The organism is Pseudomonas sp. PS02288 (assembly GCF_029959715.1).
GTDB lineage: Bacteria > Pseudomonadota > Gammaproteobacteria > Pseudomonadales > Pseudomonadaceae > Pseudomonas_O > Pseudomonas_O kuykendallii.
This window is the reverse complement of record NZ_JASCPA010000003.1, coordinates 56,377-161,926: the sequence shown is the minus strand read 5'-3', so window position 1 is coordinate 161,926 and position 105,550 is coordinate 56,377. Positions and strand designations below refer to the sequence as shown.

General features: G+C 66.8%; 87 protein-coding genes and 2 tRNA genes. 47 read left to right on the top strand and 42 right to left on the bottom strand.

Annotated features, from left to right (window positions below):
- The 3 genes from QMX85_RS03065 to QMX85_RS03055 form a co-directional block, all read right to left on the bottom strand.
- A partial coding sequence (locus QMX85_RS03065; RefSeq protein ID WP_282338719.1) for a circularly permuted type 2 ATP-grasp protein occupies positions 1 to 1,497 on the bottom strand: 1,497 nt, incomplete at its 3' end.
- Between the two features lie 84 nt (positions 1,498 to 1,581).
- A complete protein-coding gene (locus tag QMX85_RS03060) occupies positions 1,582 to 4,884 on the bottom strand; it encodes a transglutaminase family protein (RefSeq protein WP_282338718.1) in 3,303 nt (1,100 codons plus the stop codon).
- 322 nt (positions 4,885 to 5,206) lie between these two features.
- The gene (locus QMX85_RS03055) at positions 5,207 to 7,498 is read right to left on the bottom strand and encodes a YgiQ family radical SAM protein (RefSeq protein ID WP_282338717.1); all 2,292 of its coding nucleotides are present in this window, start codon (positions 7,496 to 7,498) and stop codon (positions 5,207 to 5,209) included.
- A gap of 172 nt (positions 7,499 to 7,670) precedes the next feature.
- Between QMX85_RS03055 and QMX85_RS03050 the strand changes: the two genes are divergently transcribed.
- Positions 7,671 to 9,536, top strand: a complete 1,866-nt coding sequence (locus QMX85_RS03050; protein ID WP_282338716.1) for a diguanylate cyclase — start codon at positions 7,671 to 7,673, stop codon at positions 9,534 to 9,536.
- Here QMX85_RS03050 and alr read toward each other — a convergent pair.
- The 9 genes from alr to rnr form a co-directional block, all read right to left on the bottom strand.
- Positions 9,533 to 10,609, bottom strand: coding sequence for an alanine racemase (gene alr / locus QMX85_RS03045; protein WP_282338715.1), 1,077 nt, complete (start codon positions 10,607 to 10,609; stop codon positions 9,533 to 9,535). The two genes, QMX85_RS03050 and alr, sit on opposite strands and share 4 nt — an antisense overlap.
- 95 nt (positions 10,610 to 10,704) lie before the next feature.
- Positions 10,705 to 12,099: a replicative DNA helicase gene (gene dnaB, locus QMX85_RS03040; RefSeq protein ID WP_282338714.1), complete on the bottom strand. Its 1,395-nt coding sequence runs from the start codon at positions 12,097 to 12,099 to the stop codon at positions 10,705 to 10,707.
- A gap of 182 nt (positions 12,100 to 12,281) precedes the next feature.
- Complete coding sequence (gene rplI, locus QMX85_RS03035; RefSeq protein ID WP_273229051.1) at positions 12,282 to 12,728, bottom strand: 50S ribosomal protein L9; 447 nt, start codon at positions 12,726 to 12,728, stop codon at positions 12,282 to 12,284.
- A 22-nt stretch (positions 12,729 to 12,750) separates the two neighbouring features.
- Positions 12,751 to 13,644, bottom strand: coding sequence for a hypothetical protein (locus QMX85_RS03030; RefSeq protein ID WP_282338713.1), 894 nt, complete (start codon positions 13,642 to 13,644; stop codon positions 12,751 to 12,753).
- Between the two features lie 39 nt (positions 13,645 to 13,683).
- Complete coding sequence (gene rpsR, locus QMX85_RS03025; RefSeq protein WP_016495030.1) at positions 13,684 to 13,914, bottom strand: 30S ribosomal protein S18; 231 nt, start codon at positions 13,912 to 13,914, stop codon at positions 13,684 to 13,686.
- Positions 13,915 to 13,942: 28 nt separating this feature from the next.
- Complete coding sequence (rpsF, locus tag QMX85_RS03020) at positions 13,943 to 14,350, bottom strand: 30S ribosomal protein S6 (RefSeq protein WP_090223824.1); 408 nt, start codon at positions 14,348 to 14,350, stop codon at positions 13,943 to 13,945.
- Positions 14,351 to 14,542: 192 nt separating this feature from the next.
- Positions 14,543 to 16,684, bottom strand: a complete 2,142-nt coding sequence (locus tag QMX85_RS03015) for an ATP-binding protein (protein ID WP_282338712.1) — start codon at positions 16,682 to 16,684, stop codon at positions 14,543 to 14,545.
- 127 nt (positions 16,685 to 16,811) lie between these two features.
- Positions 16,812 to 17,564: a 23S rRNA (guanosine(2251)-2'-O)-methyltransferase RlmB gene (gene rlmB, locus QMX85_RS03010; RefSeq protein ID WP_090223827.1), complete on the bottom strand. Its 753-nt coding sequence runs from the start codon at positions 17,562 to 17,564 to the stop codon at positions 16,812 to 16,814.
- Positions 17,561 to 20,164 carry a ribonuclease R gene (gene rnr / locus QMX85_RS03005; protein WP_282338711.1) on the bottom strand — a complete coding sequence of 868 codons (2,604 nt, stop codon included), beginning with the start codon at positions 20,162 to 20,164 and terminating at the stop codon, positions 17,561 to 17,563. The genes rlmB and rnr overlap by 4 nt, the downstream gene beginning before the upstream one ends.
- 209 nt (positions 20,165 to 20,373) lie before the next feature.
- Here rnr and QMX85_RS03000 point away from each other — a divergent pair.
- Positions 20,374 to 20,460 (top strand) — tRNA-Leu (locus tag QMX85_RS03000).
- 115 nt (positions 20,461 to 20,575) lie between these two features.
- Positions 20,576 to 20,662: transfer RNA gene (locus QMX85_RS02995), tRNA-Leu, on the top strand.
- 117 nt (positions 20,663 to 20,779) lie between these two features.
- Here the strand turns inward: QMX85_RS02995 and QMX85_RS02990 are convergent.
- From QMX85_RS02990 to QMX85_RS02935, 12 genes are all read right to left on the bottom strand, one after another.
- On the bottom strand, positions 20,780 to 22,714 hold the full coding sequence (locus tag QMX85_RS02990) for a methyl-accepting chemotaxis protein (protein WP_282338710.1): 1,935 nt from the start codon (positions 22,712 to 22,714) through the stop codon (positions 20,780 to 20,782).
- 147 nt (positions 22,715 to 22,861) lie between these two features.
- Positions 22,862 to 24,157 carry an adenylosuccinate synthase gene (locus QMX85_RS02985; RefSeq protein ID WP_282338709.1) on the bottom strand — a complete coding sequence of 432 codons (1,296 nt, stop codon included), beginning with the start codon at positions 24,155 to 24,157 and terminating at the stop codon, positions 22,862 to 22,864.
- A 52-nt stretch (positions 24,158 to 24,209) separates the two neighbouring features.
- Complete coding sequence (locus QMX85_RS02980) at positions 24,210 to 25,397, bottom strand: ATP phosphoribosyltransferase regulatory subunit (protein WP_282338708.1); 1,188 nt, start codon at positions 25,395 to 25,397, stop codon at positions 24,210 to 24,212.
- A gap of 310 nt (positions 25,398 to 25,707) precedes the next feature.
- Complete coding sequence (hflC, locus tag QMX85_RS02975) at positions 25,708 to 26,577, bottom strand: protease modulator HflC (protein WP_282338707.1); 870 nt, start codon at positions 26,575 to 26,577, stop codon at positions 25,708 to 25,710.
- Positions 26,577 to 27,752 (bottom strand): FtsH protease activity modulator HflK, encoded by a 1,176-nt coding sequence (gene hflK / locus QMX85_RS02970; RefSeq protein WP_282338706.1) that lies wholly within the window; start codon positions 27,750 to 27,752, stop codon positions 26,577 to 26,579. The genes hflC and hflK overlap by 1 nt, the downstream gene beginning before the upstream one ends.
- A gap of 94 nt (positions 27,753 to 27,846) precedes the next feature.
- On the bottom strand, positions 27,847 to 29,148 hold the full coding sequence (hflX, locus tag QMX85_RS02965; RefSeq protein WP_282338705.1) for a ribosome rescue GTPase HflX: 1,302 nt from the start codon (positions 29,146 to 29,148) through the stop codon (positions 27,847 to 27,849).
- Between the two features lie 12 nt (positions 29,149 to 29,160).
- Positions 29,161 to 29,415 (bottom strand): RNA chaperone Hfq, encoded by a 255-nt coding sequence (gene hfq, locus QMX85_RS02960; RefSeq protein WP_090223841.1) that lies wholly within the window; start codon positions 29,413 to 29,415, stop codon positions 29,161 to 29,163.
- A gap of 92 nt (positions 29,416 to 29,507) precedes the next feature.
- Entirely contained in the window at positions 29,508 to 30,479 is a 972-nt protein-coding gene (miaA, locus tag QMX85_RS02955) for a tRNA (adenosine(37)-N6)-dimethylallyltransferase MiaA (RefSeq protein ID WP_282338704.1), read from the bottom strand.
- 30 nt (positions 30,480 to 30,509) lie between these two features.
- Positions 30,510 to 32,396, bottom strand: coding sequence for a DNA mismatch repair endonuclease MutL (mutL, locus tag QMX85_RS02950; protein WP_282338703.1), 1,887 nt, complete (start codon positions 32,394 to 32,396; stop codon positions 30,510 to 30,512).
- A complete protein-coding gene (locus tag QMX85_RS02945; RefSeq protein ID WP_282338723.1) occupies positions 32,393 to 33,808 on the bottom strand; it encodes an N-acetylmuramoyl-L-alanine amidase in 1,416 nt (471 codons plus the stop codon). The genes mutL and QMX85_RS02945 overlap by 4 nt, the downstream gene beginning before the upstream one ends.
- A gap of 20 nt (positions 33,809 to 33,828) precedes the next feature.
- Positions 33,829 to 34,296 (bottom strand): tRNA (adenosine(37)-N6)-threonylcarbamoyltransferase complex ATPase subunit type 1 TsaE, encoded by a 468-nt coding sequence (gene tsaE, locus QMX85_RS02940; protein ID WP_282338702.1) that lies wholly within the window; start codon positions 34,294 to 34,296, stop codon positions 33,829 to 33,831.
- Positions 34,284 to 35,783 (bottom strand): NAD(P)H-hydrate dehydratase, encoded by a 1,500-nt coding sequence (locus QMX85_RS02935; RefSeq protein WP_282338701.1) that lies wholly within the window; start codon positions 35,781 to 35,783, stop codon positions 34,284 to 34,286. The genes tsaE and QMX85_RS02935 overlap by 13 nt, the downstream gene beginning before the upstream one ends.
- Before the next feature lie 60 nt (positions 35,784 to 35,843).
- On the opposite strand from QMX85_RS02935, the gene queG reads away from it, so the two are divergent.
- Complete coding sequence (gene queG / locus QMX85_RS02930) at positions 35,844 to 36,908, top strand: tRNA epoxyqueuosine(34) reductase QueG (RefSeq protein WP_282338700.1); 1,065 nt, start codon at positions 35,844 to 35,846, stop codon at positions 36,906 to 36,908.
- Between the two features lie 196 nt (positions 36,909 to 37,104).
- Here the strand turns inward: queG and orn are convergent, their stop codons facing one another.
- Both orn and QMX85_RS02920 read right to left on the bottom strand, forming a co-directional pair.
- On the bottom strand, positions 37,105 to 37,647 hold the full coding sequence (gene orn, locus QMX85_RS02925; RefSeq protein ID WP_282338699.1) for an oligoribonuclease: 543 nt from the start codon (positions 37,645 to 37,647) through the stop codon (positions 37,105 to 37,107).
- Between the two features lie 56 nt (positions 37,648 to 37,703).
- Positions 37,704 to 38,492 (bottom strand): class I SAM-dependent methyltransferase, encoded by a 789-nt coding sequence (locus QMX85_RS02920; protein ID WP_282338698.1) that lies wholly within the window; start codon positions 38,490 to 38,492, stop codon positions 37,704 to 37,706.
- Positions 38,493 to 38,618: 126 nt separating this feature from the next.
- Here QMX85_RS02920 and rsgA point away from each other — a divergent pair, with 126 nt between their 5' ends.
- Entirely contained in the window at positions 38,619 to 39,650 is a 1,032-nt protein-coding gene (gene rsgA, locus QMX85_RS02915; RefSeq protein ID WP_282338697.1) for a small ribosomal subunit biogenesis GTPase RsgA, read from the top strand.
- A 37-nt stretch (positions 39,651 to 39,687) separates the two neighbouring features.
- On the opposite strand, the gene motB is transcribed toward rsgA, so the two are convergent.
- Both motB and motA read right to left on the bottom strand, forming a co-directional pair.
- Positions 39,688 to 40,818, bottom strand: coding sequence for a flagellar motor protein MotB (motB, locus tag QMX85_RS02910; protein WP_090223857.1), 1,131 nt, complete (start codon positions 40,816 to 40,818; stop codon positions 39,688 to 39,690).
- Positions 40,819 to 40,828: 10 nt separating this feature from the next.
- Positions 40,829 to 41,680, bottom strand: coding sequence for a flagellar motor stator protein MotA (motA, locus tag QMX85_RS02905; RefSeq protein WP_090223859.1), 852 nt, complete (start codon positions 41,678 to 41,680; stop codon positions 40,829 to 40,831).
- A 115-nt stretch (positions 41,681 to 41,795) separates the two neighbouring features.
- Here motA and QMX85_RS02900 point away from each other — a divergent pair, with 115 nt between their 5' ends.
- The 5 genes from QMX85_RS02900 (at position 41,796) to QMX85_RS02880 (ending at position 49,189) form a co-directional block, all read left to right on the top strand.
- A complete protein-coding gene (locus tag QMX85_RS02900; protein ID WP_282338694.1) occupies positions 41,796 to 43,322 on the top strand; it encodes an HDOD domain-containing protein in 1,527 nt (508 codons plus the stop codon).
- A gap of 45 nt (positions 43,323 to 43,367) precedes the next feature.
- Entirely contained in the window at positions 43,368 to 44,183 is an 816-nt protein-coding gene (rhdA, locus tag QMX85_RS02895; protein WP_282338692.1) for a thiosulfate sulfurtransferase, read from the top strand.
- Between the two features lie 11 nt (positions 44,184 to 44,194).
- Positions 44,195 to 45,100 (top strand): archaetidylserine decarboxylase, encoded by a 906-nt coding sequence (gene asd, locus QMX85_RS02890; protein WP_282338691.1) that lies wholly within the window; start codon positions 44,195 to 44,197, stop codon positions 45,098 to 45,100.
- Between the two features lie 147 nt (positions 45,101 to 45,247).
- Entirely contained in the window at positions 45,248 to 47,059 is a 1,812-nt protein-coding gene (locus QMX85_RS02885; RefSeq protein WP_282338690.1) for a molecular chaperone, read from the top strand.
- Positions 47,060 to 47,122: 63 nt separating this feature from the next.
- The gene (locus QMX85_RS02880) at positions 47,123 to 49,189 is read left to right on the top strand and encodes an EAL domain-containing protein (RefSeq protein ID WP_282338689.1); all 2,067 of its coding nucleotides are present in this window, start codon (positions 47,123 to 47,125) and stop codon (positions 49,187 to 49,189) included.
- A gap of 63 nt (positions 49,190 to 49,252) precedes the next feature.
- Here the strand turns inward: QMX85_RS02880 and QMX85_RS02875 are convergent, their stop codons facing one another.
- On the bottom strand, positions 49,253 to 54,154 hold the full coding sequence (locus QMX85_RS02875; protein ID WP_282338688.1) for an alpha-2-macroglobulin: 4,902 nt from the start codon (positions 54,152 to 54,154) through the stop codon (positions 49,253 to 49,255).
- 204 nt (positions 54,155 to 54,358) lie between these two features.
- Here QMX85_RS02875 and QMX85_RS02870 point away from each other — a divergent pair, with 204 nt between their 5' ends.
- Together QMX85_RS02870 and QMX85_RS02865 are read left to right on the top strand one after the other, a co-directional pair.
- Positions 54,359 to 55,705: an MATE family efflux transporter gene (locus tag QMX85_RS02870; protein WP_282338687.1), complete on the top strand. Its 1,347-nt coding sequence runs from the start codon at positions 54,359 to 54,361 to the stop codon at positions 55,703 to 55,705.
- A 151-nt stretch (positions 55,706 to 55,856) separates the two neighbouring features.
- Positions 55,857 to 56,312: a DUF2214 family protein gene (locus tag QMX85_RS02865; RefSeq protein WP_273228995.1), complete on the top strand. Its 456-nt coding sequence runs from the start codon at positions 55,857 to 55,859 to the stop codon at positions 56,310 to 56,312.
- A 25-nt stretch (positions 56,313 to 56,337) separates the two neighbouring features.
- Here QMX85_RS02865 and QMX85_RS02860 read toward each other — a convergent pair whose 3' ends face one another.
- Both QMX85_RS02860 and QMX85_RS02855 read right to left on the bottom strand, forming a co-directional pair.
- Complete coding sequence (locus tag QMX85_RS02860) at positions 56,338 to 56,769, bottom strand: carboxymuconolactone decarboxylase family protein (RefSeq protein ID WP_282338686.1); 432 nt, start codon at positions 56,767 to 56,769, stop codon at positions 56,338 to 56,340.
- Positions 56,766 to 57,350, bottom strand: coding sequence for an NAD(P)H-dependent oxidoreductase (locus QMX85_RS02855; RefSeq protein ID WP_282338722.1), 585 nt, complete (start codon positions 57,348 to 57,350; stop codon positions 56,766 to 56,768). Before QMX85_RS02855 ends, QMX85_RS02860 begins: the two co-directional genes overlap by 4 nt.
- Positions 57,351 to 57,456: 106 nt before the next feature.
- Here QMX85_RS02855 and QMX85_RS02850 point away from each other — a divergent pair, with 106 nt between their 5' ends.
- Positions 57,457 to 58,887 carry a PLP-dependent aminotransferase family protein gene (locus QMX85_RS02850; RefSeq protein ID WP_282338685.1) on the top strand — a complete coding sequence of 477 codons (1,431 nt, stop codon included), beginning with the start codon at positions 57,457 to 57,459 and terminating at the stop codon, positions 58,885 to 58,887.
- Between the two features lie 80 nt (positions 58,888 to 58,967).
- On the opposite strand, the gene speA is transcribed toward QMX85_RS02850, so the two are convergent.
- From speA to QMX85_RS02830, 4 genes are all read right to left on the bottom strand, one after another.
- Positions 58,968 to 60,884: an arginine decarboxylase gene (gene speA / locus QMX85_RS02845; RefSeq protein ID WP_282338684.1), complete on the bottom strand. Its 1,917-nt coding sequence runs from the start codon at positions 60,882 to 60,884 to the stop codon at positions 58,968 to 58,970.
- Between the two features lie 150 nt (positions 60,885 to 61,034).
- Positions 61,035 to 61,406: a translation initiation factor Sui1 gene (locus tag QMX85_RS02840; RefSeq protein ID WP_090223880.1), complete on the bottom strand. Its 372-nt coding sequence runs from the start codon at positions 61,404 to 61,406 to the stop codon at positions 61,035 to 61,037.
- Between the two features lie 176 nt (positions 61,407 to 61,582).
- The gene (locus QMX85_RS02835) at positions 61,583 to 62,110 is read right to left on the bottom strand and encodes an NUDIX hydrolase (protein WP_282338683.1); all 528 of its coding nucleotides are present in this window, start codon (positions 62,108 to 62,110) and stop codon (positions 61,583 to 61,585) included.
- A gap of 3 nt (positions 62,111 to 62,113) precedes the next feature.
- Entirely contained in the window at positions 62,114 to 63,172 is a 1,059-nt protein-coding gene (locus tag QMX85_RS02830; protein WP_282338682.1) for a DUF2333 family protein, read from the bottom strand.
- A 256-nt stretch (positions 63,173 to 63,428) separates the two neighbouring features.
- On the opposite strand from QMX85_RS02830, the gene QMX85_RS02825 reads away from it, so the two are divergent.
- The 27 genes from QMX85_RS02825 to QMX85_RS02695 all read left to right on the top strand — a co-directional run bounded on the left by QMX85_RS02825 (position 63,429) and on the right by QMX85_RS02695 (position 94,960).
- Positions 63,429 to 65,042, top strand: a complete 1,614-nt coding sequence (locus QMX85_RS02825) for a PleD family two-component system response regulator (RefSeq protein ID WP_282338680.1) — start codon at positions 63,429 to 63,431, stop codon at positions 65,040 to 65,042.
- Positions 65,043 to 65,132: 90 nt separating this feature from the next.
- The gene (locus QMX85_RS02820) at positions 65,133 to 67,097 is read left to right on the top strand and encodes a methyl-accepting chemotaxis protein (RefSeq protein ID WP_282338679.1); all 1,965 of its coding nucleotides are present in this window, start codon (positions 65,133 to 65,135) and stop codon (positions 67,095 to 67,097) included.
- Positions 67,098 to 67,205: 108 nt separating this feature from the next.
- The gene (locus QMX85_RS02815; protein ID WP_282338678.1) at positions 67,206 to 68,972 is read left to right on the top strand and encodes a protein-disulfide reductase DsbD; all 1,767 of its coding nucleotides are present in this window, start codon (positions 67,206 to 67,208) and stop codon (positions 68,970 to 68,972) included.
- Positions 68,973 to 69,095: 123 nt separating this feature from the next.
- Positions 69,096 to 69,539, top strand: a complete 444-nt coding sequence (gene aroQ, locus QMX85_RS02810) for a type II 3-dehydroquinate dehydratase (protein WP_282338677.1) — start codon at positions 69,096 to 69,098, stop codon at positions 69,537 to 69,539.
- A gap of 23 nt (positions 69,540 to 69,562) precedes the next feature.
- Complete coding sequence (gene accB / locus QMX85_RS02805; protein WP_282338676.1) at positions 69,563 to 70,021, top strand: acetyl-CoA carboxylase biotin carboxyl carrier protein; 459 nt, start codon at positions 69,563 to 69,565, stop codon at positions 70,019 to 70,021.
- A 17-nt stretch (positions 70,022 to 70,038) separates the two neighbouring features.
- Positions 70,039 to 71,403, top strand: a complete 1,365-nt coding sequence (accC, locus tag QMX85_RS02800; RefSeq protein WP_282338675.1) for an acetyl-CoA carboxylase biotin carboxylase subunit — start codon at positions 70,039 to 70,041, stop codon at positions 71,401 to 71,403.
- 141 nt (positions 71,404 to 71,544) lie between these two features.
- On the top strand, positions 71,545 to 72,423 hold the full coding sequence (prmA, locus tag QMX85_RS02795) for a 50S ribosomal protein L11 methyltransferase (RefSeq protein WP_282338674.1): 879 nt from the start codon (positions 71,545 to 71,547) through the stop codon (positions 72,421 to 72,423).
- A gap of 101 nt (positions 72,424 to 72,524) precedes the next feature.
- Positions 72,525 to 73,835: a DUF3426 domain-containing protein gene (locus QMX85_RS02790; protein WP_282338672.1), complete on the top strand. Its 1,311-nt coding sequence runs from the start codon at positions 72,525 to 72,527 to the stop codon at positions 73,833 to 73,835.
- 156 nt (positions 73,836 to 73,991) lie between these two features.
- Positions 73,992 to 74,990 carry a tRNA dihydrouridine synthase DusB gene (gene dusB / locus QMX85_RS02785; protein ID WP_282338671.1) on the top strand — a complete coding sequence of 333 codons (999 nt, stop codon included), beginning with the start codon at positions 73,992 to 73,994 and terminating at the stop codon, positions 74,988 to 74,990.
- On the top strand, positions 74,987 to 75,322 hold the full coding sequence (fis, locus tag QMX85_RS02780) for a DNA-binding transcriptional regulator Fis (protein ID WP_090223900.1): 336 nt from the start codon (positions 74,987 to 74,989) through the stop codon (positions 75,320 to 75,322). The genes dusB and fis overlap by 4 nt, the downstream gene beginning before the upstream one ends.
- 71 nt (positions 75,323 to 75,393) lie before the next feature.
- A complete protein-coding gene (gene purH / locus QMX85_RS02775) occupies positions 75,394 to 77,001 on the top strand; it encodes a bifunctional phosphoribosylaminoimidazolecarboxamide formyltransferase/IMP cyclohydrolase (RefSeq protein ID WP_282338670.1) in 1,608 nt (535 codons plus the stop codon).
- 229 nt (positions 77,002 to 77,230) lie between these two features.
- Complete coding sequence (purD, locus tag QMX85_RS02770; protein WP_282338669.1) at positions 77,231 to 78,523, top strand: phosphoribosylamine--glycine ligase; 1,293 nt, start codon at positions 77,231 to 77,233, stop codon at positions 78,521 to 78,523.
- Positions 78,524 to 78,626: 103 nt separating this feature from the next.
- Positions 78,627 to 81,422 carry a hybrid sensor histidine kinase/response regulator gene (locus QMX85_RS02765; protein WP_282338667.1) on the top strand — a complete coding sequence of 932 codons (2,796 nt, stop codon included), beginning with the start codon at positions 78,627 to 78,629 and terminating at the stop codon, positions 81,420 to 81,422.
- 51 nt (positions 81,423 to 81,473) lie between these two features.
- Positions 81,474 to 82,070, top strand: coding sequence for a MarC family protein (locus QMX85_RS02760; protein ID WP_090223905.1), 597 nt, complete (start codon positions 81,474 to 81,476; stop codon positions 82,068 to 82,070).
- Between the two features lie 237 nt (positions 82,071 to 82,307).
- Positions 82,308 to 83,576 (top strand): urea ABC transporter substrate-binding protein, encoded by a 1,269-nt coding sequence (gene urtA, locus QMX85_RS02755; RefSeq protein ID WP_090223907.1) that lies wholly within the window; start codon positions 82,308 to 82,310, stop codon positions 83,574 to 83,576.
- Between the two features lie 120 nt (positions 83,577 to 83,696).
- Positions 83,697 to 85,268, top strand: coding sequence for an urea ABC transporter permease subunit UrtB (gene urtB / locus QMX85_RS02750; RefSeq protein WP_282338665.1), 1,572 nt, complete (start codon positions 83,697 to 83,699; stop codon positions 85,266 to 85,268).
- A 97-nt stretch (positions 85,269 to 85,365) separates the two neighbouring features.
- Positions 85,366 to 86,445: an urea ABC transporter permease subunit UrtC gene (gene urtC / locus QMX85_RS02745; RefSeq protein ID WP_273228960.1), complete on the top strand. Its 1,080-nt coding sequence runs from the start codon at positions 85,366 to 85,368 to the stop codon at positions 86,443 to 86,445.
- Entirely contained in the window at positions 86,445 to 87,302 is an 858-nt protein-coding gene (urtD, locus tag QMX85_RS02740) for an urea ABC transporter ATP-binding protein UrtD (RefSeq protein ID WP_282338664.1), read from the top strand. Before urtC ends, urtD begins: the two co-directional genes overlap by 1 nt.
- A gap of 271 nt (positions 87,303 to 87,573) precedes the next feature.
- Complete coding sequence (gene urtE / locus QMX85_RS02735) at positions 87,574 to 88,272, top strand: urea ABC transporter ATP-binding subunit UrtE (RefSeq protein ID WP_282338663.1); 699 nt, start codon at positions 87,574 to 87,576, stop codon at positions 88,270 to 88,272.
- Between the two features lie 88 nt (positions 88,273 to 88,360).
- Positions 88,361 to 89,200: an urease accessory protein UreD gene (locus QMX85_RS02730; protein WP_282338662.1), complete on the top strand. Its 840-nt coding sequence runs from the start codon at positions 88,361 to 88,363 to the stop codon at positions 89,198 to 89,200.
- A complete protein-coding gene (gene ureA, locus QMX85_RS02725; protein ID WP_273228953.1) occupies positions 89,200 to 89,502 on the top strand; it encodes an urease subunit gamma in 303 nt (100 codons plus the stop codon). Before QMX85_RS02730 ends, ureA begins: the two co-directional genes overlap by 1 nt.
- A gap of 16 nt (positions 89,503 to 89,518) precedes the next feature.
- Positions 89,519 to 90,034 (top strand): GNAT family N-acetyltransferase, encoded by a 516-nt coding sequence (locus tag QMX85_RS02720; protein ID WP_282338661.1) that lies wholly within the window; start codon positions 89,519 to 89,521, stop codon positions 90,032 to 90,034.
- Positions 90,031 to 90,336 carry an urease subunit beta gene (locus tag QMX85_RS02715; RefSeq protein WP_282338660.1) on the top strand — a complete coding sequence of 102 codons (306 nt, stop codon included), beginning with the start codon at positions 90,031 to 90,033 and terminating at the stop codon, positions 90,334 to 90,336. Before QMX85_RS02720 ends, QMX85_RS02715 begins: the two co-directional genes overlap by 4 nt.
- An 81-nt stretch (positions 90,337 to 90,417) precedes the next feature.
- Positions 90,418 to 92,118 carry an urease subunit alpha gene (gene ureC, locus QMX85_RS02710; protein WP_282338659.1) on the top strand — a complete coding sequence of 567 codons (1,701 nt, stop codon included), beginning with the start codon at positions 90,418 to 90,420 and terminating at the stop codon, positions 92,116 to 92,118.
- A gap of 141 nt (positions 92,119 to 92,259) precedes the next feature.
- The gene (locus QMX85_RS02705; RefSeq protein WP_282338658.1) at positions 92,260 to 92,619 is read left to right on the top strand and encodes a hypothetical protein; all 360 of its coding nucleotides are present in this window, start codon (positions 92,260 to 92,262) and stop codon (positions 92,617 to 92,619) included.
- A 70-nt stretch (positions 92,620 to 92,689) separates the two neighbouring features.
- A complete protein-coding gene (locus QMX85_RS02700; RefSeq protein WP_282338657.1) occupies positions 92,690 to 93,238 on the top strand; it encodes a glutathione peroxidase in 549 nt (182 codons plus the stop codon).
- A gap of 387 nt (positions 93,239 to 93,625) precedes the next feature.
- A complete protein-coding gene (locus tag QMX85_RS02695; RefSeq protein ID WP_282338656.1) occupies positions 93,626 to 94,960 on the top strand; it encodes an OprD family porin in 1,335 nt (444 codons plus the stop codon).
- 13 nt (positions 94,961 to 94,973) lie between these two features.
- On the opposite strand, the gene QMX85_RS02690 is transcribed toward QMX85_RS02695, so the two are convergent.
- Positions 94,974 to 95,240 (bottom strand): DksA/TraR family C4-type zinc finger protein, encoded by a 267-nt coding sequence (locus tag QMX85_RS02690; protein ID WP_282338655.1) that lies wholly within the window; start codon positions 95,238 to 95,240, stop codon positions 94,974 to 94,976.
- Positions 95,241 to 95,390: 150 nt separating this feature from the next.
- Here QMX85_RS02690 and QMX85_RS02685 point away from each other — a divergent pair, with 150 nt between their 5' ends.
- A complete protein-coding gene (locus QMX85_RS02685; protein WP_282338654.1) occupies positions 95,391 to 95,753 on the top strand; it encodes a hypothetical protein in 363 nt (120 codons plus the stop codon).
- A 3-nt stretch (positions 95,754 to 95,756) separates the two neighbouring features.
- On the opposite strand, the gene QMX85_RS02680 is transcribed toward QMX85_RS02685, so the two are convergent.
- The gene (locus QMX85_RS02680; protein ID WP_282338653.1) at positions 95,757 to 95,987 is read right to left on the bottom strand and encodes a hypothetical protein; all 231 of its coding nucleotides are present in this window, start codon (positions 95,985 to 95,987) and stop codon (positions 95,757 to 95,759) included.
- Between the two features lie 182 nt (positions 95,988 to 96,169).
- On the bottom strand, positions 96,170 to 97,033 hold the full coding sequence (locus QMX85_RS02675) for an oxaloacetate decarboxylase (RefSeq protein ID WP_282338652.1): 864 nt from the start codon (positions 97,031 to 97,033) through the stop codon (positions 96,170 to 96,172).
- 563 nt (positions 97,034 to 97,596) lie between these two features.
- Here QMX85_RS02675 and QMX85_RS02670 point away from each other — a divergent pair.
- Complete coding sequence (locus QMX85_RS02670) at positions 97,597 to 98,544, top strand: YbhN family protein (RefSeq protein ID WP_282338721.1); 948 nt, start codon at positions 97,597 to 97,599, stop codon at positions 98,542 to 98,544.
- Between the two features lie 98 nt (positions 98,545 to 98,642).
- A complete protein-coding gene (locus tag QMX85_RS02665) occupies positions 98,643 to 99,908 on the top strand; it encodes an Hsp70 family protein (RefSeq protein WP_282338650.1) in 1,266 nt (421 codons plus the stop codon).
- A gap of 9 nt (positions 99,909 to 99,917) precedes the next feature.
- On the opposite strand, the gene QMX85_RS02660 is transcribed toward QMX85_RS02665, so the two are convergent.
- The 3 genes from QMX85_RS02660 to QMX85_RS02650 all read right to left on the bottom strand — a co-directional run bounded on the left by QMX85_RS02660 (position 99,918) and on the right by QMX85_RS02650 (position 102,091).
- A complete protein-coding gene (locus QMX85_RS02660) occupies positions 99,918 to 100,127 on the bottom strand; it encodes a hypothetical protein (protein ID WP_282338649.1) in 210 nt (69 codons plus the stop codon).
- Between the two features lie 120 nt (positions 100,128 to 100,247).
- Complete coding sequence (locus QMX85_RS02655) at positions 100,248 to 101,105, bottom strand: SDR family oxidoreductase (RefSeq protein WP_282338648.1); 858 nt, start codon at positions 101,103 to 101,105, stop codon at positions 100,248 to 100,250.
- Positions 101,106 to 101,200: 95 nt separating this feature from the next.
- The gene (locus tag QMX85_RS02650; protein WP_282338647.1) at positions 101,201 to 102,091 is read right to left on the bottom strand and encodes a triacylglycerol lipase; all 891 of its coding nucleotides are present in this window, start codon (positions 102,089 to 102,091) and stop codon (positions 101,201 to 101,203) included.
- A gap of 313 nt (positions 102,092 to 102,404) precedes the next feature.
- On the opposite strand from QMX85_RS02650, the gene osmE reads away from it, so the two are divergent.
- The 4 genes from osmE (at position 102,405) to QMX85_RS02630 (ending at position 104,159) form a co-directional block, all read left to right on the top strand.
- On the top strand, positions 102,405 to 102,749 hold the full coding sequence (gene osmE, locus QMX85_RS02645; protein ID WP_282338646.1) for an osmotically-inducible lipoprotein OsmE: 345 nt from the start codon (positions 102,405 to 102,407) through the stop codon (positions 102,747 to 102,749).
- Between the two features lie 131 nt (positions 102,750 to 102,880).
- The gene (locus QMX85_RS02640) at positions 102,881 to 103,312 is read left to right on the top strand and encodes a Rho termination factor N-terminal domain-containing protein (protein WP_282338645.1); all 432 of its coding nucleotides are present in this window, start codon (positions 102,881 to 102,883) and stop codon (positions 103,310 to 103,312) included.
- Between the two features lie 14 nt (positions 103,313 to 103,326).
- Positions 103,327 to 103,503, top strand: coding sequence for a hypothetical protein (locus QMX85_RS02635; protein ID WP_273234882.1), 177 nt, complete (start codon positions 103,327 to 103,329; stop codon positions 103,501 to 103,503).
- Between the two features lie 122 nt (positions 103,504 to 103,625).
- Positions 103,626 to 104,159: a ferritin-like domain-containing protein gene (locus tag QMX85_RS02630; protein WP_090223948.1), complete on the top strand. Its 534-nt coding sequence runs from the start codon at positions 103,626 to 103,628 to the stop codon at positions 104,157 to 104,159.
- Positions 104,160 to 104,453: 294 nt separating this feature from the next.
- Here QMX85_RS02630 and QMX85_RS02625 read toward each other — a convergent pair whose 3' ends face one another.
- On the bottom strand, positions 104,454 to 105,506 hold the full coding sequence (locus QMX85_RS02625; protein WP_282338643.1) for an AAA family ATPase: 1,053 nt from the start codon (positions 105,504 to 105,506) through the stop codon (positions 104,454 to 104,456).
- Positions 105,507 to 105,550 lie beyond the last annotated feature (44 nt).

The following is a 105,550-nucleotide window of genomic DNA, read 5'->3' as shown; positions in this document are numbered from 1 at the left end:
GTCGTGCACGCCCAGCGGACGCGGGCGTGGCGCCTCCCCCAGCGCGGCGTGGCCGGCCAGCACCCAGGTGTCCTTGCTGCCGCCGCCGCTCTGCATGGCCACCACCTGGGCGCCGGACTCGGCGGAAACGCGGGTCAGCCCGCCCGGCATCACCCGGTAACCGTCGGCGCTGGCGACCGCGTAGACGCGCATGCCGATCGCCCGCGACTGCATGTGTTCGTCCTGCCAGACCGGCGCCTGCGACAGCTGTGCGATCTCCTGCGCCACGTAGGCGTAGGGCCGCGCGCGGATGCGCCGGGTCAGGTTGGCCAGCCCGGCGGCGTCGAGGTCGTGACCGAGCTGCGGGACGAAGCTCTGCGAGGGGAAGGCCGGCATCACCAGCAGGTCGCCGAGTTTCTCCAGCGCCTGCTCCAGCACCGGCGCCTCGCCGCACCACCAGGTGGCGATGGACGGCAGCAGCAGTTCCTCGCCGAACAGCTTCTCCTGGATCTTCGGCAGGAAGCCGAGCAGTCCGGGCGACTCCAGCACGCCGCTGCCCAGTGCGTTGGCCACCAGCACGCGGCCCTGGCGCACCGCTTCGAGCAGGCCGGGAACGCCGAGCGCGGAGTCGGTCCGCAGTTCCAGCGGGTCGCAGAAGTCGTCGTCCAGGCGCCGCAACACCGCGTGCACGCGCTGCAGGCCGCCCAGGGTCTTCAGGTACAAGGTGGCGTCGCGCACCGTCAGGTCGCTGCCCTCCACCAGCGGGAAGCCCAGGTGGCGCGCCAGGTAGAGGTGCTCGAAATAGGTTTCGTTGAAACGCCCCGGGGTCAGCAGCACCACCATCGGCGCTTCGTTGTCCTCGCGCGGCGCCTGCCGGACCAGCGTTTCGCGCAGGGTGCGGAAGTAGCTGCTCAGGTGCTGCACGCGCAGTTCGCGGAACAGGTCCGGGAAGGTGCGCGAGATGATCTGCCGGTTCTCCAGCGCGTAGCCGGCGCCGGAGGGCGTCTGCGTGCGGTCGGCGATCACCCACCAGCGCCCGTCCGGCGCGCGGCGCAGGTCCACGGCATAACTGTGCAGGTAGGTGCCGCCCGGCGGACGGATGCCCTGGCACGGCCACAGGAAGTTGTTGTGGCCGAACACCAGCTCGGTCGGCAGCAGGCCGTCGGCGAGCAATTGCTGGGGGCCGTAGATGTCGGCGAGCACGCTGTCGAGCAGGCGCGCGCGCTGGGCGACGCCGGCGGCGATGCCCTGCCACTCCTCGGCGCTGATCAGGTTCGGCAGCAGGTCGAGCGCCCAGGGACGGTCGGTGCCCTTGGGGTCGGCATAGACGTTGTAGGTGACGCCGTTCTCGAGAATCTGCCGATCGAGCAGTGCCTGGCGCTGTTCCAGCTGCGCCGGGCTGCTGCGCTCGAGGTGCTGGTAGAGCTTGTCCCAGTGCGGGCGAACCCGGCCGCTCGCATCGAGCATTTCGTGATAGGCCCGCGGGGTTGACGGACAATCGGCAAGCAAGTCGGGCATCAGTGGCTCGATAGACAGTTAATCAGGGCCGATCATGGCCGCGCTCGAATCCCGCAGGCTGAACCTGCGCGGCGCGGCTCTGGTTCACACGCGACGCAGGTCCAGGGTCATCGGCAACTCGTCCGAGACAACCGGGCGCGGCGGCGCCAGCTTGCCTGGGGTGTGGCCGAAGCGGAAGAAACGCGCCAGGCGCCGGCTCTCGGCTTCATTGGAATTGACCGGCAGGGTCTCGTAATTGCGCCCGCCAGGATGGGCGACATGATACTGGCAACCGCCCAGCGAGCGCTGCATCCAGGTATCGAAGAGGTCGAAAACCAGCGGCGCGTGCACCGGGATGTTCGGGTGCAGGCTGTTCGCCGGCTGCCAGGCGCGATAGCGCACGCCGCCGACGAACTCGCCGACCTTGCCGGTGGCGCGCAACGGCACGCTGGCGCCGTTGCAGGTGAGGATGTAGCGGTCCGGCGCCAGGCCGCTGAGCTTGACCTGCATGCGCTCCAGCGACGAATCCACGTAGCGCACCGTGCCGCCCACCGCGCCCTCTTCGCCCAGCACATGCCAGGGTTCGAGCGCCTGACGCAGCTCCAGGTCGATGCCCTGCACCACGTAGTCGCCGTAGCGCGGGAAGCGGAACTCGAAGTGCGCGGCGAACCATTCGCTGCGCAGCGGATAGCCCGCCTGGTTGAGCTCGGCGATCACGTCGGCGAAATCCTGCTCGACGAAATGCGGCAGCAGGAAACGGTCATGCAGCTCGGTGCCCCAGCGCGCCAGGCGCAGCGGCGCGTAGGGTTCGTTCCAGAACCGCGCCACCAGCGCGCGCAGCAGCAACTGCTGGGTCAGGCTCATGCGCGCGTGCGGCGGCATCTCGAAGGCGCGCAGTTCGAGCAGGCCGAGGCGCCCGGTGGCGCCGTCCGGCGAGTACAGCTTGTCGATGCAGAATTCGGAGCGGTGGGTGTTGCCGGTGACATCCACCAGCAGGTTGCGCAGCAGGCGGTCGACCAACCACGGCGGGCATTCCGCGCCCGGCTCGGGCATCTGTGCGAAGGCGATTTCCAGCTCGTAGAGCGAGTCGTTGCGCGCCTCGTCGACGCGCGGCGCCTGCGACGTCGGGCCGATGAACAGCCCGGAGAACAGGTACGACAGCGATGGGTGGTTGTGCCAGTAGCTGATCAGGCTGCGCAGCAGGTCCGGGCGTCGGAGAAACGGCGAATCCGCCGGGGTCGCGCCGCCGAGAACGAAATGGTTGCCGCCGCCGGTGCCGGTGTGGCGACCGTCGACCATGAATTTCTCGCTGGTCAGGCGCGTCTGCCGCGCCGCTTCGTAGAGAAACTCGGTGCGTTCGGCCAGCTCTTCCCAGCTCGCCGAGGGCTGGATGTTCACCTCGATCACGCCCGGATCGGGGGTGACGCGGAAGTTGGTCAGGCGCGGATCGCTGGGCGGCTCGTAGCCTTCCATGAGGATCGGGCAGCGCAGCTCGCGGGCGGTGGTCTCGATCGCCGCGACCAGTTCGAGGTAATCCTCAAGACGCTCGAGCGGCGGCATGAACAGGTACAGGCGGCCGTCACGCGGCTCGGCGCACAGCGCGGTGCGGACGATCTGGTGGGCGGACTCGTTGAGCTTCGGCGGCGGCGTCGGGTCCTCGGCCTTGGCGGCTTTCTGCGGGAACAGCGGCGTCTTCACCCGGCCCTGGATTTCCAGGCGCGGCGGAAGTTCGGCGAAGAACTGGTTGGGATCGCGCGGGCGCACGAAGGGATAGTCGGCCTCGCGCACCCACGGCTGCGAATCCAGCGGCAGGCGGTAACCCATCGCCGAATCGCCGGGAATCAACCGGCAATGTTCGTCGCGCAGGAACCAGGACCCGGTGATCCACTCCTCGCCTTTCTCGCTGCGCGCCAGCGGCAGGACGTGGCCGACGACTTCGCCGACGCCGCGGCAGAACACCTTGCGCAGGCGTTCACGCTCCTGGGCATCGGCCAGGCGCGAGTCTTCCGGGGTGACGTTGAGCGGCAGCTTGCGCTCGCGCCAGAGGTAGTAGAGCCAATCCTCGAAGGCAGGGAACGCGTGCTCGCCGGACAATCCGAGGTGCCCGGCCAGGGTGGTGAGAAAACGCGCGGCAAGGCGCGCATCGGCGCCGTAGTAGCGGGTTTCGTCGGCGTAGAGCGCCGGGTCCTGCCAGATCGGCTCGCCGTCGCGGCGCCAGAAGCAGTTCAGCGACCAGCGCGGCAGTTGCTCGCCCGGATACCACTTGCCCTGGCCGAAGTGCACCAGTGCATTCGGCGCATAGTGCTCGCGCAGGCGGTGGAACAGTTCGGCGGCCAGCCTGCGTTTGTTCGGACCGAGCGCGGCGGTGTTCCACTCGGCATCGTCGGGGTAGTCGAGGGCGACGAAGGTCGGCTCGCCGCCCATGGTCAGGCGCACGTCGTCGCGCTTGAGGTCGGCGTCGATCTTCCGCCCGAGATGGTCGATGGCCTGCCACTGCTCGTCGCTGTAGGGCTTGGTGACGCGCGGCGCTTCCCAGATGCGCTCGATGCGCATGTCGTGGCTGAACTCGACCTCGGACTTCTCCACCGCGCCGCTGATCGGCGCCGCGGACGACGGCTCGGGGCTGCAGGCCAGCGGGATGTGGCCTTCGCCGGCGAACAGGCCGCTGGTGGCGTCCAGGCCGATCCAGCCGGCGCCCGGCAGGTAGACCTCGCACCATGCGTGCAGGTCGGTGAAGTCGACATCGGTGCCGCTCGGCCCGTCGAGGGATTTCACGTCGGCGGTGAGCTGGATCAGATAACCCGAGACGAAGCGCGCGGCCAGGCCCAGATGACGCAACAGTTGCACCAGCAGCCAGGCCGAGTCGCGGCAGGAACCGGCGGCGCTGACCAGGGTTTCCTCAGGCGTCTGCACGCCCGGCTCCATGCGGATCAGGTAGCGGATGTCCTTCGCCAGGCGCTGGTTGAGCGCGACGAGGAAGTCCACGCTGGGCGTGGCGGTGCGGTCGATACCGGCGAGATAGGCCTCGAACTTTGGCGTCAGCGGCAGTTGCACCAGGTAGGGCGCCAGCTCGCGTTTTTCCTCGCCGGTGTAGGCGAAGGGAATCTTCTCGGCATAGGGTTCGAGGAAGAAATCGAAGGGGTTGAACACCGCCATCTCGGCGACCAGGTCGACCTCGACCTTGAATTCGCGGGTCTTCTCGGGGAACACCAGGCGCGCCAGGTAGTTGCCCTGGGGGTCCTGCTGCCAGTTGATGAAGTGCTTCTCGGGCAGGACCTTGAGCGAATAGGAAAGGATGCGTGTACGGCTGTGGGGCGCCGGGCGCAAACGCACGATCTGGGCGCCGAGTTCGACCAGGCGGTCGTAGCGATAGTGGGTTACATGGTGCAACGCGACATGGATCGACACGACGAGCCTCCTGCGGGCCTGGGCGATGACTTGCGACGCGCAAGACCCATGCCAGCCAATCGGGCCCATGCAGGGAGCGGTCTACGCCCGCCGGCACCATGAGGGAGCACGGGCCGCCGGCGCATGCGCGACACGGTCAAGGATGGGGCATCGACCGCCCTGCGGCAAGCTGACCCGGCGGCGGAGGCGGTTGCTGCAGGGAAAACAGGGTCGGGGCGTCTCGGTAAAGCAGGGATACACCGACGACCGGTGCTGGAAGAATTCGATACGAAGTAAGTCCCGGAAGGAGCGCCCTGCGTCGCTCACCGGGATGCAACACCCGTTAGCGTGGCGCTACGGGGCGCGCCGGCTTCTTGCCCTTGCCCTTGGGCGGCGCACCGCCGGCCCGATCCGCCTGACGCCGCGCCTGGGCGGCCGCCTTGGCCTCCTCGCGCTTGTCCCACGGCTTGCTGCCGTCGCTGCCGCGCGGCGGCAGGCCGGTGTGCTGAGTGAGGATCTTCTGTTCCTTGGCGACCTTGTGGCTGCCGGCTGGCGTGGAATTCTTGCGCCGGGCGCTCTGGTAGCCGTCGGTCGCCGGCTGGTGCAGGGGAATCAACTGGTGTTTGCCCGGCCCGATCAGATCGGCGCGGCCCATGCGGGTCAGCGCCTCCCGCAGCATCGGCCAGCCCTTCGGGTCGTGGTAGCGCAGGAAGGCCTTGTGAAGGCGGCGCTGCTCCTCGCTCTTGACGATGGTGACCCCCTCGCTCTTGTAGGTCACCTTGCGCAACGGGTTCTTGCCCGAGTGATACATCGCGGTGGCCGACGCCATCGGCGACGGATAGAACGCCTGCACCTGGTCGGCACGGAAGCCGTTGCCCTTGAGCCACAGGGCCAGGTTCATCATGTCTTCGTCGGTGGTGCCCGGATGCGCGGCGATGAAGTACGGGATCAGGTACTGCTCCTTGCCCGCTTCCTTGGAGAACCGCTCGAACATGCGCTTGAACCGGTCATAGGTGCCGATGCCCGGTTTCATCATCTGGTTGAGCGGACCTTCCTCGGTGTGCTCCGGGGCGATCTTCAGGTAGCCACCGACGTGGTGGGTGACCAGTTCCCGGACGTACTCCGGCGACTCGACGGCGAGGTCGTAGCGCAGGCCCGAGGCGATGAGGATCTTCTTCACGCCGGGCAACGCACGGGCGCTGCGGTACAGCTGGATCAGCGAGGAATGGTCGGTGTTCAGGTTCGGGCAGATGCCCGGGAATACGCAGGACGGCTTGCGGCACGCGGATTCGATTTCCGGGCTCTTGCAGGCGATGCGGTACATGTTCGCGGTCGGTCCGCCGAGGTCGGAAATCACCCCGGTGAAGCCCGGCACCTTGTCGCGGATCTCCTCGATCTCGCGAATGATCGACTCCTCGGAACGGTTCTGGATGATCCGGCCTTCGTGCTCGGTGATCGAGCAGAAGGTGCAGCCGCCGAAGCAGCCCCGCATGATGTTCACCGAGAAACGGATCATCTCGTAGGCCGGAATCTTCTCCTTGCCATACGCCGGGTGGGGCACGCGCTGGTAGGGCATGCCGAACACGTAGTCCATTTCCTCGGTGCTCATCGGAATGGGCGGCGGGTTGAACCAGACGTCGACCTCGCCATGCTTCTGCACCAGCGCGCGGGCGTTGCCCGGGTTGGTTTCCAGGTGCAGCACGCGGTTGGCGTGGGCGTAGAGCACGGCGTCGCTGCGCACCTTCTCGAAGGACGGCAGGCGGATAACGGTCTTGTCGCGGGTCAGCTTCGGGCTCGGCAGCAACTGCACGACCTTGGCTTCGTTCGGGTCCTCGAGCGGTCCTTTCTCCTGCTCGATGGCGCAGGCGGCGGTGTCCTGGGTGTTGACGTACGGATTGATGATCTTGTCGATCTTGCCCGGACGGTCGATGCGCGTGGAGTCGATCTCGTACCAGCCGGCGGGCGTATCGCGGCGGACGAAGGCGGTACCGCGGATATCGGTGATGTCCTCGATCTTCTGCCCGAACGACAGGCGCTGGGCGATCTCCACCACCGCGCGCTCGGCGTTGCCGTAGAGCAGGATATCGGCGCAGGCGTCGATCAGGATCGAATGACGAACCCGATCCTGCCAGTAGTCGTAATGCGCGATGCGACGCAGCGAGGCCTCGATGCCGCCGAGCACGATCGGCACATGCTTGTAGGCCTCCTTGCAGCGCTGGCTGTAGACCAGGCTGGCGCGATCCGGGCGCTTGCCGGCCAGGCCGCCCGGCGTGTAGGCGTCGTCGGAGCGAATTTTCTTGTCGGCCGTGTAGCGGTTGATCATCGAATCCATGTTGCCGGCGGCGACGCCGAAGAACAGGTTCGGCTCGCCGAGCTTCATGAAATCGTCTTTCGACTGCCAATCCGGCTGCGCGATGATGCCGACGCGGAAACCCTGCGACTCCAGCAGGCGGCCGATGATGGCCATGCCGAAGGACGGGTGATCGACATAGGCATCGCCGGTGACGATGATGATGTCGCAACTGTCCCAGCCGAGCCGATCCATTTCCTGGCGACTCATCGGCAGGAAGGGCGCGGGGCCGAAACACTCGGCCCAGTACTTGGGATAGTCGAACAACGGCTTGGCGGCTTGCATCGTCAGGGGACCGGCTGAATTTCACGGCCGCGGAATATAGCACAAAAAATGAACAAGTCCGACCGTGCAGCAGGGTCTTTCCCGACCGGGCGCCTGCCATTGGACGATGGGCTGTGCTTATATTCAGGCGACAGGGACGCTCCAGACGTCCAATCCACCAGGGAGCGCTTGGATGCGTGCAATGATCTTCCTCGCCGTACTGTTCGCGCTGGGCGCGGTGCAGGCGGCACCGGTACTGATCAATCAGGATGACAGTGGACGAACGCTCAACGGGCAGATCGAACTGCTCGAAGACGTCGGCGGCCAGTTGAGCATCGCCGACCTCGCCGACCCGGCCGTGCAGGCGCGCTTCCAGCCCGCCGACGGCAGGGCCAGCGTCGGCCAGAGCCGCAATCCCTGGTGGATCAAGGTCAGCCTGCAGCGCGGCGCCGATGCCCCGGCACTGTGGTGGCTGGAGGTCGGCTCGGTGACGCTGCTCGACCTGCGGCTGTACCTGCCGGGCGAGGACGGCGGCTGGCACACGCGCCAGTCCGGCGAGCGGGTCAGCTTCGCCGAAGGCCGCGACCATGCTTACCGGCGCATGCTGTTCGCCCTGCCGGCGCTGGGTGAGCAGCCGCTGACCTTCTACCTGCGCAGCTTCGACCCGGCCGGCAATTCCTTCCCCCTGAAAATCTGGCAACTGGGCGACCTGGACCGGTTCGCCGCCCAGGAAAACCTCTACCTCGGGGTGATCTACGGAATTATCCTGGCGCTGCTGCTGTACAACCTGTTCATCTTCCTCAGCCTGCGCGACGCCGCCTATTTCTGGTACGTGACGACCACCGCCGGCGCGCTGCTGATGATCCTCAGCATGAGCGGACACGGCTTCCAGTACCTCTGGCCGGATTCGCCGGTGCCCTTCTGGCTGGACCGCATCAGCATTCCGGCGCTCTGGGGCTTCGGCGCCTGCCGCTTCACCCAGAACCTGCTGCAGACCCGCCAGCACGTGCGCTGGGCGCATCGGCTGCTGGATCTGTCCTGCGCGCTCTACGTGATCGCCGTGATCTTCGACGGCCTCGGCTGGCGCGGCTTCGGCGCCTGGCTGTTCGTCGTGCTGGCGCTGACCAGCATCCCCGGCGCGCTCTGGTCAGCGGTGGTGCGCGGCCGCCAGGGCTACTTCCCGGCGTACCTTTACCTGTGCGGCTACGGCGTGATCCTCGCCAGCGTCGGCCTGTTGCTGCTACGCGCCACCGGCGTGGTGCAGCCCTCGGCGTGGAACGCCTACGTGTTCCCCCTGGCGGTGGCGGCCGAATCGATCCTGTTTTCCTTCGCCCTGGCCTACCGCATCCAGATGCTCAAGCAGGACAAGGCGATCGCCCTGGAGCAGGCCGACCGCGAGAAGACCGCGCGCCTGGCGCAAATCCAGGCCAGCGAGGCCGAGTTGCAACGGGCGGTGAAGCAGCGCACCGCGGAACTTGCAGCGAGCAACCAGCGACTCTCGCAGCGCGAGCAGGAACTGGAGCTGGCGGCCTTCCACGACCCGCTCACCGAGCTGCCGAATCGCCGCCATCTGATCGAACGGGTGGACAACGCCATGGCCAACGCCATCCGCCGCGGCGAAAGCTTCGCGCTGATGCTGATCGACCTCGATCACTTCAAGCCGATCAACGACCGGCACGGCCACGACGCCGGCGACATGATGCTGCGCACCATCGCCGCCCGCCTTCGCGAGAGCGTGCGCGGCCTCGACAGCGTGGCGCGGCTGGGCGGCGACGAATTCGCCGTGCTGATCTGCGGACCGGATGCGGAAAGCCACGCGAAGATGATCGCCGACCGTCTGTTGAACAAGCTCTCGCAGCCGGTGGCCTACGCCAGCTATCACCTGTGGGTGACGGTGAGCATCGGCGTGGCGTTCTATCCGCGCCACGCCACCCACTTCGCCAGCCTTTACCAGGCGGCCGACTCGGCGCTCTACGAAGTCAAACGCGGTGGCCGCTCGGCGGCGGCCGTCAGTGGCGGCGAGGAGTGGCCGGACGGCCCGGCGGACGCCGGAGCCTAGGAACGATAACGGCGCGGCACGCGGGCGGTGACCTTGGTCAGCAACTCGTAGCCGACCGTGCCGCAGGCCGCCGCTATCTCGTCCACCGGCAATTGCGCGCCCCACAGTTCGACGGCATCGCCGACGCCGGCTTCCGGCAGGTCCGTCAGGTCTATCATCAGCAGGTCCATGCACACGCGTCCGGCCAGCGGCGCGCGCTGGCCGCGGATGATCGCCGGCGTGCCGGCCGGCGCGTTGCGCGGATAGCCATCGGCGTACCCGCAGCTCACCGTGCCGATGCGCGAGGGCCGCGCAGCCACCCAACCGGCGCCGTAGCCGACACTTTCACCGGCGGCCACGTCGCGCACCGCGATCAGTTGCGCATTCAGGCTCATCACCGGCTTGAGCCCCAGCTCGGCGGCGGAAAGCTCGGCGAACGGCGTGGCGCCGTAGAGCATGATCCCAGGGCGAATCCAGTCCATGTGCGCGGCCGGCAGGGTCAGCACGGCCGCCGAGTTGGCCAGGCTGCGCTGGGCGAAATCCAGGTCGAGCAACCCGAGGAACTGCTCCAGCTGCGCCTCGGTGAGCGGATGGTTGCGCTCGTCGGAACAGGCGAAGTGGCTCATCAGGTTGAGTTCGGCGACCTGATCGGTCTGGGCCAGGCGCGGATGCCAGGCGCGCAGCGCATCGGCGTCGAAACCCAGGCGGTGCATGCCCGAATCCAGCTTCAGCCAGACGTTGAGCGGTGCCGGCAGGCGACTGGCGAGCAGCGCCTCGGCCTGCTCCACCCCCTGCACCACCACGTCGATGCGCAGCCGTGCGGCAACGGCGTACTCGCCCGCCTCGAAGCAGCCCTCGAGCAACAGGATGCGCGCGCCATCGTGCATCGCGCGAACCTCGGCGCCCTCCTCCAGGCTGGCCACGGCGAAACCGTCGGCCTCGTCGTGCAGCGCTGTGACCACCTCGCGCACGCCGTGTCCGTAGGCATTCGCCTTGACCACCGCGAACACCTGGCGACCGGGCGCGCAGCGCTTGGCGAAGGCGTGGTTGTGGCGAACGGCGGCCAGGTCGATCTGGGCGAACAGCGGACGCATGCTGGATATCCTGAAAGGAAAACGGGAGCGCCATGGTAGCGCCACGGCGCAGGTTTCATTGATTGGCGGCGAGGACCGCCGCGACGGACGCGAACTTACTCGTCGTCGAACTGGTAGCTGCCCGGCGCTAGGTTCTCGAAGCGCGAGTACTTGCCGAGGAAAGCCAGCCGCGTGGTGCCGATGGGACCGTTACGCTGCTTGCCGATGATGATTTCGGCGACGCCCTTGAACTCGGTTTCCGGGTGATACACCTCGTCCCGATAGACGAACATGATGATGTCGGCGTCCTGCTCGATGGCGCCGGATTCACGCAGGTCGGAGTTGATCGGGCGCTTGTTCGGGCGCTGTTCCAGACCACGGTTGAGCTGCGACAGGGCGACCACCGGGCAGTTGAATTCCTTGGCCAGGGCCTTCAGCGAGCGCGAGATTTCGGAGATCTCGTTGACCCGGCTATCACCGCTGGAACCGGGGATCTGCATGAGCTGCAGGTAGTCGACCATGATCAGGCCTATCTCGCCGTGCTCGCGCGCCAGGCGCCGGCTGCGCGCGCGCATCTCCGACGGGCTGATGCCGGCGGTGTCGTCGATGAACAGCTTGCGGTCGTTGAGCAGGTTGACCGCCGAGGTCAGGCGCGGCCAGTCGTCGTCATCCAGGCGGCCGGCACGCACCTTGGTCTGGTCGATGCGGCCGAGGGAAGCGAGCATACGAATCACGATGGATTCGGAAGGCATCTCCAGGGAAAACACCAGGATCGCCTTGTCGCTGCGCATCAGCGCGTTTTCCACCAGGTTCATCGCGAAGGTGGTCTTGCCCATCGACGGACGGCCGGCAACGATGATCAGGTCGGCCGGCTGCAGGCCGCTGGTCTGCGCATCCAGGTCGTTGAAGCCGGTGGACAGGCCGGTGATCGCGTCACCGTTGTTGAACAGCGAATCGATACGATCGATGGCCTTGACCAGGATGTCGTTGATCCCGACCGGCCCGCCGGTCTTCGGCCGCGCCTCGGCGATCTGGAAGATCAGCCGCTCGGCCTCGTCGAGAATCTCCTCGCCCGTACGCCCCTGGGGGGCGTAGGCGCTGTCGGCGATTTCGGCGCTGATGCCGATCAGCTGACGCAGCGTGGCGCGCTCGCGGATGATCTGCGCGTAGGCCTTGATGTTGGCCACCGACGGCGTGTTCTTCGCCAGCTCACCAAGATAGGCCAGGCCGCCGACCTGGCTGAGCTGGCCTTCCTTGTCCAGTTGCTCGGAAAGGGTCACCACGTCGAACGGCGAGTTGCGCTCGGCCAGCTTGAAGATCGCCCGGAAGATCAGCCGGTGGTCATGCCGGTAGAAGTCGCCATCGGAGACCTGATCAAGCACGCGCTCCCACGCATTGTTGTCCAGCATCAGACCGCCAAGCACGGCCTGTTCGGCCTCGATGGAATGGGGCGGCACCTTGAGCGCGGCGGTTTCCAGGTCGTATTGCTGCGGGATGCTGATGTCGTTCATAGGAGTCGGCGGCGATTCGAGACGAGCGATGGATTTAGCGGCGCGATCGATGATCACGCAAAAATTTCGGACAGGATACGGCGTTAACGCCGCCTGAAAAACAACGGGCACGGCATCGCTTGCGCAATGTCGTGCCCGATTGTAAGCAGACCCGCTGAATGCGGGGCCTGCGGTCGCCCGACTTAGGCGGCCACCACAATCAGTTTGACGGTGGCTTCGACGTCGCTGTGCAGGTGCACGGCCACGTCGTATTCACCGACCTGACGGATGGTGCCGTTCGGCAGACGGACTTCGCTCTTCGCCACTTCGACGCCGGAGGCGGTCAGTGCGTCGGCGATGTCGTGGGTACCGATAGAACCGAACAGTTTGCCCTCATCGCCCGCGGTCGCGGTGATGGTGACTTCCAGCTCGGCCAGCTGAGCAGCACGCGTTTCGGCGGAAGCCTTACGGTCGGCAGCAGCTTTTTCCAGCTCGGCGCGGCGCTCTTCGAACGCAGCGACGTTGGCGGCGGTGGCAGCAGTGGCCTTGCCTTGCGGCAGCAGGTAGTTGCGACCGTAACCGGCCTTGACGTTCACCTTGTCGCCCAGGTTGCCCAGGTTGGCGATTTTTTCCAGCAGGATGATTTCCATTTGGGTCTTACCTCTTGAACTTTTAACCTTCACCGTCCGCGGAATCCGGACCGCTCTTGCGCCCCGTGCGTCCGCGAAAATCAAACAAGCTGTCGACGATGGCCAGGACCACCAGCAACGGATAGATCAGCTGCATGAACACCAGCAGCGTTATGTACAGGCCAACCAGCCAGAACCGGCTCAACGCGCCACCGGCCACCAGGCCGTGCATCAGGCCGATACCGGCGAACGCCAGCGGCACGCTGCACAGCGGCGTCAGCATGGCCATCTGCGGCCCCAGATTGGGGCCCAGCAGCATGCCGGCGACCAGCATCAGCGTGACCGGCACCGGCAGCCTCAGCGCGCGAAACTCGCTACCGAAACCCCCGGGGTTGTAAAGCGCCGCCTGCCAGTAGCGCCCGAGCATCAGGCTGAGCAGGCTGAGGACCTGCAACAACGCAGCCATCAGTCCGGTCAGCACTGGCGCCAACAGGCTCTCCAGGCGTACTCGCTCGCCTGCCGACATCTGCTGGTAGACGCCATCGAGCACCTGCGGCATGAGCTTCTGCAACTCACCCGCCATGGCCGCGATCGGCTCGCCGAAAACCGCACCCAGAACCAGGCCGTAGACCAGGCCCAGCGGTACGCTGACCAGCAACACACGCGTCCACGAAACAGCGCCACGCAGCACCAGTGCCAGCCCCAGCGAACCGAGCAACACCATCAGGGTGCGCGGCTCGCCGAAGTACCACCAGACCAGCGCCGGCAAAAGTGCCCAGGCGACGATGCCCAGGGCATCGCTCAACCCGCGCCGCAGCAGCACCAGACTGCCCGCGGCCGCACTCAGCCAGAACAACAGCGGCAACGCCGCGGCCCCGACCACCACCAGGGTGGCCTGCATGCGGCCGCGCATGACGAAATCAGCGAATGCGCGCATGCCTACTCATCTATCCCTTGCTTGCGTCGACTGCCCGTCTCAACGGCCGTGGCTGTCGGTGTAGGGCAGCAGGGCCAGGTAGCGAGCGCGTTTGATAGCGGTTGCCAGCTGACGCTGATACTTGGCCTTGGTGCCGGTGATACGGCTAGGAACGATCTTGCCGGTTTCAGAAACGTAGGCTTTCAGGGTGTTGAGATCCTTGAAATCGATCTCTTTAACGCCTTCAGCGGTGAAACGGCAGAATTTACGACGACGGAAGAAACGTGCCATGAAAGTGGCTCCTCAATAGATCCGGTGATTACTCGTCAGCGTTGTCGCTGTCGTCGCCATCGGCGCCGTCAGGGCTTTCAACGCGATCGCGGCGCTCACGGCGCTCGCTGCGGTTCTCTTCGGCCTTGAGCATCTCGGACTGGCCGGTAACGGCTTCGTCGCGACGGATGACCAGGTTACGGATCACGGCATCGTTATAACGGAAGTTGTCTTCCAGTTCGGACAGGACTTTGCCGCTGCACTCTACGTTGAGCATGATGTAGTGCGCTTTGTGCACGTTGTTGATGGCATAAGCCAGCTGACGACGGCCCCAATCTTCCAGACGATGGATCTTGCCGCCGTCTTCTTCGATGAGCTTGGTATAGCGCTCGACCATGCCGCCGACCTGCTCGCTCTGATCCGGATGGACCAGGAAGATGATTTCGTAATGACGCATGAATGCTCCTTACGGGTTGTAGCCTGCCGGGAGAACCGGTCAGGCAAGGAGTGAAATTTCTCGTTTTGGCCTTGCCCGGAAGGAGGCGCGCGAACGCCTGCCCACTCGGCAAGGGGCGCCATTCTAGTGAAGGGTGATGGGCCGCGCAAGGCGAACTGGCGAATATTTAACCAGCCCGCCCAGCCTGGTCGGCTAGCCCGCCAGCGCGGCCAGCAGCTCGCGCACCTGCTGCAGGTCGTAGGGCTTGAGAAGGACCTGCGCCGCCGGCACGCCTTCCTTGCACGCATCCACCGGATAGCCGGAAGCGATCACCAGCTTGAGCTGCGGATGGTTCGGCGCAACCGCGCGCAGCAGCTCCAGCCCGGACATCCCGCCCAGCCCGATGTCGGTGAGCAGCACGTCGAAGCGCTCGCCCTGCAGCACCTGCAGCGCCTCTTCGGCGGACTCGCAGGCATGTACGCGATGGCCCAGTTCCTCGATCACCTCGCCGGTGAGCATGCGCAGGGTGAAATCGTCCTCGACGAAAAGGATGCTCAGCCCGGACGCCGGGGCCGCCTCGGTTTGCGGCGCCTCCTCGGCGGGCTCGGCAGGCTGCAGCGTCGACCCGTCGGGCAGGCTCGCATCTACGGCCTCGTCTTCCTCGAGGAAACGCGGCAGATAGATGACCACGGCGGTGCCGCCGTCCTCTTCGCTGGCCAAGGTGATGTGCCCGCCGCTCTGCTTGACGAAACCGTAGGCCATGCTCAAGCCGAGCCCGCTGCCACCGCGCCCGCCTTTGGTGGTGAAGAACGGCTCGAAGGCGCGCTCCAGCACCTCGGGGCTCATGCCGCAGCCTTCGTCGACCACGCTGAGCTGCACGTAGTCGCCAACGAGCACGTCGCCATGGCTGTCCGCATACTGCTGATCGAGCGTGACGTTGCGCACCTGCAGGCGCAGGACGCCGCCATTGCCCTGCATCGCGTCGCGCGCGTTGATCACGAGATTGAGGAGCACCGCCTCGAGATTCCCGACGTCGGCGAACGTCGACCAGAGTCCGTCGTCGATCTCGAGCTGGATGGACGTGCCCTCGCCCAGCGAGCGCTGCAGCAGCTCGTTCATGCGCTGCAACAGGTCGCCCATGTCCAGCGTCCTGGGCATCAGGGGTTGGCGACGGGCGAACGCCAACAGCTGCGAGGCCAGGCGCGCGCCCTTCTCCACGCCGGCGACCGCCGATTCGAGGCGGCGCAGGCTGGTGGCGTCGTCCCCAAGCGAGCGGCGCAGCAGTTGCAGGTTGCCTCCAATGACCTGCAGCACGTTATTGAAGTCATGGGCGATGCCACCGGTGAGCTGGCCTATGGCCTCCAGCTTGCGCACCTGCAGCAGTTCCTCTTCGGTCTGCCGGCGCTCGGCTTCGCTCTTCTCCAGCTCGGCGGTACGCGCCGCCACCAGCTCCTCGAGGTGCTGGCGATAGCCGGCCAGCTCGTCCTCGCTACGCTTCTGCTCGCTGACGTCGCTGCCCTGGACGAAAATCCCCGACACCGTGCCGTCCGACTCGGTGATCGGCTGCAGGATGAAGTCGACGTACAACTCGTCCAGCACACCGGGCTGGCGCTGCAGCTGCACGCGGCTCTTCTTGCCAACGTACGCCTGACCGCTCTGGTAGACGTGATCGAACAGCTCGAAGAACCCCTGCTCATGCAGCTCGGGAAGCGCCTCGCGCAGCGGTCGCCCCAGCAGTGTGCGCTCGCCGACCAGGCGCTCGTAGGCCGGATTGGTCAGCTCGAAGACGTGTTGCTCACCGCGCAGAAAGCAGATGAATCCCGGCGCCTGCTCGAACAGCTGGCGCAACTGGTAACCCTCGGCCTGCATCGCCCGCGCGCGCGACAGCACGCCTTCTTCGCGCTGCGCCTGCGGCTGGGCACCGGCGGACTCGCGCAACGCTAGCTTCATCGCCTGCAGGTCGGTGACGTCGACGGTGTGCTGCAGAATCATCTGCACGTCGCCGGCGGCGTTGAGGATCGGCGTGTGGGTCGCGCTCCAGAACCGGTCCTCGAAAACCACGCCCTTAGTGCCCTCGCGCGCGATGGCGTAGCGGATCAGCGGCAGGGTATCGAGCGCCTTGCGGCTTAGGACGCGCTGGAACGAAGCCATCAGGTCGGCGATGGCCGTACTTTCAGGCTGCAGCGGATCGGGCGGAAACGCCTCATCGATGCGCTGACCAAGCAGTTCAGCGCGGCTGCGGCCGGTAGTCCGCAGGTAGGCATGGCTGGCGTCGAGGATGATCAGCTCGGGGCTCAACAACAGATAGGCATTGGGCGAAAGCCTGAACAAGCTCTCGAAATCAGGACACTGCATTACTGACCTCCGATAGGCCTCTGGGCCTTCCTCACCCACGCTTCGAATGTCGTTCGCAGGTAAGGGTTCGGCGCCTCGGGAGGCTGCCCGTCGAGCGTGGCGCGACGGGACAGAACGTTGTTGGGGCTTAGCCCGGTAGCTTGCTGCGGCGCTGGCGCACGGCCTCGAACAGGCAGACGCCGGTTGCCACGGATACGTTGAGGCTGCTGACACTGCCGGACATCGGCAGACGCGCCAGGTAGTCGCAGTGCTCGCGAGTCAGGCGACGCATGCCCTTGCCTTCGGCCCCCATGATCAGCACCGTCGGCCCACTCATGTCGAGCGCATAGATGTCCTGATCCGCCTCGCCGGCAGTACCGACGATCCACAGGCCGCGCTGCTGCAACTTCTCCAGCGTGCGCGCGAGGTTGGTCACCGCCACCAGCGGGATCACCTCGGCGGCGCCGCAGGCCACCTTGCGCACCGTGGCGTTGAGCGTCGCGGACTTGTCCTTGGGCACGATCACCGCCAGCACCCCGGCGGCATCCGCGGTACGCAGGCAGGCACCCAGGTTGTGCGGATCGGTGACGCCGTCCAGTACCAGCAACAGCGGCGGGCCTTCGGCGCGCTCGAGCAATTCCTCGAGCATGTTCTCGCCCCAGACCTGGCTGGGGCTGACCTCGGCGACGACGCCCTGGTGCACGCCCTCGGCCCACTCGTCCAGTTCGCGACGGTCACGGGTCCCGGTGCTTACGCGCGCCTGCCTGGCCAGCTCGACCAGTGTCTGCACGCGCGGGTCCTGGCGCCCCTCGGCCAGCCAGAGCTGCTTGACCCGCTTGGGATGGTGGCGCAGCAGAGCCTCTACGGCGTGCACGCCGTAGACTTTTTCCAGCTCGCTCATGACTTGGCCTTACGCTTGCGCGGCGCGTCTCCCGCGGCCGCCTTGGGCGGCCCCTTGCGATGACGCGTGGACTTGCCCGCCGCCTGGCCGCCGGACGCGGCCGGCTTGCCCGACTTGCCACTCTTGGCCTCGGAGAGCAGCGCCTGCTTGAGGGCCCGGCTCTTGTTCACGTCGGTATTGCCGATGGCGTCATCGCCCCCGGCCGCGTCGGCGCCCTTCGAGCTGCGTCGCGGCGCGGACGTGCCGGAAGCCGAAGACGACTTCGTCGCATCGCCCGACTTGCCTCGTCCACCGCCAGTGGAAGGCTTCTCGCCCGTGCGGTTCTTGCGTCCGATCGGCTTTTCCAGCTGCTTCTCGGCCAGCTCGAAATCGATCTTGCGCTCGTCCAGGTCGACGCGCATCACCCGCACCTCGACGCTGTCGCCGAGGCGGAAGCTGCGCCCGGTCTTCTCACCGGCTAGCCGATGGTGTACGGCATCGAAGTGGTAGTAATCGCCGGGCAGCGCGGTCACGTGCACCAGGCCTTCGACGTAGATGTCCTTCAGCTCGACGAAGATGCCGAAACCGGTCACCGCGGTGATCACCCCGGCGAAGCTCTCGCCGACGCGATCCTTCATGAACTCGCACTTGAGCCAGTTCACCACGTCGCGGGTCGCCTCGTCGGCGCGCCGCTCGGTCAGCGAGCACTGCTCACCAAGTTGCTCCAGCGCCTGCTCGTCGTAGGGATAGATGCGTGCCTTCGGCATCACGGCCGCGCCGACGCGCTTGACGTGCGGCGTATCGCGCTTGGAGCGGATCACGCTGCGAATCGCGCGGTGGGTGAGCAGGTCCGGATAGCGACGGATCGGCGAGGTGAAGTGCGTGTAGGCCTCGTAATTCAGGCCGAAGTGGCCGTGGTTGTCGGCGCTGTACACCGCCTGGCTCAACGAGCGCAGCATCACGGTCTGGATCAGGTGGAAGTCCGGGCGGTCCTGGATCGTCTGCAGCAGCGCCTGGTAATCCTTCGGCGACGGGCCTTCCTTGCCGCGATGCAGGGTCAGCCCCAGCTCGCCGAGGAATGCACGAAGCTTCTCCAGGCGCTCCGGCGGCGGGCCGTCGTGCACGCGGTAGAGGGCCGGGATCTCGTGCTTCTTGAGGAACTCGGCGGTGGCGACGTTGGCCGCCAGCATGCATTCCTCGATCAGCTTGTGTGCATCGTTACGCTGGGTCGGACGGATTTCGGCAATCTTCCGCCCGGAGCCGAAGATGATACGCGTCTCCTGGGTTTCGAAATCGATAGCGCCGCGACTGTGACGGGCCTCGAGAAGAACCTGGTAGAGCGAATACAGCTGCTTGAGGTGCGGCAGCACTTCGCTGTACTCGCTGCGCAGGGCCTTGCCCTCGCTGCTCTTGGGCTGCTCGAGCATGGCGCTGACCTTGTTGTAGGTCAGCCGTGCATGGGAGTGGATAACCGCCTCGCAGAACTGGTAGTCGGTCAGCTTGCCGGTCTTGGAGATGGTCATCTCGCACACCAGCGCCAGGCGGTCGACATGCGGGTTCAGCGAGCAGAGGCCATTGGAAAGCACCTCCGGAAGCATCGGCACCACGCGCTCGGGGAAGTACACCGAGTTGCCGCGATTGGTCGCTTCCTCATCCAGCGCCGAGCCGACCTTGACGTAGTGCGACACGTCGGCGATCGCCACGTAGAGCTTCCAGCCACCGGAGAACAGCCGCCAGTTGCTGCCGTTCTTCTCGCAGAAAACGGCGTCGTCGAAGTCGCGGGCGTCCTCGCCATCGATGGTGACGAAAGGCAGGTGGCGCAGGTCGACGCGCTTCTCCTTGTCCTTCTCCTCCACTTCCGGCTTCAGCCGCGCGGCTTCCTTCTCGACGGCCGCCGGCCACACATGGGGAATGTCGTAGCTGCGCAGCGCCACGTCGATCTCCATGCCCGGCGCCATGTAGTTGCCGACCACTTCGACGATATCGCCCTGCGGCTGGAAGCGCGGCGTCGGCCAGTGGGTGATTTCCACCTCGACGAACTGGCCGATCTTCGCGCCGGAGGTGCGCCCGGGACTGATCAGCACTTCCTGCTGGATCTTCGGGTTATCCGGAATCACGAAACCGATGCCGCTCTCTTCGTAATAGCGCCCGACGATTCGCTCGTGACCGCGAGAGATCACCTCGACGATCGCACCTTCGCGGCGACCGCGCCGATCCAGCCCGGCGACCCGCGCCAGGGCGCGATCGCCGTCGAATACCAGACGCATCTGTGCCGGGCTGAGGAACAGGTCGTCGCTGCCATCGTCGGGAACCAGGAAGCCGAAACCGTCGCGGTGCCCGCTGACGCGGCCGCAGATCAGGTCGAGCTTGTCCACCGGGGCATAGGTCCCCCGGCGCGTATAGATAAGCTGCCCATCGCGCTCCATTGCGCGCAACCGGCGACGCAGGGCTTCCAGTTGATCTTCGGTGGTCAGCCCAAACTCCTCGACCAACTGCTCGCGGCTGGCGGGAGCGCCACGCTCGTCGAGGCGCTTGAGGATCAGCTCGCGGCTGGGGATGGGGTTTTCGTATTTTTCCGCCTCGCGGGCGGCCTCGGGATCGAGGGATTGCCAGTCGGCCATCAGGGAAAGGTCACCTTGTCTGTTGATTCTGTTGTCTCGCTCATATGCCTATTGAAGCGCGAATTCCACCCGGCGCGCAGCTTTGGGCGGACAATTATTTTTTTCGCCGTCAGGGGTTTACAAGGGAAAACATCGTCCGTATATTTCGCGCCCACAGCGTTGCACAGACGTTGTAACACGGAAGTCGATGAGTAATCATCGCATCCAGTGCCCAGGTGGCGGAATTGGTAGACGCACTAGGTTCAGGTCCTAGCGGTGGCAACACCGTGGAAGTTCGAGTCTTCTCCTGGGCACCACTCTTCAGATAAACCGAGCCGCGAGGCTCGGTTTGTCGTTTAAGCGGAAGGCAATATCCGGTCGGTTCGCCGACGAAAGTTGCCAAAAGCCGGCGAGCGATCGTCGCAATAATGTGCCCAGGTGGCGGAATTGGTAGACGCACTAGGTTCAGGTCCTAGCGATGGCAACATCGTGGAAGTTCGAGTCTTCTCCTGGGCACCACTCTTCAGACGAACCGAGCCGAATGGCTCGGTTTTTCGTTTCTGCGATAAAAATCCGACAGGCGCCGACATGAAAAAAGCCGGGCGCGTGGCCCGGCTTCTTCCAGCCCGCTGAACGCTACGCCTTGAATTGCCCGAGGCTCGCCTTGAGCTGCGCCGCCAGACCGTCGAGCACCCGGCCGCTTTGTGCGGTCTCCGCCACCGCATCGGCGGACAACCGGGCCTCGGCGTGGATCACGTCGACCCTGCCGCGAACGGTGTTCGCCCCCTCGGCCTGATGCTTCGCGGCCTGGGCCGCCGCCTCCACGGCGCCGTGCACGCTGGCCACCGCGCGCTGGACTTCCTCCTGCAACCGTTCGCTGTCGCGCAGGGCCTGCAAGCCTTCGCTGGCGCGCTCCTGGGCCTGGGAGATCGCCGCGACCGCTTCCTTTGCACCTTTCTGCAACGCACCGATGTGCGCCTGGATATCGCCTGTCGACTGCTGGGTCTTGCTCGCCAGCGCGCGCACCTCGTCGGCGACCACCGCGAAACCACGTCCGCTCTCGCCGGCGCGGGCCGCCTCGATGGCCGCGTTCAGCGCCAGGAGGTTGGTCTGCTCGGCGATCCCGTGAATCACCGACAGCACCACTTCGATCTGCTCGCTCTGCAGCGCCAGCCGCTGGATCACTTCGGAGCCGTTCTGCACGCGCTCTTCCAGCGCGCCGATGAGCCCGCCGACGCGCTTGGCGATCGCCTCATTGTCCTCCGTCGCGCGCCGGATATCGCCGACCCGCTGCAAGGCCTCCTGCATGGTGCGGCTCTCCGCCTGGGCTTCGGCGGTCATGCTGGCGAGCGCCTCGAGGCTGCCGGCCACCTCGTTCATCTGCCGCCCCGCCGCGGCTTCCGCCGCATGGCTGCGCGAGGCCAGCGCCTGGATTTCCGTACCGGTCTGCACGGCCACGTCGCCGGCCTTGCGAATGATCGGCTGCAGTTTGTCGATGAACCGGTTGACCGCATCGGCCATCTCGCCGAGCTCGTCGCGACTATCCAGCTTCACCCGGCGAGTGAGGTCGCCCTCGCCTGCCGCCAGGTCGTTGAGCGCCGCCACCAGCAGCCGCAACCGGTTGACCACGCGACGACCCAGGACCACGGCAAGCACCAGCAATACACCGAGGCCAACCAGCACCAGCGCGAGGCCGATGCGCCATCGCAGCTCGCCGGCCGCCTCGTCGACGGTCTTGCGCGTACCGGCATTCATGCTGTCCGCCGCCGCGCGGGCCGATTGCAGGCGAGCCGTCAGCGCCGCCGTGCTGTCGGTGGCGGCACCGGCCAGGCTTTCGCCCACCAGCTGGCCGCCGCTGGCGATCAGTGCGGTGAAGCGCTGATCGAGCGCCTGCAGCTGGGCTTCGATGGACGCCGTGGAGACGCCGAGGCGGACCTTGCCGATCTCCACGCCGTTGGGATTGATCGATGCCTCGACCAGGTGCACCGAAGGGTCGTTGGCGGCGGCGTCCAGAACCTTGTCCAACGCGCGCTCGCCGGTGCCGCGCTCCAGCAGCGCCATGATCAAGGGGTTCTGCCGGTTCAGGTAACGCGTCAAGTGCTCGCCCTTGGCGTCGTCGTAGACGACGAACAGCACGTTCGGGTTGCGCTGCGCGCGGCGGGCGAACTCGGACAGCGCCGGCCCGTCGTTGTCCCACATCGCCTTGGGGGCGACGGCGGCAAGCAACTGGGCGAGATCGTTGGCGGAATCCTTGAGGTTCGCCTCCAGGCTGCCGCGCAGCTGGGCCTGCTCCTGCTTGAGCCGCTCGCTGAGCGACGCCGACAGGCGCTGACGGGTCTGCTCGGACAAACCGCTGAGCCCGGAAGAAACCTCCTGCCTCGCCTGCTCCAGTTCGGCGGACAACTTCTGCGTGTCCTCGCCCAAGCGTGAAGCGAGTTTTTCCGTCAGGGTACTCACCGTGCCCCGAGTCAGGGCAACGGCCACCAGCACCTGCACCAGCAGCGCAATGCCCAAGGCGATGAACGCGGGCCGCAATAGGCGGCTTCGCAGCAGAGACAGGATGGCTGACACGACGACACTCCTTAACGACCGTTACCCGTTAACGGCGACTACCAGGATTTGTTTAACCCTTCAGCAATCGGCATGCCGCGAAATGCGACATTTCCTTCACCAATGAAAAGGGCCGCTCTACGGCGGCCCTTCGGACGTTCAACGGACTCAGGAGTAGGGGTGACGAAGAACGATGGTTTCGTTGCGATCCGGACCGGTGGAGATGATGTCGATCGGTGCGCCGACCAGCTCCTCGATGCGCTTGATGTAAGCGCGCGCATTGGCCGGAAGCTCGTCGAGGCTCTTCGCGCCCACGGTGGATTCGCTCCAGCCAGGCATGTCCTCGTACACCGGCTGCAGGCCGATATAGCTGTCCGCGTCGGTCGGAGCATCGACCAGCACGTCGCCGTTCTCGTCCTTGTAGCCCACGCAAATGCGGATAGTTTCCAGACCGTCGAGCACGTCGAGCTTGGTCAGGCAGAGGCCGGAAATGCTGTTGATCTCGATGGCGCGACGCAGGATCACCGCATCGAACCAACCGCAGCGACGCGCACGACCGGTGGTGGAACCGAACTCATGGCCACGCTTGGCGAGGAACGCGCCGGTTTCGTCGAACAGTTCGGTGGGGAACGGCCCGGAGCCGACACGGGTGGTGTAGGCCTTGGTGATGCCGAGGATGTAGTCCAGATACAGCGGACCGAAACCCGAACCGGTGGCGGTGCCGCCGGCAGTGGTGCTGGAGCTGGTGACGAACGGATAGGTGCCGTGGTCGATGTCGAGCAGCGAACCCTGCGCACCCTCGAACATGATGTGCGCGTTCTCGCGACGCAGCTCGTGCAGGCGCGCGGCGACGTCGGTGATCATCGGCTTGAGCACGTCGGCATAGCCAAGCGCCTCGTCCAGGGTCTTCTGGAAATCGACCGCCGGCTCCTTGTAGTAGTGCTGCAGGACGAAGTTGTGGAAGTCCAGCAGTTCGCCGAGCTTGGCGGCGAAACGTTCGCGATGGAACAGATCGCCGATGCGCAGGCCGCGACGCGCGACCTTGTCTTCATAGGCCGGACCGATGCCGCGCCCGGTGGTGCCGATCTTGGCATCGCCACGGGCCTTCTCGCGGGCCTGATCCAGAGCCACGTGGTAGGGCAGGATCAGCGTGCAGGAGGGACTGATGCGCAGGCGCTCGCGCACCGGCACGCCCTTCTCTTCGAGCTTGATGATCTCGCGCATCAGCGCAACGGGCGCGACGACCACGCCATTGCCGATCAGGCACTGCACGTTCTCACGCAGGATGCCCGAGGGAATCAGGTGCAGAACGGTTTTCTCACCGTCGATCACCAGGGTATGGCCGGCATTGTGGCCGCCCTGGTAGCGCACTACGGCGGCCGCCTCGTCGGTCAGCAGATCGACGATCTTGCCTTTGCCCTCATCACCCCACTGGGTGCCCAGGACGACGACATTCTTACCCATAACAGTTGTCCTCTTTGCGGAAGCTCGGTGCCGGCACGGCCGGCGGGAAAACTCAGGAATTCAGTGCCACGACCTGCCAGCGACCGTCGCGCAGCAGCAGTTGGCGATCACAGCTCGCCTCCCGCGCCGCGGCATCGGCCTGTCCTGGCAACGCCTGGACGACGCGCTGGCCCTCCTGGCGCAGGCGCTGGATGGCCTGCCACAAGGGCAGGTCATGGCTGTCCGGCGCCCAGATACCGGACAGCGGCTCGCCCAGCCGCATGTCACCGAGGGTGACCAGGCTCTTCAGGTCGGTGGAGAAGCCGGTGGCCGGACGCGCGCGCCCGAAATCGGCACCGATGTCGTCGTAGCGGCCACCTTGGGCGATCGAATGACCGAGCCCGGGGACGAAGGCGGCGAACACCACACCGGTGTGATAGTGGTAACCGCGCAGCTCGCCCAGATCGAAATACAGGGGCAGCTCCGGATAGCGTAGGCTCAAGCTGTCGGCGATGGCGATCAGCTCGTCCAGCGACAGGTGGACGTCATCCGGCGCCTCGACTAGACAGGCCTGGGCCAGGTCCAGCACCTCACGACCGCCGCACAGATCGACCAGGGAACGCAGCATGCCGGCCAGCGTGGGCGACAGCGTTGCGGTGAGTTCGGCGACCTCGTCGACCGCCTTGCGCTGCAGCGCGTCGAACAGGCGCTGCTCGGCTTCGCCGGACAGGCCGGCGGCACTGGCCAGCCCGCGATAGATGCCGACGTGGCCGAGGTCCATGTGTACGTCGGGCACCTCGGCCAGCGCCAGAGTGTCGAGCATCAGGCTGATGACCTCCACGTCGCTCGCCGGACTGGCGTCACCGTAAAGCTCGGCGCCGAGCTGGATCGGGCTGCGCGAGGTCGTCAGCGCACGCGGCTTGGCATGCAGCACGCTGCCGGCGTAGCAGAGGCGGCTCGGCCCTTCGCGGCGCAGGCTGTGCGCATCCATCCGCGCGACCTGCGGCGTGATGTCGGCGCGAAAGCCCATCAGCCGACCGGAGAGCGGATCGGTGACCTTGAAGGTACGCAGATCGAGGTCCTGGGCGGCACCCGTGAGCAGCGAGTCGAGATATTCGATGTGCGGCGTCACCACGAATTCGTAGCCCCAGCACTGGAACAGGTCCAGTACCCGGCGGCGCGCCGTTTCGATGAGCGCCGCTTCCGGCGGCAGTACTTCTTCGATGCCATCTGGCAGCAGCCAGCGGTCTACCGTTGCCATTTCGCCTTTCCCCTTGTTCAACCGGGCGGCAGCCTACAGTGGAGCGAATAAATGGGCGCTCGCCAGCAAAGGCTGGCCGACCCGACGGGATGCGCGATGCGGAAAAGACAGGCATTTACCGCGGCGCATCGGCCTGGCGCGGGACAGAAAAAGACGCTCCGGTTCATCGCATGATGGACGATTCGGATCGTCGCTCGACTGACATGTGTCCGCTGCAGACGCAAAAAAGCCGGGAATTTCCCGGCTGACTCATGATACCACGTTTTCCCCGAGGGTCATCCGGCGGGCGACTGACGCCCGCCGGAAGGGCTCATGGCTTGGACTTTTCCAGGTAGCGGAAGAAGTCGCTGCTCGGGTCGAGAACCAGCACATCACTCTTGTTGGCGAAGCTCTCGCGGTAGGCACGCAGGCTGCGGTAGAAGCCGTAGAATTCCTGATCCTGGCCATAGGCTTGCGAGTAGATCGCCGCGGCCTTGGCGTCGCCATCACCGCGAGTTTCCTCGGCCTCGCGATAGGCTTCGGCCAACAGTACACGCCGCTGACGGTCGGCGTCAGCACGGATGCCTTCGGCCAGCTCGCGGCCCTTGGCGCGGTGCTCACGAGCCTCCCGCTCACGCTCGGTACTCATGCGTTCGAACACGCTACGGTTGACTTCGCGCGGCAGGTCGATGGCCTTGACGCGTACGTCGAGCACCTCGATACCCAGCTCCTTACGCGCCATGCGATCCAGAGAAGCGGTGATATCCGCCATCAGCGCATCGCGCTCGCCGGACACTACTTCGTGCAGGGTGCGCTTGCCAAACTGGTCACGCAGGCCGGACTCAAGCCGGCGCGACAGACGCTCGTCGGCGATCTGCTTCAATCCGGAAGTTGCGGTGTAGAAGCGCTCGGCATCGGCCACACGCCACTTGGCGTAGGCGTCGACCATCACCGCTTTCTTTTCTAGGGTGAGGAAGCGCGAGGTGGACGAGTCCAGGGTCAGCAGGCGTGCATCGAACTTGCGGACCTTGTTCACTAGCGGAATCTTCACGTGCAGGCCGGGTTGCACGTCGGCCTCGACCACACGGCCGAACTGCAGCAGCACCGCCCTTTCCGTCTGCGAAACGATGTACAGGCTGTTCCAGGCGACGACCACCACGATCACGCCGAAAATCAGGGCGATCAGCGATTTATTGTTCATCAACGAGTCTCCCTCGAACGCAGGTCACGCTGCCCCAGATCGATGCTGGCAGGTACATCGGCCTGATCGGCATTGGAAGCCGAAGTGCCTGCGGCGGCGGAACCGCTGCGCTGCTTCTCCATCATCTTGTCCAGCGGCAGGTAGAGCAGGTTGTTCTGCCCTTTCTGACCGGTCACCAGCACCTTGCTGGTGTTGCTGAAGACTTCCTGCATGGTGTCCAGGTACAGACGCTCACGGGTGACCTCGGGCGCCTTGCGGTACTCGGCGACCAGCTTGGTGAAGCGCTGTGCCTCACCCTGGGCGCGCGCCACCACTTCGTCGCGATAACCGTTGGCTTCCTCGAGCAGGCGCTGGGCCTGACCGCGCGCTTCCGGAATCACACCGTTGGCATAGGCCTCGGCCTGGTTCTTCTCGCGCTGCTCGTCTTCGCGGGCGCGGATCACGTCATCGAAGGCTTCCTGAACTTCGCGCGGCGCAGCAGCGCTCTGCACGTTGACCTGGGTGACGGTGATGCCGACCTTGTAGGTGTCGAGGAAACGCTGCAGACGCTCGCGAATCTCGCTGGCCATCAACTCACGACCCTCAGTGAGCACCTGGTCCATCGCGGTGGAACCGACGACATGGCGCAGGGCGCTGTCAGTGGCGTGCTGCAGGCTGATTTCAGGCTGATCGACGTTGAGTACGAAGTCCTGCAGGTTGGTGATCTTGTACTGCACGGTCAGCGGCACCTCGACGATGTTCTCGTCCTCGGTGAGCATCTGCCCCTGCTTGGAGTACGCCCGCTCGCGGGTCACGTTTTCCTGGAACTTGCGATCGAACGGTGGGAAATAGATGTTCAGGCCCGGCCCGACCGTTTCGTAGTACTTGCCGAAGCGCAGCACCACGGCCTGCTCCTGCTCGTCAACGACGTAGATCGCGCTGTACAGCCAGATCGCCGCGAGAACGGCAACGAACACGGCAATCATGCCGAAGCCCATGCCCTTGCCGGAATCACCGCCGGAAGAGTCGCCTCCCCCGCCACTGCGTTTCTTGCCGCCGAACATGCCATTCAGGCTGTCCTGCAGTTTGCGGAAGGCTTCGTCGAGATCCGGCGGACCTTTGCGGTCGCCGCCCCGGCGCTTGTTGCCCCAGGGGTCTTGATTGTTCGAATTGCCACCCGGCTCATTCCAAGCCATAGCGCTCTCCATCTGATAAAGCAAAGACGCACCGTTGTGCGCCCGCCATGCTAACCAATGCCTGCGAAGAACGGCAAAGCCACCCCTCCAGGGTTTATTGCAAAGTGTGTTGCTGGATGAATTCCACAGGCTGCATGCCGGCGCGACTCACCAGACGGTTCAGTTCGGCACGCGGCAGACGCACGGCCAGAAGGCTTCCGCCCTGCTCGTCGTGCCCCTCGCTCTGAACCGCACCCAACTCGAAGAACTGGGCGCGCAAACGCGCCAACTTCTGCGGCAGACACAGGGTGCCGACGAACAGGTCGTCACCCAACAATTCCGCGATAGCTTGCTTGACCAACTCGAGACCGAGACCATCGCGCGCTGAAACCCAGACGCGCTGGGGCTTCCCTTCGGCATCGCGCTGAATCTGAGGTTCAATCCCCTCGAGCAGGTCGAGCTTGTTGTAAACCTCCAGCATCGGCAACTCGCGCGCGCCGATCTCATCGAGAACGGCGACCACCTGTTCGATCTGCGCATCGCGCTCGGGCTCGTGGGCGTCGATGACGTGCAGCAGGAGGTCGGAGTTGCTCGACTCCTCCAGCGTCGCCCGGAACGCTTCCACCAGCTTGTGCGGCAAATGGCGAATGAAGCCCACCGTATCGGCCAGCACCACCGGCCCCAGGTCATCCAGCTCGAGCCGGCGCAGCGTGGGGTCGAGCGTGGCGAACAGCTGGTCGGCGGCATAGACCTCGGAGGTGGTCAGTACGTTGAACAGCGTGGACTTGCCGGCGTTGGTGTAGCCAACTAGGGAAACGGTAGGGATATTCGCCCGCGTACGTCCGCGGCGAGCCTGCTCGCGCTGGCTGCGCACCTTGTCCAGGCGCTGCCTGATCTGACGGATGCGCACGCGCAGGAGGCGACGGTCGGTCTCGAGCTGGGTTTCACCCGGACCGCGAAGACCGATACCGCCTTTCTGCCGCTCAAGGTGAGTCCAGCCGCGAACCAGCCGCGTGCTCATGTGCTCGAGCTGGGCAAGTTCGACCTGCAGCTTCCCTTCGTGGGTTCGTGCACGCTGCGCGAAGATATCGAGGATCAACCCGGTACGATCGAGCACACGGCACTCGAAGGCGCGCTCGAGGTTGCGTTCCTGACTGGGCGTAAGGGTATGATTGAAGATCACCAGTTCCACCTGCTCGGCCCTGACACGGTCATGCAGTTCGCTGACCTTGCCACTGCCGATCAGGTACTTGGCCGTGAACTGATGGCGCGGGACGCTGACGAAGGCCACCGTTTCCGCACCGGCAGAACGGGCAAGCTCCTGGAATTCCTGAGGATCCTCACGCGCTTCCGGGTCCTGACCATCCAGGTGAACCAGAATGGCCCGCTCACCGCCTCCGGGGCGCTCAAAGAACAAGGCGGCCCCCTATCAGGCGTTGCCCGCTTCGGCCTGCTCCGACTCACTGGCGCTTGGCAACCGAACCGGGCGGCTGGGCACGACGGTGGAGATCGCGTGCTTGTAGACCATTTGGCTGACGGTGTTCTTCAGCAGAATGACGAACTGGTCGAAGGATTCGATCTGGCCCTGCAGCTTGATGCCGTTGACTAGGTAGATGGAAACCGGAACGCGTTCCTTCCGTAAGATGTTCAAGTAAGGGTCTTGTAGCGAATGCCCTTTTGACATGTGCCGCACTCCTTTAAGGATCAATAGGTCTTTGGTAATTCTAACAATGGCTGGTGCCATCCCACCCCAAGGATAGTCGGCATTCGCAGGACTCAGGCCAATATGGAGACCGACTCCAGGTATTTCAAGGTTTGCGAAAGATTGTCAGGGGCCAGACTGTCCATCCAGTGCAAATCGGCCCAGCTACGCAACCAGGTGAACTGTCGCTTGGCCAACTGACGCGTCGCGATGATGCCGCGTTCGGTCATCTCATCGCGGGTCAGTTCGCCGTCCAGATGTTCCCACGCCTGGCGATAACCCACCGCTCGTATAGACGGCAGCCCGGCATGCAAGTCACTTCGTCGATGCAGAACTTCGACCTCCTCGACAAAACCCTGTTCCAGCATGCCGAGAAAACGCCGGGCGATGCGCTCGTGCAGCACGTGCCGCTGAGCCGGAGCTATCGCCAGATGTGCCACAGTATAAGGCAATTGTGCCGTTCCCGACGCGTCTAGAACGGGATTTTGCGCAGCCTGCCGGCGACGGTGCTCGGTCATGCTCACGCCGCTCGCCAGGTACACCTCCAGCGCGCGCGTCACGCGCTGAGGGTCATTGCGGTGAATGCGCGCCGCCGATACCGGATCGACCTCGGCCAACTGCCGGTGCAGCGCCTCCAGCCCCTCGCTCGCGGCGCGCGCCTCCAGTTCGGCGCGTATCGCGGCATCGGCGGCGGGCATGTCGGCCAGCCCCTTGAGCAACGCCTTGTAATACAGCATGGTGCCGCCGACCAGCAGCGGAATCTTGCCGCGCCCACTGATTTCGGCCATCGCCGCCAGGGCATCGGCGCGGAAATCGGCCGCCGAGTAGGCCTCGGCGGGGTCACGGATGTCGATCAGGCGATGGGGAAATTCGGCCAGCAGCGCCTTCGAAGGCTTGGCGGTGCCGATGTCCATACCGCGATAGACCAGAGCCGAATCGACGCTGATCAGCTCGCAAGGCAGCGCGCGGGCAAGCTCCAATGCCAGATCGGTCTTGCCGGAGGCGGTCGGCCCCATGAGAAAGATGGCGGGTGGCAAGGAAGGCATGGCGGGCTCGGAAGTAATCGCGGCGCCGGGTCAGCGGCCGCGCAGGAACAGCTTGTCGAGGTCGTCCATGCCCATCTGAGTCCAGGTGGGCCGGCCGTGGTTGCACTGCCCACTGCGCTCGGTGTGCTCCATATCGCGCAGCAAGCCGTTCATCTCGGGCAGGGTCAGGCGGCGATTGGCGCGGATCGCGCCGTGGCAGGCCATGGTGCCGAGCAACTCGTTGAGGTGCGCCTGGATGCGATCGGTGCTGCCGTACTCCAGCAGATCGGCGAGCACGTCGCGCACCAGTTGGGACGACTCGGCCTGTTTGAGCAGCACCGGAATCTGGCGGATCGCCAGGCTCTCCGGGCCAAAACGCTGCAGTTCGAAGCCCAGCCACTGGAACCAGGCCTCGTGCTCCTCGGCGCAATCGGCCTCGCGCTGGCTCACCGCGATGCTTTCCGGCACCAGCAGCGGCTGGCCGCGCAGACCTTCGCTGGCCATCGCGGTCTTCAGCCGCTCGTAGGTGATCCGCTCATGCGCGGCGTGCATGTCCACCACCACCAGCCCCTGGGCGTTCTCGGCGAGGATGTAGATGCCCTTGAGCTGGGCGATGGCGTAGCCCAGCGGCGGAATGTCGCCCTGGCTTACCGGCAGCGCCACCGCCGGCGCCTCGGTGAGCGGGGCGAAGTATTCGCGATAGGCGCCCTGCGCCTCCGCGGTCGACAATGACGAATCCCCGCGCGGCGCCTGATAGCCACCGCTGTAGCCGCTTCCCGCCGGAGAACGCCAGGCCGGATCGGCGGCGCTGCGCTCCAGCACGCTGGCGGCCAGGCTCATCTCGCCCTGCGGGCCGAACTCGCCGGCCTGCGGCCCGCTCGGCGCCGGCATCACAGAGGTGACGGCGCCCGCCAGCTGGTCTTCCGGGCGCACGTCACCGAGCGCGCGATGCAGCGTGCCGTAGAGAAAGTCGTGAACCATTCGGCCGTCGCGGAAGCGCACTTCGTGCTTGGTCGGATGCACGTTGACGTCGACCACCGCCGGGTCGACCTCCAGGAACAGCACGAAGGTCGGATGCCGACCATTGAACAACACATCGCGGTACGCCTGGCGCACGGCGTGGGCGACCAGCTTGTCGCGCACCATCCGCCCGTTGACGTAGAAGTACTGCAAGTCCGCCTGGCTGCGCGAGAACGTCGGCAGGCCGACCCAACCCCACAGGTGCAGGCCGTTGCGCTCGACCTCGATCGGCAGCGCCTGCTCGAGGAATGCCGGCCCGCAGACAGAGGCGACACGGCGCGCGCGGGTGATCTCGTCCGGCGCCTCGTGCAGGGCGAACACGGTCTTGCCGTTGTGCCGCAGGTGAAAGGCGACATCGAAACGCGCCAGCGCCAGGCGCTTGATGACTTCCTGCAGATGGTCGAATTCGGTCTTTTCCGCGCGCAGGAACTTGCGCCGCGCCGGGGTATTGAAGAACAGGTCGCGCACTTCCACCGAGGTGCCCACCGGATGCGCCGCGGGCTGCACCAGAGCCTCCATGTCGCGGCCTTCGGTTTCCACCTGCCAGGCCTGCTCGGCATCGGCGGTGCGCGAGGTCATGGTCAGTCGCGCCACCGAGCTGATCGATGCCAGCGCCTCGCCGCGGAAGCCCAGGCTCATGACCCGTTCCAGGTCCTCGAGATCGCGAATCTTGCTGGTGGCGTGCCGCGCCAGGGCCAGCGGCAGGTCGTCGGCCGGGATTCCGCCGCCGTCGTCACGCACTCGCAGCAGCTTGATGCCGCCCTGCTCTACGTCGACGTCGATGCGCCGGGCGCCGGCGTCGAGGCTGTTTTCCAGCAGCTCCTTGATCACCGAAGCCGGTCGTTCGACGACTTCGCCGGCGGCGATCTGGTTCGCCAGCCGCGGGCTGAGCAGCTGGATGCGCGGGGCCTGGCTCATTGCTGCGAGGCCAGGGTCGTCGTGGGGATCTGCAGGGTCTGGCCGACCTTGATGGTGTCGCTCTTCAGGTCGTTGGCATTGCGCAGGGCGTTCAGACCGATGTCGTAGCGCTGGGCGATCAGCGCCAGGCTTTCACCGGAGCTGACCACGTGTTCGCGCGGACCGACCGCGATCTTGCCGGCATCGCGCAGCCAGGCGACGTAGGTGCCCGGCGGCGGGTTCTGCTGGAAGAATTGCCGGACGCCGGAATGGATCGAGCGCGCCAGCGCCTGCTGGTGGCTGCGCGACTGCAGCTTATTGGCTTCGTTGGGGTTGGAGATGAAGCCGGTCTCCACCAGGATCGACGGGATGTCCGGCGACTTCAGCACCATAAAGCCGGCCTGCTCGACGCGGCGCTTGTGCAGCGGGGTGATGCGCCCCATGTTGCTCAGCACTTTCTGTCCGACATTAAGGCTGGAGGACAGCGACGCGGTCATCGACAGGTCCAGCAGCACGCCGGCGAGCATCCTGTCCTTGTCGTCCAGGGCGACGCTACCGGCGCCGCCGATGAGGTCCGAGCGGTTCTCCGTGTCGGCCAGCCAGCGCGCGGTTTCCGAGGTGGCGCCGCGGTCGGACAGGGCGAACACCGAGGCGCCGAACGCCGCCGACTTGGGCGCCGCGTCTGCATGGATGGACACGAACAGGTCGGCGCCTTTCTTGCGGGCGATCTCGGTGCGTTTGCGCAGCGGGATGAAGTAGTCGCCGGTGCGCGTCAGCTCGGCGCGGTAGCCCTTCTCGGCGTTGATCTGGCGCTGCAGCTCCTTGGCGATCTCCAGCACCACGTCCTTCTCGTGAACGCCCTTCGGACCGCTGGCGCCGGGGTCGTCGCCGCCGTGGCCGGCATCGATGGCGATGATGATGTCGCGCTTGCCGCCCGGCACCGGCGGCAGCTTGGCGTTCGGCTTGGCCGGCGTGACCGGCGCGACCGGCTCGCTGGCGATGGTGGTCGGCGGCAGCTCGGGCGCGGTGGAGGCGCCTTCGTCGTAGAGGTCGACCACCAGGCGATCGCCGTACTGCTGGTTGGGCGGCAGGGTGAAGCTCTTCGGCGTGACCGGCGCCGACAGGTCGATGACCAGGCGCAGGTCGGTGGGCGAGCGTTGCGCGGCACGCACGCCCTTGATCGGCGTATTGGCCAGCGCCAGCTTGTCCAGCGAGGTGGTCATCTGCGCGCCGCTGATATCGACCACGATGCGATCCGGGGCGCTGAGGGTAAACACGCTGTGCTGCACCGGCCCGCTGAGATCGAAGACCAGGCGGGTGTTGTCCGGCGCGCGCCAGAGACGGACGCTGCGCACATCCGAGGCCGCCAGCACATCGCCAGCCAAGACGATCAGCAGCACTCCGATTCCCGCGAACAGCGCGCGCATGCGCATGGATATCCCCTTTCTGTTGTTCATACGTCCCCAGCCAGGGTCGCGCACCAGGCATTTCCACGTGCGCCCTGTGACACCAGACGCAGGGATCGGCCTGCGCCTTGGGGGCTAATGGTAATGTCCAGGTCCGCCCTTGGCAAAATGCCGCGGCCTCGCTGCGGCCATTCCACCAGACAAAGTGCATCGTCCGCGAAGTAATCGCGAATGCCAAGGAATTCAAGCTCTTCGGGATCACTCAAGCGATAAAGGTCGAAGTGGAAAACCCGCTTTTCGCCCAGCTCGTACGGCTCGACCAGGGTGAAGGTCGGGCTCTTCACCGCGCCGGCGTGGCCCAGGCCGCGGATGATCCCGCGCGACAGGGTGGTCTTGCCGGCGCCCAGGTCACCGTGCAGGTAGATCACGCCCCGGCCTTCGCTGACCTCCGCGAGGCGCGCGCCCAAGGCGTACATCGCATCCTCGTCGGCGGCGAACAGGGTCACTTCACGCACGGCGATTGCTCCTCGAGAAGACTGCGAATGACCGGAATCAAGTCGCTGGCCGCCAGCCCGCGTCCCTCCGGCCCCAGCCGCTCGCCTGCCGCCGCATGCAGCCAGACGCCCAGGCAGGCTGCCTCGAATGCGGGTAGACCCTGCGCGTACAAGGCGCCGATCAGGCCGGCGAGCACGTCGCCGAGCCCTGCCGTCGCCATCGCCGGATGGCCACGGTCGCACAGCGCCAGCCGCCCGTCCGGCGCGGCGACCAGGCTGCCGGCGCCCTTGAGCACCACCACCGCTTGGTAGCGTTCCGCCAACGCCTTCGCCGCGCCGGGACGGTCGGCCTGTACGTCGGCGATGGAACAGCCGAGCAGGCGCGCGGCTTCGCCCGGATGCGGCGTGATCACCGCCTGCGCCGGCGGGGAAACCGCGCCGGCGGCCAGCAGGTTCAGCGCATCGGCGTCCCACACCTGCGGTTTCTCGCTGCTGGCGGCGACAGAGAGCAGGCTGCGGCCCCAGGCGCCCTGCCCGAGGCCCGGGCCGACTACCAGCAGATCGGCCCTGTCGACCAGCGCCAGCAACTGGTTGGCCGACTCCACGCCCGCGCTCATGATTTCCGGGCAGCGTGCCTGCGCCGCCGCCAAGTTGGCGCTGCGGGTCGCCAGGGACACCATGCCGGCGCCGCTGCGCAGCGCGCTCTGTGCCGTGAGCAGGCCGGCGCCGCCGGTGCCGTGGTCGCCGGCAATAGCCAGCAGGTGACCAAACTGGCCCTTGTGCGCGGTGGCGCGCCGCGCCGGCAGGATCGGCAACGTCCCTGGCGCCAGGCGCTCGGCGGCCCGTTCGGTGTGCGCCATCTGCAACGGATCGGCCTGCAGGTCGTCGAAAACCAGCTCACCGACCCGATCCGGCGCGCTGCCGGTGAACAGGCCTAGCTTGAGGCCGATAAAGGTCACGGTGAGGTCGGCGCGAATCGCCACGCCCAGTTCGCGCCCGGTATCGGCGCAGAGGCCGGAAGGAATGTCCACCGCCAGCACCGGCAACCCGCTGGCGTTGACCAGGCGGATCAGCTGCGCGTAAGGCTCGCGCACGGTGTCGCGGGCGCCGGTGCCGAGCAGCGCATCGACCAGCACACCGTCGAACAGCGGGCAGTCGCTACAGGCCTGGACGCCCACGCCGGCCGCCCTCGCTTCCTCGAAGGCGAGCGCGGCGTCGCCACGCAATGCCGAAGGCTCGCCGAGGGCCAGCACCTGCGCGCGCCAGCCGGCGCGCTGCGCCAGGGCGGCGACCAGGTAGCCGTCGCCGGCGTTGTTGCCGGCACCGGCCAGCACGGTGAGCGCGCCCGCCTCCGGCCAGCGGCGGCGCAGGGCGCGCCAGGCCGCGTGGGCGGCGCGCTGCATCAGCTCGAAACCGGGCGTGCCGGCGGCAATCAGGCGGGCGTCGAGGTCGCGAACCTGAGCGGCGCTGTACAGGGCGGTAGGCAGATCGTCGCGTGGATGCGGCATGTGCAACTCCAATGTCTGGCAGAATTATACCTACCTCGCCCCTCGGTTTCTCCGCTCGCCATGCCCAGCTCGCCGCCCGATCTCGCCCTGCTCGCGCAGTCCATCAAGGACTGGGGCCGCGAGCTCGGCTTCCAGCAGGTCGGCATCGCCGGGCTCGACCTGAGCGAGCACGAGGCGCATCTGCAGCGCTGGCTGGACGCCGGCTACCAGGGCGAGATGGACTATATGGCCGCGCACGGGACGAAACGTTCGCGCCCCGACGAGCTGGTGCCGGGCACGCTGCGGGTGGTTTCGCTGCGCATGGATTACCTACCCGGGGACACGCGCATGAGCCAGCGCCTGGCCGAGCCGCAGAGCGCCTATGTCTCCCGCTATGCGCTGGGCCGCGACTACCACAAGCTGATCCGCAAACGCCTGCAACAATTGGCAGAGCGCATCCAGGCGGTGATCGGGCCGTTCGGCCATCGCGCCTTCGTCGACAGCGCACCGGTGCTGGAGAAGGCCATCGCCGAACAGGCCGGGCTGGGCTGGATCGGCAAGAACACCCTGGTGCTCAACCGCAAGGCCGGCAGCTGGTTCTTCCTCGGAGAGCTGTTCGTCGACCTGCCGCTGCCGGTCGATGCGCCACACGCCAGCGAGCACTGCGGCCGCTGCAGCGCCTGCCTGGACATCTGCCCCACCGGCGCCTTCGTCGGCCCCTACGTGCTGGACTCAAGACGCTGCATTTCCTACCTGACCATCGAGCTGAAGGGCGCAATTCCCGAAGACCTGCGCGGGCTCATCGGCAACCGCGTGTTCGGCTGCGACGACTGCCAGATCGTCTGCCCGTGGAACCGCTTCGCCCGGCCCACCGAACAGGCCGACTTCCAGCCGCGCCACGGCCTGGACAACGCCGAGCTGGCTGAGCTGTTCCGCTGGAGCGAGGAGGAATTCCTCGGCCGCACCGAAGGCTCGCCGCTGCGCCGCGCCGGCTACGAGCGCTGGCTGCGCAACCTGGCGGTGGGGCTGGGCAACGCGCCCACGACCATCCCGGTGATCGAGGCATTGCAGGCGCGCCGCAACTATCCATCCGACCTGGTTCGCGAGCACGTCAGCTGGGCCCTGCAGCGCCACGGCCAGGCTTGAGAAACCCTGTTCCCTGATAGCGCGATGCTGCGGAAATGCCAGGCTCGCTCGCCCCGCCGTAGGGTATCCCGTGCGCACCAAGACCGCCGATTCGCCGCGGTGCGCAGGGCACACCCTGCAAAAGCCGATCACGCCGTGTGCTGCAAGCGCGGACACAGGCATGAAAAGGCCCGCATCGAGCGGGCCTTTTTACGTTTCAGACCTTGAGGAAATGCTCGCGGTAGTAGCGCAGTTCGGCGATCGATTCGCGGATGTCGTCCAGCGCCTGGTGCGTGCCCTGCTTCTGGAAGCCGTCCTTGAGCTGCGGCGCCCAGAGCCCGGCGAGAATCTTCAGGGTCGACACGTCCAGGTTGCGGTAGTGGAAGTACCCCTCCAGGTCGCGCATGTAGCGCGCGAGGAAGCGCCGGTCCTGGCCGATGCTGTTGCCGCAGATCGGCGACTTGCCTTTCGGCACCCATTGCTCAAGGAAGGCGATGGTCTGCGCCTCCGCCTCGGCCACGCCGATCGTGCTTTCGCGTACGCGCTGCGTCAGGCCGCTCTGCCCGTGGGTGCGGGTGTTCCATTCGTCCATGCCGGCGAGGAGTTCGTCGCTCTGGTGCACGGCGATCACCGGGCCTTCGGCGAGGACGTTGAGGTCGCTGTCGGTGACGATGGTGGCCATCTCGATGATGACGTCGGTCTCCGGTTCGAGGCCGGTCATTTCCAGGTCGATCCAGATCAGGTTTTGCGGGTTCTGCATGATGGTTTCCTCTGCACAGGCCGCCAGTCTAACCAAAGCGCCGGGGTCGCGCGCCGTCAGCGATTCGGCCGCCACACCAGCAGGCGCGAGGCGCGCCAGTCGTCCAGCGGGATGACCTGCTCGGCCGGCACGCCGGGGATCTCGAAGCTGTTGCTGACCAGCCGCGCGCCACGGCGCATCTGCGCGCGCGCCTTCTCCCACAGCCGCGGCATCGGCGCCGGCGAGAGGAAACAGTAGACCAGGTCGAAGTCGCCCAGCTCGGCCTTCCACAGGCTGCCGTAGCGAATCCGGCAGTTGCGCTGCGGCAGGCAGCGCAGCCAGGACACCAGGAAGCTCAGCGGCGCGCTCTCGACCCCGACGAAGCGCGCTTGCGGGTAGTCGCGCGCCAGCCGGCAGAGGGTACCGCCGAGGCCGCTACCGAGGTCGATGAAGGCGAAATCCGCAGGCAGTTCGCGCAGCAGATCGCTCAGCGCGCGCTCGCCGCGACGACCGGTAAGGTACAGCGGCACGCGCTCGCCGAGGCTGTTCCAGTTCAACAGCAGCAGAACCAGGAAGCCGGCCAGCGGCACCCAGCGCGGCAGATCGCCCTCGTTCAGCGCGAGCAACGCCGGAACGAATGCCAGGTTGATCGGCAGCCACCACGGCGAGAGTCCCAGCCAACGCCCCAGCGAAGCCGCCAACGCCCCCTGCAGAAGCGCCGCGCCGAGCAGCGGTGGTCGCCAGTGCAATCCCTTTACCGCCAGCATCACCAGCGCCATCACCAGCGCCGCGGCGACCAGTTGCAGCAGCAGCGCGAGCAGCAGCGGGACGCCCCGACCCAGCCCGTTCAATTCGCGTATCAGCATCCCAGGGCCTGCTTCCGTCTCGTTCGCCAGGCCGCGCAGTGTAATGGAGCCGCCGCGCGGCGCCAGTGATGCGAGTGCCCGCATGCTAGACTCGCCGGCCGAACCATCCAGCAGTCACCGCACACCATGGCCAAACGCCAACTCAACCGCCGGCAAAGCTGGCGCATCGAGAAAGTCCAGGAAGAACGCGCCGCCCGTGCGGCCAAGCGCGAGTCGCGCACGCTCGACGAACTCGAGGGCGGCGACCTGGGGCCGGAGCAGACCGGCCTGGTGATCGCGCACTTCGGCGTGCAGGTCGAGGTGGAAGCCGAGGACGGCGAAATCCGCGGTCAGGTATTCCGCTGCCACCTGCGCGCCAACCTGCCGGCGCTGGTCACTGGCGACCGCGTCGTCTGGCGCGCCGGCAACCAGGGCAATGGCGTGATCGTCGCCCAGCTGCCGCGCAATTCCGAGCTGTGCCGCCCGGACAGCCGCGGGCAGCTCAAGCCGGTGGCGGCCAACGTCGATCTGATCGTGATCGTCTTCGCCCCGCTGCCCGAGCCCCACGCCAACCTGATCGACCGCTACCTGATCGCCGCCGAACACGCCGGCATCCGGCCCTTGCTGCTGCTGAACAAGGCCGACCTGGTGGATGAACAGAACGGCCCGCGGCTGAACGCGCTGCTGGCCGTGTATCGCCAGCTCGGCTACCCGCTGATGGAGGTTTCCGCCCACGAAGGCGGTGGCATGGAGGCGCTGCAGGCGCGGCTGGACGGCCACGTCAGCGTGTTCGTCGGGCAGTCCGGGGTCGGCAAGTCATCCCTGGTGAACAGCCTGCTGCCGGGCGTCGACACCCGCGTCGGCGGGCTTTCGGAAGTCACCGGCAAGGGCACGCACACCACCACGACCGCCCGGCTGTTCCACTTCCCCGGTGGCGGCGAGCTGATCGATTCCCCCGGCATCCGCGAATTCGGCCTCGGCCATGTGAGCCGCGACGATGTGGAAGCCGGTTTCATCGAGTTCGCCGACCTGCTCGGCACCTGCCGCTTCCGCGACTGCAAGCACGACCGCGAACCCGGTTGCGCACTGCTCAAGGCGCTCGAGGAAGGGCGCATCCAGCCACAACGGATGGCCAGTTACCGGCACATCATCGCCAGCCTGCCGGACGCGGACTTCTAAGAAAGTCGGCGCCCCCCGATCGAGGGACGCGGGCGGTTTACCGATCGGCGCGGCGCTCCACGCGCAATCCACCCTGTTCGAAGACGTTCTGCCGCGTAGCGACACCCGGCGACGGCGCCGCATTCGAAGCACCGGGCGCTCCGCCCGACGCGGGGGCGGGAACCGGCATGCCCGGCTCGTGAGTGGGAGCGGCCTCAGGCTCGGCAGGCTTTTGCTTATCCGCCGGCGGCTGGCCGCCGGGGCTCTGGCTGCCTTCGATGGCGCGCTCGGCCTTCTTCGTCAGCACCGTGATGTCGATCCGACGGTTGACCGGATTCAGCGGATTTTCGCGATCGAAAGGCACCGACGAGGCATAGCCGACCACCCGAGCCACCTGCTCCTCCGGATAGCCGCCGGTCACCAGCGCGCGGCGCGCGGCGTTCGCGCGCCCGGCGGAAAGCTCCCAGTTGCCCATCCCGCCCGCGCCACCAACGAAGGGCGTGGCATCGGTATGCCCGCTGATGCTGATCTTGTTCGGCACCGCCTTGATGGTGTCGGACATGCTCAGCAGGATGTCCTCGAAATACGGCTGCAACTGTGCACTGCCCAAGGCGAACATCGGCCGGTTGGCGGCGTCCTGGATCTGGATGCGCAGGCCGTTGGGGGTGATCTCGAACAGGATCTGGTCCTTGAAGCGCTTCAGCTCGGGGCTTTCGTCGACCTTGTTCTGCAGCTCCTGCAGCAGCAGTTCGAGGCGCTCGTTTTCCACCTGTTCGGCGAGTTTTTCCGCCTTCTGCGCCTCGATCGTCTCCGCATCGAGCTTGCTCGGGTCCTTGGTCTGCTCGCCCTGCAGCTTGAGGTCCTCGCTGTCCGGGCTGATGCGGGTCTCGTCGCCGTCGGGCTGGGCCTGGATTTCCGGGTTTAGGGTGCGATCCGGCGCCGGCGTCGGCGTACCGCCAAGGTCGATCACGTAGGGGCTGGCGCTTTCGGTGAAGCCGATCGGGTCCTGGAAGTAGCCGGCGATGGCCTTCTTCTGCTCGGGGGTGGCCGAGGACATCAGCCAGAGCACCAGGAAGAACGCCATCATGGCGGTCGCGAAGTCGGCGAAGGCGATCTTCCAGGCACCGCCGTGGTGCCCGCCGGCGATCTTCTTGACCCGCTTTACGATGATCGGCTGGTTGTTTTCCATGGTTCAGGCCTCAGCTGCCGCGCATCGCCTGTTCGAGCTCGGTGAAACTCGGCCGGTGCGCCGGGAACAGCACCTTGCGCCCGAACTCCACCGCAAGGGTCGGCGGCATGCCGGATGCTGAGGAAACCAGCGTTGCCTTGATCGCCTCGTATACGTTCAGCTCTTCCTTGGCATCGTGTTCCAGCGAGACCGAGAGCGGGCCGAAGAAGCCGTAGGCCGCGAGAATACCGAGAAAGGTGCCGACCAGCGCCGCGCCGACGTGGGTGCCAAGCTCGGCCTGAGCCACTTCGCCGAGCAGCGCCATGGTGACCACGATGCCCAGCACCGCGGCGACGATACCGAAACCCGGCAGGCCGTCCGCGACACGGTTGACCGCGTGGGCCGGATGCTCCAGTTCCTCCTTGATGCTGGCGAGCTCCATGTCGAAGAGCCCCTCCAACTCGTGCGGCGCCATGTTGCCGGACGACATGATGCGCAGGTAGTCGCAGATGTAGGCGGTCATTCCGGCGTCCTTGAGGATGCCGGGGTACTTGCTGAAGATCGGGCTGGCGGCGGGGTCCTCGACATCGGCCTCGATGGCCATCATCCCCTCGCGGCGACTCTTGTTGAGGATCTCGTAGAGCAGCTTGAGGATTTCCAGGTAGTAGGCGTGGTTGAAGCGCGAACCGAACATCTTCAGCGACTTCTTGAACACATGCATGAAGGTGCTGCCGGGGTTGGCCTGGAGGAAGGCCCCCAGCGCCGCGCCGCCGATGATCATGACTTCGAACGGCTGGATGAGCGCGCCGATCTTGCCGTGGGAAAGCACGTATCCGCCGAGCACGCTGGCGAATACGACGATGATGCCGATGATTTTTGCCATAAAAAGGGACGCTTGAGAGGAATAGAAAGGGGAGCTGCCAAAACAGCCCTTCTATTTATCGGAAAATTTGCGCCAGACTATAGGCCCTCCCGGGTAAAAGCCAGCCGACCCCGCCATGCCGACCGAATTGCCCGTACCCCGCACGCTAGAAGGTTGGCTCAAGCAACTCGATGACATTCGCCTGCCGATACCGGCGGGCCATCATCGCCAGGTGAGTCTGGCACTCTCCGACAACCAGCGATCACTGCGTGAGATCGCCGACCTGATTGAAGATAGCCCAGCCTTGGCACTTGCGGTGCTGCGCGAAGCGAATCGTCGGACCGGGGCATTGGGCGAGCCGGCGGAAAGCCTCGAGCAGGCCCTCACCCGACTGGGCCTCAAGCGTGCCGAGGAGCTGTTGCAGCGCCTGCCGGCCGTCGACGAACGGCAGATTCCCCAATCGCTGCGCCAGATGCAGCTGATAGGCCAGCATGCCAGCCAGCAAGCCAGCGGGTTGTTCGGCGCGCGCCTGGCGCGGCTCTGGCAGGAAATCCATTGGGGCAGCCTGTTGTTCCTCTCGCCGCTGTGGCCGCTGCTGGTGGCGCACCCGACACTCTTCGCCACCTGGGAGCGGCGTGTGCTCGGCCAGCACGAACCGGCGAGCAAGGTCGAACGCGACCTGCTCGGCGTGCCTGCTGTGCGCCTGTGCCAGGCGCTGGCCGAACACTGGCGGCTGCCGGCGTGGATCGTCCAGGGCTATCGCCTGCTGGGCAACGACCGCCGACTGCTGGTCAAGGCACTGCATATCGCCAGGGAGAACGCCCATCCGCTGCACCAGCAACAGTTGCTCGATGCCGACCCGCCGCTGCGCCGCTGGCTGACCCAGCCCTCCAACACGGTGCTGCTGGCCAACGGCCTGGCGCTGTCCGCCCACGATGCCTGGGACAGCCCGCACAGCCTGCGCTGGCAGCGCTGGGCCGGCCTCTACCTGCAGATTCCGCTGGATGAGCTGCAGCAGGCGATTCACCAGCAGGCCGCGGCCAGCGCACGCCTGCACCGCTGCGATGCCGATCTCTGGCACCCGGCGCGGGCGCTGATCTGGCCCTGGCAGGCACGCCGTCTGCAGCAGGCGCCGGCGCAGGCCGCAGCACCCAAGGCCGAGCAACTCGCCGAGTGGCGCAGGCAATGTGGCTACCTGCTCGCCGAGCCAAGCGGCTTCGCCAACCTGCAACAACTGCTGGCCACCGCCGGCGTCGCCCTGAAAGCCTGCGGCATGCGCCGCGGGATGCTGCTGCTCGTCGATCGCAGCCACCAGCGCCTGACGGTCCAGCAGACCTTCGGCCTGCCCAGGGACGCCGGGCAGCTGAACCTCGCGCCGGCGAACAGCCAGGTGCTGCAGCGCCTGGTGAGCGCACCCGGGCAACTGCGCCTGAATCCGCAGAACAGCGCCCAGTATGCGGCGCTGATCCCGGGCGGCCTGAAAACCCTGTTCTCCGGCGAGCATCTGCTGCTGTGCTCGATTGCCTACAACGGCAAGGTCGCGCTGCTGCTGGCGCTCGATCAGGACGGGTTGCCGTTCGCCGACGTCACCCTGCAGGCGTTCGGCAAAACCGTGCAATGCATCGAGCGCGCGCTGGCCAGCTTCGCCCGGCGCGGGCACTGAGCTTTCCGCTACAATCGGCCCTCTTCCTTTTCCGAAGGGTCCGCAATGTCCACGTTCTCCACCCTGCCCCTGGTGATAGAGCCCAGCGATCTGGCCAGCCGCCTGCCAGCCCCCGAGTTGATCCTGGTCGATCTGACCAGCGCCGCGCGCTATGCCGAAGGGCACTTGCCCGGCGCCCGCTTCGTCGACCCCAAGCGCACCCAGTCGGGCCAATCTTCGCTGCCCGGCCTGGTGCCGCCGCAGGCCGATCTCGAGCGCCTGTTCGGCGAACTCGGGCACCGCGAGGCCGCCGTCTACGTGGTATACGACGACGAGGGCGGCGGCTGGGCCGGCCGCTTCATCTGGCTGCTCGACGTGATCGGACACCGGCATTACCACTACCTAAACGGCGGATTGCCGGCCTGGCTGGGCGAAGGCCTGCCGCTGAGCACCGAGGTGCCGACTGCGGTCGGCGGCCCGCTGCCGTTGACCCTGCACGACGAGCCCACCGCCACCCGCGACTACCTGCAGAGCCGCCTCGGCGCCGACGACCTGGCCGTCTGGGATGCCCGCGGCCCGCTGGAGTACAGCGGCGAGAAAGTCCTCGCGGCCAAGGGCGGGCACGTGCCTGGCGCAATCAACTTCGAATGGACCGCGGGCATGGACCCGGCGCGCGCGCTGCGCATCCGCGAGGACATCGGCGAGCGCATCGCCGCGTTGGGGATCACCCCCGACAAGGAAATCATCACCCACTGCCAGACCCACCATCGCTCCGGCTTCACCTACCTGGTGGCCAAGGCGCTGGGCTACCCGCGGGTCAAGGGTTACGCCGGCTCCTGGTCGGAATGGGGCAACCACCCCGACACCCCCGTCGAGCGCTAAAGGACACCTTCATGAAAGATCGCCTGTTCATCTTCATCCAGTACATCACCCCGCACCACCTGCTCTCACGGCTCGCCGGCTGCCTGGCCGAGTGCCGGGTCGGCTGGCTGAAGAACGCCTTCATCAATGGGTTCGTGCGTCACTTCCAGGTTGACATGAGCCAGGCGCGGGTCGAAGACCCCACCGCCTACGAGAACTTCAACGCCTTCTTCACCCGTGCCCTGAAAGACGGCGCGCGCCCGCTCGACCCGACGCCGAACGCGGTCATCTGCCCGGTCGACGGGGCGATCAGCCAGCTCGGTCCGATCGAGAGCGGACGCATCTTCCAGGCCAAGGGCCACAACTACAGCGTGCTCGAACTGCTCGGCGGCGACGCCGAGCGTGCGGCGCCCTTCATGGGCGGCGAGTTCGCCACCATCTACCTGTCGCCCAAGGACTACCACCGCATACACATGCCGCTGGCCGGCACCCTGCGCGAAATGGTCCACGTCCCGGGCAGGATCTTCTCGGTGAACACCGTCACCGCGCAGAACGTGCCGGAACTCTTCGCCCGCAACGAGCGGGTGGTCTGCCTGTTCGATACCGAGCGGGGGCCAATGGCGATGGTGCTGGTCGGCGCGATGATCGTCGCGAGCATCGAAACCGTCTGGGCCGGGCTGGTCACGCCGCCGAAGCGGACCCTGCGCAGCTGGCGCTACGACGAGGCCGCGCGTGCGCCGATCCATCTGGAGAAAGGCGCCGAGATGGGCCGCTTCAAGCTGGGCTCGACCGTGATCCTGCTGTTCGGGCCGGAACAGGTGAGCTGGGCGGAACAGCTCGCCGCGCTGACGCCGGTATGCATGGGCCAGTCGCTGGCGCAGGCGAAAACCGCTCCGGCGCTGGACGCCGCCCCCGGCGACCCGCTGCCGCCCCTGTGAAAGGTGCCGCGAATCAATGCGCCGGGGCGAAAGCACCGGCGCAGGCGCCGCAGTGATGCCAGAATGGCTGCGGACGCCTCGGGATGCTGCTAAAGTTCTGGAAATTCACTAATTTTTACCCGCGCAGCGTCGGAGTATTGGTTTTACATGGATAAACAGAGTCCCCACCTGTTATTACGTGTTCCGACGCCCAGTCAGCAAAGCCTGACCTTTTGCGACGCTTCCCCCAAGGACCTCAAGCGCTGGATCGCCGGGCTGCCGAAAGCTAACATCGGTGAAACCGCGCGACAGCTCTATCAGTGCCTGGTCGAGCTCAATCAGTTGGTCACTCCGGTGGAAAACCGCCTGCAGCTGCTCGAGCTGCTGCGTCCGGAGATCTACTTCGTTTGCCAACACCTGGAACGCCACTTCCTCAATCAGGCGATCGTCCTCGACGAGCGGCCGCGCAAGGTCGCCAACCTCTGCCAGGCGCTGCAGAACCATCTGGCGATCGGCTACAAGCTGATCATCGCGCGCGTCGTGCCGCGCTACTCGAAGGACCGTTCGCAACTGCTCGCCGCCTGCCTGCAACGCGCTATCCACGCGCTCTGCGGCCCGTTGATCCGCGCCAGCCAGCTGTATTGCCCGGTGCCGGAAGGCCTCTGGCTGGAGCTGCACCAGATCTACCAGATCGCCCGCGACCATAATCTGCAGAAAACCACCGTACGCGACCCCCTGGCTCGCCACACGCAGACCCTGAGCGTCGAGCAGTCGTACCTCGTCGGGTTGCTGATCGGCTGTGCCCGCGCCAACCAGATGCGTCAGAGCGGCATCGCGCGCCTGGCCGAAGTGCTCGAGCCCTGGAGTCAACTGGTCAAGCTGCAGCCCGCCGACCTGCCGAGCAGCCTGTTCGCGGTGGCGCCGCAGCTGGATGGGCCGCCCCGCTACAAGACGCTGTTCAGCGCCCAGGAACAGCAGCGCCTGCTGGGGATCGACCCGACGCCACTGGTGGACGCCATCAAGGATTACCTGGCCCTGCCCCCGGAGAAGCGCAACCAGTCGACCCTGCTGGTGCCCGACGGCGTCAGCACCGACCTGCTGCAACACCTGGGCTCGGCCTGGGGCGACATTTCCGAGCGCACCTTCCAGCGCATTCCGGGCCAGGGCGCACTGACGCTCTGCCTCGGGATGAGCGCCGTGCACTACTTCCTCTCGGGAAAGCGTGCCTTCGCCGAAGTCCTGAAAAGCCCGAAATCCGTGACCCTCGCCACCTTCAAGCCGACCACCGGCGGCCCGGACGTGTGGTCCAACGCCTTCGATGCGCAGCCGATGCAGGACTGGGAAAACGGCATGCCGTTCGAGGAAATCCAGTACCAGCCAGTGCATGGAGAAGAGGGTTCGCACAACAACACCACCGCCGACGAGAGCTTCCCGACCTTTGCCCTGCAGATCGTCAACCACAGCCCAGGTGGGTATTGCCTGGCGTGGCCCAAGGAGGTCCCGCAGCAATTGCAGGCCGGCGAGCTGCTGGGCGTGCAAGATTCCCCGGAGCAGGGCTGGAGCGTGGGCGTGGTGCGCTGGATTCGCCAGGTTCGCGGGGGCGGCACGCAGATGGGCATCGAACTGGTCGCGCCACACGCCCAGACCTGCGGGCTGCAACTAGTGCGCAAGGCCGCCGAGCAGAGCAGCCACTATCTGCGCGCCCTGCTGCTGCCGGAAATCAGCGCGATTTCCCGCCCCGCGACCCTGATCACCCCGCGTCTGCCGTTCCAGGAAGGCAGCAAGGTCCAGATCAATCTGAATGGCAAGGAACACAAGGCGGTGCTGGGTCTGCGCCAGACCAGCACCGGCAGTTTCAGCCAGTTCGAATACCGCAGCGTCGAGCAGCCCGGCGAAGACCAGAACAAGCCGACGATACCCGGCGAAGGCCAAACCAGGCCGGCCGAGGAAGATTTCGACTCGCTCTGGAAGTCGCTGTAGATGCCCGTGCCTGCACCTTCGTTGGCATCTCGCGCCCTTGCGGCACGGTTCTAAGAACAGCTCATGGCTACCGAAAAGAAAACCATCCGCCTGTTGATCCTCGAAGACTCGCAGAACGAAGCCGAGCGACTGGTCAGCCTGTTCCGCAATTCCGGCCGGGCGACGCGGGTGCATCGGCTCACCTCCAGCGACGATCTCGCCGAGGCGCTGCAACAGAGCTGGGACCTGCTGATCAGCGCCCCGAACAGCGAAAACCTCGACCCCAACGAAGCCCTCGGCGCGATCCGCCGCCAGGCCAAGGACATCCCGGTCATCCAGTTGCTCGAGGGCAATGACCTCGACGACATCACCGAGGCCCTCGCGCTCGGCGCGCAGGACGCGCTGCCCCAGGGCCAGGACGAGCGCCTGATCCTGATCGCCAACCGCGAACTGGCCAACCTCGAGGAACGCCGCGCGCGCCGCCGCGCCGAGATATCCCTGCGCGAGATCGAGAAGCGCTGCCAGCTGCTGCTGGAAAGCTCGGTCGATGCCATCGCCTACGTCCACGAAGGCATGCACATCTACGCCAACCGCAGCTATTTGCAGCTGTTCGGCTACGAGGATGCCGAAGACCTCGAAGGCATGCCGATGATCGACCTGATCGCCGGCTGCGATCAGACCAGCTTCAAGGACTTCCTGAAGAACTATCACAGCGCCGAGACCCAGGATCACCTGACCTGCCAGGGCGTGAAGACCGACGGCCTGCAGTTCAAGGCGCGCATGGAGCTGTCGCCCGCCACCTATGACGGCGAACCCTGCATCCAGGTGGTGATCCGCACCGAGACCGGCAACGCCGAACTGGAAGAGCGACTGCGCGAGATCAGCAGCCAGGACCTGGTGACCGGCCTGTACAACCGCACCTATTTCCTCGAGCTGATGGACAGCGCCGCCGAGCGCGCGGTCACCGTCGGCCAGCCGACCAGCCTGGGCTACCTGAAGATCGACCAGTACGCCGCGCAGCTCGCCGACCTGGGCATCGCCGAGCTCGACATGCTCTTCGCCGACGTCGCCAACCTGCTGCGCGGGCATTTCCCGGCAGATGCGCAACTGGCGCGCTTCGGCGACGACGTGTTCAGCGTGCTGCAGCCGGGCGTCACCCCGGAGCAGGCCCAACCGCTGCTCGCCGACCTACTCAGGAAGGTCGAGGGCCACCTGTTCGAAGTCAACGGCCGCACGGTGCAGATCACCCTGTCGATCGGCGTCGCCGGCCTCAACGAGAAGACCCCGAAAGCCCAGGAAGTCATCGATCGCGCGCACCGCTGCGCCGACGAGCTGAGCGCCGGCAACGCCGTCGCGCTGTACAACCCGGCGCAGGAACTGGCGGCGGCGGCGAACCGCGGCAACATCGTCGCCATGCTCAGGCAGGCGCTGGAAAACAACAGTTTCCGTCTGCTGTTCCAGCCGATCATCAGCCTGCGCGGGGACAATCACGAGCACTACGAGGTGCTGTTGCGCCTGCTCAATCCGCAGGGCGAGGAAATCCCGCCCTCGGAGTTCCTCAACGCCGCACGGGAAGCCGGGTTGGCCGAGAAGGTCGATCGCTGGGTGTTCCTGCATTCGATCAAGCTGCTCGCCGAGCACCGCAGCAAGGGCCACAGCACGCGGCTGTTCGTGCACCTGTCCCTCGCCAGCCTGCAGGACCAGACGCTGCTGCCCTGGCTCAGCGTGGCGCTGCAGGCCGCGCGCCTGCCGGCCGACACCCTGGTGTTCCAGATCGCCGAGCCGGATGCGATCAACTACCTCAAGCAGGCCAAGGCGCTCACCCAGGGGCTCGCCGAACTGCATTGCCGGGTCGCGCTGAGCCAGTTCGGCTGCGCGGTGAACCCGTTCAACACGCTTAAGCACCTGAACGTCGATTTCGTGAAGGTGGACGGCTCCTACGCCCAGGACCTGAGCAAGGCGGAAAACCAGGAAGCGCTGAAGACCCTGCTCGCCAGCCTGCACTCCCAGGCCAAGCTGACCATCGTGCCCTTCGTCGAAACCGCCAGCGTGCTGGCGACGCTATGGCAGGCCGGGGTCAACTACATCCAGGGCTACTACCTGCAGGGCCCGAGCCAGTCGATGGACTACGAGTTCTCGGCGGACGAGTAAGCCGGCGCCCCGCGGGATCGCACCACGCCTCGGGCCAGCGCGGGCTGGCCCGAGGCCTTCCGATCAGCGTTCCTTCACCACCAGGCTCGACGGCGTCGCCCCCTGCGCACGCCAACTCGGGCGGTACATCGATTCGACCTGCGGCGGCGGCACGCGATAGGTGCCGGGGGTGACCGCGCGGGCCAGGTAGAGCAGGTGCGTCGGCCCGTAGCTGTTCACGTCCAGCGCCGCGACGTAGCGGTCGTCGCGGAATTCCTGGTGACGGATCGTGCCGTTCTGCATGTCCTGCTGCCATTCCTTCAACGCCCCGCCCGCGTCTTCCAGGCTGGCCGAGCTTTGCGCCAGGTTCTGGTTTTCCAGCTCCAGGCCGGCCGGCAGCAGGTCGACCACCAGCGCGTCGGGTACCCGCTCCTTGGCACGGATCGAGAGGTGCACCAGCACCAGATCGCCGCTGCGCAGGTCGGCCAGGTCCAGCGCCCGGCCACGGGTGTCGTAGAAATCGCGCTCGATGCTGAGGTTCTCGCTGCTCGGCGTCGGCTCGCTGGCCGGATAGCCCGAGACGCTCAACTGCTGATACAGCGTGACGCCGTCGGTGCCGGTCAGGCTCAGCGGCTCGGCCAGTGCCTCGCCGTCCAGTTTCAACCCCGGCTGCGCGGCACTGAGCGCGTGGCTCTGGTCGGCCACCTGCAACTGCGCGCTCCAGTCCGGCTCCGGCTTGCCGAGCACGCCCCGGCCAGCCAGGAACAGCGCGTTGCGCTCCTGGGTCGACAGCCAGCGCGTGGCGCGCAGCTCCTCGGCCACGGCGAACAGGCGCTCGTCGCGCTGCGCCGGAACCAGGTCCTTCTCCTCCAGCAGCGCATAGATCAGCGCCTGGTCGCGCAGCGGGCTGCCGTAGTCGGAGAGCCAGGCGTCGCGGTCGCGACCGATGCTCAGCCCGGCCTGCAGCGCCTGCTCGGCGCGCGGCGCATCGCCCATCTGCCTGAGGGCGATGGACAGTTGCACCAGCGGCAGTCCGGAGCGCGCCTCGTCACGTCGGTCGAACAGTGCGCGCAGGGCGCCCAGCGGCGCCTGCTGGCTGCGTGCGAGAACGTAGCCGGCGTAGGCCTGAACGGCGAAACGGCTGGCGTCCAGGTTGTCGCTGTAGCCGGTCTCGATAAGCGTGCGCTCCTGCAGGTAGCGCAGCAGCCGCTGGGTGGCCTTGGTCAGCGCATCCGGCGGCACGCCGAAGCCCTGGTCGCGGGCGCGCAGGAGGAAGTCGGTGACGTAGGCGGTCAGCCAGTACTCCTCCTCGCTGTCCGCGCCCCACAGGCCGAAGCTGCCGTTGTGTCGCTGCATGCCGAGCAGGCGTTCGATGCCCAGTTCGATGGCGCGGCGACGCACCGCGTCCGGCTCGCCGACGATCCCCAGGCGCGACAGCGTGCCGGCGTCGGCATACAGCGAGGGATACAGGCCGCTGGTGGTCTGCTCCAGGCAGCCGTAGGGATAGGCGTGCAGCTCGCGGATCTGCTCGGCGAGGTTGAGCGGCGGCCGGCTCGACACGCTGAGCAGCGCCTCGCGCCCGGCCGGATCGAACTGCGCCAGGGTGCCCGCCGGCAGTTGCCAGCCTTCGCCCTTGAGCAGCGTCTGGAAGCGGACGGTCTGCGCCGGCCAGGCCGGGCGCACGCCGAGGGTCCAGCTTCGGCTCAGCGGTGGCAGGTTCTCGCCGGGCAGATCGATCCCGTCCACGGTGACCGTGACGCTGCCCTGGCCGTAGCCGCCGAGCGCGCGCACCGGGATGCGCAGCGTGCTGCGCTGGCCTTCGTCCAGTTTCACCTGCAGCGTCGACTCGCCGCCCTCCAGCGCCAGCTGGCCTTCGCTGCGCAGCTTCACTTGCAGCGTCTGCACCTTGCCCGAGAGGTTGCTGAGGTCCAGCGCCAGGCGGGTTTCGTCGCCGCCGGCAAGGAAGCGCGGCGCCGACAGCTCGGCCACCAGCGGCGCGGCGACCACCGTCTTCGCCTCGGCCATGCCGAAGCGCTGGTCGGTCCAGGCCTGCGCCATCAGCCGCAGCTCGCCGTTGAAATCGGGAATATCGAGGCTGATCTCGCCCTCGCCCTGGTCATCCAGGGTCACCGGCTGGCTCTGCAGGGCGACGATGTTGACGCTGGTCTGCGGCGGCTTGCCACCCTTGCTCAAGGCTGCGGCGTCACCACCGAAAGCCAGGCTGGCCAGGCGTCCGCCGCCCTCGATCAGTTGCCCGTAGACGTCCAGCTGGTCGGCACCGTAGGCCTTGCGACCGAACATCGCGACGAAGGGATCGGGGGTCTGATAATCGGTGATGTTGAGGATGCCGACGTCCACCGCGGCGAGCAGCACGCGCACCTGCCGCGGCGCGCTGCCGTCGGCGTCGTGCGCCTGCACGCGGACCTTCAGCGGCTGGTTGGGGCGCATCTTGTCCGGCGCCGTCAGGCTCAGCGCCAGTTTGCGCGGGGCGCGCTCCAGCGGCAGGTGCAGCAGGCCGACGGCGCGTTTCGGCGTGGCGTTGCTCTTCCGCTCGCCCGGGCGAATCACCAGCGCGCTGACGTACAGGTCATGCCGCGCCCACTCTTTGGCGATCGGCACCTCGAAGGTCTTGCCTTCGGCCGGCACTTGGATTTCCTGCCACCAAAGCGGGCCGTCGGCGGACTCCACCAGCAGGTAACCGCTGCCGGCGGCCGGCGGCGTCACGCTGACCTTCGCCGTGTCGCCTTCGGCATAGGCCGGCTTGTCCAGCGCCAGCTTGACCTGGTCCGGGCGTACCGCGCCGCCCTCGGCGTTGTCCTGCCAGCGGTAGCCGGCCCAGAAGCGCAGGCTGCTGACCATCCCGGTCTGCGGGTCTTCAACCTCGACGCGATACGGGCCCCACTCCACCGGGAAGGCGATTTTCGCGGTGCCGTCGGCGGCCACCGAAACGCTCTCCTCGGCGAGGTTCAGGTACTTCTCGTTGTAGTGATAACTCCAGCCGTCGTCGGCGGAGAAGTTCCAGTAGTAGTCGCGGCGCTCGCGCACCAGGCGCACCTTGAGGTCGTCGGCGGCCAGCTTGTGCCCGCTCGGGTCGGCCACCAGCACCTCGAATTCGGCCTGGCTGTCGCTGTCCACTTCCTCGCCGTCGAACAGCCCGCGCAGCCCCGGCAGGCGCTCGGCCGGCCACACCGGCTGCTCCAGGCGACGGGTGATCGGCCGCCCACCGGACTCCTGCAGGCTGGCCTGCAACGTCAGCTGCAACGGCGAGCGCGCCTCGGCCCAGCGGCTGTCGAGGCTCAGCGTCGCCTTGCCCTCGGCATCCAGGGCGGTTTCGTCGAGGTCCAGGTCCTGGCTCAGTTCTTCCTCGGTGACCGAGCCGAACTGGTAGCCGGGCAACGCCGGCACGGCTTCGCGCAGCGGCCGGACATAAAGTTGCCCGCCCAGCTTGTTGCCGGACGCCGGTGCGCCGTAAAGGTAGCGACCCTCGACCTCGAACTGCGCCGTATCGCCCGGCGCCAGCGGCGTGTCGCTGCCTTGCAGGTGCAGCGCCAGGCGTTCGGGGAGGAAATCCTCGACGAGAAATTCATAGAGCTGCGGCTTGCCGTCGCCCAGGTCGAGCAGCAACTGCCAGCGCCCGGTCGGTGCATCGGCGGCCAGCGCCAGCGGGTACTGGTAGAAACCGCTCTCGCCCGGCGCCCAGACGAACTTGCGGCTGAGTTGCTGATCCGGCTTGCGTACCTCGACGTTCACCGGTTGCGCCGCCACCGGCTTGCCATCGGCGTCGCGCAGCAAGGCGTTGAGCAGGACCGTCTCGCCGGGGCGGTAGAGGTCGCGCGGGCCGAAGACGAAGAATTGCAGCGGGTGCGCGGCGGGGCCGGCGATGTCGAACTCGGCCAGGTCCAGCGCCGGGGCGCCGAGGCGCAGCAGGCTGGTCTGCGCGCCGTCGCGGGCGATCAGCACCTGCGCCTTGTCCGCGAGCGGCAGCTCGGCGTGGCCGCCTTTCGCGGTCTTGCCGCTGGCCAGCAGCTTGCCCTTGTCGTCGAGCAGTTCCAGGGTGATGCCGTCCAGCGCCTTGCCGCCGTCCAGCGCCTGGGTGAACACGTCCAGACGGTTGGCGTAGCGGTGCGCGGAGAGGCCGATGTCGCTCAGGGTGAACAGCGTGGCCGGCTGCGTGTAGCTGTACTCGCCGGCCTGGCGCATCACCGCCAGGTAGACGCCGGGCTGCTTGAACGGCTCGAGCCCGGCGATCGGCAGCAGCAGGTTCTCGCGGGTGTTGCGCGCCGGATTCAGATCGAAGCGCCCGCCGTAGACCAGGTCGGCCATCGGCAGCAGTTCGCTGGCCTCCCAACTGCCCAGCGCGGAACGGCGGCCCCAGCGTTCGAGGAACGCCGGCAGGCTGTCCGGCTTGATGCGGAAGAACTCGACGTTGACCTTGTCGACGTTCAGCGCGATCACCGGCAGGCCCTCCACCAGCCGCGTCGGCAGCAGCGAACCGGCGCTGGCGAAGCCGACGCTGGGCTGCAGGTCACGGGTTTCCAGGCGCGCGACGTACTCGGCGGCGAGGCTGGAGCCGCCCAGCCCGCGCAGGCCGGCATCCACCGTCAGCACCAGCTTGCGCTGCGGCTCGAGGTGGCGCATACGCAGCTCCATGAGGTTGTCCGACAGCTCCCAGGCGCCGTCGACCTTGCCGTCCTTGCTGTCGACCAGATGCAGTTTGTCGGCGAAGGCCTGATCGGGGTCCAGCGGCACGCTGAAGCTCACCGACAGTGCGGAAGCGCCCTCGACCTGGATTTCCGAGACATCGGCGACACTCAGCTCGCGCCCGGCATAGCGCTGCGCCAGGGCCGCACGATCCTGCGGCGCGGCGGCGGGCTGCTGCGCCGGGGCGGCCGCCGGTGGCGCGCTGGCGGCCTTCTCCGGCGCTGACGAATCGCAGGCGCTCAACAGCATCAGGGCAAAGGCCAGGAAGAGTCCTTTCTTCTGCATCACAGTCTCCAGGGGGCAGGCAGGTCGGCGCAGGTTACGTGTATAGCCGCGCGAAGCAATGGATAGAGACCAGAATAGGCAGGAATTGTTAGACCCCGTCACAGCATGCGGCAGGCGAACGCCTCCGGGCTTCGTCTGCCGGCAGCGCGAGGGCTATCAAGGGCGCGGCCTCGGTATACTGCGCGGCCCATCAGGAGCCTTCGCATGAGCGTGAAACAGGCCTGGCGCGACATGCCCACCCACCGGCGGGTGTGGGCACTGGCAGCGCCGATGATCCTTTCCAACCTGTCCGTGCCGCTGGTGGCGCTGGTCGACAGCGCCGTGGTCGGCCACCTGCCGCACGCGCATCAACTCGGCGCCGCGGCGGTGGGCAGCGCGCTGTACCTGCTGATCGTCGGGGTGCTCGGTTTCCTGCGCATGGGCACCACCGGTTTCGCCGCGCAGGCCTCCGGGCGGGGCGATGGCGGCGGCCTGCGCCAGGTGCTATTGCAGGGGCTGCTGCTCGGCCTACTGCTGGCGGCGCTGCTCGGCGCGCTAGCGATTCCGTTCGGCGATGCCGCGCTGGAGCTGATGAACCCTTCCGCCGAGCTCGACGGCCAGACCCGCGCTTTCCTCCACACGCGCCTGCTCGGGCTGCCAGCGGCGCTGGCCAACTACGCGCTGGTCGGCTGGTTCCTCGGCACGCAGAACGCCCGCGCGCCGCTGGCGATCCTGCTGCTGACCAACCTGAGCAATGCGGCGCTGTCGCTGTGGTTCGTCCTCGGCCTGGATTGGGGCGTGGTCGGCGCGGCGCGGGCGGCGGTGCTTGCCGAATGGTGCGGCGCGCTGCTCGGCCTGGCACTGACGCGCGGCGCGCTGCGCGCCCATCCCGGAACGCTCGACTGGCCGGCGCTGCGCCGCTGGGCCAATTGGCGACCGCTGCTGGCGGTCAATCGCGACATCTTCATCCGCTCGCTGGCGCTGCAGGCGGTGTTCTTCCTGGTCACCGTGCAGGGCGCGCGCCTGGGCGACGCCACCGTGGCGGCGAACGCTCTGCTGCTCAACGGGCTGCTGCTCACCGCCTACGCGTTGGACGGCCTGGCACACGCGCTGGAGGCACTGTGCGGGCACGCCATCGGCCGCGCCGATCGCCCGGCGCTGCAACGCTCGCTGGTGGTCGCCGGCGGCTGGTCGCTGCTCGCCAGCCTGCTCTTCGCGCTGTTCTTCCTGCTCGGCGGCAGGCTGTTCGTCGGCCTGCAGACGGATATCCCGGAGGTGCGCGAGGTCGCCCTGCAGTACCTGCCCTACCTGGCCGTGCTGCCACTGGTGGCGGCCTGGAGCTACCTGCTCGACGGCCTGTTCATCGGCGCCACCCGCGCGCGGGAGATGCGCGACGCCATGCTCATCGCCTTCGCCATCAGCCTGCCGCTCGGGCTGCTGTTGCAGGGCTACGCGAACCACGGCCTGTGGCTGACCTTCCTGGGCTTCATGCTCATCCGCGGGATCAGCCTGGGCCTCTACGCCCGCCGTCTGAACCGCGCGGGCGCCTGGTTCGCCCGGGCGGCGGCCTAGCCGGCGGAACACCATGGCCGGGCATGGGCGCCACCGAATGGAAGAGGCACAATGACGACGACACCCCCGCGACCGGCAGACATCCCTCAGGAAGGACCCGCATGAGCATGACGAACACCTCGCCGTCCCCTCGCCTCGAAGGCTTTCAGCCATGAGCCAGGCCATCGCCGCCTACCTGCATTACCTGTCGATCTTCGTGCTGTTCTCGCTGCTCAGCCTGGAGCACGTCCTCTTCAAGCTGCCGATGGACAGTGCACGGGCGCGCAGCCTGATACGCATCGACATCTCCTTCGGCATCACCGCCGGCGTGGTGCTGCTCACCGGCCTGGCGCGGGTGATCTGGTTCGGCAAGGGCTGGAGCTACTACCTGCACAACGGCGTATTCCACGCCAAGGTCGGCCTGTTCGTGCTGGTCGGGCTGCTTTCGATCATCCCCACGCTGACCTTCTTCGAGTGGCGCAATGCCCTCAAGGCCGGGCGCGAACCGCAGACCAGCGCCGCCCGCGCGCGCCTGACGATCGGCGTGATCCGCGCCGAACTGGCCCTGCTGATGGCGATGCCGCTGCTGGCCACGCTGATGGCGCGCGGCTTCGGCTACAGCGGCTAGCGATTGCGTCCGCGGGCGGCGCGCTTCACTGGCGCATGCCGACGCCCAATCGGTTGAAGGCGTTCATCAGGGCCACGGCGAAGCTCAGGTCGGCGATTTCGACATCGTTGAAGTGTGCCTTCAGGGCGTCGAAGACCTCTTCGGGTGCGCCGCTGCGCGCCACCTCGGTCAGCGACTCCGCCCAGTCCAGTGCCGCCCGCTCGCGGGCGTCGAAGCGGCCGCTGACGCGCCAACCGGCCAGGGCGTCCAGCTTGGCATCCTCGGTGCCGCCGGCGCGCAGGGCCCTGGCGTGCATCTCGGTGCAGAACGAGCAGCCGTTGAGCTGCGAGACGCGCAGGTTGACCAGCTCGATCAGGCGCTTGCCCAGCGGGCTGCGATCGAGGGCCTTCTTGGCGGCGAGGAAGCCCTGATAGGCGTCCGGCGAGAGGTCGTAATAGGGCAGGCGCAGGCTACTCATGCCGACAGTCCTTCTTCGTGGGGAAACCTGGCGGCCCATTGCGCGGCGATCCGTTCCAGCTGCCAGCGTGCACGCGCCAGGCCGGCGGCGTGCGCCGCGGGGTCGGCGAACGGCAGCGGCTGGGTATCGACAAACTGTGCCGACGCAACGCCGAACGCCGCGCGCAGCGCCAGGCTCAGCGTATCCCTGTGGGCGTCGCCGGCGCCGGGATCGGCGCTGTGGGTGGTCAGGAACAACACTCTCCGGCGGGCCGGGCTGCCCTGTTCATCCGACACGCAGGTCACCCCGGCGCGGACGATGGCGTCGATGAACGCCTTGAGGTTCGACGGCATGCTCCCGTTGCAGATCGGCATGGCGAACAGCAACGCGTCCGCCTCCCGCAGGCGACGGCACAGCGCAGCCGAGTCGGCCAGGATGGCGTTCATCGCCGGCTCGGCGCCGAAGTGCGGCGGCGCCTGCAGCGCGAGGTCGAGGTAATCGACCTGCAGGCCATCGAGCCGCCCGCGCAACAGGTCGACGAAATACTTCGCCAACGCCCGCGAATTCGACGTCTCGCGGCTGGCACTGCAATCCACATGCATGAGTTTCACGGCAAGCTTCGCTATCGGCCTGGACATTCACTGCCTGCAACTCTAGGCGCGACATGCCATAGTCGACAGAGCCAAGAATCGATGGAATGACCAGGACATGCGCAACGACCTTCCCGACCTGCGACCGGACCGTGCCGAGGGCACGCCGATCTACCTGCAGCTCTACGCACGCTTTCGCCGGGCCATCGCCCAGGGCCAGTTGCGCCCGGGCGACCGCGTGCCGGCGGTACGGGCGCTCGCCAGCGAGCTGAACCTGGCGCGAGGTACCGTGGAGGCCGCCTACCAGTTGCTGGTCAGCGAGGGCTACCTGATGCCGCGGGGCCCCGCCGGCACCGTGGTTTCGCCGCAACTGGCGACCCACGCCTATTCCGCGGTCGCCCCGGAGGTCGTGCCGCAGAGCAGTTTCCACGCCGACGCGGGAAGCGCCGAACGCCCGCTGCAACTCGGCCTGCCGGCGCTCGACGCCTTCCCCCGCGCACTGTGGACGCGCCTGGCCGCGCGGCGCCTGCGCAGCCAGTCCGGCAACGACCTGGCCTACCCGAATGCCCGTGGCGACGCGGGCCTGCGCGAAGCGATCGCCGCCTACCTCGGCGTGTCTCGCGGCATCGCCTGCAGCGCGCAGCAGGTATTCATCACCGCCGGCCACCGCGGCTCGCTGGACCTGATCTGCCGCACGCTGCTGCAACCCGGCGACGCCTGCTGGTTCGAGGACCCCGGCTACCCGCACGCGCGGCTGCTGCTCGAGGGCGCGGGCGCGCGGCTGGTGCCGTTGCCGGTGGATGGCGAAGGCCTGTGCGTGGATGTCGGCCTGCACCGCGCGGCGAACGCGCGCTTCGCCGTGGTCACCCCGTCGCACCAGAGCCCGCTCGGGGTCTCCCTGTCGCTGCCGCGACGGCTCGCGCTGCTGGACTGGGCGAACGCCGCCGGCGCCTGGGTCATCGAGGACGACTACGACAGCGAATACCGCTATCAGGGTCGCCCGCTGCCGGCGCTCAAGAGCCTCGACCGCCAGGGCCGCGTGCTCTATGCCGGCACCTTCAGCAAGGTGCTGTTTCCCGGCCTGCGCCTGGCCTACCTGGTGGTGCCGGAAAGCCAGGTCGCCCGCTTCGTGCGCAGCGCCGAGGTTTTCCAGCAGCATTGCCCGTCGCTGTCGCAGGCGACCGTGGCCGACTTCCTCACCCAGGGCCATTTCGCCCGCCACCTGCGCAAGATGCGCAACCTGTACGCGCTGCGCCGCGGCTACCTGAGCGAAGCGCTGCACGCCGCCTTCGGCGATCGCCTGCGCATCGACCTGCAGGCGGGCGGCATCCAGTTGCTCGCCCAGCTGGATGCCGGCGAGGACGACCGGGCGCTCGCCGAACGGATCAACGCCTGCGGCATCGGCGTCCATGCACTGTCCAACTGGACGCTGCAGGAGCGCCATCCGCCGGGCCTGCTGATGGGCTTCACCAACCTCGCCAGCGCTGAACAGGCACGCGACGTGGTGGCGCGGATGAAGGCGGCGATGCCGCCACCCGCCCTGTCGTAGAGCGGCATCGCGCCCGGCGAGGATTGCCTGCCGAAACGAAAAAGCCCGCTCGAAAGCGGGCTTTTGGGCACACCGGGCGATCAGCTCGACAGGTACGAGGAGCGCGTCAGGCCCAGGCGCAGGGCGTCCAGGTATTGGGTGCGCTCACGTGCGCTGAGGCGCGCGCCGGCGACCTTGTCGCGGTAGTAGTTCATCAGGCCCTCGGGCGACAGGTGCACGTAGCGCAGCATGTCCTCGATGGTGTCGTGGGTCTCGATGCCGCCATGGCGCACGCTGCCGTCGGCGTCCTGGTAGACGTTCACCGAATCGGTGTCGCCGAACAGGTTGTGCATGTCGCCGAGGATTTCCTGGTAAGCGCCGACCAGGAACACGCCGAGCAGGTAATCCTCGCCCTCGCGCACTTCGTGCACCGGCAGGCTGGTCTCGATGCTCTGCTCGTCGATGTACTGCTTGATCTTGCCGTCGGAGTCGCAGGTCAGGTCCTGCAGCACCGCGCGGCGCAGCGGCTCCTCGCTCAGCCGCTGCAACGGCATGATCGGCAGGATCTGCCCGATCGCCCAGGTGTCCGGCAGGCTCTGGAACACCGAGAAGTTGCAGATGTACTTGTCGGCGAGCTTGTCGTTGAGGTCGTCCAGCACCTGCCGGTGCGAGCGCTGGCGCGCCTTGAGCTGGTTGTACAGGCGCCGGCAGATGGCGTAGTAGCTCTGCTCGGCGAGGGCCTTCTGCGCCAGGTTGAGCTTGCCCACCGAGTACTGCGCGGAGACTTCGCCGATGTAGTGGGTGGCCCGCCAGTAGGTCTCGGCGACCATCTCCGGATCGGTCGGGCCGAGCAGATCGAGCAGGTCCTGCACCGCTTCGGGCTGCTCCTGCTCGGGGTCGATCTCCGGGATGTCGTCGTTGTGCTGCTCGACGTCGGTCACCTGCACCACCAGCACCGCGTGGTGCGCGGTCATCGCCCGGCCGCTCTCGGAGAAGATGTGCGGGTGGGGGATTTCCTGGCGGTCGCAGAATTCCTTGAGCATGCCGACCACGCTGGCGGCGTAGTCGTCGATGTCGTAGTTGATCGAGCTGGCGTTGCGCGAATGGGTACCGTCGTAGTCCACGCCCAGGCCGCCGCCAACGTCGATGTGGTCCACCGGCAGGCCCAGCGCGCGTAGCTCGCCGTAGTAGCGGATGGCCTCGCGGAAGCCCTTGCGGTAGTCCGCCAGGTTGGCGATCTGCGACCCCATGTGGAAGTGCAGCAGGCGCACGCCCTGGTCCAGCCCGGCCTGCTTGAAGCGCTCGACGACCGACAGCAGCTGCGCCGCGGAAAGGCCGAACTTGGACTTCTCGCCGCCGGTGTCCGCCCACTTGGACGACGCCAGCGAGGACAGCCGCACGCGCAGGCCAACCTGCGGCAGCAGCTTCAGCTCGGCGGCCTCCTCGATCACCAGCTGGACCTCGGATTCCTTCTCGATGACGATGAACACGTTGTGGCCGAGCTTCTGCCCCATCAGCGCCAGGCGAATGAACTCGCGGTCCTTGTAGCCGTTGCAGACGATGGTGCCGCCCTTGGGCGCCAGCGCCAGCACGGCCATCAGCTCGGGCTTGGAGCCGGCTTCCAGGCCGATGGACACATCGCGCGTGGCGATGATGTTCTCCACCACCGCTTCCTGCTGGTTGACCTTGATCGGGTACAGCGCGGTGTAATGCGCGTTGTACTCCAGGCGCTCGATGTTCGCGTCGAAGGCGCCGGTGAGCTTGCGCACGCGGTCCTGCAGGATGTCCGGGAAGCGCACCAGCAACGGCAGCGACAGCCCCGACTCGCGCAGCTGCTCGACCAGCGCCTGCATGTCGATGGGCGCATCGTCGCGACCGCCGCGCGGGCGCACTTCCACCTCGCCGCCGTCACCGACGGAGAAGTAACCGGCGCCCCAATGGCGAATACCGTAGACACTGCGGCTGTCCGCCACCGTCCAGCTGCTGCCATCGTCCTTGCGCGTACGTCGTGCGGCCATTGTTCCCCCTCGGAAATGGGCTGGGCCTGCCCGCTTTGCTCGGGGACAGGTTATGCATGGATAGTTACAAACGATCAGGTATCGACCGGCGGCCGACTACCGAAGTTTAGTTATTCGTCCCGGCGCACTGCCGGCAGGATGGAGGGCGGCTCAGCCGCCGGACTTCTTAGCCTTGAAGCCGCGCTTGATCAGCTCGTCGATGAGCAGTTGGACGTGATCGCCCTGGATCTCGATCACCCCGTCCTTCAACCCGCCGCCGCAGCCGCAGCGTTTCTTCAGCGCACTGGCCAGTTCCTTGAGCGGCTCATCGGCCAGCGGCACCCCGGCGATGGTGGTCACCGTCTTGCCGCCGCGGCCCTTGGTTTCGCGGCGCACGCGGGCGATGCCGTCTCCGGCGGGAACGACGCTTTGCTTGCAGATGCAGGCCTCCACGGGCTGGCTGCAATCCGGGCAGTGCCGGCCGCTGTCGGTGGAGTACACCAGGCCGCCGAGGGCGGCCAATGACGAAGCTTTCTTGACCACCGGCTGTTCCTCGTAGGGGTCAGGATAGCGACAGGCTGCCGGCGAAAGACGCGTGCGGGCAACCGCGAGGCCCCACTCAGGCAGGGGCAGCGCAGACCCACGCGGCGCGCGGGCGGGAAAGGCCGCGCAATTTAGCAGCAATGGGCGCAAATGCTAATAGGAAATTGCAGCCGGATTCACCGGCCGCGGCACAGTTCGAAGGCTTCCAGCGAGTCCGGACAGTAGGGTTTTTCGCGCAGTTCGACGAACACCCGCTGCTGACTGATGAAGCGCGCCTCGATCACTTCCTCCGGCTGCAGGCGCAGCGCGCCGTCCCACACGGCGGAAAACACCGCCGCCCAGATGCGGTTGTCGGGGTGATCGAAGAAGAACCGTCCGTGATCGCGCAACGCCACGCCAGCCACGCCCAGTTCTTCCTCCAGCTCGCGCGCGGCGCCCTCGGCGTAATCCTCGTCGGCCGCCAGCATGCCGCCCGCGGCGACATCCCAGTAGCCCGGATACAGCGCCTTGCTCAGGCTGCGGCGGTGCACGCAGAGGTCGCCGGCTGTGTTGAACAGCAGCACGAAGCAGGCCCGACCGATCAGCCCGCGGGCGCGCAGCTCGGCGCGGGTCAGGCTACCGAGCAGGCGGTCCGATTCGTCGACCCAGGCCACCTGCTCGGCATCCGAGGCCGCGCGATGCGCCTGCTCCGCGCTGAGCGACATCGATCAGCCCTGCTCCAGCAGGTTGCGCAGATCGATCACCGCGGCGTTGGCGCGCGAGATGTAGTTGGCCATCACCAGCGAATGGTTGGCGAGAATCCCGTAGCCGCTGCCGTTCAGCACCATCGGGCTCCACAGCGGCTCCTGCGCGGCTTCCAGCTCGCGGATGACCTGCCGCACGCTGATGGTGGCGTTCTTCTTCGCCAGCACGTCGGCGAAATCCACCTCGATGGCACGCAGCAGGTGCGACAGCGCCCAGGCCTGGCCACGCGCCTCGTAGAACACATTGTCGATCTGCAGCCAGGGCGTCTCTACGGTGTCCTCGCTGACCTTCGGCACCTCGCCCGGACGCACTTCGGCGGGATTCACATCGGCGTTCAGGCGTACCCGCCCGACGCTGGCGGACAACCGCTGCGACAGCGAGCCGAGCCGCGTGGCGACGTCGCCCATCCAGTTATTCAGGTTGTCGGCGCGGGTATAGAACTGCGCATTGCCCTGACTCGGGTCGGACAACCGGGCCAGGTAGCGATCCAGCGACTTGATGCCCTCGCGGTACTCGCTCTCGGAGGCCGGCAGCGCCCAGCTCCGGTTGTCGAAGTTGAAGCGCGGCTCGGCCTTCGCCAGGTCGCCGTCCTCGGTGGATTGCGACTGCGAACGGGCGAAATCCTTGCGCAGCGCCCGTGACAGGTCGCGGACCTGCACCAGCACGCCGTATTCCCAGCTGGGCATGTTGTCCAGCCAGAGGCCGGGCGGCAGCTTGTCGTTGGAGAGGTAGCCACCCGGCTTATCGAGCAGCGTGCTGGCCACCTGCTTCAGGGTTTCCACCGTGGTGTAGCCGATCACCATCTGTCGCTGGGCACTCTGCGCCGCCGACTGGGCGTGCTGCTGCACGGGGAACAAGTCAGGCTCCCGGCTCCAGTACCAGCCGACCACCAGGGCCACCAGCAGGTAGATGACCAGCAATGCTCCCAGGCCGCGTACCAGCAGCCCACCCGGCGCCGAGCGCTTGCCGAGGGTCTCTTCGCGTGGCGCGCTATCGCCGGTGCGTGTCTTCCAATCCAACATGGCGTATTCCTTGCTGTTCGAATGCATGTCTTCGACCGCAGCCTGTCTCCAGGGTTGCGAATCACGGACTCACTATAAGGCATCGTCGACGCATCGCCGGCGACGCCTTGAACCAGAGCGGTCGGCAGATAGCCGTTCGACGTAAAAATGTGGCGCCAGAGGATCGGCGGTGATGTAAGCGGAATGCAGAGAGTGGTAGCATCGAGCCATCACGCTGAACGGATACGTCAGCGCTAAAACCCTCAAGATGTGGGCCATGAGCGAATACGAAGATCCCAACCGCGACCGACTGAAGAACCACTTTGCCCAACGCGTGATCCATCAGGCTCGCCAGGTGCTGGAGGTCTGGCAACGCCTGCAGGCGAGCGAGTGGAACGCCGGCGACATGAGCGAACTGGTGGACGCCAATACGCGCCTGCTGCGCTACGCCGAACGCTTCGAGCAGGAGGAACACGCCCAGCTGGCGCGGCGCATCGCCACCAGCCTGGAAAGCGTCGAAGCCAACCGCGGCCGCCTGAACAGTCCGCTGATCAGCGAAATCCACCAGCTCATGCAGCGTCTCTCGCGCACCGGCCTGCGCCATGGCGACCTTGCCGAGTCCTTTCTTCCGCCGCTGCGCAAGCCGGTCTATCTGGGATTGCAGGACCAGGAACGTAGCGAACGCCTGGCCCAGCAGCTCGAATTCTTCGGCCTCGCGGCGCAGGCGCTGCACAGCGCCGCCGAGTTCCGCGCGGCGATGAGCGAACGCCACCCGGCCGCTATCGTCATGGAAGTGGACTTCGGCGGACGCGCCGCCGGCCTCGCCCTCGCCGAGGAATCGCAGCAGGGACTCGAGCAGAAAATCCCCGTGCTGTTCTTCAGCCACGACGAAACCGACGCCCCGACGCGCCTCGCCGCGGTGCGTGCCGGCGGTCAGGAGTTCTTTACCGGTGCCATCGACGCCTCCAGCCTGCTGGAAAAGATCGAGATCCTCACCCGCACCGCGCACTACGAACCCTACAGGGTGCTGGTGGTGGACGACTCGCGCGCCCAGGCGACGCACACCGAACGCGTGCTCAACAGCGCCGGCATCGTTACCCGCACCCTCACCGAGCCGATCAAGGCGATGGCCGAACTGGCCGAGTTCCAGCCCGACCTGATCATCCTCGACATGTACATGCCCGACTGCACCGGCACCGAGCTGGCCAAGGTGATCCGCCAGCACGAACGCTACGTCAGCGTGCCGATCATCTACCTGTCCGCCGAGGACGATCTCGACAAGCAGCTCGACGCCATGAGCGAAGGCGGCGACGACTTCCTCACCAAACCGATCAAGCCGCGCCACCTGATCGCCACGGTGCGCACCCGCGCTACCCGCGCGCGCAGCCTCAAGGCACGCATGGTCCGCGACAGCCTGACTGGCCTGTACAACCACACGCACACGCTGCAACTGCTCGAAGACGCCCGTGCCCGCGCCCGCCGCGACGGCAAGCCGCTAACCTTCGCGATGCTCGACATCGACCATTTCAAGAAGGTCAACGACACCTACGGCCACCCCATGGGCGACCGCGTGATCAAGAGCCTCGCGCTGTTCCTCAAGCAGCGCCTGCGCAAGACCGACCACATCGGCCGCTACGGCGGCGAAGAGTTCGCCGTGGTCCTGCCGGACACCAACGCCGAGGCCGCCTTCAAGGTGCTCGACGACATCCGCCAGCGTTTCGCCGAAATCCGCTACCCGGCGCAACCGCAAGACCTTTCCTGCACCTTCAGCTGCGGCATCGCCGAGCTCAGCCCGGACATGGAAATCAAACGCCTCTCCAGCCAGGCCGACCAGGCGCTCTACATCGCCAAGAACGGCGGACGCAACCGCGCGGCGGTCTTCCAGGAATGAGTGCCGGGGCCGCGCGCCCCGGCTGTCATCAGGCTGAAACCGAACCGCAATAACCTTCGGGCTCCCCTCACGTCGTGTGTCGAGGTCCGGATGCGCCTGAAGCTGCTCACCACCATCAATACCCTGCTGCTGATCACCGCCTGCCTCGCGCTGGGCGCCACGCTGTGGTGGTCACAGCGCGCGCTGGAACGGCCCTATCAGTTGATGGAACGCTATCAGGCGCTGTCCCGGGAGTTTCGCGAGCGGGTGGCCGACAACGTGCAGCGCTACCTCGCCAGCGGCGATGCGCTGCACCACGCCGACGCCAGCGGCGCGCTGGAAGACCTGAGCGTCGCGCTGGGGGCGCTGCCCGAGGATTTCGCCGAGCGCCTGCGCCCCAGCCTCGACGAACTGCGCCAGTTCGCCGCCGGCGAATTGCTCGCCGCCGGCAAGCTCGCCGGCGATCCGCAGGGCCTGCTACTGCAGGCGGAGCGCGAGATGAGCGGCGCGCTGGAGGCGCTATCGGCCTATGCCGCGCAAAGCGATGCCGACGCCGCCCACGATTACGCCGAGCCGCTGTTCGAGGCGTCGCACCATCTGCTGCGCCTGAGCCATGCGCGCGGGCGCCTGGTCGACAGCTCGCGCGCGGAACTGGCCGAAGACGTCGAGCGCGAACTCGCCGCGCTCGGCGCCCAGGCGAAACGCATCGACGCGCTGCCGCTGCTCGGTGTCGCCGCGCAGGAGGAGTCCGCCGGCTCGAGCTTCGCCGCGCTGATGGGGCTGGACGCCGAGGCCGGCCAGGCGCCAGCGGAAGACCGCGGCATCGCACTCAAGCGCGAACTCACCGGCCTGCTGCAACGCTATCCGGCAGAACTCGGGCGCACCCGCGCACTGATCCAACGCCGTGGCGAACTGGCCGCCGAAACCCAGGAGAAGGTCCTCGCCCTGCAGAACGCCCTCGCCGCGCTCGAACCGGTGGTGCGCGGCGAACACGCGCGCATCCAGTTCGAGGTACGCCTGATCCAGGGCCTGATGATCGGCCTGATCCTGCTCATCGCGCTGGTGGTCGATCGCATCCAGCGCCACCTGACCCGCGCACTCGGCCGCCTGGTGGAGGCACTCTCGTCCTGGGCCGGCGGCGATTTCGGCGAACCCATCGCGCTGCGCACCCGGACCCGCGAGTTGCGCGACATCGAGGAGTCGCTGAACCGCCTGCGCAGCTACCTGGTGAACCTCGTCGGCACCATCCGCGAGCACGCCCAGCAGGTCGCCGGCAGCAGCCACGCGCTGGCCGAACTGAGCAGCGGCCTGCACATCGGCGCCGAGCGCCAGGTAGGCGACACCGCGCAGATCCGCGATGCGCTCGGGGAGCTGGAGTCCACCATCCAGCGCGTCGCCGTCGACGCCAGCCAGGCCGCCGGGGCCAGCCGCGCCGCCGGCGAGGCGGTGGAACTGGGCCAGCGGGTGATCCTCGACAGCCTCGCCGGCATGCACGGGCTGGTCGGCGAAGTGCAGGGCAATGCGCTGGCCATCGAACGGCTGGCCGAGGAAACCGCCACCATCGGCAAGGTGCTCACGGTGATCCGCGGCATCGCCGAGCAGACCAACCTGCTGGCGCTCAACGCCGCCATCGAGGCCGCCCGCGCCGGCGAACTGGGCCGCGGCTTCGCGGTGGTCGCCGAGGAAGTACGCTCGCTGGCCCAGCGCACCGCCGGCGCCACCGAGGAAATCCAGCAGCTGATCGGCAACCTCCAGCGCGCCGCGCGGCAGTCGGTGGACACCATGCGCGTGCAGGTGGAACACGCCGAAACCACCGCGCAGCAGGCGGCCGCTGCCGATGGCGCACTGGATCAGGTGGTCGCCTCGATTCGCGGTATCGCCGGTATGGCCGAACGCATCGCCGACGCCACCGCGCAGCAGAGCGGCGCGGTCAGCGAAATCCGCAATCACAGCGAGCGCATCCACCACCTGGGTGGCAGCAACCTGGAACGCATCGGCGCCGGCCGCAACCAGGGCGAACGCCTGCAGACGCTCGGCAGCCAGCTGAACACCGCGGTTCAGGCGTTTCGCGTGTAACGCCCAGGACTCTTGCGCGCCGCGAGTTCCCCCACCGCGCTTGACCTGCCCCCTGCACACGCCCGCCCCCTCGGCTATCATGCGCGCTTCCGATTTCGCGAGACCGCCATGCGCCGCCTGCTGCCTCTCCTGCTGTTGCTGATCGCCCTGCCGGCCGCCGCCGGGCTTTTCGACAAGCGTCCGAGCGCCGAACTGGGCGCCCCGCTGAACAACAGCAGCGACTTCCTGCCCGTGCGCGAAGCCTTCCGCCTGGACCTGATCGGCAGCGATGCCGGCACCATCAAGCTGCGCTTCACCAACGCGCCCGGCTACTACCTCTACCGCCATCGCTTCGCCTTCCGCAGCGAGCCGGCGGACATCGCCCTCGGCCAGCCGCAACTGCCGGCCGGCGAACACAAGACCGACGAGTTCTTCGGCGACGTCGAGGTGTACCACGAGGGCCTGGACATCGACCTGCCGGTCGACAACCCCGACAAGCGCTCCTTCACCCTGCTGGTGACCTACCAGGGCTGCGCCGACAAGGGCCTCTGCTATCCGCCGGAAACCCAGCGCTTCACCTTCGGCGATGCCCCGGCCGCCAGCACTGCGATCACGCCCGCCGCAAGCGGCTGGAAATGGAGCGAACTGGCGCTGTTCTTCCTCGCCGGGCTCGGCCTGACCTTCACTCCCTGCGTGTTGCCGATGCTGCCGATCCTCTCCGGCGTGGTACTGCGCGGGCGCATCGGCGGCTGGCGCAGCCTCAGCCTGTCGCTGGCCTACGTGCTGTCGATGGCCGTCTGCTTCGCCGTGCTCGGCGCGCTGATGGGCGTGTTCGGCGCCAGCCTCAACCTGCAGGCGCGATTGCAGTCGCCCTTCGTGCTGGTGCCGTTCGCCGCCTTCTTCGCGGCCTTCGCCCTGGCCATGTTCGGCGTCTACGAGTTGCGCCTGCCGCGCCTGATCAGCGAACCGCTGAACCGCCTCGCCGACGACACCCGCGGCGGCTCGCTGTGGGGCGCGGCGCTGCTCGGCGTGCTTTCCAGCCTGTTGGTCAGCCCCTGCGTATCGGCGCCGCTGGCCGGCGCGCTGCTCTATATCAGTAGCAGTGGCGACGCGCTGGGCGGCGGCCTGAAGCTGTTCGCCCTCGGCGTCGGCATGGGTGCGCCGCTGGTGCTGTTCGCCGTCGGCGGCGGCAGCCTGCTGCCGAAATCCGGCAACTGGATGATCGGCGTGCGCAATGCCTTCGGCGTCCTGCTGCTGGCGGTATCGGTATGGATGCTCGAGCGCGTGCTGCCCGGCGCGCTGTCGCTGGCGCTCTGGGGTCTGCTCGCCGCCGGCGTGGCGCTGTGGCTCGGCGCCCTCGAATTCGTGCCGAAAACCCAGCGCCAGCGCCTGGCGCAACTCGTCGGGCTGGCACTGCTGGTCTACGCGGCGAGCGCCTGGGTCGGCGCGCTGCAGGGCGAAAGCGACCCGCTGCGCCCGCTGGGCCGCGGCCAGCTGGCGGTCGGCGTGAACGCCGCACCCGACGCCGGCCAATGGACGACCCTGAGCAGCCCCGCCGAGCTGGACGCCGCTCTGGCCGCCGCGAAAGCCGCCGGCCAGCCGTTGTTGCTCGACTGGTACGCCGACTGGTGCATCAGCTGCAAGGTGATCGAACGAGAGGTGTTCAGCGCCCCGGCGGTGACCGCCCAGCTCGGCGGGTTTCGCCTGATCCGCTTCGACATGACCGCCAGCACGCCGGAGCAACGCGCGCTGCTGGATCGCTACCAGCTGTTCGGCCCGCCGGCGATCCTGTTCTTCGACGCAAAAGGCGCGGAATCGGCCGCGCTGCGGGTGGTCGGCGAGATCGACGCCGAGGCGTTCGCCGCGCGCGTTTCCCAGGCCCGCACGGCGCACTGAGCGACATTCAGGGAAAACGCAGGCGAACGCCCGACATCGTGCGGCCATTTGCCGGTTTCTGGACAGACTTCTAGGCTTTCGGCATAGTCCGCGGGCATCCGCAGGCACAACTAGGATAATTGCATGGCCACCCTACTGGTGCTTCACGGCCCCAACCTGAACCTGCTCGGTACGCGCGAGCCGGGCATCTACGGCGCGCTGACGCTGCCGCAGATCGACGAGGACCTGGTCCGTCGCGCCCGCGAAGGCAGGCACCATCTGCTGCATCTGCAGAGCAATGCCGAGTACGAGCTGATCGAACGAATCCACGCCGCGCGCGGCGAGGGCGTGGACTTCATCATCATCAATCCGGCCGCGTTCACGCACACCAGCGTCGCATTACGTGACGCATTGCTGGCGGTGAGCATCCCATTCATCGAAGTGCACTTGTCGAACGTGCACAAGCGCGAACCTTTCCGGCATCACTCCTACTTTTCCGACGTGGCGGTGGGTGTGATTTGCGGCCTGGGTGCCAGCGGTTACCGGCTGGCCCTGGAAGCTGCTCTAGAACAACTTGAACGACCCTGAACTTACTGGGAGTTGCCCTTCTGATGGATATTCGCAAAGTCAAGAAGCTGATCGAGCTGCTGGAAGAATCCGGCATCGACGAACTGGAAATTCACGAAGGTGAAGAATCGGTACGCATCAGCCGCCACAGCAAGCAACAAGCTTTCGCTCAACCGATGTATGCCGCCGCTCCGGCACCGGCCGCCGCCCCCGTGGCCGCGCCTGCCGCACCGGCAACGGACGCCGCTCCGGCCGCCGCCAAGCTGAACGGCACCGTGGTCGGCTCGCCGATGGTCGGCACCTTCTACCGCGCCTCCTCGCCGACCTCGGCCAACTTCGTCGAAGTCGGCACCGCGGTGAAGAAAGGCCAGATCCTCTGCATCGTCGAAGCGATGAAGATGATGAACCACATCGAGGCCGAAACCAGCGGCGTCATCGAATCCATCCTGGTGGAAAACGGTCAGCCGGTGGAATACGACCAGCCGCTGTTCACCATCGTTTGAACCGCCAGGAGTCTTCGATGTTGAAAGCTGCGACGCTGGAAAAAGTCCTGATCGCCAACCGCGGCGAGATCGCCCTGCGTATCCTTCGTGCCTGCAAGGAACTGGGCATCAAGACCGTGGCGGTTTACTCCACCGCGGATCGGGAACTGATGCACCTGTCGCTGGCCGACGAAACCGTCTGCATCGGCGCGGCCCCGGCAGCCAAATCCTACCTGCACATCCCGGCGATCATCGCGGCCGCCGAAGTCACCGGCGCCACGGCGATTCACCCGGGCTACGGCTTCCTCGCGGAAAACGCCGACTTCGCCGAACAGGTCGAACGCTCCGGCTTCGCCTTCATCGGCCCGAAAGCCGACACCATTCGCCTGATGGGCGACAAGGTCTCGGCCAAGGACGCGATGAAGAAGGCCGGCGTGCCCACCGTTCCCGGTTCCGACGGCCCGCTGCCGGAGGACGAGGAAACCGCGCTGCGCATAGGCCGTGAAGTCGGCTACCCGGTGATCATCAAGGCCGCCGGCGGCGGCGGCGGTCGCGGTATGCGCGTGGTGCACAACGAGGAAGACCTGATCCAGTCGGCCAAGCTGACCCGTACCGAAGCCGGCGCGGCCTTCGGCAACCCGATGGTCTACCTCGAGAAGTTCCTGACCAACCCGCGCCACGTGGAAGTCCAGGTGCTTTCCGACGGCCAGGGCAACGCGATCCACCTCGGCGACCGCGACTGCTCGCTGCAGCGCCGCCACCAGAAGGTCATCGAGGAAGCGCCCGCTCCGGACATCGACGAAACCGCGCGCCAGGAAGTCTTCGCCCGCTGTGTCAAGGCGTGCATCGACATCGGCTACCGCGGCGCCGGCACCTTCGAGTTCCTCTACGAGAACGGCGCCTTCTACTTCATCGAGATGAACACCCGCGTACAGGTGGAGCATCCGGTGTCGGAGATGGTCACCGGGGTCGACATCGTCAAGGAGATGCTCAGCATCGCCGCCGGCAACAAGCTGTCGCTGACCCAGGACGACATCGTCATCCGCGGCCACGCGCTGGAGTGCCGGATCAACGCCGAAGACCCGGCCACCTTCATGCCCAGCCCGGGCAAGGTGAAGCACTTCCATGCCCCGGGCGGCAACGGCGTGCGCGTCGATTCGCACCTGTACAGCGGCTACTCGGTTCCGCCGAACTACGATTCGCTGATCGGCAAGCTGATCACCTACGGGGGCGACCGTGACGAGGCGATGGCGCGCATGCGCAACGCCCTGGACGAAATCGTCGTCGACGGGATCAAGACCAACGTGCCGCTGCACCGCGACCTGACCCGCGACCCCGACTTCTGCAAGGGCGGCGTGAACATCCACTACCTTGAAAAGAAACTGGGTATGGATAAGCACTGAGCCGCACGCGGTATCATGTAGCACCGGGAGGGAGTGGCGCAGGCCGCTCCCTCTTTTTTTGTGGTTCGCCCGCTCCGGCGATCCCCCTGACTCCCGGCCGTTTTTGCCCCAACCACCCGCGCCACCGCGAAGGAAACTCCCATGCCCTGGTTACAAGCCCGCCTCGCCATCACTCCCGAGCAGGCCGAGGTCTACGAAGACGCCCTGCTCGAAGCCGGCGCGGTCTCGGTGACCTTCATGGACGCCGAGGACCAGCCGATCTTCGAGCCGGACCTGGGCACCACGCCGCTGTGGAAGCACACACACTTGCTGGCGCTGTTCGAGGCGGACACCGACGAGGCCGACCTGATCGGCCGACTGATGCTGCTCACCGGCGGTGCGCTGCCGGAGTATCACTTCGAGCGCATCGAAGACCAGGACTGGGAGCGTAGCTGGATGGACAACTTCCAGCCGATGCGCTTCGGCCGTCGCCTGTGGATCGTGCCGAGCTGGCACGCCGCGCCGGAGCCGGACGCCGTCAACCTGCTGCTCGATCCGGGCCTGGCCTTCGGCACCGGCACCCACCCGACCACCGCCCTGTGCCTCGAATGGCTCGATGGCGAAGACCTCGCCGGGCGCAGCGTGCTCGACTTCGGCTGCGGCTCGGGCATCCTCGCCATCGCCGCCCTGCTGCTCGGCGCCGGCCGCGCGGTGGGCACCGACATCGACCCGCAGGCGCTGGAAGCCTCGCGCGACAACGCCGGACGCAACGGCATCGCCGCCGAGCGTCTGCCGCTGTATCTGCCCGAAGCGCTGCCGCGCGAGCCCGCCGAAGTGGTGGTCGCCAACATCCTCGCCGGCCCGCTGGTGACCCTCGCGCCGCAGATCATCGCGCTGGTGCAGCCCGGCGGGCGCCTGGCGCTGTCCGGCATCCTCGCCGAACAGGCCGAGGACGTCCGCGCCGCCTACGCCGCCGATTTCGACCTGGAGCCGACCGCCGTCAAGGACGGCTGGGTGCGCATCAGCGGCACCCGTCGATAGGTCTCGCGCCCCTCTGCCGCAGCGCCCGGCGCTTGCGGTAGACTGCGCGCCTCGTTTCGCCACCCGCCCACTGGCGGGAACAGTGGCCACCGGATAGCCGCATGACCGACAGTTTCGTCACGCAATGCCCGCATTGCAGCACCCGTTTCCGCGTCAAACGCAGCCAGCTGGGCATCGCCCAGGGCGCGGTGCGTTGTGGCGCCTGCATGCAGGTGTTCAACGCGGCGCAGCAGTTGCGGGACGCCGGCGAAACACGGCCGATGGCACCTCCCGCACCGGTCAGCGAGACGGCCAGGCCGGCGGTGCGACCACAGCTGCCGCCGCCGGGCAAGAACCCGGGCGATACCCTGTGGATTCACGACGACCTCGACCTGGACAGCCTCGATCTCGATGAGGAACTGGCCAAGCTCGAACTGCAGGAGCGCCTGATTTCCGAGCGTTTTCGCACGCGCGCCGAACCCGTCGAGCCGAGCGAAGGCCTGTCCGCGATCGATCCGCGCGAGTCCGACGAGGAAGCCTGGGCGCAGAAGCTGCTCATCGATGCCGCGCCGGAACCGGAACCGGAACCACCGGAGCCGCCGCCCGAACTGCCGGCGCCCGAGCCGCTCACCGCGATCGAGCACGCGCCGCTGCACGACCCCGTGCTGCCGCCGGCCCGCAGCGAACCGACGCTTTCCCTGCACCTGCCGGAAGAGCCGGACGACGCGCGCGACGACAAGGACGAGCCGGACTTCCGCCTGTCCGCCGAACGCGATGACCTGCCGGTCACCGCGCTGCTGCTGGTCGACCCGCGGCGCGACGATGACGATGACGAAGCTCAGCCGAACGCGCGACACAAGCCCGCACGCAGCGAACCGGCGTTGCGCAGCACGGCGCTGCTCGACCTCGAGGACGAGCCGCTGCAGCTGGAATGGCAGGCGCCGCGCAGGCGCTGGGGCCGGATCTTCGGCTGGCTGCTGCTCAACCTGCTGGCGCTCGCCGCGCTGGCCGGCCAGTACCTCTGGTATCACTACGACGAGCTGGCCCGGCGCGACGAATATCGCCCCTGGTTCGAGCAGCTGTGCCCGACGCTGGGCTGCACGCTGCCGTCGAAGGTCGACATCGCCCTGATCAAGAGCAGCAACCTGGTGGTACGCAGCCACCCGGAATTCACCGGCGCGCTGGTGGTGGACGCTATCCTCTACAACCGCGCGCCCTTTTCGCAGCCGTTTCCGCTGCTGGAACTGCGCTTCGCCGACCTCAACGGGCAACTGCTCGCCAGTCGTCGCTTCAAGCCCAGCGAGTACCTCGCCGGCGAACTCGCCGGGCAGAGCGAAATGCCCCCGCAGACGCCGATCCACATTTCCCTGGACATCCTCGATCCGGGCGCCAAGGCGGTGAATTACAGCCTGAGTTTCCACTCGCCCGAGTGAACGAAAACGGCTCATCTAACCGCTGGCGATAAGTCGACGACTGTTCAGAATTTGTGCAAATCGATCTTTATCCGGTCACCGCTAGCGGGTATCATGCCCACCCTTTTTCGAACTGCCCCGATCAACTAAAAGCAGGCCCCATTACAGGGAAGACCTATGTCGGCGGTACGCATCGGCCCTTACACATTGCCCAACCCCGTGATCCTGGCGCCCATGGCCGGCGTCACCGATCGTCCGTTTCGCCAGCTCTGCCGCCAACTCGGTGCCGGGCTGGTGGTGTCGGAAATGGTGACCAGCGATGTGCGCCTTTGGAACACCCGCAAGTCGAGCCTGCGCCTGCCGCACGTCGGCGACCCGGAGCCACGCTCGGTGCAGATCGCCGGCGGCGATGCGCAGATGCTCGCCGCGGCGGCGCGGGCCAATGTCGAGCTCGGCGCGCAGATCATCGACATCAACATGGGCTGCCCGGCGAAGAAGGTCTGCAACAAGGCCGCCGGTTCGGCGCTGATGAAGGACGAACTGCTGGTGGCGGAGATCCTCGAGGCGGTGGTCGCCGCGGTCGACGTGCCGGTGACGCTGAAGATCCGCACCGGCTGGGATCGAGAGAACAGGAACGGGATTACGGTGGCGAAGATCGCCGAACAATCCGGGATCGCCGCGCTGGCCGTGCATGGCCGCACGCGCGCCGATCTGTACACCGGCGAGGCCGAATACGAGACTATCGCCGCGATCAAGCAGGCGATCTCGATTCCGCTGTTCGCCAATGGCGACATCGATTCGCCACACAAGGCCCGCGCGGTACTCGACGCCACCGGTGCCGATGCGCTGCTGATCGGCCGCGCCGCCCAGGGCCGGCCGTGGATATTCCGCGAGATCGCCCATTACCTGGCGACCGGGGAGCTGCTGGCGGCGCCGACCCTGAGCGAAGTGGAATGCATTCTGCTAGAGCACCTGGCGGCACTGCATGTCTTCTACGGCGAGGTGATGGGCGTGCGCATCGCACGCAAGCACGTGGGCTGGTACCTGGCCACGCTCCCCGGTGCCCGGGAGTTCCGCGTCGGGTTCAATCGTCTGGAGACGACGGACGCGCAGTACGCCACCGTTCGGCAGTTCTTCGCCGAACGGCACAATGATGGAGAGGGGTTGGCGGCATGACGACGATGGCTGAGCTGGTTTTTGATGGATCGACATTTGATGGGGCAACACCCGTGAGCGACAACCTTAACCTCAAGCAGCACCTCAACACGCCGAGCGAAGAGGGCCAGACCCTGCGCGGCAACGTTGAGAAGGCGCTGCGCAACTACTTCGCCCATCTCGAAGGCGCGTCCGTCACCGACGTCTACAACCTGGTGCTCTCCGAAGTCGAAGCGCCCTTGCTGGAAACTGTGATGAACTACGTCAAGGGCAACCAGACCAAGGCCTCCGAGCTGCTCGGCCTGAACCGCGGCACCCTGCGCAAGAAGCTCAAGCAGTACGACCTGCTGTAAGCACGCATTCGAAAAAGGGCGGCCCGCGAGCCGCCCTTTTTGCTGATTCATCTGCCCTCATGGACATCGACATGACCGACCAGACCACCCGCCTTCCCGTTCGCCGCGCGCTGATCAGCGTTTCGGACAAGACCGGCATCCTCGAATTCGCGCGCGAGCTCGTCGCCCAGGGGGTGGAAATCCTCTCCACCGGCGGCACCTACAAGCTGCTCAGGGACAACGGCGTGGCCGCGGTGGAAGTCGCCGACTACACGGGCTTCCCGGAAATGATGGACGGACGGGTGAAGACCCTGCATCCGAAGATCCACGGCGGCATCCTCGGCCGCCGGGCCCTCGACGGCGCGGTGATGGACGAGCACGGCATCAAGCCGATCGACCTGGTCGCGGTCAACCTGTACCCCTTCGAGGCCACCGTCGCCAAGCCCGACTGCAACCTCGCCGATGCCATCGAGAACATCGATATCGGCGGCCCGACCATGGTCCGCAGCGCGGCGAAGAACCACAAGGACGTCGCCATCGTGGTCAACGTCGGCGACTACGCCGGCATCGTCGAGGCGCTGAAAACCGGCGGCCTGACCTACGCCCAGCGCTTCGACCTGGCGCTCAAGGCCTTCGAGCACACTGCCGCCTACGACGGCATGATCGCCAACTACCTGGGCACCATAGACCAGGCGGCAGCCACCCTATCCACCGAAGGCCGTGGCGCGTTCCCGCGCACCTTCAACAGCCAGTTCGTCAAGGCGCAGGAAATGCGCTACGGCGAGAACCCGCATCAGCAGGCGGCGTTCTACGTCGAGGCGAAGAAGGGCGAGGCCAGCATCGCCAGCGCCGTGCAGTTGCAGGGCAAGGAGCTGTCGTACAACAACGTCGCCGACACCGATGCCGCGCTGGAATGCGTGAAGAGCTTCGTCAAGCCGGCCTGCGTGATCGTCAAGCACGCCAACCCTTGCGGCGTCGCCGTGGCCCTGGACAGCGAAGGCGGCATCCGCCAAGCCTACGAGCTGGCCTATGCCACCGACAGCGAGTCGGCCTTCGGCGGCATCATCGCCTTCAACCGCGAGCTGGACGGCGAGACCGCGAAAGCCATCGTCGAGCGCCAGTTCGTCGAAGTGATCATCGCGCCGAAGATCAGCGCCGCCGCCCGCGAAGTGGTCGCCGCCAAGGCCAACGTGCGCCTGCTCGAGTGCGGCGAGTGGCCGGCCGAACGCAGCGCCGGCTGGGACTTCAAGCGCGTCAACGGCGGCCTGCTGGTGCAGAGCCGCGACATCGGCATGATCACCGCCGACGACCTCAAGGTGGTGACCCGGCGCGCGCCCACCGAACAGGAAGTCCACGACCTGGTGTTCGCCTGGAAAGTGGCCAAGTTCGTCAAGTCCAACGCCATCGTCTACGCGCGTAACCGCCAGACCATCGGCGTCGGCGCCGGGCAGATGAGCCGCGTCAACTCCGCGCGCATCGCCGCGATCAAGGCCGAGCACGCCGGCCTGCAGGTCGCCGGCTCGGTGATGGCCTCGGACGCCTTCTTCCCGTTCCGCGACGGCCTGGACAACGCCGCCGCCAATGGCATCACCGCGGTGATCCAGCCGGGCGGTTCGATGCGCGACAACGAGGTGATTGCCGCCGCTGATGAAGCCGGCATCGCGATGGTGTTTACCGGCATGCGCCACTTCCGTCACTGACCGTGGCACGGCCGCGCTGAAGCGCTCGTCTGCGTTGTTGGAGTCCGATTCGCCGATGCTCATTGCCAGGCGGCAACTGCGCTCGTCGAACCGACCTCCGCCTAGCAGCCAAACGCCCCATCACGGCCCGATAAAACGCAAAATGCTAGAAGCACGATTTTCGTAGGGTGGATAACGCTCTGTTTATCCACCGAACGGGCCGCAGGCCCGCCTCCTGAAGGGGAACCCCATGAACGTACTGATCATCGGCAGCGGCGGGCGCGAACATGCGCTGGCCTGGAAGGTCGCCCAAGACCCGCGCATCCAGAAGGTCTTCGTCGCCCCAGGCAACGCCGGCACCGCCACCGAGGCCAAGTGCGAGAACGTGCCCATCGACGTGCTGGCCCTTGAGCAACTGGCCGACTTCGCCGAGAAGAACGTGCAACTGACCATCGTCGGCCCGGAAGCGCCGCTGGTGAAGGGCGTGGTCGACCTGTTCCGCGCCCGCGGCCTGGACTGCTTCGGCCCCACCGCTGGCGCCGCGCAACTGGAGGGCTCGAAGGCCTTCACCAAGGACTTCCTCGCCCGCCACCGGATTCCCACCGCCGACTACCAGAACTTCACCGAAGTCGAACCGGCACTGGCCTACCTGCGCGAGAAGGGTGCGCCGATCGTGATCAAGGCCGACGGCCTGGCCGCCGGCAAGGGCGTGATCGTCGCCATGACCCTGAGCGAAGCCGAGGATGCGGTGCGCGACATGCTCGCCGGCAACGCCTTCGGCGAGGCCGGTTCGCGGGTGGTGATCGAGGAGTTCCTCGATGGCGAGGAAGCCAGCTTCATCGTCATGGTCGACGGCAAGAACGTGCTGCCGATGGCCACCAGCCAGGACCACAAGCGCGTCGGCGACGGCGACAGCGGCCCGAACACCGGCGGCATGGGCGCCTACTCGCCGGCCCCGGTGGTCACCGCCGAGGTGCACAAGCGGGTCATGGACGAGGTGATCTACCCGACCGTGCGCGGCATGGCCGAGGAAGGCAACGTCTACACCGGCTTTCTTTATGCAGGGCTGATGATCGACAAAGCCGGTCAGCCCAAGGTCATCGAGTTCAACTGCCGCTTCGGCGACCCGGAAACCCAGCCGATCATGGTGCGCCTGGAAAGCTCCCTGGTGCTGCTGGTCGAGGCCGCGCTGGCCAGGGCGCTGGACAAGGTCGAAGCGCAGTGGGACCCACGCCCGACGGTCGGCGTGGTGCTCGCCGCCGGCGGCTACCCAGGCGACTACGCCAAGGGCGACGTGATAGAGGGCCTGGATGCCGCGGCCGCGCTGGAGGGCAAGGTCTTCCACGCCGGAACCGCGCTGAACGCCGCGGGCGAGGTGGTCACCGCCGGTGGCCGCGTGCTCTGCGCCACGGCGATCGGGCACAGCGTGGCGGATGCCCAGCAGCAGGCCTATCGCCTGGCGAAGCAGATCAGCTGGAACGGCTGCTTCTACCGCAGCGACATCGGCTACCGTGCCATCGCACGCGAACAGGCCGACGAATAGCAGCGATCTGCTACGAAAAAGGCGGCCCGGTGGCCGCCTTTTTCGTAGTGGCGTGGTCAACTACCTGACTATAATCGCGGCAATATCTGAAAGGACCTCGACCGTGACGCGGCTCTGGATCGCCATCGCCTTCATCTGCAGCCTGCTGCCCTGGTATGCCGGTACGGTGTCGGCGCAGGTGGTGGAAACCCCGGCAGCGGCGCTGGCGTCGGACTGGCAGATCCTGATCGATGATTCGGAGCAGCTCAAGCTCGAGGAAGTCATCGCCCAGCGCAGTCAGTTCGAGTCGCTGGGCCGGGAATCCTTCAGCATGCCCGCCGGCGAGCGCGCCATCTGGCTGCGCATCGAAACCCCCGCGCTGACCGACGTCCACTGGCTCTGGCTGTACGCCCCGCGGGTCAAGTACCTCGACTTCTATCGCCTGCGCGACGGCCAGCTGGAGCGCCACGAGCACACCGGCGAATCCATGCCGACGGCGGCCAGCACGCTCTCGTCTAACAGCTACCTGTTCGTCCTGCCGAATGACGGCAGCATGCGCGAAACCTATATCCGCATGACCTCCAGCCACCCGCTGATGGTGTGGCTGAAGACCCTCGACAGCAGCGGCGTGGTCGACCTGGAACGCCCCGCCTACCTGTTCGGCACGCTGTTCGGCGCGCTCGGCCTGCTGATGCTCTACAACCTTTTCCGCCTGGCCAACAACCGCGGCTTCGGCAACCTCTGGCTCAGCGGCTTCCATGCCTTGCTGCTGCTCAATGCGCTGGCCGAGTTCGGCGTGCTCGGCTACTGGCTGCCGAAAACCGGCAGCGGCTACAGCCTGGCGCTCTGCGCGGACATGGCGACGCTGGCCGCCGCCATCTGCCTGCTCGGCTTCATCCATTCGTTCTTCCGCAATACCCGTGTCGGCGAGGGCCTGAACTGGCTGCCGATGGCCGGGATCATCGTCATCAGCGGCGTCGCCGCGGTGATCCTGCTGACCCGCGAGCTGTGGTACAGCGGCCTGATCAACCTGCTTATCCTGCTCGCCGCCGCCTGCGCGCTGATCACCGCCGCCTATCACCTGCGCCGTGGCTATCGCCCGGCGCGGCTGGTGGTGCTGGCTGCCGGGACCTTCACCCTGGTGTTCCTGGTGCTGACGCCGATGCTCTTCGGCTTCGTGCAGATGAGCCCCGGCTGGCTGGAAATCATCCTGTTCGGCAGCGCTGCGTTCTGCGGCCTTCTGCTCAGCCTGTCGCTCAGCGATCGCCAGCGCCAGTTGAGGGCCGACCGCCTGACCGAGCACACCGCGCTGGCGGTGAGCGGCGCCGAGCTGCGCGCCAAGGCCGAGTTCCTGGCGAAGATCAGCCACGAGATCCGCACACCGATGAATGGCGTGCTGGGCATGACCGAACTGCTGCTCGGCACCCCGCTGTCGGCCAAGCAGCGCGACTACGTGCAGACCATCCACAGCGCCGGCAACGAGCTGCTCGGCCTGATCAACGAGATTCTCGACATCTCGCGCCTGGAGTCCGGGCAGATCGAACTGGACGACGTGCAATTCGACCTCAACGCCCTGCTCGACGATTGCCTTGACATCTTCCGCGCCAAGGCCGAGCAGCAGCAGGTCGAGCTGATCAGCTTCATCCAGCCGCAGGTGCCGAGGGTGATCAGCGGCGACCCGACGCGCCTGCGCCAGACCCTGCTGAGCCTGCTGGACAACGCCTTCAAACAGACCGACGAGGGCGAAATCCTTCTCGTCGTCGCGCTCGACACCAGCGGCGAGCAGACCCGCCTGCGCATCGCCGTGCAGGATAGCGGCCGGCCGCTGCAGAGCGAAGATCGCGAGGCATTGCTCAACGCGGAACTGCACAGCCGCGACTTCCTGGCCGCGACCCGCGTCGGCGGGCGCCTCGGGCTGATCATTTCGCGCCAGCTGGTGCGCCTGATGCAGGGCGAGTTCGGCGTGCAGAGCGGCGGCCAGCAGGGCAACACCCTGTGGCTGACGCTGCCGCTCGATCCCGAGCGCCTGGAGCAGCCGCCCGCCGATCTGGAAAGCCCGCTGCTCGGTGCACGCCTGCTGGTGGTCGACGACAACGACACCTGCCGCAAGGTGCTGATGCAGCAATGCACCGTGTGGGGCCTGCAGGTCAGCGCGGTGGCCTCGGGCAAGGAAGCGCTGGCGCTGCTGCGCACCAAGGCGCACCTGCGCGACTACTTCGATGTCGTCCTGCTCGATCAGGACATGCCTGGAATGACCGGCCTGCAACTGGCGACCAAGATCAAGGAAGACCCCAGCCTCAACCACGACATCCTGCTGATCATGCTCACCGGCATCAGCAACGCGCCGAGCAAGATCATCGCGCGCAACGCCGGGATCAAACGCATCCTCGCCAAGCCGGTCGCCGGCTATGCGCTGAAGACCACCCTCGCCGACGAACTCGCGCAACGCGGCAAGAGCGCGGCCACGAGCGAGGCGCCTGACGTGCCGGCGCTGGACGTGCCGAGCGACTTCCGCATCCTCGTCGCGGAAGACAACAGCATTTCCACCAAGGTCATCCGCGGCATGCTGAACAAGCTCAACCTGGAGCCGGACACCGCCAGCAACGGCGAGGAAGCGCTCAGCGCGATGAAGACCCGGCACTACGACCTGGTGCTGATGGACTGCGAGATGCCGGTCCTCGACGGCTTCTCCGCCACCGAGCAGCTGCGTGAATGGGAGACCCGCGAGGGCCGCCGGCGCACGCCGATCGTCGCCCTCACCGCGCACATCCTGGTCGAGCACAAGGAACGCGCGCGCAAGGTCGGCATGGACGGCCACATGGCCAAGCCGGTGGAGCTGTCGCAACTGCGCGAGATGATCCAGCAATGGGTCGGCGCCAGGCAGAGCAGCCATGCCGAAGGCAGCGCGCTGATCGAGTAAGCGTTCCGCGCCGCCAACCCCGCCTTTTTATCCTCCTGCCGAGAACCCCGCATGTCTGCCGCGCTGTTCAGTCTCTACCTCAAGTTGCTGGTGCTCTACAGCCCGTTCTTCGTGCTGTCCTGCTTCATCGGCATGACCCGCGGCTACACGCTGAAAGAGCGCAAGCGGCTCGCCTGGCGCGTCGCCAGCGGGGTGTTCGTCGCCAGCATGCTGCTCTATCTGTTCGGCACGCACATCTTCGTACTGTTCGGCATCACCATCGACGCCTTCCGCATCGGCGCCGGCAGCGTGCTGTTCATCTCGGCGCTGGGCATGGCCCAGGGCAAATCGGTGGTGCAGAGCGACAACCTGCAGCAGGACGTGACCATCGTGCCGCTGACCATCCCGATCACCGTCGGCCCCGGCACCATCGGCGCGCTGCTGGTGATGGGCGCCAGCCAGCCGCACTGGAACGACAAGCTGCTGGCAGTGGGCGGCATCTTCCTCGCCAGCGTCACCGTCGGCATGGTGCTGTTCCTCTCCGGACGCTTCGAGCGCCTGCTCGGCGAGCAGGGGCTGCAGATCGTCAGCCGCCTGATGGGGCTTTTTGTCTGCGCACTGGCGGCGCAGATCATCTTCACCGGCGTGAAGAATTACCTTTCGCTCTGATTTGGTGCAATCCGGCGCCCATGCGTTTTTCACGGTCGCGCGCGCGCACCACGACGGACCGCTGAAAATCGACTACCGCCTGCCTGCCGGAATGACCAAGCCGCTTCAAATCAAGGGTTTGCACGCCTTGGCACGGATGCTGCGACTGCTGCGTTGACGAATTGACGCAGGCGCGAGCCGGGAGCGTCGTTTCGCGAACAACGATGCGCATGGACCCAGCCACGGAGCCGCACCCTCATGAAACGCCGTCCCTTTCTGAAATCCACACTCGCTGCCAGTGCCCTTGTGCTCAGCGGGCTGTTCCCGTTCACCGCACACGCCGCCGACACCATCAAGGTCGGCATCCTGCATTCCCTTTCCGGCACCATGGCGATCTCCGAGACCTCGCTGAAAGACATGGCGCTGATGACCATCGACGAGATCAACGCCAAGGGCGGCGTGCTCGGCAAGAAACTCGAGCCGGTGGTTGTCGACCCGGCGTCCAACTGGCCGCTGTTCGCCGAGAAGGGCCGCCAGTTGCTGACCCAGGACAAGGTGGCCGTGACCTTCGGCTGCTGGACCTCGGTGTCGCGCAAATCGGTACTGCCGGTCTATGAAGAACTCAACGGATTGCTGTTCTACCCCGTGCAGTACGAAGGCGAAGAAATGTCGCCGAACGTGTTCTACACCGGTGCGGCGCCGAACCAGCAGGCGATTCCGGCCGTCGAGTACCTGATGAGCGAAGACGGCGGCGCCGCCAAGCGCTTCTTCCTGCTCGGCACCGACTACGTCTACCCGCGCACCACCAACAAGATCCTGCGCAGCTTCCTGCACAGCAAGGGCGTCGCCGACAAGGACATCGAAGAGGTCTACACCCCGTTCGGCCACAGCGATTACCAGACCATCGTCGCCAACATCAAGAAGTTCGCCGCCGGCGGCAAGACCGCCGTGGTCTCCACCGTCAACGGCGACTCCAACGTGCCGTTCTACAAGGAACTGGCCAACCAGGGCATCGAAGCCACCGACATTCCGGTGGTCGCCTTCTCGGTCGGCGAGGAAGAACTGCGCGGCATCGACACCAAGCCGCTGGTGGGGCAACTGGCCGCCTGGAACTACTTCCAGTCCGTGGATAACCCGGTGAACGAGAAATTCGTCGCCGCCTGGAAGGCCTACGCCAAGGCCAAGAAACTGCCGAACGCGGACACCGTGGTCACCAACGACCCGATGGAAGCCACCTACGTCGGCATCCACATGTGGGCGCAGGCGGTCGAGAAGGCCGGCACCACCGACGTCGACAAGGTGCGCGACGCCATGGCCGGGCAGACCTTCGCCGCGCCGGACGGCTACACCATCAAGATGGACGAGAAGAACCACCACCTGCACAAGCCGGTGATGATCGGCGAAGTCCAGGAAGACGGGCAGTTCTCGGTGGTCTGGCAGACCGAAGGCCCGGTGCGCGCCGAGCCCTGGAGCCCCTACATCGAAGGCAACGACAAGAAGCCTGACCACCCGATGAAGAGCAACTGATCCAGGCGCACCCTCTGTAGGAGCGAGCGCCAGCGTCCGTTCCTGCAGCGTCCGTGTCCATTCCGCCCGGCCCACGATCCCGTGGCCGGGCAGGATGACCGTGATCCGAAGGACACCGATATGCCCTCTGCCGTCCACCGCCTGATCCTGGCCTGCCTGCTCCTGCTTCCCGCAGCGGCGCATGCCGGAGATGCCACCGATTTCGTCGCCGCCAATCCGTCTGCGCAGGCCAGCCTGCTGGAACGATGGGCCGCGCAGCCCGATCCGGCCCGCCTGCCGCTGATCGAGGCGCTGCAGGATGGCCGCCTGGCCGCCGACAGCGCGAAAGTCCCGTTCATCGAGGAGAACGGCGCCTTCCGGGCCGCCGAAGGCAATGCCGAACCGGCCGACGCGCCGCGCAAGCTGCGCCTGAACAACCGCCTGCGCGGCCTCGCCAACACCGCCCTGGCCAGCCACCAGTTGCTCGCCGAGGACGCCGGCCTGCGCCTGGCCGCCGCCGAGCAACTGCAGAAGAGCGCGCGCCCGGAGCAACTCGGCCTGCTCAACCAGCGCGTCGCCGCGGAACAGGACGATGCCGTGCGCGATGCCCTGAGCCTGGCGCTGGCGAACCTGCAACTGGTCGACCCGGACCCGGCCGTGCGCCTGGCCGCCGTGCGCCTGCTTGGCGAAACCGGCCAGCCGCTGGCGCGCACGCGCCTCGAAACGCTGCTCGACCCGGCCGTGGAACAGGACGCCGGCGTGCGCACCGCGGCGCAAACCAGCCTGTCGCAGGTCAAACGCAAACTGCTGATCGGCGAACTCATCGGCCAGGCGTTCTCCGGCATGAGCCTGGGTTCGATCCTGCTGCTTGCCGCCCTCGGCCTGGCGATCACTTTCGGGCTGCTCGGGGTGATCAACATGGCCCACGGCGAGATGCTGATGCTCGGCGCCTACTCCACCTACGTGGTCCAGCTGCTGTTCCAGCGCCTGGCCCCCGACGCCCTGGCGTTCTACCCGCTGGCAGCGCTGCCGGTGGCGTTCTTCGTCACCGCGGCGATCGGCATGGCGCTGGAACGCACGGTGATCCGCCACCTCTACGGCCGCCCGCTGGAAACCCTGCTGGCCACCTGGGGCATCAGCCTGATGCTGATCCAGCTGGTGCGCATCGTCTTCGGCGCGCAGAACGTCGAGGTCGCCAACCCGTCCTGGTTGTCCGGCGGCGTGCAGGTGCTGCCCAACCTGGTGCTGCCGTACAACCGCATCGTGATCATCGGTTTCGCCCTGTTCGTGGTGGCGCTGACCTGGCTGCTGCTGAACAAGACCCGCCTGGGGCTGAACGTCCGCGCGGTGACGCAGAACCGCAACATGGCCGCCTGCTGCGGCGTCGCCACCGGCCGCGTGGACATGCTCGCCTTCGGCCTCGGCTCGGGCATCGCCGGCCTCGGCGGCGTGGCGCTGTCGCAGATCGGCAACGTCGGCCCGGACCTCGGCCAGAGCTACATCATCGACTCCTTCCTGGTGGTGGTGCTCGGCGGCGTCGGCCAGCTGGCCGGCAGCGTGCTGGCGGCCTTCGGCCTGGGCATCGCCAACAAGATCCTCGAACCGCAGATCGGCGCCGTGCTGGGCAAGATCCTGATCCTCGCGCTGATCATCCTGTTCATCCAGAAGCGCCCGCAGGGGCTCTTCGCGCTGAAAGGACGGGTGATCGATTGATGGCCAGCCCGAACGCTCTCCAGATCGCCAGCGCGCCGCTGAACAACGCCTCGTGCCCCGCCCGGCGCGCGACCGCCATTCAACAAGGACACCGTCGATGAACCAGCCGCTCGCGCTCACCGCCGCGCAGAAAGCCGGCCCGCGCCTGACCCTCGCAGCGCTCGGCGCGGTGCTGGCGATCCTCGTCGCCCTGCCGCTGCTCTCGCTGCTGCCGGCGGACAACCCGCTGCAGGTCTCCGCCTACACCCTGACGCTGGTCGGCAAGATCCTCTGCTACGCCATCGTCGCCCTCGCCCTCGACCTGGTGTGGGGCTATGCCGGGCTGCTGTCGCTCGGCCACGGCCTGTTCTTCGCCCTCGGCGGCTATGCCATGGGCATGTATCTGATGCGCCAGACCGCCGGCGACGGCCTGCCGGCCTTCATGAGCTTCCTCGCCTGGACCGAGCTGCCCTGGTACTGGTACGGCACCTCCAGCTTCCTCTGGTCGATGTGCCTGGTGGTGCTGGCGCCGGGTCTGCTGGCGCTGGTGTTCGGCTTCTTCGCCTTCCGCTCGCGGATCAAGGGCGTGTACTTCTCGATCATGACCCAGGCGCTGACCTTCGCCGGCATGCTGCTGTTCTTCCGCAACGAGACGGGCTTCGGCGGCAACAACGGTTTCACCGGTTTCTCAACCCTGCTCGGCTTCGGCATCACCGCGCCGGGCACCCGCGCGGTGCTGTTCCTCGCCACCGTGGCGCTGCTGGTGACCAGCCTGGCGCTGGGCTGGGGCCTGGCGCGAAGCAAGTTCGGCCGGGTGCTCACCGCGCTGCGCGATGCCGAGAACCGGCTGATGTTCTGCGGCTACGATCCGCGCGGCTACAAGCTCTTCGTCTGGGTGCTGTCCGCCGTGCTCTGCGGCCTGGCCGGCGCGCTCTACGTGCCGCAGGTGGGCATCATCAACCCCAGCGAGATGGCCCCGACGCAGTCCATCGAGGCCGCCGTGTGGGTCGCCCTCGGGGGGCGCGGCACGCTGATCGGCCCGCTGCTCGGCGCCGGCATCGTCAACGGCATGAAGAGCTGGTTTACCGTGGCCTTCCCGGAGTACTGGCTGTTCTTCCTCGGCGCCCTGTTCATCATCGTCACGCTGTTCCTGCCCAAAGGCGTCATCGGCCTGCTGCGCCGCAAGGGAGAACAGTGATGCACGCCACCCCCGGACACTTCATGCTCGAACCCGCCTACGACCCGAACAGCGACGCCGGTACCGGCCGCGATGCGATCGGCCTCGGTCGCGCCTCCGGCCCCGGCCTGGACGTGCGCCACGGCACCCTCCTGACCCTGGAAGACATCAACGTCAGCTTCGACGGCTTCAAGGCGCTGCGCGATCTGACCCTGTACATCGGCGTCGGCGAACTGCGCTGCATCATCGGCCCCAACGGCGCGGGCAAGACCACGCTGATGGACGTGATCACCGGCAAGACGCGCCCGGACAGCGGCCAGGCGTTCTTCGGCGAAAGCCTCGACCTGACCGAGATGAGCGAAGTGGAAATCGCCCAGGCCGGGATCGGCCGCAAGTTCCAGAAGCCCACGGTGTTCGAGGCGCTCTCGGTGTTCGAGAACCTGGAGCTGGCGCAGAACGCCGACAAGTCGGTGTGGGCCAGCCTGCGTGCACGCCTTTCCGGCGAGCAGCGCGAGCGCATCGAGGACGTGCTCACCACGATCAAGCTGGACGCCTCGCGCGGGCGTCCGGCCGGGTTGCTTTCCCACGGGCAGAAGCAGTTCCTCGAGATCGGCATGCTGCTGGTGCAGGACCCGCAGCTGCTGCTGCTCGACGAGCCGGTGGCGGGCATGACCGATGCCGAAACCGAATTCACCGCCGAGCTGTTCAAGGGCCTCGCCGGCAAGCACTCGCTGATGGTGGTGGAGCACGACATGGGCTTCGTCGGCAGCATCGCCGACCACGTCACCGTGCTGCATCAGGGCCACGTGCTCGCCGAAGGCTCGCTGGAGCAGGTGCAGGCGGACGAGCGGGTGATCGAGGTTTACCTCGGTCGCTGAGCCTTCGGTGCGCAGGGCGCACCCTACGCGCGCGGCCTCCCCCGTAGGGTGCGCCGCGCGCACCGAATGGAATACCGGAGCGTGGATGACGCCGTCTTTCATCCACCGAAACAGCGCGCGGTGGATCGATGAAGCGCGATCCACCCTACGAAACCGCGCCCTGGTGCGCATGGCGCACCCTACGCGCGCGGCCTCTCCCGTAGGGTGCGCCGCGCGCACCGAATGGAACCACCGGGCGGACGACACCGCCCTCCTTTTCAAGGACATCCACATGCTGCAAGTCGACCAACTCCACCAGTACTACGGCGGCAGCCACATCCTCCGCGGGCTGAGCTTCGAGGCGAAGATCGGCGAGGTCACCTGCCTGCTGGGGCGCAACGGGGTCGGCAAGACCACCCTGCTGAAATGCCTGATGGGCCTGATCCCGTCCCGGCAGGGCGTGGTGAACTGGAACGGAAAGCCGATCACCGGCGTCAAGACGCACCAGCGGGTCAACGCCGGCATCGCCTACGTGCCGCAGGGACGTGAGATCTTCCCGCGCCTGACGGTCGAGGAGAACCTGCTGATGGGCCTGTCGCGGTTTCCCGGCAGCGAGGCGAAGCGCGTGCCGCCGTTCATCTACGAACTGTTCCCGGTGCTTGAGGAAATGAAGGCCCGCCGCGGCGGCGACCTCTCCGGCGGCCAGCAGCAACAACTGGCCATCGGCCGCGCGCTGGCCAGCAAGCCAAGCCTGCTCATCCTCGACGAGCCCACCGAAGGCATCCAGCCCTCGGTGATCAAGGAGATCGGCGTGGTCATCAGGAAACTCGCCGGGCGTGGCGACATGGCGATCCTGCTGGTGGAGCAGTTCTACGACTTCGCCGCCGAGCTGGCCGACCAGTACCTGGTGATGTCGCGCGGCGAGATCGTCCAGCAGGGCCGTGGCGAAACCATGGAAGCCGATGGCGTGCGCGGGCTGGTCGCGATCTGAGTTTTCCCGTAGGTTTGTCCTGCCCGCCCGGCGCCCGGAAAGAACCCTCGCCCACGCTTCACCGCCCTCCCACACTGCAAAGAAGCGCATGAACGCAACGATCACCCCCGCCCTCTTCACCCCCAGCTGGCACGCCGAGCTGGAGCTGGGCTATACCCGCGCCGGCGACGCCACACGCCCGGTGATGCGCCGCCATGCCGGCCCGCTGCGGGTGCAGAAGCATCTGTATGCCGAAGGCCCGGAGGTCTGCCAGCACATCATCGTCCATCCGCCAGGCGGTATCGCCGGCGGCGATCGCCTGGACATCCGCGCCAGCGTCGGAGCGCACGCCTGGGCGCAGCTGACCAGCCCCGGCGCCGCCAAGTGGTACCGCGCGGCCGGCGCCGCCTACCAGGACCTGCACCTGCGGGTGGAAGCCGGCGCGACCCTGGAGTGGTTGCCGCAGGAGACCATCGTCTACTCCGGCGCCCGCGCCGAACTGAGTACGCGCATCGAGCTGCTCGGCGACGCGCGGCTGTTCTACTGGGACATGGTCGCCCTCGGCCGCCCGGCCGCCGACGAACGCTTCGCCGAAGGCCACTTCCAGGCGCGCCTGGACATCCGGCGCGACGGCCAGCCGCTCTGGCATGAACGCCAGCGCGTGAGCGGCGGCGACGGCCTGCTCGATTCGCCGATCGGCCTCGACGGCCAGCCGGTGTTCGCCACCCTGATCGTCACCGGCGAGATCGACGCCGAATTGCTCGAACGCTGCCGCGACCTGCCTTCGCGCGTGCGCGGCGACCTCACCCAACTGCCCGGCCTGATCGTTGCACGCTGCCTGGCCCACGAAGCGCTGCACGCCCGCGCCTGGCTGATCGACCTCTGGCGCCTGTTGCGCCCGGCGCTGCTCGGTCGCACGGCCGTTCCCCCTCGAATCTGGAGCACCTGATGGACCTTTCACCGCGCGAAAAAGACAAGCTGCTGATTTTCACCGCCGGGCTGGTGGCCGAACGCCGCCTGGCCCGTGGCCTGAAGCTCAATTACCCGGAAGCCATGGCGCTGATTTCCGCCGCCCTGCTCGAAGGCGCGCGCGACGGCCGCAGCGTCGCCGAGCTGATGCACTTCGGCACCACCCTGCTGAGCCGAGACCAGGTGATGGAAGGCGTGCCGGAAATGATTCCGGAAATCCAGGTGGAAGCGACCTTCCCCGACGGCACCAAACTGGTGACCGTGCACCAACCCATCGCCTGATCGAAGGACGACCGCCGTGATCATCCGCGACTCCCTCGATGCCGACCTGCCCGGCATCCGCGACATCTACAACGACGCCGTGGTCAACACCACGGCGATCTGGAACGACTACGCCGTCGACCTCGACAACCGCCGTGCCTGGCTGGCCGATCGCGCCGCCCTGGGTTTCCCGGTACTGGTCGCGGTGGACGCCGACGACAACGTCCTCGGCTACTCCAGCTATGGCACCTGGCGCGCCATCGACGGTTTCCGCCATACCGTCGAGCACTCGGTCTACGTGCGCAGCGACCAGCGCGGCCAGGGCCTGGGGCCGAAGCTGATGCAGGCGCTGATCGAGCGCGCGCGCGAATCCGGGCTGCACGTAATGGTCGCCGCCATCGAGAGCGGCAACGCCGCCTCGATCCGCCTGCACGAGCGCCTGGGATTCGTCACCACCGGGCAGATGCCGCAGGTCGGACAGAAGTTCGGCCGCTGGCTCGACCTCACCTTCATGCAACTCCTCCTTTCCCCCGCTACGGAGCAGCCCCGATGATCCCAGGCGAATACCAGATCCAGCCCGGCGAGATCGAAATCAACGCCGGCCGCCGCACCCTCAGCCTGAGCGTCGCCAACAGCGGCGACCGGCCGATCCAGGTCGGCTCGCACTTCCACTTCTTCGAGACCAACGACGCGCTGACCTTCGACCGCGCGGCCAGCCGCGGCATGCGCCTGAACATCCCGGCCGGCACCGCGGTGCGCTTCGAGCCGGGGCAGAGCCGCGAGGTCGAGCTGGTCGAGCTGGCCGGCCAGCGCCGCGTGTTCGGCTTCGCCGGACGGGTGATGGGCGAGCTCTAAGCCGCCAAAGATTCGTAGGGTGCGCCGCGCGCACCAGAGCCAATCGCGGTGCGCACGGCGCACCCTACAGGACACCTGCTCATGAAGATTTCCCGCCAAGCCTACGCCGACATGTTCGGCCCCACCGTCGGCGACAAGGTGCGCCTGGCCGACACCGACCTGTGGATCGAAGTGGAGAAGGACTTCACCACCTACGGCGACGAAGTGAAGTTCGGCGGCGGCAAGGTGATCCGCGACGGCATGGGCCAGAGCCAGCTGAACGCCGCCGATGTGGTCGACACGGTGATCACCAACGCGCTGATCATCGACCACTGGGGCATCGTCAAGGCCGACGTCGGCCTCAAGGACGGCCGCATTGCCGCTATCGGCAAGGCCGGCAACCCGGACATCCAGCCCGACGTGAGCATCGCCATCGGCGGCGCCACCGAGGTCATCGCCGGCGAGGGCATGATCCTCACTGCCGGCGGCATCGACAGCCACATCCACTTCATCTGCCCGCAGCAGATCGAAGAAGCATTGATGAGCGGCACCACCACCATGATCGGCGGCGGCACCGGGCCGGCCACCGGCACCTACGCCACCACCGTGACCCCCGGCCCCTGGCACATGGCGCGCATGCTCCAGGCCGCCGACGCCTTCCCGATGAACATCGGCTTCACCGGCAAGGGCAACGTCTCGCTGCCCGAGCCGCTGATCGAGCAGGTCAAGGCCGGCGCCATCGGCCTCAAGCTGCACGAGGACTGGGGCACCACGCCTGCGGCCATCGACAACTGCCTGTCGGTCGCCGACCAGTACGACGTGCAGGTGGCGATCCACACCGACACGCTGAACGAATCCGGCTTCGTCGAAACGACCCTGGGCGCGTTCAAGGGCCGCACCATCCACACCTATCACACCGAAGGCGCTGGCGGCGGCCACGCGCCGGACATCATCAAGGCCTGCGGTTTTCCCAACGTGCTGCCCAGCTCGACCAACCCGACCCGGCCGTTCACCCGCAACACCATCGACGAGCACCTGGACATGCTGATGGTCTGCCATCACCTGGACCCGAGCATCGCCGAGGACGTCGCCTTCGCCGAAAGCCGCATCCGTCGCGAGACCATCGCCGCCGAGGACATCCTCCACGACCTCGGCGCCTTCAGCATGATCAGCTCCGACAGCCAGGCCATGGGCCGCGTCGGCGAGGTGATCACGCGCACCTGGCAGACCGCCGACAAGATGAAGAAGCAGCGCGGCGCGCTGCCCGAGGACGGCGCCGGCAACGACAACTTCCGGGTCAAGCGCTACATCGCCAAGTACACCATCAACCCGGCGATCACCCACGGCATCAGCCACGAGGTCGGCTCCATCGAGGTCGGCAAATGGGCCGACCTGATCCTCTGGCGCCCGGCGTTCTTCGGCGTCAAGCCGACGCTGATCCTCAAGGGCGGGGTCATTGCCGCCAGCCTGATGGGCGACGCCAACGCCTCGATCCCGACCCCGCAACCGGTGCACTACCGGCCGATGTTCGGCAGCTACGGCGGCTCGCTGCACGCCAGCAGCCTGACCTTCATCAGCCAGGCCGCCGCGGACGCCGGCGTACCGCAGCAACTCGGCCTGCAGAAGAAGATCGGCGTGGTCAAGGGCTGCCGCGCGGTGCAGAAGAAGGACCTGATCCATAACGACTATACGCCGAGCATCGAGGTCGACCCGCAGAACTACCAGGTCAAGGCCGACGGCCAGTTGCTCTGGTGCGAGCCGGCCGACGTACTCCCGATGGCGCAGCGCTACTTCCTGTTCTGAGGCCCGCGACCACGACCGCCCCATGTCGGTCGTGGTCCGGCGCCGCCGCGCAATCGCTCGCCAGCCGAACGCTTGCGTCCCGTCGGGTTCTGTATCTGTGCAGGTTATTTCCTGGACCCCACGAACGGACGGAGAAAAACAATGACCCTCAAATACGCTCTCGCCGCCACCGCCCTGGCCTTTTCCGGCATCACCTTCGCTGCGCCACCCGCGATGGAGAAGGGCGGCATGCTGGTCGATGCCAAAGGCATGACCCTGTACACCTACGACAAGGACACCAAGGACATCTCCAAATGCAGCGGCCCCTGCGCGGAAAACTGGCCTCCGCTGATGGCCGATGCCGACGCCAAGCCCGATGGCCAGTGGACCCTGGCCAAACGCGAGGACGGCACCCTGCAGTGGGCCTACGCCGACAAGCCGCTGTACACCTTCGCCAAGGACAAGCCGGGTGAGATGAACGGCGATGGCAAGGGCGGCGTCTGGCACATGGCCAAACCCTGACGTCCACACCGCGCCGGGCACTTTTCGCCGGCCCGGCGCACCCATCCGCCCCCTCACGAAGCGAGCCGCCATGAGCAACCTCTACGAAATTCCCGTCACCTCCATCGATGGCACCGCGCAGACCCTCGAACCGTACAAGGGCAAGGTGCTGCTGGTGGTCAACGTTGCCTCCAAGTGCGGGCTGACGCCGCAGTACGAAGGCCTGGAAAAGCTCTACGAGAGCAAGCATGCCGCCGGCCTCGAAGTGCTCGGTTTCCCGGCCAATGACTTCCTCGGCCAGGAGCCGGGCAGCGACGAAGAGATCAAGGCGTTCTGCAGCCTGACCTACGACGTGAAATTCCCACTGTTCGCCAAGATTTCCGTGGTCGGCGATGGCCAGCACCCGCTGTACCAGGCCCTCACCCGCGCGCTGCCGGACGCCACCGGCGAAGGCCCGATGCGGGAAAAACTCAAGGGCTACGGCATCCAGGCCAATCCGGTGCCGGAGGTGCAGTGGAACTTCGAGAAATTTCTCATCGGTTGCGACGGCCGCGTCGCTGCCCGTTTCGCACCCGATGTCACCGCGGACGACCCACGCCTGGTCGAAGCCGTGGAAGCGGAACTGGCGAAATCCGCCTGATCCGCACGGCGGACGAGCCAGCCTCGCCCGCCGCCATTTCTATATACACAACCACACAGCAAAGTCCGAATTGTCGGATCAACGACAATAAAGGCGGTCTTTTCCTGCATTAATAAAGATCCACTTAACCCGTAAAATCATAGACTTGAATGGAAACAGGAACGCTGGAAGCGTTCTTGCTCTGTCCGTGACGCTCAACCGGGCGCATCGGAAATTCGCTATATAGCCGCCTACCCAGGCGAGTGCGAATGGCGCCCTGCATTATCCAGAACTCGTCTACCAGCGATCCGCCACAGAGCCGGACGCGAGGCGAGCGGTGACGATGCAGGCAACGCCTCCCCCTTGCGCCCCGAGCCCACACTCACGACATCGCAACGGAGCGCACCCATGAAGATCCAATCCCTCAGCGCAGCCATCGCCCTCGGCCTTCTGGCCCGGCACGCCACGGCCGCCGGCTTCATCGAGGACAGCAAGGCCAGCCTTGGCCTGCGCAATTTCTATTACGACCTGAACACCAAGAACACCGCGGACAACCGGGCCGAGGCCAACGAGTGGGGGCAGGGCTTCATCTTCAACTACGCCTCGGGCTTCACCGAAGGCACTGTCGGCTTCGGCCTGGACGTGGTCGGCCTGCTCGGCGTGAAGCTGGATTCGGGCGGCAACAGCCAGAACGGCGACAGCCGCCGCCCCGGCCAGCTGTTCCCGCTGGACAGCAATGGCAAGGCCGAGGACGACTTCAGCAAGGCCGGGGTGACCGCCAAGGTGCGCGTCTCCAAGACCGAAGCGCGCATCGGCACCCTGCAGCCGAAGCTGCCGGTGGTGAACTTCAACGACGGTCGCCTGCTGCCGCAGTTGTTCGACGGCGGCCAGGTCACCTCGGCCGAGATCGACAACCTGACGCTGATCGCCGGCCAGCTGGAACACACCAAGACCCGCGCCTCCTCCGACGACGTCGGCCTGCGCATCGCCGGTGCCGCCTCGGTCGGCGGCGTGCAGGCGGACTCCAACCAGTTCCGCTACGCCGGCGCCGACTACAAGGTCTCCAAGGACCTGCTGCTGCAGTACTACTACGGCAACCTCGAAGACTTCTACAAACAGCACTTCCTCGGCCTGACCCACAGCTGGGCCATCGGCCCGGGCGTGCTGAAGACCGACCTGCGCTACTTCCACAGCGATTCCGACGGCAAGAACGGCAGCGTCGCCGGGCGCGCCGAAGGCTATCGCGGCCAGGGCGGAATCACCGCCGCCAACACGGTGAGCGGCACCGAGGTGGACAACGACACCTGGAGCGCCTTGCTCACCTACACCCTGGGCGGCCACGCGCTGAGCGGCGGCTACCAGCAGGTCTCGGGCGACAGCGCCTTTCCGTTCCTCAACCAGGGCGATGGCTCCACCGCCTACCTGATCACCGACCGGCAGATCGGCAAGTTCCTCTCCGCCGGCGAGCGCACCTGGCTGGCCGAGTACAGCTACGACTTCGCCAAGGTCGGCGCGCCGGGGCTGAAGGCGTTCATCACCTACCTGTCGGGCGACGACATCGACGCCGTGGGCGGCGATCGCCAGGAATGGGAGCGCGATGTGCGTCTGGACTACAGCCTGCAGAGCGGCGCCCTCAAGGGCCTCGGCTTCTCCTGGCGCAACGCCTCGCTGCGCGGCAACACCACCGCCAACGACCAGGACGAAAACCGCTTCATCGTCAGCTACACCCTGACGCTGCTCTGAGCGCCCGCCGCGCTCAACGCAACTGGCTGTCCTTGCTGCCCCGGCGGTTGTAGCCGCTGTGGGCGGCCTGCTCCTTGTCGTACGCCGCCTGGCAGACCACGCACAGGCGCACGCCCGGCACCGCGGCGCGGCGCGCCTCGGGGATCTTCGCGTCGCATTCCTCGCAGTGGCTCAGGCTCTCGCCCTTCGCCAACTGGCTGCGTGCGCGCTGCACGGCATCCTCGATGGTGCTGTCGATCTGCTCCTGTACCGCTCCGTCGTTCGCCCAACCGCTGGCCATGTTCACCTCCCGCTACGGGTTGCCGGACGATGCGCGCAGCGCCTTTCGCGGCGCCGTGGCATCGGCCGAAAATCTATCTACGCTGCACAGGTCGCCTGCCAGAATGTCGCAGGCCTGCTGATTCCCTGGAACTGGAAAAGGAACGCGCGCATGAACCTGAAGTACCTTCTCGCCGCTACGGCCCTGACGTTTTCCGGCGCCCTCCTGGCAGATGCGCCCGCCGCGATAAAGGACGGCATGCTGGTCGATGACAGCGGCATGACCCTCTACACCTACGACAAGGATTCCCACGGGAAATCCGTCTGCGTCGACAAGTGCGTGGAAAACTGGCCGCCCCTGCAGGCGGACATGGAAGCGGAAGCGGGCGGCGACTGGACGGCGATCGAGCGCAGCGACGGGACCATGCAGTGGGCCTACAAGGGCCGCCCGCTGTATACCTTCATGCAGGACAACGCGCCGGGCGACATGAATGGCGAGGGAAAGGGCGGGGTCTGGCACATGGCCAAACCCTGACGCTCAGTGGCGTTTGCCGGACCTGTTGGGGTCGTTGGTCATGGGGCCCAGGCCGGTCGCCCGGTTGCCGCTGACGTAGGGCCGCTTCTGCGCCACGTTGCCGGACTTCTCATCCGTGTGCGGCGCTGGGTTGACGTTGCCGTTTGACTGTTCCTGCGACTGCGAGGGCTGGGCCGCATTACCGGTATCGCGATTGCCGTCGCGTTCGTGAGGCGTCGTTCGCGGGTTGGACATGTGAACCTCCGGCACCGAAGTGCACGTCGCGGCGCGAAGGGCGCCACCTGCGAACATCGGAACCCGGCCACGCCCAATCGTGCGTCTCGCCCAGGCAATTCCCTCGAACCCGCCCGCGCTGGCGGTTATCCGCCAGAGGCGTGGCGTGCTTCCGCCAGGGCCATGCGCGGAAAAGCGTCGACCTACTCCTTGACGTCCATGTACTCGCGAGCCCAGATGCGGTACTCGTCCGGATGCGTGTACTTGTTCGACAGGGCCGAGGCCGAGAGGTCGCTGGCATCGATCTGGCGCTGCTCGCGCAGGCAGTCGTAGGTCGCCTTGATGGCGGCGAAGTAGGCCGCATGGCCGTTGACCACGATACGCACGCCCAGCTCCGCCAGGCGCTTGCGGTCGCGCAGCTCGGGGTTGTCGTAGGTGACCAGCATCAGCGGCACGCTGAGGTGCTCGGAAACCTGCTGCAGGTGCGCGAAGTCGCGAATCCCGACCATGCAGATGCCGTCCGCGCCGGCCGCCTGGTAGGCCTGCACGCGGGCGATCAGTTCGTCGTTGTCGAGCACGCCGGCGTTGGTCCGGGCAATGATGCTCAGCGCCGGGTCGATGCGCGCCTCGATGGCCGCGCGGATCTTGCCGACGCCCTCCTGCACCGAGATCAGGTCGGTGGACTTGTGCCCGAACTGCGCGGGCAGGAGAGTATCTTCGAGGGTCAGCGCGGCGATTCCGGCGCGCTCCAGCTCGGTCACCGTGCGCATCACGTTGAGCGCGTTGCCGTAGCCGTGGTCGGCGTCGGCGATCACCGGCAGGCGGGCGACCCGGCCGATGCGCACCGCCTGCTCGACGAACTCGCTGAGGGTTATCAGGGCGAAGTCCGGTGCCGCCAGCACCTGCAACGAGGCCACCGAGCCGCCCAGGATGCCAACCTCGAAGCCGAGGTCGGCGGCGATGCGCGCCGACATGGGATCGAAGGTGGACGCCGTGCTGTAGCAGGAATCCGATTCCAGCAGCGCGCGGAATGCCGCGCGTAAATCGTGGTGAGAGGTTCTTTGCATGGGTTCAAGGCCAGTTCGGGATCTAGTTATCAATCGGCCCCACTTTATCAAAAGCGGGTTTGCTCCACGTCGCACGGGCAATCCCGCAGGGGCGCAGTGCCGATCGAGCGCGGCCAGCGCGCGGTTCAGGCAATTTGCATGCACGAATCTTACCGTGTCATTCGGTCGCAGTGGCGAGCGTGGCAGACGACCCAGGTCAGTTTGCCAGCTTCGCACCAGCCGTTATGATGCCGGCCGCCCGACAGGCGGTCCCGCCGCCCTGCCCGCGGCGCGCCGTACCGCTCAGGGAGTGATACGACGAATACTTTGTCACATAGAGGACGGGGTCGCCGCTGGCGGCTTTCCGCCCAACCGGCGATCATCGGAACCCGACCACAGCCTACCGAGCAGATGACTAAAGCGTACGCCGCCTCCCCCACCGAAGCGCCTGTATCCGACCGCAGCGTCGTCCAGGTCAGCCATACCGTCGAGGCCGACAGCCAGGCATACTCGCCGGCGGCCCGAGCGTGTCGCCTGCACGAACCCGCCCTGCGCCCAGCATCGGGATCTGGAAAACAATAATGATGAAAAAGAAGAGCGATCTGATCTGGACCCTCGTCGGCCTCGGCGCCGTCGTGCTGTCCTGCTATCTGCTCTACCACGAAGTGCGCAACATCTCGCTGGACGAGATCGCCGAGAGCCTCAAGGCGATTTCCGGGCACAACTGGGCGATGGCCGCCGCGGCAACCCTCGGCGCCTACTGCGCGCTGGCCTGGTACGACCGCATCGCCGTCGCCCACCTGGGCAAGCACATTTCCTGGTGGTTCATCACGCTCTGCTCGTTCACCACCTACGCCCTGGCGCATAACATCGGCGCCTCGGTATTTTCCGGCGCCTTGGTGCGCTATCGGGCCTACCGCAGCAAGAACCTGTCGGCCCAGGAAATCGGCATCCTGATCGTCTTCTGCTCGTTCACCTTCATCCTCGGGGCGATCCTCGCCGGCGGCTGCGTGCTGATCGCCCGGCCGCAACTGATCGACCGCGTCACCGACGTCACACCCTGGTTCTCGGTGGTCATCGGCCTGTTCCTGCTGGCGCTGGTGGCGCTCTACGTGCTCGGCTCCTGGCGCCAGTTCAAGCCGTGGACCTACGGCAAGTTGCGCCTGGAATACCCCCGACTGGGCATCGTCTTCCGCCAGTTGCTGGCCGGCCCGCTGGAGCTGGCATGCGCCGCGGCGATCATCTATTTCGCCCTGCCGGAAGCCAATAACCCGGGCTATCTGGTGGTGCTCGGGGTGTTCCTCGCGTCCTTCTCGCTGGCGCTGCTCTCGCATGCGCCGGGCGGACTGGGCGTGCTCGAAGTGACCTTCCTCGCGGCGATGCCGGAGCTGCCGAAGGCCGACGTGCTGGCCGCGCTGATCGTTTTCCGCGGTCTCTACCTGCTGCTGCCGTTCGCCCTCTCGCTGTTCATCGTGCTGGGTTTCGAGTGGTCGCAATGGCGGCAGAAACGCCAGGCCGACGCCGCGCCCTGACGGCATGAGCCCGATTCCCTCCGGGCGATAACCGGGGGAAGCATTCGGCGCCGCTCTCGCATACACTGCGCGGCCGTTTTTTCCCGGTGAGCGCGCCCATGACCTTCTCAACTCCGGCCCGTGCCTGTGGCATCGACTTTGGCACCTCCAACTCCACCGTCGGCTGGCTGCGCCCCGGCGAGGAGTCGCTGATCGCCCTGGAGGACGGCAAGATCACCCTGCCGTCGGTGGTCTTCTTCAACTTCGAGGAGCGCCGCCCGGTGTTCGGGCGCCTGGCCCTGCACGAATACCTCGAAGGTTACGAAGGCCGACTGATGCGCTCGCTGAAGAGCCTGCTGGGCTCCAAGCTGCTGAAGAGCGAAACCGCCGTGCTCGGCAGCGCACTGCCCTTTGAATCGATCCTCGGGCTGTTTCTCGGCCAGCTCAAGCACCGCGCCGAAGCCCATGCCGGGCGCGAATTCGAGCAGGTGGTGCTGGGCCGTCCGGTGTACTTCGTCGATGACGACCCCGAAGCCGACAAGGACGCCGAGGACACCCTGGTGCGGGTGGCGCACACCCTGGGCTTCAACGATGTGTCCTTCCAGTACGAACCGATCGCCGCGGCCTTCGACTACGAATCCGCCATCGAGCGCGAGGAGCTGGTGCTGATCGTCGACATCGGTGGCGGTACCTCGGACTTCTCGCTGGTGCGGCTGTCGCCCGAGCGCCGCCAGGTCGCCGACCGGCAGAGCGACATCCTCGCCACCGGCGGCGTGCACATCGGCGGGACCGACTTCGACAAGCAGTTGAGCCTGCGTGGGGTGATGCCGCTGTTCGGCTATGGCAGCCGGATGAAGAGCGACGCGCCGATGCCCACCAGCGTGCACCTCAACCTGGCCACCTGGCATACGATCAACGCGGTCTATGCACAGAAATCGCAGCTGGCGCTGCAGAGCATGCGCTACGACGTGGCCGATCCGACCGGCATCGATCGCCTGATGCGCCTGATTGCGCTGCGTGCCGGCCACTGGCTGGCGATGCAGGTGGAGGAAAGCAAGATCGCCCTGACCGATGCGGCAGAGCACCGCATCGATCTGGGACGGATCGAGGAAAACCTGACCGCGGACTTCGACCGGCCGCTGTTCGAACAGGCCATCGACCCGCTGCTCGAGCGCGTGCGCGGCAGCGTCGGCGAGCTGCTGCGCCGCGCGCAGGTGGGGGTGGAGCAGGTCGATACAGTGTTCTTCACCGGCGGTTCGAGCGGTATCCCGGCATTGCGTCGCAGCGTGGCGGCGCTGTTGCCGAACGCCCGTCACGTGGAGGGCAACACCTTCGGCAGCATTGGCAGCGGTCTCGCCATTGAGGCGAAGAAGCGCTACGGCTGATTGACCGGCTTAGTCCAGCGGCTGGATGCTGACGTCGCTGATGCCCACCACCGGCGCCAACTCGACCAGTTCCTCGAGGACCAGATCGTCGTTCACCGCCAGGTTGTTCTTGCGTGCGAGTTCCTTCACCGCATCGATGATCGGAATGTCGAGGTCTTCGATGACATCGGTGTGCGGTTCGCCCTGCAGGGTGTAGTGGATCTCGTAGTGCTCGCTCATGGCGCAATCCTCCGGGTCTACACAGGGTTGATCCCAGCGCGCCGGGGATTGTTCTGGATCTCCGCCGAGCGGTAGTGGCACCGCGCCCATCCTGCGGGAGGACGGCGCGCGGCGCGCGGGTCAGAGGATCGGCTTGCCGCCGGTGACGCCGATCCGGGTGCCGGAAATGTAGCTGGATTCGTCGGAGGCGAGCATGACGAATGCCGGCGCCACTTCCACCGGTTGCCCCGGACGCCCCATCGGGGTTTCGCTGCCGAAGCTCTTCACGTCGTCCTCGGGCATGGTCGAGACGATCAGCGGCGTCCAGACCGGGCCGGGCGCGACGCTATTGGCGCGGATGCCCTTCTCGGCGAGCAGCTGGGCGAGGCCCGCCGTGAAATTGGCGATGGCGCCCTTGGTCGCGGCATAGGCCAGCAGCGTCGGCTTCGGCATGTCCGAGTTGACCGAGGTGGTGTTGATGATCGAGCCGCCCTTGGGCATGTGCGGCACCGCTGCCTTGACGATGCGAAACATCGCCGTGATGTTCACGTCGAAGGTGTGCACCCATTCCTCGTCGGGAATCTCGTCGAGCGAGGCGCGGCTCATCTGGAACGCGGCATTGTTCACCAGCACGTCGATCTTGCCGAACTCGGCGACCGTCTTCTCCACCAGTTGCAGGCACAGCTCGCGGTCGGCGAGGTCGCCCGGCAGCAGCAGCGCCTTGCGCCCCGCCTGCTCGACCAGACGCGCGGTGTCCTTGGCATCCTCGTGTTCATCCAGGTAGGCGATGGCGACGTTGGCCCCCTCGCGGGCGAAGGCGATCGCCACGGCGCGGCCGATGCCGCTGTCGGCGCCGGTGATCAGCGCCGTCTTGCCCATCAGCCGGCCGGAACCCTGGTAGCTGTCCTCGCCGCAGTCCGGCAGCGGATTCATGCGCTCCTGGTTGCCGGGGTTCTGCTGCGGCTGGCTGGCAAAGGGCGGAGTCGGATAATCGGTCATGGAAAGCTCCTGTCTTTGGGAATACACCCATTAACGACAGGAGCGTTTTTGCCGCAGTTCAGCCAAACCGGCGGGCGGTAGCAGAGCGCGGGCCGTCAGCAGCCGGCTTCACGCAGACGCGCCGCATGCTCGAGATACAACCCGACAGGATTCACGCCGTCCGGTACGCGGCCGGAGAACTGGTTGATCAGGTCGAGGTGGTCCATGGGGTAATCCGAGCGGATCACCTGGCCCAGGTGGGCACTGAAACGTCCGACGAATCCGTCGTTCTGCCCGGCCTCGCGGACGAAGGTACGCGACAACGTCCGGCACATCGCCTGGCTCGGATCGAGACGGTTGCGGCCGCGGTCGGTGACGCCCGGCTGAAGCGTGCCGGCCCAGGAGTAGTAGCGCACGCCGTCCACTTCGTAGTCCCCCTCGCCGCCCCACACCGTGGGCACGCCCTGGGGAAAGCGCTGGTTGAACGACTGCATGCCGGCGCAGGTGAGCGCGCGGTGCGAGGCAATGCCGTCGAGCGGCAGATGCAGGCTGTACTCGTGGCTCTCGAACAGCTCCAGCATCCGCGCCACGCCATGCGCCGCGCGCGCCGCGAACTTCTCCCGACGACCGTTGTGCGGCAGTTTCTGCACCAGATAGTCGGCCAGTTCCGAGCCCTGGTTCGGCCCGCCGACGCTGGTCACCGAGGCGACCCACTGCGGCCTGAGCGCCGCCGCGTAGCGCACCGTCAGCGCGCCCTGGCTGTGGCCGATCAGGTTGACCTTCTGCGCGCCGGTGGCGGCGAGGATCTCGTCGATGCGTTCGAGCAGTTGTTCGCCACGCACCTCGTTGCCGTTGAGCGACGACACCTTGGGGGTGAAAACTCGAGCGCCCTGCTCACGCAGCGCGGAATCGATGCCGTACCAGTAAGGCCGCCCGGCCAGGCGAACGAAGCCGAGCAGACCATGCACGAGAACGAGGGGATAGCGGGTGTGCGCGTCAGGCGGCATGTGCGGACTCCTGTCGGCAGCGGCGACGCCGGTCGACGCCGCCGCGAAGGATCAGAACAACAGCTTGAAGAACGCGATCACGACGATCAGGCCGATGAGAAAGATGATGCCGACTGTACTACCAAGAAACTTCAACATGCGCAGGATTCCTTTTCTGGGGTTCACTTCTGTGACCCCGGCGGCCGCGCGTAGGTTCGCCCGAATGCGGCAGAGGCGCCGCGCGAGTGCGGATCAAACCAAGCGGCGAACTACCGGCGAAGGTCATCGCTCCAAGCTCTGTCAGACACACATCATCCGCACAGGAATAATCCGCATGATCAAGCAGAGCCTCGCCCTCGCCGCTGTTGTCGCCACCCTCGGCGGCTGCGCCACCAACCCGGAAAACCCGGTCGACTACGTCACCTACCGTCACGAGCCTCTGGTCGAGCAGGTCAAGATCGGCATGACCAAGGAGCAGGCCCTCGCCCTCGGCGGTCCGGCATCCAGCGAAATGGGCCGCACCGTGTATCCGGGCAGCTGCAACAACTACGTACTCAACCACGACGGCAAGGAACAGCCCTACTACGTCGCCTTCGACGCCAACGACCGTGTCCAGGACAAGGGCTTCCTGACCTGCAAGGAAATGGAAACCAACGAGCGCACCAAGCACAAGTTGTAAGCCAGCCCGCCGCCATCGCCCGATGGCGGCGTTCCTCCCGGACCGCGCCCTGCCGTCCGTCCAGCGATCCGAAACTTCGCCCCTGGCACCAGTCGAATCTCCTGAACACCCATGAATTCAGGAGAACCGTCATGCCCCGTGGCGATAAATCCGAATACAGCGAAAAGCAAAAGCGCAAGGCCGAGCACATCGAGCAGAGCTACGAGCAACGTGGCCTGTCCAACGACGAAGCCGAGGCGCGAGCCTGGGCCACGGTGAACAAGCAGTCCGGCGGTGGCGAGAAAAAAGGCGGCTCCGGCCAGCGCAAGAGCGAAACCGCCAAGCGCGCCGACCGCAAGGACTCCGCCCAGCGTGCCGCCGCCGCGCGCAAGGGCAAGCCGGCCAATCGTGGCCCGGCCAGTCGTGGCCCGGCCAATCGAGGTTCGGCACAGTCGCGCTCGCGTAGCGGCAGCACATCCCTTACCGAGATGACCCGCGACGAACTGATGAAGCGTGCCCGCGAGCGCGACGTGCGCGGACGTTCGAGGATGCGCAAGGCGGAGCTGATCCGCGCCCTCAGCTGAACCTGGAGACTGCCATGACCCCCGACTCGCCCCGCGACAGACCGGACCCGACCCAGCCGAAAGTCACCCCGGACAACGCCCACAACCCGTTGCCGCCGATGCCCGCGCACCAGGACGTACCGCAGAAACCGGCGCCGCAGCCGGAGAACGAAGCCGATCTTGAGCGCGAGCAGCCCGGCAACTGGCGTTGAAGCCAGACGGCTCGACGGTGCGAAACCTTTGGCGCCGTCTAACACTCACAACAGGGTCGCCTGGGCCATCCTGCCGTCAGAGCAGGAGCGTCAGGCCGTGATCCACGCCTAGGAGATTCCTGATGAGCTACGTACAACTGAGTGACAAGAACACCCTGCGCGAACGCGCCCGCCAGCACGTCGAAAACGGTGCGGTGACCGAGAGCTACAGCGCCGACAAAGACGTCGTGCTCAAGCTGCTCAACGATTCGCTGGCCACCGAGCTGGTCTGCTACCTGCGCTACAAGCGCCACTACTACATGGCGACCGGCCTGCGGGCGAGCGTCGCCGCCGATGAATTCCTCGAGCACGCCGGGCAGGAGCAGGAACATGCCGACCGCCTGGCCGAACGCATCGTCCAGCTGGGCGGCGAACCGGACTTCAACCCCGACAGCCTGACCGAGCGCTCCCACGCCGAATACACCGAGGGCAACGGCCTGCGCGACATGGTCTTCGAGAATCTGGTCGCCGAGCGCATCGCCATCGACAGCTACAAGGAAATCGTCCAGTACCTGGGCGACAAGGACCCGACCACCCGGCGCATCTTCGAGGACATCCTCGCCCAGGAAGAGGAACACGCCGACGACCTGGCCGGGCTGCTCGACGGGATGAACTGACCCAGCGGGTGAAAGGTCCGAGCCTGCGATCCGCCAAGGCCGCCAGGTGCTTTGCCAGATGCAGGGTGGATGACGCTTTTTCCGTCCACCGTTACCGCGCCGGGTGGATCGGTGAAGCGCGATCCACCCTACTATCCGCCGCCGGCGCCGGGAGCCTTGCCAGATGTAGGGTGGATGACGTTTTTTTCATCCACCGTCACTGCGCGCACTGCGCGCGGGATCGATGAAGCGCGATCCACCCTACGGTCCTGCACATCGGGGGTCGGCAGGCGGCAGATAGGTGAGCCGGCGCGGTCACCCTACCCTCTCGCCTTCCACATTTAACACCCCCGTTCCCCCGCGCACCCGCAGCCGATTGGCCTGTGGGTTGCGCAGCAGGTATTCCGCTACCTTTGGCTCCAATTGCGTCCGCACGCGGCGCGCCAGGTCGCGGGCGCCGAAACGGCGGTCGTGGCCGGCGCAGAGCAGCGCAGCGGCCGCGTCATCCACCTTAAGCTGGCGCCCGTGCCGGCCCAGGCGCTGGTTGAGCTTGTCCAGTTCGATGGCCAGCAGGTCCGGCAGGCGCTCGCCACCGAGGCGCTCGAAAGCGAGAAGGCGGTCGATGCGGTTGAGGAATTCCGGCTCGAAGTGCCGGTGCAGAGCCGCCTCGACGATTGCCTTCTCGCGCCCCGGCCGCGGTTGCAGGCGCAGCCAGCGGCGCCAGCCCCGCTCGAAACCGGCACGGTAGTGCCAGGCCTCCTGGGCGCCGATGTTGCTGGTCATGAAGATCAGGCTGTTGCGGAAATCGATGCGCCGGCTGCCGGAGCTGAGCACCAGCTGGCCACTGTCGAGCACGTTGAGCAGGCTGCGGATCACCTCGCGGCTGGCCTTTTCCAGTTCGTCGAAGAGCACGATGCCGGGCCGGCTGAAGCTGCCCTGGATCGCCTCGATGTCGAACAGCGTGGTGCCTTCCTTGCTGCCGACGTAGCCCGGCGGCGCGCCGGTCAGTGCGGCGGCGTAGTGCTCCTGGGCCAGGGTGTTCATGTCGATGCGGCAGAAGGCGTCGGCCTTGCCGTGTATCGCCTGGGCCAGCAGGCGGACGATCTCGGTCTTGCCGACGCCGGTGGGGCCCATGAACAGGTTCACGGACAACGGCCGCTCGCGCTCGCCGATGTCCGCCTTGACCACCGCCAGCAGCGATTCCACCGCCGCCAGCGCCGCCTCCTGCCCGACGATCCGTTCGCGCAGCAGCGCCATCACCTGCGCCGGCTCGAAGAGAAAACGCGATTGCAGGCGATCTGCCGCCGGCGACGGCGCCTCGGCCAGTTGCCCGCGATTGTGCTCGACGAGGTCATTGATGAAGGGCATGCCAGGGCTCCGGATCGGCTGTGCGGTGGGCTGCGTCGCGCCGC

What these genes read in the sequence shown, in the direction of transcription:
- QMX85_RS03055 (WP_282338717.1), bottom strand. Translation starts at nt 7,498, where the DNA reads ATGCAAGCCGCCAAGCCGTTGTTCGACTATCCCAAGTACTGGGCCGAG.
- QMX85_RS03050 (WP_282338716.1), top strand. Translation starts at nt 7,671, where the DNA reads ATGCGTGCAATGATCTTCCTCGCCGTACTGTTCGCGCTGGGCGCGGTG.
- alr (WP_282338715.1), bottom strand. Translation starts at nt 10,609, where the DNA reads ATGCGTCCGCTGTTCGCCCAGATCGACCTGGCCGCCGTTCGCCACAAC.
- dnaB (WP_282338714.1), bottom strand. Translation starts at nt 12,099, where the DNA reads ATGAACGACATCAGCATCCCGCAGCAATACGACCTGGAAACCGCCGCG.
- rplI (WP_273229051.1), bottom strand. Translation starts at nt 12,728, where the DNA reads ATGGAAATCATCCTGCTGGAAAAAATCGCCAACCTGGGCAACCTGGGC.
- QMX85_RS03030 (WP_282338713.1), bottom strand. Translation starts at nt 13,644, where the DNA reads ATGCGCGCATTCGCTGATTTCGTCATGCGCGGCCGCATGCAGGCCACC.
- rpsR (WP_016495030.1), bottom strand. Translation starts at nt 13,914, where the DNA reads ATGGCACGTTTCTTCCGTCGTCGTAAATTCTGCCGTTTCACCGCTGAA.
- rpsF (WP_090223824.1), bottom strand. Translation starts at nt 14,350, where the DNA reads ATGCGTCATTACGAAATCATCTTCCTGGTCCATCCGGATCAGAGCGAG.
- QMX85_RS03015 (WP_282338712.1), bottom strand. Translation starts at nt 16,684, where the DNA reads ATGCAGTGTCCTGATTTCGAGAGCTTGTTCAGGCTTTCGCCCAATGCC.
- rlmB (WP_090223827.1), bottom strand. Translation starts at nt 17,564, where the DNA reads ATGAGCGAGCTGGAAAAAGTCTACGGCGTGCACGCCGTAGAGGCTCTG.
- rnr (WP_282338711.1), bottom strand. Translation starts at nt 20,164, where the DNA reads ATGGCCGACTGGCAATCCCTCGATCCCGAGGCCGCCCGCGAGGCGGAA.
- QMX85_RS02985 (WP_282338709.1), bottom strand. Translation starts at nt 24,157, where the DNA reads ATGGGTAAGAATGTCGTCGTCCTGGGCACCCAGTGGGGTGATGAGGGC.
- QMX85_RS02980 (WP_282338708.1), bottom strand. Translation starts at nt 25,397, where the DNA reads ATGGCAACGGTAGACCGCTGGCTGCTGCCAGATGGCATCGAAGAAGTA.
- hflC (WP_282338707.1), bottom strand. Translation starts at nt 26,577, where the DNA reads ATGAACAATAAATCGCTGATCGCCCTGATTTTCGGCGTGATCGTGGTG.
- hflK (WP_282338706.1), bottom strand. Translation starts at nt 27,752, where the DNA reads ATGGCTTGGAATGAGCCGGGTGGCAATTCGAACAATCAAGACCCCTGG.
- hfq (WP_090223841.1), bottom strand. Translation starts at nt 29,415, where the DNA reads ATGTCAAAAGGGCATTCGCTACAAGACCCTTACTTGAACATCTTACGG.
- miaA (WP_282338704.1), bottom strand. Translation starts at nt 30,479, where the DNA reads ATGCCTTCCTTGCCACCCGCCATCTTTCTCATGGGGCCGACCGCCTCC.
- mutL (WP_282338703.1), bottom strand. Translation starts at nt 32,396, where the DNA reads ATGAGCCAGGCCCCGCGCATCCAGCTGCTCAGCCCGCGGCTGGCGAAC.
- QMX85_RS02945 (WP_282338723.1), bottom strand. Translation starts at nt 33,808, where the DNA reads ATGCGCATGCGCGCGCTGTTCGCGGGAATCGGAGTGCTGCTGATCGTC.
- QMX85_RS02935 (WP_282338701.1), bottom strand. Translation starts at nt 35,783, where the DNA reads ATGCCGCATCCACGCGACGATCTGCCTACCGCCCTGTACAGCGCCGCT.
- queG (WP_282338700.1), top strand. Translation starts at nt 35,844, where the DNA reads ATGCCCAGCTCGCCGCCCGATCTCGCCCTGCTCGCGCAGTCCATCAAG.
- orn (WP_282338699.1), bottom strand. Translation starts at nt 37,647, where the DNA reads ATGCAGAACCCGCAAAACCTGATCTGGATCGACCTGGAAATGACCGGC.
- QMX85_RS02920 (WP_282338698.1), bottom strand. Translation starts at nt 38,492, where the DNA reads ATGCTGATACGCGAATTGAACGGGCTGGGTCGGGGCGTCCCGCTGCTG.
- rsgA (WP_282338697.1), top strand. Translation starts at nt 38,619, where the DNA reads ATGGCCAAACGCCAACTCAACCGCCGGCAAAGCTGGCGCATCGAGAAA.
- motB (WP_090223857.1), bottom strand. Translation starts at nt 40,818, where the DNA reads ATGGAAAACAACCAGCCGATCATCGTAAAGCGGGTCAAGAAGATCGCC.
- motA (WP_090223859.1), bottom strand. Translation starts at nt 41,680, where the DNA reads ATGGCAAAAATCATCGGCATCATCGTCGTATTCGCCAGCGTGCTCGGC.
- QMX85_RS02900 (WP_282338694.1), top strand. Translation starts at nt 41,796, where the DNA reads ATGCCGACCGAATTGCCCGTACCCCGCACGCTAGAAGGTTGGCTCAAG.
- rhdA (WP_282338692.1), top strand. Translation starts at nt 43,368, where the DNA reads ATGTCCACGTTCTCCACCCTGCCCCTGGTGATAGAGCCCAGCGATCTG.
- asd (WP_282338691.1), top strand. Translation starts at nt 44,195, where the DNA reads ATGAAAGATCGCCTGTTCATCTTCATCCAGTACATCACCCCGCACCAC.
- QMX85_RS02885 (WP_282338690.1), top strand. Translation starts at nt 45,248, where the DNA reads ATGGATAAACAGAGTCCCCACCTGTTATTACGTGTTCCGACGCCCAGT.
- QMX85_RS02880 (WP_282338689.1), top strand. Translation starts at nt 47,123, where the DNA reads ATGGCTACCGAAAAGAAAACCATCCGCCTGTTGATCCTCGAAGACTCG.
- QMX85_RS02875 (WP_282338688.1), bottom strand. Translation starts at nt 54,154, where the DNA reads ATGCAGAAGAAAGGACTCTTCCTGGCCTTTGCCCTGATGCTGTTGAGC.
- QMX85_RS02870 (WP_282338687.1), top strand. Translation starts at nt 54,359, where the DNA reads ATGAGCGTGAAACAGGCCTGGCGCGACATGCCCACCCACCGGCGGGTG.
- QMX85_RS02865 (WP_273228995.1), top strand. Translation starts at nt 55,857, where the DNA reads ATGAGCCAGGCCATCGCCGCCTACCTGCATTACCTGTCGATCTTCGTG.
- QMX85_RS02860 (WP_282338686.1), bottom strand. Translation starts at nt 56,769, where the DNA reads ATGAGTAGCCTGCGCCTGCCCTATTACGACCTCTCGCCGGACGCCTAT.
- QMX85_RS02855 (WP_282338722.1), bottom strand. Translation starts at nt 57,350, where the DNA reads ATGCATGTGGATTGCAGTGCCAGCCGCGAGACGTCGAATTCGCGGGCG.
- QMX85_RS02850 (WP_282338685.1), top strand. Translation starts at nt 57,457, where the DNA reads ATGCGCAACGACCTTCCCGACCTGCGACCGGACCGTGCCGAGGGCACG.
- speA (WP_282338684.1), bottom strand. Translation starts at nt 60,884, where the DNA reads ATGGCCGCACGACGTACGCGCAAGGACGATGGCAGCAGCTGGACGGTG.
- QMX85_RS02835 (WP_282338683.1), bottom strand. Translation starts at nt 62,110, where the DNA reads ATGTCGCTCAGCGCGGAGCAGGCGCATCGCGCGGCCTCGGATGCCGAG.
- QMX85_RS02830 (WP_282338682.1), bottom strand. Translation starts at nt 63,172, where the DNA reads ATGTTGGATTGGAAGACACGCACCGGCGATAGCGCGCCACGCGAAGAG.
- QMX85_RS02825 (WP_282338680.1), top strand. Translation starts at nt 63,429, where the DNA reads ATGAGCGAATACGAAGATCCCAACCGCGACCGACTGAAGAACCACTTT.
- QMX85_RS02820 (WP_282338679.1), top strand. Translation starts at nt 65,133, where the DNA reads ATGCGCCTGAAGCTGCTCACCACCATCAATACCCTGCTGCTGATCACC.
- QMX85_RS02815 (WP_282338678.1), top strand. Translation starts at nt 67,206, where the DNA reads ATGCGCCGCCTGCTGCCTCTCCTGCTGTTGCTGATCGCCCTGCCGGCC.
- aroQ (WP_282338677.1), top strand. Translation starts at nt 69,096, where the DNA reads ATGGCCACCCTACTGGTGCTTCACGGCCCCAACCTGAACCTGCTCGGT.
- accB (WP_282338676.1), top strand. Translation starts at nt 69,563, where the DNA reads ATGGATATTCGCAAAGTCAAGAAGCTGATCGAGCTGCTGGAAGAATCC.
- accC (WP_282338675.1), top strand. Translation starts at nt 70,039, where the DNA reads ATGTTGAAAGCTGCGACGCTGGAAAAAGTCCTGATCGCCAACCGCGGC.
- prmA (WP_282338674.1), top strand. Translation starts at nt 71,545, where the DNA reads ATGCCCTGGTTACAAGCCCGCCTCGCCATCACTCCCGAGCAGGCCGAG.
- QMX85_RS02790 (WP_282338672.1), top strand. Translation starts at nt 72,525, where the DNA reads ATGACCGACAGTTTCGTCACGCAATGCCCGCATTGCAGCACCCGTTTC.
- dusB (WP_282338671.1), top strand. Translation starts at nt 73,992, where the DNA reads ATGTCGGCGGTACGCATCGGCCCTTACACATTGCCCAACCCCGTGATC.
- fis (WP_090223900.1), top strand. Translation starts at nt 74,987, where the DNA reads ATGACGACGATGGCTGAGCTGGTTTTTGATGGATCGACATTTGATGGG.
- purH (WP_282338670.1), top strand. Translation starts at nt 75,394, where the DNA reads ATGACCGACCAGACCACCCGCCTTCCCGTTCGCCGCGCGCTGATCAGC.
- purD (WP_282338669.1), top strand. Translation starts at nt 77,231, where the DNA reads ATGAACGTACTGATCATCGGCAGCGGCGGGCGCGAACATGCGCTGGCC.
- QMX85_RS02760 (WP_090223905.1), top strand. Translation starts at nt 81,474, where the DNA reads ATGTCTGCCGCGCTGTTCAGTCTCTACCTCAAGTTGCTGGTGCTCTAC.
- urtA (WP_090223907.1), top strand. Translation starts at nt 82,308, where the DNA reads ATGAAACGCCGTCCCTTTCTGAAATCCACACTCGCTGCCAGTGCCCTT.
- urtB (WP_282338665.1), top strand. Translation starts at nt 83,697, where the DNA reads ATGCCCTCTGCCGTCCACCGCCTGATCCTGGCCTGCCTGCTCCTGCTT.
- urtC (WP_273228960.1), top strand. Translation starts at nt 85,366, where the DNA reads ATGAACCAGCCGCTCGCGCTCACCGCCGCGCAGAAAGCCGGCCCGCGC.
- urtD (WP_282338664.1), top strand. Translation starts at nt 86,445, where the DNA reads ATGCACGCCACCCCCGGACACTTCATGCTCGAACCCGCCTACGACCCG.
- urtE (WP_282338663.1), top strand. Translation starts at nt 87,574, where the DNA reads ATGCTGCAAGTCGACCAACTCCACCAGTACTACGGCGGCAGCCACATC.
- QMX85_RS02730 (WP_282338662.1), top strand. Translation starts at nt 88,361, where the DNA reads ATGAACGCAACGATCACCCCCGCCCTCTTCACCCCCAGCTGGCACGCC.
- ureA (WP_273228953.1), top strand. Translation starts at nt 89,200, where the DNA reads ATGGACCTTTCACCGCGCGAAAAAGACAAGCTGCTGATTTTCACCGCC.
- QMX85_RS02715 (WP_282338660.1), top strand. Translation starts at nt 90,031, where the DNA reads ATGATCCCAGGCGAATACCAGATCCAGCCCGGCGAGATCGAAATCAAC.
- ureC (WP_282338659.1), top strand. Translation starts at nt 90,418, where the DNA reads ATGAAGATTTCCCGCCAAGCCTACGCCGACATGTTCGGCCCCACCGTC.
- QMX85_RS02705 (WP_282338658.1), top strand. Translation starts at nt 92,260, where the DNA reads ATGACCCTCAAATACGCTCTCGCCGCCACCGCCCTGGCCTTTTCCGGC.
- QMX85_RS02700 (WP_282338657.1), top strand. Translation starts at nt 92,690, where the DNA reads ATGAGCAACCTCTACGAAATTCCCGTCACCTCCATCGATGGCACCGCG.
- QMX85_RS02695 (WP_282338656.1), top strand. Translation starts at nt 93,626, where the DNA reads ATGAAGATCCAATCCCTCAGCGCAGCCATCGCCCTCGGCCTTCTGGCC.
- QMX85_RS02690 (WP_282338655.1), bottom strand. Translation starts at nt 95,240, where the DNA reads ATGGCCAGCGGTTGGGCGAACGACGGAGCGGTACAGGAGCAGATCGAC.
- QMX85_RS02685 (WP_282338654.1), top strand. Translation starts at nt 95,391, where the DNA reads ATGAACCTGAAGTACCTTCTCGCCGCTACGGCCCTGACGTTTTCCGGC.
- QMX85_RS02680 (WP_282338653.1), bottom strand. Translation starts at nt 95,987, where the DNA reads ATGTCCAACCCGCGAACGACGCCTCACGAACGCGACGGCAATCGCGAT.
- QMX85_RS02675 (WP_282338652.1), bottom strand. Translation starts at nt 97,033, where the DNA reads ATGCAAAGAACCTCTCACCACGATTTACGCGCGGCATTCCGCGCGCTG.
- QMX85_RS02670 (WP_282338721.1), top strand. Translation starts at nt 97,597, where the DNA reads ATGAAAAAGAAGAGCGATCTGATCTGGACCCTCGTCGGCCTCGGCGCC.
- QMX85_RS02665 (WP_282338650.1), top strand. Translation starts at nt 98,643, where the DNA reads ATGACCTTCTCAACTCCGGCCCGTGCCTGTGGCATCGACTTTGGCACC.
- QMX85_RS02660 (WP_282338649.1), bottom strand. Translation starts at nt 100,127, where the DNA reads ATGAGCGAGCACTACGAGATCCACTACACCCTGCAGGGCGAACCGCAC.
- QMX85_RS02655 (WP_282338648.1), bottom strand. Translation starts at nt 101,105, where the DNA reads ATGACCGATTATCCGACTCCGCCCTTTGCCAGCCAGCCGCAGCAGAAC.
- QMX85_RS02650 (WP_282338647.1), bottom strand. Translation starts at nt 102,091, where the DNA reads ATGCCGCCTGACGCGCACACCCGCTATCCCCTCGTTCTCGTGCATGGT.
- osmE (WP_282338646.1), top strand. Translation starts at nt 102,405, where the DNA reads ATGATCAAGCAGAGCCTCGCCCTCGCCGCTGTTGTCGCCACCCTCGGC.
- QMX85_RS02640 (WP_282338645.1), top strand. Translation starts at nt 102,881, where the DNA reads ATGCCCCGTGGCGATAAATCCGAATACAGCGAAAAGCAAAAGCGCAAG.
- QMX85_RS02635 (WP_273234882.1), top strand. Translation starts at nt 103,327, where the DNA reads ATGACCCCCGACTCGCCCCGCGACAGACCGGACCCGACCCAGCCGAAA.
- QMX85_RS02630 (WP_090223948.1), top strand. Translation starts at nt 103,626, where the DNA reads ATGAGCTACGTACAACTGAGTGACAAGAACACCCTGCGCGAACGCGCC.
- QMX85_RS02625 (WP_282338643.1), bottom strand. Translation starts at nt 105,506, where the DNA reads ATGCCCTTCATCAATGACCTCGTCGAGCACAATCGCGGGCAACTGGCC.